This window comes from Fictibacillus arsenicus (assembly GCF_001999465.1).
GTDB classification, from domain to species: domain Bacteria; phylum Bacillota; class Bacilli; order Bacillales; family Fictibacillaceae; genus Fictibacillus; species Fictibacillus arsenicus.
The window spans coordinates 1,268,767-1,384,109 of sequence record NZ_MQMF01000001.1 but is presented as its reverse complement, the minus strand read 5'-3'; the positions used below and the strand labels follow the sequence as shown (position 1 = coordinate 1,384,109).

Below are 115,343 nucleotides of genomic sequence, written 5' to 3'. Positions count from 1 at the left end.
GGTTGACGATCACCAAGCTTCACCCACATCCAAGCGAATACAGGTGCAAGAACGATAATGAATAATGGATTCAAGGATTGGAACCAAGCTGGAGAAATCGTAAGACCAGCAAATTCTAAATCAGTACGCTTGTCCGCATAAGCTGCAAGAATTGTTGATCCTTGTTCTTGAATAGCCCAGAACATAACAGAAGCAATAAACAATGGAATATATGCCAAGATTCTTGAACGTTCTGTAGCTGTTGTTTTTGGGCTGCGGTACATAACGATAAAATAAATAGTCGGAATCGTAATACCGAAAATACCTACAAGTGTAATAAATACATCAAGTGTAAAGATTCCAGCAGGAATTGTAATTCCTAAGATAACTGCTAATGCTACTACAGTTACACCAACGATTAATGAATATTTTTTCTTCTCAGCTGAAGAAAGCGGGTTAGGCACAGTAGCACCTGCAAGACCTAAGTTTTTCTTTTTTGTTGCAACAAATACGATTAGACCTAATAACATACCAACTGCTGCAATTCCGAAACCTAAGTGGAAGCTCGTTTTTGCAACTTCACCTACGATTAACGGAGACAAGAAAGCACCTAAGTTAATACCCATATAGAAAATACTAAATCCTGCATCACGGCGATTATCTTCAGGCGCGTACATATCACCTACAACAGATGATACGTTAGGCTTAAGTAAACCTGTACCAATTACGATAAAGACCATTGAAATAAATAACATCGTCAGATCGCCTGGCAATGATAAGACAATATGTCCGATCATAATTAGAATACCACCATAGAATAACGCCCTAGATGTACCAAAAACTCTGTCTGCTAACCAACCACCGATAACACCAGACATATATACTAGTGAACCATAAATGGACATGATTGCTAATGCTGTGGATTCCTCAATTCCTAATCCACCTTTAGAAACTTCGTAGTACATGTAATAAATGAGGATTGCTCTCATTCCATAGTAAGAAAAGCGCTCCCAAAACTCTGTGAAGAAAAGTGTAAACAAGCCTTTAGGATGTCCGAAGAAGCCTTTTTGAGGCACACTGTCCACAATTTTCTGTCTATTGATGTCTGACATAAGACAACCTCCTTTAGTTCATTAAATATAATACTTTGAAATATTTATTATTGTCAAAAGTTTTTGGCTTATCTATTATTACAGGTTATTATTTATTCGTAAATGGAAATTACAACCTATATAGGTTAAAAGGCTTATAACAGCAAAAAAAGAGCTAAACAAGTGATTATGAAAGACCCAAAATATAGTATGGTTTAAAAGATAAGATTTTAATATGAATGTATTGGAAATGGCATGATAACATTGTGGGAATGATAAGTTTTCAGTAGTATAGAAGAATAAGTTTTAGGTTTTGAAAAGAGGTCTTTTAATGATTACTAATTCCATATATGGATTAACATTCGAACAGCTGGCTGCATGGCTTTTAGAACATGGACATAAACAACACCGAGCATCACAAGTATGGGAATACCTTTACCGGAAGAGAGTAACAGATTTCTCTGAAATGTCAGAGGTTAATAAGGATTGTATTGCTCTTTTGGAGGAAAATTTTGTCATCCATACGTTATCACATCATGTTAAACAAGAAGCTTCCGATGGAACGGTTAAATTTCTATTTAAGCTAAAGGACGGCAATTTAATTGAAACAGTCTTGATGAGGCATAAATATGGTTTATCAGTTTGTGTAACAACTCAAGTAGGCTGCAACATCGGATGCAGTTTCTGTGCAAGCGGCTTATTAACGAAAACGCGTGATCTGTCTAGCGGTGAGATCGTGGAACAGATCATGAATGTACAGCATCATTTGGACGATGCAGGAAATGGCGAGAAAGTTAGTCATATCGTAGTAATGGGAATCGGTGAGCCCTTTGATAACTTTGAGAACATGATAGACTTTTTAAAGATTATCATTGATCAAAAAGGTCTTGCTATCGGATCTAGACACATTACGGTTTCTACGAGCGGTATCGTCAACAAGATCTATGAATTTGCCGATACAAACATACCTGTTAACTTAGCTATTTCCTTGCACGCACCAAATAATGATCTGCGTACAAAAATTATGAAGATTAATCGTGCGTATCTACTGGAAAAACTAATGGATTCTATTAACTATTATATTGAGAAAACAAACCGCCGTATAACGATTGAATATATCTTGCTTAAAGATTTGAATGATCATATAGAAGAAGCAAATGAACTTGCAGTACTTTTTCAGGATAAAAAGAAAAAAGTCTATATTAACCTCATTCCTTATAATCCAGTTGATGAGCATAGCCAATATCAGCGAAGTGCACAAGAATCCGTTTTAGCTTTCTATGACACACTCAAAAAGAACGGAATCAACTGTAAAATCCGCCAAGAGCACGGAACGGACATTGATGCGGCTTGCGGTCAGTTAAGAAGCAAGCAGATAAAAAAGGAAAAAGACAAGTCAATAAATCTTTAGTCATGATGAGGATGTCTCTTTTAACGAGGCATCCTCTTTTATATGTAAAATTTTATTGGCTCATAGAAGGGCAAGTTTGGTTCATAGTCCCTTTTCTTTATTGACATTCTGTAAATTAATTACATATAATGGAGGTATCAATGGAAAGGATGGTGTGTTTGTGAGCGTGAGCGTTCTTAACTAAAACAATTTGGATAAAGGCAAGCGAAAGAAATTTAAGCGTTTTTCACGTTTATTTGTTATGCTCTTTTGTTGCCGCCAATAGTTAAGAACAGCGGTCAGATACAAGCCATCATATACAATCCTTGATGCTGCCGGACTCTTCTTAAGAGCCGATTTTTTTATGCATTTTTTCAGGGTGAAGTCTATCTATGAGGCAGAAATGACATGTTCATTTCTGTCTTTTTTTATTGGCAAGTTCCTGGCCTCTGTTAGGAGGAGGGGATTCTAAAATCAACTAGGTGAGTACACCTTTTTAAAATATTTTACCCTAAAAAAATTCGGAGGTAGTTCCATTGAATACACAAACAACAAATATGCTTGAATATAAAAAAATCAAAGAAATCTTAGGCGGTTATGCTATTAATGAAGTAACAAAACAAATGATTGAAAAGCAAGAACCTTCAGCAAGCCTCCCCATCATTCAATCCTGGATGACAGACACTACTGAAGCCCGGCTTGTTTTAGAAAAAAGTGTAAGTGTTCCGATAGCCAATTTGAACGGGCTGGAGCATATACTTGAAATCACCAACAAAGGATTAAACCTGTCGCCTGATCAACTCACATTAGTGTATGGCCTTCTTGAAAATGTCAGCAGGATGCAAAAGTTCATGAAAGATAAAGAATTCCTGGCACCTGCAGTATCGAGTTATGCCTACTCTATGTTGGATCTTCCAGAGTTAAAGGATGAGATCTGCCGATGCATTCGAAATGGAAGAGTGGAGGATCATGCCAGTAAATCTCTTTTAAAGACGAGAAAAAAGATTGCAGTCATGGAAGAAAGAATTAAATCAAAGCTTGATAATATATTAAAATCCGCAGCCTACCGGGATATGATGCAGGATCAAATCATTTCTATGAGGGATGGACGTTACGTGATTCCGGTAAAAAGTAAATTTAAGAGAAATATAGATGGACAGATTCTTGATCGTTCATCGAGTGGCAGCACCGTTTTCATGGAACCGAACGATATCCGCAAACTACAGACTGAAATTAGCATGCTAAGAGCAGAAGAGGAGATTGAAATCTCTAAAGTGTTAAGTGTATTAACTGGCATGGTTGCGGGATATGAACGTGAACTGGGAATAAACATTGAAGGCATGGTCCATTATGATTTCATCTTTGCTAAAGCAAAGTACAGCAAATTTCTAAATGCCGCAAATGTTGAGCTTAATGAACATTATAAGATTAAGATCGTTAACGGCAGACATCCTTTATTAGGTGAAAAATGCGTCCCGTTAAATTTTTCTCTTGGTGAAACGTATCAGGCACTTGTGATAACAGGACCGAACACTGGGGGAAAAACCGTTGCGATTAAGACTGTTGGACTTTTAAGCACGATGGTTCAGTCTGGACTTCATGTTCCAGTAGACAAAGGAAGTGAGTTTACAGTATTTCGCCAGATCTTCGCAGACATTGGTGATGGTCAAAGTATTGAGCAATCATTAAGTACTTTTTCCTCACATATAACAAATATTATTTCTATATTGAAGGAAGCGGGACCTCAAGATTTAATTATTCTTGATGAGCTTGGAGCTGGAACAGACCCAGCAGAAGGAATGGGGCTTGCCGTAGCGATTCTTGAGAAGCTGTACAGCCAGGGAAGTATGATTCTAGCAACAACTCACTATAGCGAGATCAAAGAGTTTGCAGAAGTAACAAAAGGATTCGAGAACGGATCTATGGAGTTTGATTTGGAAACATTGCAGCCGCTTTATCGATTAATAATCGGAAAAGCAGGTAAAAGTCAGGCATTATCAATAGCGCTTAAATTAGGAATGAGCACTGAAGTTATTAACCGTGCACAGGAGATTACGTATACCGAAGAAGTTTATCAACATGTGGATAAATCCAATACGAAAATGTTATCCACAACAACGGATAATACGCTTCAGAAATTGCGAGAAAATGCCCAGTCTAAAATGAAGAAGAAGCCACAAGAAAAACCAACATCAATACAAAACGAACAAGATGAGGTCTATCAAATAGGTGACCGAGTATATGCATCAAGTTTAAAAACAGCAGGAATCATATGCGAGTTAGAGAATACTCAAGGGGAGTATGTTGTACTTACAGGTGAAACAAAACACCTCGTACACAAAAAACGCTTAAAACTTCATATTCGAAGCGAGATGCTATATCCAGATAATTATGATATGGATATCGTATTCGAAACAAAAGAGAATCGCAAAAAAGATAAACTAATGAATAAGCGTCATATCGATGGTCTGACTATTGATAAAGAGAACATGTAAAAGCGGGGATCATGCATGAAAAACAAGATTATGATTAAAGTGTTAAGTTTAGAGGACCTTAAGGACACTTTTTTAAGTAATTTTAATCGTTATCAAGTAACCGATCAGGTTTTATTTAAGGAAAATAACCAATACAAATTAAAGCCTGATCATTTTATTGATGATTGGGATGGTGATAAAAAGGCTCTAGTTATCCATGATTTGCGTACTTGCATCAGGGAAGGCGGTAAAGTGATAGGGGCTTTTGAGGGTGAGATATTAGCTGGTTTTGCAAATATAGAGAGCTGCATGTTCGGATCAAAAGTGGAATATATAGAGCTTCCATATATTCATATCTCTTCAGAGCTGCGGGGTTATGGGATTGGGAAAAAACTATTTGAAAAATGCTGTGAAGAAGGGAAGAGACTTGGGGCAGCAAAGCTTTATATTGCAGCACATCCATCGGTTGCATCACAAGGATTTTATAGTGCGATGGGATGCCGAGAAGCTGTTGAAATCAACGAAAAAATAATGAGCAGGGAACCGCTTGATATTCAGCTAGAAAAAGTTTTATAAAATTTTAAAAAAGACTCCTGTCACCTGACAGGAGTTTTTTATACATAGACTCTTACTTTATCAATTACAGCATTTTTCACATCTTTTCCAACTTCCACAGGCGTTGTAAAGTACTTATCACAGCTGATATTTTGAACGACTACATCGTCTGCGCGGTGGCTGCCTCCATACACTTTAACGGCAGATCCAGCTGTTTTAAAGTCTTTGATGGTTACATGCTGAAGCATGACGTTGCGTGCGCGGTATTGTATAGCAATTAAAGGGTTTTCCTTATAATCATAGAAAGGATCGCCAATAAGGGTGAAATGATTAATCAATACATGATTGTATCCTGATACGACAAGTCCTCGTGGTGTTGAGCCCTTGTAAAGATCAGTAAAGATGGGTGCAATAGCAACGATATTGGTTGCAGAGATGTGAAAAGCTGTTTTCGATTCAGGATCCACATCCTTATGGTGGCCGATGTGTCTGAAATTATATGATCGATTGTCATTTACTGACAAGTGGCCAACGATATGAACGTTGGAGGCAGCGGAAGCATTATGGTGAGCTTTGATTTCCAGTCCACCAAAACATCTCGTGGTAGAGTTGTTCAAAAGCCAAACATTCTGGGATCCATCATCTATTTCGATTCCATTAGAGTTGGAAAAACCTTTTTTGTGTGATCTTCCGCTTGGATCACACATGTGGGAGTTAGATATAAAAATATTTGAGGAGTGATGAGTCGTAATACCATCATCGCCGAAACCATAGCCGTTAAGATTATCCAGCCATATATACTGACTTCCTCCTCTTGAAAGTGTTCCATCACCTAAATAGGTATAGACAGAGGATGAGACATCGAAGCAATGAAGACCAGGGTTCATTGCTTCTATATCATGCATCCAGCCATATTTTACGTTAGCAAAGGTAAGGCAGCTGGAACGGTTGTTTCCTGCGCTTGTTTTTTCAGCAGCTCCAAGTCTTTCAATGTTCCAATCCAGGCTCATTCCTTTTACTAAAATGTTTCTGTTTCCCCAAAAATGGGTCTTATTTGTAATAAGCCAGTCACTCTTAGGTGACTGATCATGTAATTTTAAGACAGACTTTCCCTTTCCTTCTCCTATTAAGCATGTCCAGGATGGCAATTTTATTCCTTTTGTGAGATATGTGCCTTCTGGAATGCGTACGATTACTCTTCCTCTGCCTATCGCTTTTTTAAAAGCTTCTGTATCATCTGCTTTACCATCACCAATTGCTCCATAGTCTTTTACGCTTACTTCCTCTTTAACTTCCTTAAATAGCTTCGTATATTGGTCATCCAGCTCACTTTTCCATTCTGGATAAATCGATTCGTCTGAATCACAGCAAATTTGAGTTGTTGAAACCTTTTTGTAGCCAATATTTTTCACAAGAGTTCTTTTTGTAATTAATTTCATCCAATTAAAAATTGATGAATTTTGTTCATTTCTTATCGTATTGTGGCTGCTTTCATCAAATAATGTTTCCGTATTCGATAATGCTTCTTTTAACGAAAAATCCTCATGATGATATTTCTTTATTAACAATGCATTATTTTTAGGATCATGTTTTTTATCTAAATCTATCAATTTTTTATCACCTCAGCTTCATTTAGACTGTCTTTAGTAATGATTCCCGTTCAAATAATTTGTAATCAGAAAAGAAAAACCAGGGTAGGGGAGAGCTTGCAAACAAAAACGTTTACATGTAAACAAATTAGTTTGCATGTTTACAAAAATGTTTGCAATTGTTTGCAATGAAGTTTGCAAGTTTGCAAAAGTGTTTACATGTTGGTGTATAGCGGTTTTTAAGGGAAATAACTTTGTGTTTACAACAATATTTGCATGTTTACATTTTTGTTAAAAGAAAAAATAGGCATTGTTTAATTTGCCAATACATTCTAATCTATTAATATAGCAACAAAATAACAATTGAATGAAGAAAGGATGAATGCCCGTGAGTAAATCTAGAATTGCAGCAATTGATGTAGGCAATGATTCATTAAAAGGGATATTTGGAAAATTAGATTATGAGTTGAACATACCAAACGTTATCGCAAGAGATATTGAAGATCGTCCTGTTATCGGAATTGAAGAATTAGACAGCAAAGATCCTTTAGAAGGAATACATATTAAAGTCCACTCCCCTGCTCTTAAAGAAAACAACGTAATATACCGTGTAGGAGAATTGGCAGCTAAAAGTGATAACTCTACAGAATTAGATCCAGGAAGCAGCAAGTCTGAAGAAGATCAGACATTAATCATGCTTTTTGCAGCTCTTGCCCTCGACGCTGTTAGAGATGAAAATGCAAAAACGTTCACTAAAAACAATAATGTACTTGATACAAGCTACATCTTAGGTACAGGATTGCCTCTTCGTGAAGTAAAAGAAGGGAAAGATGCTGGATACCGCTCTAAGTTGTTAGGCTCTGTTCACCAAGTAGAGTTTTTAGTTACACCAAAGTACCAAGGATTAAAAGTAAATCTGAAGTTTGAAGAAGTTAAGGTGTATCCAGAAGGATTTGCAGCTTTCATTAACCTTGTAATGGATAACGATCTAAACATCATTAACAAGGATTTAATCGACAAGCCTATTCTTATTCAAGATATCGGCGGATTATCAACAGATATTGCAGTAATTAAAAATAGAAATGTTGATGATGACAAAGCACAAGGCTTTAACCTCGGAGTTTCTGAAGCATTAGAACAAATCAGAGAAGAAATTCGTTCAAAACATGGTGTTGAACTCGACAGCCGACGTGATGTCGTTGACATTATTACGAAAAAGACAAACCGAAACCACATTATGGTGCGTGGAAGCCGTACAAGCGTACACGATATTACAGACCGTATTTTGGTAGACTTAGCTAAAAAGCAATACCGTCTTCTTCGCAATGTGTGGCAAAAGAATTCTCAGACTGAGATATGCTACTTTGTTGGCGGAGGTTCTGCAGTCCTAAAGGATTATATTAAGACGCTTAATAATAACCTTGATGGATATAACATCGACTTTTTTGAGGATGAAAAAGAGAGCATCTGGATGATGGCAAATGCGTATTATAAGCTGATTTCTGATCACCTTAAGAGAACGACGAAAGACCAAAAGAGTGAGGACAAAGAGAAAAAAGCCGTTAAAGCTTAAGTAGGGTGATGAAATGGATAAAAAAGCTGCCAATGAAATAACCAGAGGTAAAACGATCGCTTTTCGTATACCCTCTGATACCCCTGATCACGTCTTAAAGCAGCTTCAAAAGCTTAAAGAGACGGAAAGACGCAACTTTTCGAGCAGGATTTCAGAGTTCGTCATGCAGGGTGTTGGACAAACCATTCAAAAAGAGAAAGAGACAATCACCATCCCGCTCCCAAAAAATCTTAGTAAAATGCAAAGGGATTGGCTTAAGCATGAACATTCTGAAGCCTTATTAGGCAATATTATGTATCAGCTTATCTCTAATCCTGTTAGAACGGCTTCATTACTCGCAGCGCTAAATAGCAATTCTACAGATATTGATCAAGCTTTATATCTGCAAGAAGAAGAGCAGAATGATGAAGTTACATTAGACGTATATGATGATGCACCAGTTAATCTCGATACAATTGATGATTTTGACGATGATGATTTAATTCAATTTGATTGGGATAACGCTAAACGAGAGGAAAACAAACCTAAAGAGGAACCGGAAGATCCTGAAAAAGAAATGGAAGATTTATTAGGAGATTTCCTCGCACATATGAATAAGTAGTGGAAAGCGCAGCTGAGCTTATAGCTGCGCTTTTTTTTGCGAAAAATTTCAGTTTGTTAACTGTCTATGAAGGGAAGGGTTCTTAAGTGAAGTTAAAAAACCTACAGAGAGGAACAGTTGAATGAGCGAAAACAACAAAAGCACAAACAGTAAGGACGAACAACTGGAACAATTTCGTGTAGATGATGAAGGCAAGAAACTAACGACAAATCAAGGGGTCAAAGTTTCAGAGGATGAGCATTCCCTCAAGGCGGGGGAGCGCGGACCGACTTTAATGGAGGATTTTCACTTCCGGGAAAAAATGACTCATTTTGACCATGAGCGGATTCCGGAAAGAATCGTACATGCCCGGGGCTTTGCAGCACATGGGGAATTCGAATTATATGAGTCTTTGAAGGAATTTACTAAGGCGGATTTTCTGCAGAATCCCTCAAAAAAGACACCAACTTTTGTACGTTTTTCAACTGTTGCTGGGTCACGCGGCTCTGCTGAAACAGTGCGTGATGCCCGCGGCTTCGCTACAAAATTTTATACAGAAGAAGGCAATTATGATTTAGTCGGCAATAATATCCCTGTCTTTTTTATTCAGGATGCTATAAAGTTTCCAGATTTGGTTCATGCTTTGAAGCCTGAGCCGCATAATGAGATGCCGCAAGCAGCAAGCGCTCACGACACGTTCTGGGACTTTGTTGCGAACAATCAGGAATCTGCACATATGGTTATGTGGGCGATGTCTGATCGTGCTATTCCGAGAAGTTTCCGTATGATGGAAGGATTCGGTATACATACATTCCGCCTTGTTAACGATCAAGGAAAAGCTCATTTTGTTAAGTTTCATTGGAAGCCCGTATTAGGCACTCATTCTCTTGTATGGGATGAAGCTCAAAAAATTTCAGGAAAGGATCCTGATTTCCATCGCCGTGACCTCTGGGAATCGATCGAAAATGGTGATTATCCGGAGTATGAATTAGGACTTCAAATTATAGCAGAAGAGGATGAGTTTAAGTTCGATTTTGATATTCTTGATCCTACAAAATTATGGCCGGAAGAAGATGTTCCGGTAAAAATCGTTGGAAAGATGACGTTAAACCGAAATGTAGATAATGTTTTTGCTGAAACAGAACAGGTTGCTTTCCATCCTGGTCATGTAGTGCCGGGTATCGATTTTTCAAATGATCCATTGCTTCAGGGTCGTTTATTCTCCTATACAGATACACAATTACTTCGACTAGGCGGTCCGAATTTTCATGAACTTCCGATCAACCGTCCTGTTTGTCCGTTTCATAACAATCAAAGAGATGGCTTTGGACGTCAAACCATTAATAGAGGGCAAGTAAGCTACCACAAAAACTCCTTGGCTGCTAATACACCTTCACCAGCATCCGAAGAGGAAGGCGGCTATGTACATTACCAAGAAAAAGTAGAAGGCAGAAAGGTGCGCAGCAGAAGTGAAAGCTTTAAAGATCACTTTTCTCAAGCAACACTTTTTTGGAACAGTATGAGTGAACCGGAGAAACAGCATTTAAAAAATGCGTTTAGCTTTGAACTAGGCAAAGTAAAGAGCAAATCGGTTCAGCAGCAAGTTGTTGATATGTTTGGGAACGTCAGCTTAGAACTTGCAGCGACGTTTGCTGAAGCGATTGGAGCAGAGTCTCCTTCAGGTAAAGAGTCAGAAGGTTACGAAATCTTCCCCTGCGTTAAGCCAGCTTAATACGAAGAAAAATCCAAGCACACGTAAAGTGGGAGTTATTGTTGGCAATAAGATGAATGGGAAAGAAGTCTCGGAAGTACTTAAAACTCTAAAGGCTAAAGGAATTCAGGCGGAAGTTATTAGTGATAAGTTAGGTAAACCAATGGCTAGTGATGGCACTGAATTGGAAGTCATGCATACATTTTTGACTGCATCATCGGTTTTGTTTGACGCGATCTACGTGGCAGGCGGCAGTACAGATCCTAAATTTAAAAAGAATGCACTGCACTTTATGAATGAAGCTTATGCTCATTATAAGCCGATAGGAGCCACTCATGAGGGTGCTACGTTGCTGAAAGAAGCTGATATAATCGATGCTCCTGGAGTTGTAAGCAGCGACAACTTGAATGATTTTTCCGAGACCTTCGCTAAAGCTATAGCAGCTCATCGTCATTGGGACAGACAATTAATATAAAAATTACAAAGGAACAGCAGCTTCGTTTAAGAGGCTGCTGTTTTTTTATTGTTCTTAGAATGAAATGAAAAGATTTATCCAAACTACCAATGAAGAAAAAAATTTTAAGGAGAGTTTTTATGAGAAAAAAAATCATAACTGTAATGATGATTTTGGCGATAGCGTTTCCTCTGTTTTCAACACCGCTTCAAGCCGATGCAAAAGCGAAACGTGATCAGGGACCTTGCTATAGCCAGAATGCATTGAATCTGTATTCGACCCAAAGAAGGCTTTGGAAAGACCATGTTTACTGGACAAGAAGCTATATTCAAAGTGCCTTGTCAGCACATCCAAATAAAGATGCTGTTCTAAAAAGATTATTGCAAAACCAAGCTGATATTGGTAATTCAATCAAACCTTACTATGGCGATGCAGCAGGCAACCAGTTAACTAAATTACTGACAGAACATATTGGTATTGCAGGACAGCTGGTAGATGCTTTAAGTAAAGGCGATAAAGTGAATGCAGAAAAATACAACAAAGAATGGTACCGAAACGCTGATGACATTGCTAATTTTTTAAGCAAGGCAAATCCAAATTGGGCAGAGCAAGAAATGAAGGACCTGCTTTATATGCATCTGCAGCTTTTAACAGATGAAGTTGCAGCCTTTTTAAAGAAAGACTGGGCTGGAGAAATTGTAGCCTTTGATAAAGGGGAAAATCATATCGTAATTCTTGGAGACGAAATTACTAATGGAATTATGAAGCAGTTCCCGCATCAGTTTAGAAACTAACTCATAAAAAAGAAGCCTCTCTTCATGAAGGGAGGCTTTTAAAATTACGTTATTCTTTTAATCCGCTGATGAAGCAACCCGTCAGAAGATTCATTTTTCCCTATAACAAAATCCTGCATATGATAAGATAAATATTCACCATACTTGCTTTTTGACTGCAGCAGGAGCTCATCCACGTAATGCGCCCCATTAGGAATCGAATCTAGCAGCAGGCTTGCCAATCCTCCATATAGACCGCAGGCTACTTGAAAATATGTGGCATTCGTTTTGTATTTTGGGTAGATTTGTTTTGTATTCATTACGTTATACATGTATTCTTCATGGTCTTCAAAGACGAGAAGAACGCCGACAAGATCTTCTCCTTCTATTTCTCCCAGTTCAGGGTCCAGCAGCTGGTGTGTCCAATCCCACAAGTCATCGACACGGTAGAGGTTGTCCCTTATGAGTTTAGTTGTATGTTCATTCACACGATAAATAAAGCCGAATTCTATATCATAAAGTTTGCCAAGAGAAAGTATTTCTTCATGAGGCATTAAGCAGCCTTGAAACTTTTTATCCCCTAATTTCACCATATATTCATTACTGTATACTTCTTCATACATATATAAAGGCAGCTGATGTGAAACAAACATCGGATAGCTTAATATGGCTTCATCAAGAAAGCATTCAACAGACCACGAAGTATAGATTGTGTCTTTTTTTATTAAGTCAATATCGCTAAAAAATGAAGTGTCGTGCTCAATAATATAACAGGCGAGGGGAGGGGTGTTTTTATTTTTCTTAATCAGCTCGTGAGCCATCCATTGGACAACGCCAGGGTTCATCCCTGAACTAACAATTGCTTTTGTATTAGTAAACAGGTGTTTTTTCTCTTCAAATCGTTTAAATCGCTCTGCTAATGGAAATCCGTAGAGGGTCTCATCTTCATCAACTTCAATATTCTCTAATGCAGAGTTCAGATAATATACACCTAACTCGTTACAGCAAGTAAGCATATCAATCGTATCTGCCCATGAAACATCAATAACGATTGTCGTATTTGTTTTATGCAGATGTTCTTTAAATAAGGTTAGATCCTTTAGATCTTGTTCATATAAATAAATTTGATTGCTTAAGTTAGGAAATAGGTTTTCAAAATAGTGAAGTGTTTTTTGTTGGATATCAATCAGATGAATGGTTGAAGTATTTAATACCTCATGCAGAGGATCGTTTTTATCTATTACAGCCTGGTTCAAAATTGATAATATAGCTTTTGCCCCACCACCACTGCTTCCAAGGATTGTAAGTGAAGCTTGTCTTTTAGTTTGGGTCATCCTGACATCCTTCCTGAAGTGTAATACATTATTGTATTAACAACAGCCAGGTTTCGTATGGATTGATGGCGGGGTATAAACGTATAATTTCAAATAAGAAAAATGACCCGCTTAACAACAAAGCGGGTCATTGAATAGTTCAATCAATCTTTTTTCTTCTCTTGTTTTTTCTTTTCATCAATGGTCCCTTGATTAAAAGTGTCATTGATTTGTTCATGGACAGTTTCTAAGTTTTTTTCGGTATCTGATTTATTTTTCTTATTAGGCTTATAATTTTCTTCAGCTACTTTTTCGGATTGTTTATTTTTATCACTCATAACTTTTTAGCCTCCTTTATAAATAACAAAATTTCATGATGATCAGCCGTAAATGGCTGGTATATTTCAATTCCCTATAGTATTAACCTGAAACATCACAAAATATGAAAAATGCCCCATCCTAAGCTGAGGATAAAGCAAGAATGTTATTAAAAGAAATCAATAAAGGCTGCCGGAAGCTTTGTGATGCATTGTTCGAATTGAAGAACATCTTCCTTTTTACCTGAAATCCGGCCGCATTCATGTAAAAAGGCAGGCTTTTGAGACCCTAATAAGACTGCAGTCAATGTTTGTACATCCATGCTGAGCATACCTTTCTCGCTTGCTGGTTTTGACACAATCTCATTTTGAGAAATAGAATAGGTTCTATTATTCCACTCTGCTTTTTCATCGGTAACCGAAATAGATATAGGGGACTCTATCGCTTTAAAAGGATACTGCTTTAAAAATCCTTCGACATCCACAATTCGAGCCATAAAATATGGGTAGTGCTCTTGATGAATCCTTGGGTTATTCAACAAATATGGAAGCTTGTCATTTGCTGGTGCAATGATCTTCACTTTATCAACCATTGAATCATGCTGACAGATAAAGTTCCATAGTGCTCGTCTGGCGTTTTCCGTTACATATACAAACTCTTGAACATCCAGCAGTTTGTCAGCAGCCTTACAGCATAAGTAGCCTTGAGGCTCTCCCTTTTCATCCTTGTAAACGATTCGGTTATATCCATCTGTGAATACGTGATTATTCCACCAATAGTCAGGACGAATCAATAAATGGTTGTATTTTGTAAACCATTTTTCATAAACCGAATTTAATAGGGAGTTTCCGTCTTCTTGTTTAATTCTGAATACACTGCCTGGAACATCTTCATAACGATATAACTCATTTTTTTCGATTGAATATTTATTAACTGAAGCTGTCAGTTCCCAACCAAACCTGCGATAAAACGGAATGTTAAGGGGATGCAGCAAGCTGATTGTCTGACCTTTTTCCTTCATCGACAATAGTGCTTTATTAAGCAAGCGAGTTACTGAACCCTTTCTTCTATGTTCCGGCCATGTAGCAACTCCCGCTAATCCCCCCATGGCGAATCGACAATTTTCTATCTTTATTTCCAGGGAAAGAATGTGCACCTTCGATATTAATTCTTCGTTTTCAAATTCGCCCCATATTTCATGCCGCTTCAGCATCTCATATCGTTTAGGCAGATCCTCTTTTTTTACTTTGTATTGAAATGCGTATTCAGAGAGTTGATAGCTTTATCAAATTCTTCTTCTTTTATTTTTCTTAATTGCATACTGTACAGCCTCCCTTTCAATCTACATTTTACAAGTTCATGAAGTTACTTGGAAAGGGATTTATAGTAATATTCTGATAACCATCGTGATCCGTGATAGGATAAGAATAAATTAGAGAAAAATATTGGATATTTATAAAAAGTATCGAAAATATATTCAAATGCGGTTATAATTATAAATTGTTGTGCATAAAGCAACGACAAAGCGAGGACATTCATGCGAATTCATAAATATATAAGTTTAACAGGATATTGTTCCAGGCGGGAAGTTAAGCGGCTTTTAGAAAACGGCCGTATTACGGTGAATGGTGTTGTTTGCAATAAAGATACAGAAGTAGAGGAAGACGATACGGTTCTAATCGATCATGAGCCTATTCCCAGAAAACAATCTTCTATATATATCGCTTTTAATAAGCCTGTTGGCATTACATGCACGGCTAATCCTCAGATAAAAGGAAATATTCTAGAGTGTGTAAAAGTACCTGAACGCGTTTTTCCGGTTGGAAGGTTAGATAAAGCCTCCCAAGGTTTGATTCTGCTCACAAATGACGGGGAACTTGCAAATCGCATCTCCCAATGTGACTTTGGTCACGAAAAAGAGTATGAAGTGACTCTGGATCAACCAGTAACAGAACTTTTTCTTCAAAAAATGGCCGAGGGTGTTTCTGTTCTTAACACAATAACAAAACCGGCAATAACAAAGTTTGTCAGCAAATATGTGTTTCGAATAACGCTGACTCAAGGCTTGAACCGCCAGATCAGAAGAATGTGCAAAGCACTTGGTTATGAAGTAGAGAAACTAGAACGCATACGCATAATGAATATACATCTTCATGCATTGGAAGCTGGAAAGTGGAGAGAACTTAGGTCTGACGAGCTTTTTACGTTAAAAGAGGGTTTAGATCTCCTGTAATTACGGGAAAAAATCTACGTCATCCTATACAATTCTATAAGTCTTTAGATTATTTATAAATTTGCGAAAACTAGGAAAACCCCATATACTTGGTAATGGAAAGTGTATGAAAGCGTTTTACATTTTAGAAAGAGAGGCATTCCCATCATGGAATTACAAAAACAGCAATCTTACAACCAGATAAGACAGAAGAGCTTTAGCAAGTTTATCGTTCCATCTTTAATTGGTATTTTTCTATTCATGATTCCTATTTCTTATAAAGGGGAAATTACGATTCCAGTAGCTATTCTTGCAGGAATCCTGCAAGATGCCATCGGTGAATTTATTCCCCAGATCATGACTGCTATTATTGCAATAACAGTTATTGGTTCGCTGATCACTTACTTTACAAAACCAAAAGTGATCGTCAGCAATCCCTTCTTAAACACATTGTTTAATGTCAATATCGCATGGCAATTGATTCGTGTCCTTGGATTGATCTTTGCTGTGATGACATTGTTTAAGCTAGGACCTGAGGCCGTATGGTCAGAAAATACCGGACAACTATTGCTTTATGACCTGATTCCTGTATTATTTTCAGTCTTTTTGTTTGCGGGGTTATTCTTGCCATTATTATTTAATTTTGGATTACTTGAATTTTGCGGAGCTTTGCTCGTGAAAGTTATGCGTCCCGTTTTTAAACTTCCAGGACGTTCTTCTATTGATTGTTTAGCGTCTTGGCTTGGAGACGGAACGATTGGTGTTCTTTTAACGAACAAGCAGTATGAGGAAGGGTACTATACGAAGCGTGAAGCAGCAGTTATTGGAACGACGTTTTCGGTTGTATCTATTACTTTTGCGATTGTAGTACTTGCGCAGGTAGATTTGGCTCATATGATTGTGCCATATTATTTAACAGTAGTTTTGGCTGGATTAGCATGTGCGATTATTATCCCCCGCATTCCTCCGCTATCAAGAAAAGCGGATACGTACTATGAAGGTGCGAAGGAAAACGTTGCAGATGAAGTGATTCCTCGTGGGGAAACACCTTTAAGCTTTGGTCTTAAAAAAGCATTAGATCGTGCTGATCGAAACAAAAAAGCAGCACCTTTAGTAAAAGAAGGCATTCAAAACGTTCTGGATATGTGGATGGGAGTCGTACCTATCGTAATGGCAATTGGGACATCAGCATTGATCGTTGCTGAGTTCACACCGTTCTTTTCATACCTTGGAGCACCGTTTGTACCGATCTTAGAGCTTCTGCAAGTTCCGCAGGCATCTGAGGCAGCTCAGACGATTGTTATTGGATTTGCGGACATGTTCCTTCCGTCCATTATTGGTGCGGGTATCGAAAGTGAGTTAACGCGCTTTATTATTGCGGCCATGTCAGTCGTACAGTTAATTTACATGTCTGAAGTAGGCGGACTTCTATTAGCATCAAAAGTGCCGGTTAACTTTAAAGATCTAGTAATTATCTTTTTCTTGCGTACTTTCATTTCCCTGCCAATCGTTGTAGGTATGGCGCATTTATTATTCTAAAAAATTTAAGTAGCTGTTCAGAGGATTTTTCCTTTGAACAGCTTTTTTTATTTGCAAAAAATGTCGACAACTTTTTCTTAAATATTTTTAAATTAAAAAGGATTTTATCTAAAGAATACGAATATTTTCATGTCTTACAATATTTTACTAGGAGGAATAAAGCTGTATGAAAAGAGGGCTCTCATTATTACTGGTATTCACCTTTGTTTTTACACTTGGATTTTCTGCTACAGCAGCTGAACAGGTTAAAACCGCCTCAAAACATTCATTTTTAGTTGTTTTTAGCACAGAAAATTCACTTCCTTCCAATTATAAATCAATCGTGGAAGCGGCAGGCGGTGAAATCACTTATGAAGTACCGAAAATTGGGACAATCGAAGTGCAAACAAACAATCCAACGGTTTTTATAAAAGCATTGTTAAAAAATTCTTCAATTAAGGGATTGGCTCCTTCTATAGAACTGCCTTTAAATTTACCAGAAACAAATGTTAATACTGCAGATTTAAGCAATTCATCATTAGAACCTGTCCCTTTAGGCGAAAGTATCTTTGATGCAGGATGGCAGTGGGATATTGAAAAAGTAACAAATAAAGGCGCTAGCCATGCGATTTCAAGTGGCAGCAAGGAGGTTGTAGTTGGGGTCATTGACACAGGTTTTGATTTCAATCATCCTGATCTGGTAAACAACATTGTTCCTGGTTCTAAAACTTTTGTACCTGGTACAACTGATGCTTGGGATTTCAATAGTCACGGGACACATGTCGCAGGTACGATCGGGGCGAATGGAAGAGTAAAAGGAATTGCTCCTGAGGTTGGTCTTCGTGCGTATCGTGTATTTGGAGCAACAGGCGGAGCACAGCAGATATGGATTACAGATGCCATCATAGCTGCGGCAAATGATGGAGTAGATGTTATAAATATGAGTCTCGGCGGGACACGAGTAATCGGTCAATGGTATTACACAGATCCGGCTACTGGTGAAACACTCAGACTTGGTAATGATGCGGCTGACATGGTGGCATACAACCGTGCGATCCGTTATGCCATCAATAAAAATGTAACAGTTGTTGCATCAGCAGGTAATGACGGACAGGATCTAAGCAATCCTGCAAAGCTTGCAGACTGGTATAATAAAGTATTAGATGCTAATCCAACTACAAAGGATTATGATGTCAGAGGTGCAGCGTTTAAAGTACCGTCTCAAACACCAGGAGCATTTACTGTTTCTGCAACAGGCGGAGGCTTTGGAACAGAGGACCGATTAGCTTTTTATTCTAACTATGGAAATGGGGCAATTGATATCGCAGCTCCAGGCGGAGATGTAGGACCTGATCCTTCTAATCGCCCGGCAGACTACTATAAGTATCTCGTTTTAAGCACAGTTCCAACATATATGCCTTCTGTGACTGCTGAAGCTTTATTTGGTGAAAAGGGTTATGGCTGGAAAGGTGGAACTTCCATGGCAGCACCGCAGGTTTCCGGTGTAGCTGCAGCTTATATTGCGAAAGTATATAAAGAAACAGGTAAAAAGCCAACTCCTAGCCAAGTAACAGCGCATCTTCAGCAAACAGCTGTAGACGCTGGCAAAAAGGGTTATGATCCACTGTACGGAAGCGGAATCGTGAATGCTTATAATGCATTGACTCGTTAATTTTTAAAAAATAAGAAAGCTGTTCGGAGGGACCCTCCGAACAGCTTTTTTGCTTATAATAATTCCTGTATATCTTTTTCGATGGTTTCAGGTTTGTCAGTTGGTGCATATCGTTTTACCACACGGCCATCACGATCTACAAGGAATTTCGTGAAGTTCCATTTAATTGCTTTAGAACCTAGAATACCAGGGGCTTCAGCTGTTAAATGTTTAAAAAGAGGGTGTGCATCGTCTCCGTTTACGTTCACTTTCGCAAACATCGGGAAGTTAACTCCGTAGTTCAGCTCACAAAATTCTTGTATTTCATCACTTTTCCCCGGCTCTTGTGCACCAAATTGGTTACAAGGGAAACCAAGAATAGTGAATCCTTTATCCTTATTGGTCTCATAGATTGCTTGAAGACCTTGATATTGCGGCGTAAATCCACACTTGCTCGCAGTATTTACAATCAATACGACTTTGCCTTTATAAGGCTCTAGATTTGTATGATCACCTTTTATCGTTTCAACAGGAAAATCATAAATTGACATTTTATAGTCTCCTTTTTGTTTTGATTCTTTTAGTTTAACTGTATTTAAAATGCCTTTCATGCAAAATGCTCTTAATGATAGACTAAGGATACTTAAAAGGGGGATGAGAAAAGTGGATGCAGTGTTTCATGTGGAACATCAGGTTTTTAACTACCGTGTAGCAGGCGTTTTAATGCAAGATGGACATGTTTTAATTCACCGCTCAAAGATAGAAACACACTGGTCTTTGCCAGGTGGCAGAGTAAAGTTGGGTGAAGATGCAAGAACTAGCTTGAAGCGTGAGATGGTAGAGGAATTAGCATTAAATGTGAAAACTCTGAATCATCTCTGTACGATTGAAAACTTTTTTACATACAAAGGGAAAAACGTTCATGAAGTTGGACTTTACTTTGAAATAAGGGCGCGCGACCCTTTATCTCTACATAACGGGGAAGAATTTACGGTTGAAGAGGCAGAAAGACTTGTATTTAAATGGGTACATTTGAAAGATCTATCAGATTATAAATTGTATCCTGAAGTAATAAAGAACAAATTAATGACAAGTTCTCTAGAGTCGGATTATTTTTTTGTCGCTGATCTGCAGAATGTGTAAGTGTTTATAAAAGGGAGAAAAAACGAATAGCTTAAGAAAGAGGAGCGGCTGAATGGGGCTGCTTCTTTTTTTCGTATTGCGAAGGGGGACAGACCCGGGTCTGTCCCCCTCTACGCCTCAAGTCTTATTGGAAAATACAGCCAAGGTCAGTTTTGAGAAATCTTACAGCGAGGTAAGCTAAAGGTACGAAAGGAGGCAGCCGCTATGAAAAAATTAGGCTTGCTTGTTGTTGGAGGAATTGCTGCTATCGTATTGATGGCTAACTTAGGTCCGATGGTCGGACTCGCGATCGGTCTTGCTGTTATGTACTACGCTTATAAGAAGTGCGTAGCTGCAGAAACTGGCGGAAAGAAATTTTGGTGGGGAGCACTTTCCGTTATTGGACTTTGTGTATCCGTTGCAAACATCCCTGCAATTTTAGGTGCAGTTGCTATTTATGTACTGTATGTTGTGTACAAAAAATGGAACGAAAAAGAATCGATCGATAAGCACACAGAAAATGATCCATTCACAAACTTTGAAAAAGAATGGGCAAAACTTAAAAACAGCTAAAAAACAAACAAAAAGGAGCTAATAAATATGAACTTATTTGAAAGAATCAAAAACTCAATTACAGCGGATGTTCACGAGCTATTGGATCAAAAAGAGGAAAAGAATCCTCTTTATCTCTTGAATCAATATTTAAGACAATGTGAGCAAGAGGTAAATAAAGCGCGAAAGCTTGTTGAGCGCCAGCAGCTTTTAAAAGATCAATTTGTTCGTGAAATTCAAGAAGCAGAGGCAAAAGCAGCTAAGCGCAGTCACCAGGCAAAATTAGCTCAACAAGCTAATGAACAAGAGCTTTATCAGTTTGCTATTACTGAGAAAGAGCAGCATGAAACGCGTGCAAGCAAACTTAAGGAATCAGCAGCTCAAACAGAAAAAGATCTAACAGAGCTTGAGCAAAAGTATGAACAAATGAAGCATAAGCTGAAAGATATGCAAATCAAGCGTATGGAATTAATGGGCCGTGAAAATGTAGCAAGAGCTCACCGAAAGATGGACCGAGTCATTGAACCTTCAAGTGTGCTGCAGAAAACAGCTTTCAAATTTGATGAACTTGAAAATTACATGGACCGTCTTGAGCAAAAAGTAAACGCTGATTATTATGCGAGCTCCATGGAAGCAAAGCTTGCAAAGTTAGAAAAAGCTTGGAAAAAAGAAGAAACTCCTGCTAGCGTTTAATTCAGTATGTGATACGATTATGAAAGATAGAGGCGCATATTTCCTGCGCCTTTTTATGCCGTTTAAGACAGACAGAAAGTGAGTGAGTGCAGATGCCGATTAAAAAGAAAAATGATCTTATCAGCTGGATGCTTTTAATTGCATGTGTCATGGTGCTGTTAGAAGCAACTATTAATGGAGAGGGTATTGTATTCACTATTCTAATCTGTGCTGGACTTATGTATTTTGGACGGAAGAGAATGCCGAAACGTTCTGGCAAAGTCATGTTCTGGGCTGGCGTAGTCATAGCTATCATTACGGTCTTAAGCATGTATACATTCAAACTGATTTTAGTCGCACTAGTCGTTTACATCATTGTGCAATTCTATCAATCTAAACAGAATCCGTTTGTCATCAAACCGCAAGTGAATGATGAAGTAACACATTCATCAGAAGATTTATATAAGAAAGAATCTCTTTTAAAAAATATAGCGTTTGGTACTCAGCAAACTCCAGATCATGTCTATGAATGGAACGATATTAACATTCAATGCGGTGTTGGAGATACGATTATTGATTTGAGTGAAACGCTTTTGCCTTCAGGAGAATCTATTGTTTTTGTTCGTGGTCTCATTGGCAATATTACGATTTACGTTCCTTATGAGATTGAAGTAACTGTAAAACATTCTGTTATTGCAGGCAGTACGGTGATTTTTGATTATCAGGAATCTAAGATGTTTAATCAGGCGGTATCCTATCGAACTAAAGATTACAATGAATCTGATAAAAAAGTTAAAATCATGACAAGTTTATTTGCTGGAAGCCTGGAGGTGAAGCGGGTATGAGTACCGTTTTGCGTCATATGTTTTCTGGGATCTCATTAGCTTTTGCCGTAACCGTTCTTTTAGGTTCAGTTGTGTATACACTTTTTCCTATCAGCGATTGGAACTTTTTGCTTGAAGAACAATTGTTAGACTTTCCGATAGCATTTGTGGTTCCCTTTTTCGTCTTCATTATGGGAGCATTTTTCGGATTGAATTCTGGCATCACGGCTCGAAAGCAATTAAACCTCATAGACCGGACGTTAAAATCGATCGAAGACGGTCGTCAAGTCAATATGAAAGAAGTATCGAACCTGGAGTTAAAAGCGATTACGAAACGCATGGAGGGCATTCAGCAGCAATTAGGGGAAAAGATCCGCCAGTCACAAAAAATGGCGACTGAGAAGGCAGTGGATCAGGAAAAACGCATTCAGGAAATCATTTCTCAAGAAAGAAATCGTTTGGCTAGAGAGCTGCATGATTCTGTTTCTCAGCAGCTTTTTGCGGCAAGTATGATCATGTCTGCTGTAAATGAAGTACGGGAAGAATCAGAGACACGTGAATCAAAGCAATTAAAGCTCGTTGAGGAGACGATTCACCAGACACAGCTAGAGATGAGAGCACTTCTCTTGCATCTGCGCACTGCTGCACTTAACGGAAAATCACTCCAAAAAGGGATGGAAGAGCTGCTGCAAGAGCTTCTGCAAAAAGTTCCGATCGAACTAAAATGGAAAATCGAAACCATACCTCTTGACAAAGGTGTAGAAGATCATCTGTTTCGTATTTTACAAGAGTCTGTGTCTAACATTCTCAGGCATGCACAGGCAAATAAAGCGCAAATCCTGCTTGTCCAGCGCGATGATCTTATCATTCTGCGCATAGAGGATGATGGTATAGGCTTTAAAATGGAACAGGAAAAAACCGGTTCATATGGACTACAGAATATGCATGAACGGGCTGCTGAAATTGGCGGCACGCTTAAAATAGTGAGTTTGCCAGGCGAGGGGACACGTCTTGAAGTTAAAGTTCCGATTTTATCAGCGGGAGAGGAAAAAGCATGATAAAAGTATTGTTAGTTGATGATCACGAAATGGTGCGAATTGGAGTTTCCGCTTATCTTTCTGCACAACCGGATATAGAAGTAACTGCCGAGGCCGAAAACGGGAAGGTTGCCGTTGAGAAAGCTTTAGAAATGAAACCTGATATTATTTTAATGGACCTTGTGATGGATGAAATGGACGGAATTGAAGCTACCCGTTTGATTACACAATCGTGGCCAGAGGCGAAGATTATCGTGGTAACGAGCTTTTTAGATGATGAAAAAGTGTATCCTGCACTCGAAGCGGGTGCTTCGAGCTATATGTTGAAGACGTCGAAAGCAAGTGATATTGCGCAAGCCGTTCGCGACACCTATCACGGAAAGTCTGTATTAGAACCAGAAGTTACTGGCAAGATGATGAGCAAGATGAGGCAAAAACAAACGCGGGAGCCGCATGAAGAGCTGACTGCGCGCGAGATGGAAATTTTATTGCTTATGACAAAGGGCAAAACCAATCAGGAAATCGCCGATGATCTATTTATCGCTTTAAAGACGGTAAAAGTCCACGTGAGTAATATTTTAAGCAAACTGGACGTACAGGACCGCACACAAGCTGTGATCTACGCGTTTAACCACTCGCTCGTATAGATAGAATCTAATCGGATTTTATAGAGATATGCTGAAACGCTTTAAAATCAAAAAGCCCCATGTCTGTGAGTTTAATTTCCGGTATGACTGGCAGTGTTATAAATGAAAGAGTTAAGAACGGATCAAAATCTCCTTTAAAGCCAAGTTCCTTCAGATTTTCCTTTAGCCTGATTATTTCTTCGTTCACTTTTTCGAAAGGGCGGTCTGCCATTAACCCTGAGATGGGAAGCGGTACTGAAGCAAGAACCTTTCCTTCTTTGACGATGACATAACCGCCTTGCATCTCTTTAATGGCATCTATTGCACATAGCATATCGCGGTCATTCGTTCCCGCTACAACAAGATTGTGAGAATCGTGGGCAACCGTTGAAGCGATCGCACCACTTTTTAACAAAAGTCCTTTAACAATACCGTGGCCGATATGTCCTGTTTGATTGTGGCGTTCAATGACTGCCATCTTCAGCAGGTCTTCTTCAATTAATGATAAAAACTCTCCGTTTTCTACTTTTGCCCGAAGAATTTTCTTTTTTGTAACAAGCTGGTTTGGTATTAGCTCGATCACATGAATATGATCGTCTTCTTCAAGCTTAATAGACAGTTCCTCACTTTTTATCTCCTGGATATTGACCGACTTCATTAGGTTTTCTGGAGGAGCGGGAGTAGCAGCTATTTGACCAGTGAACGTGCCGTTCGAAGCTACTGAAATACCATCTACAAAAACTTCTGAAATCGTAATTTTATTTAAATCATCCAACAAAAGAAAATCCGCTTTGAATCCTGGTGATATAGCACCTTTTTCTTGCAGGCCATAACATTCAGCCGCGTTTAACGTTGCCAATTGGATAGCTTGAAGGGGGGAGATGCCCTCTGAAATCGCAAGTCTTACATTATGGTCAACACTTCCTTCCGCTACAAGATCATCAAGGTGTTTATCATCTGTGCAGAATAAAAAACGTCGGGCATTTGCAGGTGTAACAGTCTTAATGAGTGCTTTTAAATCTTTTGCTACAGATCCTTCACGGATTAAAACATACATTCCCCGGCGAATGCGATCGAGTGCTTCTTCAGCTGTCGTGCATTCATGATCAGTTGTAATGAGGGCAGCCCTGTATACATTAATGCCGTTTGCGTCGATTCCTGCTGCATGACCGTCAATTAAAGTTCGATTTCTGTTGGCAGAAACAATCTTCTTAAGCATATCTTCATCCCCGTTAAAAACGGCGGGAAAATCCATTACTTCAGCCAATCCTTTAACACGTGGATGTATGTAAAAAGGTTCAAGGTCACGAGCGGTAAGAACAGCTCCAGCATTCTCAAATGATGTAGCAGGAACAGAGGAAGGGAGCATAACACGAACATCTAACGGCAGCCCTTCTGACTGCTCCAGCATAAATGTAATCCCATCTTTTCCTGAAACGTTTCCGATTTCATGCGGATCTGTAATAACGGTTGTGACTCCATGTGCGAGAAGGACTTTACTGAATTCAACAGGAGTGACCATCGATGATTCAATGTGAACATGTCCATCTATAAAAGCAGGACAAATATAGCGACCGGCAGCATCGATCGTTTCACGCCCTTCATATTCTCCAATGCCGGCAAAAAAACCATCAACGATAGCGACATCTCCACTGATGATTTCTAGATTAAATACATCAATGATTTTGCCGTTTTTGATGACGATATCTGCTGGAACTCTTTTCGTGCTCACATCAATCCGACGTTTTAGAAAATCCTGGTCCATAATCTGATCTCCTTAAGAGCAAAATATACCAACTAGTATGCGAAGAATTGCGGTTACTTATTTAGGTTTGATACTCATTTAGTCCTGCTTATTATTTATATAGCATCAAAATCAAAACGGTCCCTGTTGTAGAGACCGTTTTAACAATTTATTCACTTAGTATGTCGATCACACGGCCAATCTGACCGTCCTCTAGTCTTACTTTAATGCCGTGCGGATGATTGGGCGAGTTCGTCAGGATATCTTTAACGATTCCTTTTGTTTTCTTCCCGGAACGCTGATCGGCTTTTAAAATAACATTAACGGGAAGTCCAGGTGTGATATTGGAGCGTTTGCGATGCATTATACGCCGGTTCTCCGTGCCTGATTGTTCGCTTTTTTCGTTTGCTGATTCTTAAGCTGATTTGCTACTTTAACAGGACCTTTACTGAATGATCCGCCTGATTGCTGTGCTTTCTTTTCTGCAAGGCGCTGCTTTGCAATTTCTTGAAAGCTTAATTTCTTTTTCTCCTCTGCCATTTTTATCACCTCTATATTTTATTTTCTCTTCTTAAAGTCTGCTTCTTTCAAATAACCTTCTGCTTCTGCGTACGTTTCGAATGCTGCTTCAAGTGCATCATCTTCATCAAAAATAAACCACATGCCATCCTCGCCAACAAGTCTAATTTTTTCATGACTATGGCTAAACCAGTGCTCTTCTTTGCGTTCACCATCATCTGTACGGTCTTTCTTAGGCTGCTGCCATCCGTGTGTTTTTGAAAGGAACTCCATAGATTCTTTAATAAGGGCGATTAGTTCATCTGCTTCATAGTCACGAATATTTACATAACCTTTATCGTTCTTTACGCTTTGCGGAAGGTGTCCACCATATACAAAACCGTTGCCGTTCGGGTGAAGGTGATACACGACGATCTTCTTGTCCTGTACACTTTCCTCATAATGAAAATTCAAACGGCCAAGTGACACCTCGTGCATGTCCAGCTCAGGGAAATTCTCTTGAATTAAAGCAATTTTATCTTCAAATGAAAGCATTTTTTAAACTCTCCGTTTCTTTTATTGTGATTGGTTGATTATATCATACCGTAAGATTAAAACGAAAATACCTGTTGGACGATCTGGAACATCTTTTTTTTTACGCTGCTAACGTTAATTTTACGGTACGTGTTCTTTTAATTGTTACACGTTCGCTCTATAATTCAGACCTACGCTCAAAACGATGCTCGTACGCTCAAAATCTTTTACGTACGCTCAAACGGGATATAGTTTCGCTCAAAATCTCACATTACCGCTCAATAGTAATATTTTTGCTCAAAAAAGAAGCCGACATCCATGAGTCAGCTTCTTCTTTGTTTCTTTTTATCGTGCTGATGCTTCTTTCTTGATAGATCTCTCCAACTCAAACCAATAGTCAGCGAGTGTTTCCATCCCTTTATCGAAATTTTCCAGATGGAAGTGTTCGTTTGGTGCATGGAAGTTCTCTGTTGAAAGACCAAAGCCCATCAAAACAACAGGGATGTTTAACATTTGATCGAACGTTGCAACGATTGGAATGGATCCCCCGCCGCGAGTGAAGGCTGTTGGTACGCCGTACACTTTTTCATAAGAACGTGCTGCTGCCTGAATGGCAGGATGGTCAAACGGTGTTACATAAGGTGCTCCTTTATCAAAAAGAGAGACCTTAACGTCAATGCCAACTGGCTTATGCTTTTCAATGTGAGCCTTTACTTTTTCAATGATCTCGTCCGGCTCTTGGTTCGGTACGAGGCGGCAGCTGATTTTCGCATGAGCCTCTGCAGGGATGACTGTCTTGATGCCTTCTCCTTGGAAGCCTCCCCAGATACCGTTAAGCTCCAATGTCGGGCGTGCCCATGTGCGTTCGATGTGAGAATAGCCTTCTTCACCTGTAAGCTCTGTTACGCCAAGCTGCTGTTTAAGCGCTTCTTCTGTTAGCGGAAGAGCACGGAACGCTTCTCTTTCTTTTTCTGTTAGCTCTTGAACGTTATCATAAAAGCCATCAACTAAAATACGTCCGTTTTCGTCACGGAAAGATTGCAGAAGTTCAGTAATCGCATGCAATGGATTTTGAACTGCTCCGCCATAAAGACCTGAGTGAAGATCGCTGTTTGGTCCTGTTACGTCAACTTGCATCGCACACATGCCACGCAGTCCGTAGCAGATCGCAGGTTTTCCGCGGTCAAGCATGCCTGTATCGGAGATCACGATCACATCTGCTGCTAAAAGTTCTGTGTTATTTTCGATAAACTTTGGAAGGCTCGGACTGCCGATTTCTTCTTCTCCCTCGATACAAAACTTAAAGTTAAGAGGAAGAGTTCCCTCTGTTTCTAAAATAGCCTGCAAGACTTTTAAATGCATGAACGTTTGGCCTTTATCGTCAGATGCACCGCGCGCATAAAGTTTGTTGTCACGAATCGTAGCTTCATAAGGAGGCGTCTCCCAAAGCTCGAGCGGATCAACAGGCTGAACGTCATAATGTCCATAAACGAGCACAGTCGGTTTTCCTTCTGCTTTTAACCAGTCCGCATAAACAACAGGGTGTCCATCTGTCTCGTGAATCTTCACGTTTTCCATGCCGATTTTCGATAGCTCGTCTGCGATCCACTCAGCGCCTTTTCGAACGTCTTCCTTATGTTCTGGCAGTGCGCTCACACTTGGTATAGCAAGCCAGTCTGTTAACTCTTTTAAATGGGTATCACGGTTTTCTTTTAAGTAGCTCGTAATCTGTTCTGTCATCTAAAGTCCTCCTTATGTATGGTTACGCTTTACTTCTTAGTTTAATAGAGTTCAGCTCGGAAATGAAATATTCTTTATCGTCTTTTTTAGCGATGTTTTCAGCAGAGTTAGACGCAAGTGAAAAGTACTCCTCCATTTTCGCTTCTTCACCTTTAACCATATACGCCCGGGCAACCGCTTCATAGGCAAAAGCTAAGTCAAAATCTCCGAAGCTGTTTTTAAGACGGATTTCCAGAGATCGTTCACCATGAAGCAATGCTGAATCACCCATTTTTAAGAGGGAATAGACTCTAGAAATCTGCCATTCGCCGCGTGCATAGTTCCGCGGGGTTCCGGCTATGCCCCAATGAAAACGGGAAGCGTGCGTGGTATGGATCATCTCGAGGTCTTCCTCTTTCGAACGTTCCTTCTTTTCTATGAGATCCCATGTTTTATTAAAATTTTCCACCGCTTGTTTGCGATGCCATTCATCTTTTGTAAACTTGTCCATCCATTTCACACACCTTATGTATTTGTGGTTTACTAAAGGTAAAGCTAACGGTAAAGATATTCTGTAAAAATGAACGTAACCCTTTTAAAAGTTTAAATAGAAAGAAGTGCAGGCACCTTGAATAAAAAAATCGGATTTATCGGATTTGGTAAAATGGCACAGGCGATGGCAGGCGGGATGATTCATTCTGGATTAGTCAGAGCGGATCAGATTATGGCGAGCATGCGGACGGAGAAAACAAGAACGCTTGCAGCGGAACAGTTCGGAATAAAAGTATCAGCGTCTAACCGTGATGTGGCTGCATTCGCAGATGTTTTATTCCTAGCGGTTGCTCCCTATACGTATTTTGAAGTGATAGAAGGAATAAAAGAAGACATTAAACCTGTAGCTATTATCATTACCGTTGCAGCGGGTATTACGACATCAGATGTAGAGAACGCGTTCGGTAAAAAGGTAAAAGTGGTGCGAACGATGCCCAATACGCCTTCTCTTGTAGGAGCTGGTATGACCGCTGTTTCGGTGAACAGAGAAATTACAGATGAAGATCTGGAATCAGTCGAAAAATTAGTAAGCAGTTTTGGAAAAGTAGAGATTATTGCAGAATCGCAAATGGATGCGATCCCGGCGATCAGCGGTTCTTCGCCTGCGTATGTTTATATGATGATTGAAGCGATGGCAGATGGCGGCGTAAGGCAGGGTCTTTCTCGTGATCAGTCTTACCGTTTAGCTGCTCAAGCTGTCCTGGGAGCCGCACAGATGGTTCTTGAGACAGGAAAGCACCCTGGGGAGTTAAAAGATCAAGTGACATCACCAGGCGGGGCAACGATCGCTGCGGTTTCGACGCTTGAACAAGAGCGCTTTCGCGGCGCCATATTAGCTGCAATGGACAGCTGTACAGCGAAAGTAAAAGAATTGGGGAAAAAATAATGAGCTTTAAAGAATTAGGCATATCAAATGCTCTTGTAGATGTTTTACTACAGAACGGAATTGGTGAACCGACACCAATTCAAAAAGAAACGATCCCCATTATTTTAGATGGAAAAGATGTGGTAGGGCAGGCACAGACAGGAACGGGAAAAACTCTTGCCTTTGTGCTGCCGATTCTTCAAAAAATAGATAGTGAGAATCCTTACATTCAAGGTTTGATCGTAGCTCCGACTAGAGAGCTTGCCATTCAGATTACAGCGGAAGTTAGAAAGCTGACAGAGCCGCTGAATGAAATTAACGTCCTTGCCGTTTACGGGGGACAGGATGTTATCGCACAGATGCACAAGCTGGAAGGGAAGGTACATCTAGTAGTAGGGACGCCTGGCAGACTGCTTGATCATATTCGCCGTGAAACGATCGATTTATCTAAAGTATCAACATTTGTGCTTGATGAGGCCGATCAGATGCTGCATATTGGTTTTTTAACAGACATTGAAGACATCATGGAACAAGTACCAGAATCTCGCCAGACCTTGCTTTTTTCAGCAACGATGCCGGATGAAGTGAAGAAGCTGGCTCAGACTTACACAAAAAATCCGCGGGATATTCACATTAAAACGAAACAGATTACGCTGAAGGAAATTCGGCAGCGTGTCGTAGAAACGACGGATCGAGGCAAGCAGAACGATCTTGTTCAAACCATCCGTTTATTGCGTCCATACCTCGCTATTATTTTTTGCCGGACGAAGCGAAGGGTAAGCAAATTAAATGAGGCGCTGCAAAATATGGGGTATAACGCTGATGAACTGCATGGTGACCTTTCACAAGCGAAAAGAGAAGACGTCATGAAACGTTTTCGTGAAGGAGAGATTCAGTTTCTTGTGGCAACAGACGTGGCAGCACGCGGTTTGGACGTAGAAGGTGTTACACATGTTTTTAACTATGATATTGCGCTTGATACAGAAAGCTACATTCATAGAATCGGAAGGACAGGCCGTGCGGGAGGAAAAGGGTTAGCTGTAACGTTTGTGGCACAAAAGGATCGAAGGCTGCTTCAGATGATCGAACGAGAGACAAATCAGAGATTGAAAGCTCTGAAACTCGAATATTTATAGAATAATTTTTTATGAATTTTAAAGGGAAAATGAGGTAAAAAAAGTAATATTTTTTACAAAAACGGGTAATCCTTCAGGGGGACCCGTTTTTTTGTGGGTATATAATACCAACTATTATTACCAGGTATTAAAAAAGTTGCTTCATAAAACAAACCTTGTTACGATAATGAGGTACAAGAATTCAAAAGAGTCAGATTTAGAGGAGTTGAGCAAATGAAAGATCTACAATCGTTTGGCTGGTATGCAGCAAAAATCGCTCCCAAGCTGCCGAAAGAGGCTTTCAAACCGGTACCATCACGGTTATGGGGAGGACTTGTCTATTTATTGATCGCAATCGCCGGTATTTTGGTTATCGGTTTATTAAATAATCTGCATCCTTGGTTAGGAATTGGTATTGCCGTAATTTTGGGTACATGTTTCGCAGGGATGGGCTTTTTAGGACATGAGATCTTGCACGGAACGGTCATTCGCAAGCCTTGGCTGCGTGACTTTTTAGGAGCCGTGGCATTCTGGCCGTTAAGTGTTGGACCGAAGCTTTGGCGTAAATGGCATAACACAACACATCATGTTCACACACAAGAGGACGGGGAAGACCCTGATGCGTGGCCGACATTAGAAAACTTGTCACATAAGCCTTTCTTACAAAAAGTGTACAAGCTTCCAATGTGGATGCGTTCCATTGTTAGTTTTGCTTTTCTATCGATTTCATTTACAACGCATGGACTCTTCATGTTCAAGCGCTTTATTAAAGAATTTAAGCCAAGCAAACGTCCATCTGTGTGGCTTCAGCTATTGCTGCCTTGGGCAACTTGGCTCGGACTATTAGTATGGCTTGGTCCAGTGAAATGGTTCTTTGCGGTATTGCTTCCGCTATTAATTGCGAATGCGATTGTAATGAGCTATATTTCAACAAACCATCGTCTAAATCCAATGACTGACGTGAACGATCCGCTCGCAAACAGCTTAACGGTCACTGTACCAAAATGGGTGGACGTGCTTCATTTTAACTTCTCTTACCATACGGAACATCATTTGTTCCCAGGTATGAGTCCAAAATATTATCCGCTCGTTAAAAAGCATATTAAGGAAATGTGGCCTGAACGCTATCACGAGATGCCGCACTGGAAAGCATTAGTGACGTTATGGAAAACACCGCGTGTGTACTTCAATCAGCATCAATTCGTAGATCCTGCACCAGGCAACGTATATCCTTCGCTAGGACATGGTCTGAATCCTGACCAAGTATCTTATCAAAAAGGTGAAGCATCAGATCGAGAAATGAATTCTCCAAAAGGAACACCGAAAAGCATCCATTAATCTGGGTGCTTTTTCTTTTTCCAATTAACTGTAAAACTCATTTATAATGAAAGGCAGGGGGGAAAGATGTTGAAAAATTTACAGGAAGATATTCGAGAATTTTTAGGATTTTACAAGGAACTCTTATTAGAAGTTCTGCCTGCCGAACGTATCCATGGCATTTATTTATACGGCTCTTTAGCACTGGATGCCTTTGATCCGGATACGAGTGATATTGATTTCGTTACGGTCATTAAAGGGCGGATTGGAAAGAAAACAGAGAATTTATTGAAGCTTGTCCATTTAAGAAGCAATTCACATTTTTTTGGTACCAGGATGGATGGCTGCTATGTCACGCTTGATCAAGCAGGGAAGGTATATTGCGAAATAGAGGAATATCCGTTCTTTGCTGATGGGAAACTTCACAAAGGACACTATGATTTAAACTACATAACTTGGTGGACACTTCAGAACAAAGGTGTCGTCGTATACGGTGAACCTATTTCTTCTCTAAATTTAGATATGAAGTGGGAAGATGTTCAAAAAACATTGAATTATAATGTAAATACATATTGGAATGAAAAATTAGATCGAGACATGTGTTTCTTTTATGACGATTGGATTGAGTTTGGTATCATTACGTTATGCAGAATTTTATTGTCGCTTGAATACAGGAAGGTTTTTAACAAGAAAGAAGCTGTTGCTAAAGCAAGGGCGGTATTGCCTGCAAGGTATCATCCGATTTTGCTGGAGGGACTTAGAATAAAAACAAATTCAGAGTCCGAGTCTTACTATCATTCAAAAGAAGTACGGAAAGAGGATATGAAGCGGTTTGTTGAGTATGTCATTACGTACTGCAATGAGACTTATCAGCTTCAAAGGGCGTAATAATTAGAGGCTGTTTTCATAAAGCTGTTTTCGCAAGCTTTGTTGCTTTTGGAAGTGGTTAATTTCCATTGCAGGACTCGCTTTCCGAAGGGTGTGCGGTGAGCCCATTCGTCGCCTTGCGACATTGAACGGTCTCACATGTCCCACTCATCCAGCAGGAGTCTCGCCCTTCCACTCCAATCAACTAGTCAAAGAAGCGTTCTCAACCAAAAGTTTATAAGCAATAACTGAAATATAGAGTAAGATTGAGGGGATTATTTTGAAAAAAGAAATGCATTGTGAGAGCTGTTTGATGCCGATTAAGACAAGGGATGATTTGATTACGGTATGGGCATTTTTTAAAGTTCGTCCGTATCATAGATCTTGTTATGAGAATTCGTTAAAAGGGGCTGCTCTTTTCGTAGGTAATCAGCCGATAAACGGATTTTCTGGAAACTTTACAGCCCTAGTAGCATTTATATTAGCGTGGATTCCGTTGTTTACGGATGTTACTTGGGGACTAACGGTTGTTTGTGTGTTGATTGTAATTATGCGTTTATATTCGATCATTCGTTTTGAAAAACAGCTGCCTCTATAAAAACAGCGTGCTCTCCGTTTTTGGATAGCACGCTTTCTTTTATTAAGCCTTTACTCGGTAAACACGAGCTTCATAAGGGTTTAGTGAAATGCTAGTCACATCGCCATGTGCTGCGACTTCTTCGTTTGCTAGAAGCAGATTCTCAGAGTGTAACGAAAGCTCTGTTTCAAACAATGCTTCCTTTTTAGAAAGGTTCGTGATGACAACTACTTGTTCTTCACCTAGTGTGCGTGTGTATGCGTAGATTTGCTTGTCATCTTCAAGCAATAAATCATACGTTCCATATGTGAAAATCTCGTTCTCTTTCTTTAGAGAGATCATCTTTTTGTAGAAGTTCAAGATCGACTTCTCTTCTTGTTCCTGTTTTTCTACGTTAATTTCTGTATAGTTAGGATTCACTTTCATCCAAGGTGTTCCGTTTGTAAATCCAGCGTTGGCTTCGCTGTTCCATTGCATTGGAGTACGGCTGTTATCACGGGAAGATGCCCAGATCACGGTCATGATGTCTTCGTGCGAAACGCCTTCTTCTCGCTTAATGCGGTACATGTTTTTAACCGCTACATCATCATAGTCTTCGATGGAATCAAACTGAACGTTCGTCATCCCGATCTCTTGGCCCTGATAGATAAACGGCGTTCCTTGCATAAGGAAGTACATTGCACTCATGCTTGTTGCACTTTGGTACCAGAACTCTTTGTCGTTGCCCCAAGTGGAAACGACACGTGCCTTATCATGGTTCTCTATGAATAAAGCGTTCCAGCCTTCTTTTTCAAGACCTTTCTGCCAGCGAGTCAGGACTTTCTTTAACTCTACGATATCAAGGTCAGGATTCGTTTCAGCATCCCAAAGACCAAGGTGTTCGAATTGGAAGATCATATCCATCTTTCCTTGTTCTTTACCAACCCAAAGGTCTGCTTCGTCGATTTTAACTCCGTTTGCTTCACCGACTGTCATAACATCGTAGTTCGCGTATGTGCGGTCTTTGAACTCTTGAAGGAACGTATGGATGCCTTTTTGGTTCATATGCATGTCGAACGAAGATACATACTTTTCGTTCTTCGGATTCGGCATGTCTGGAAAGCCTTCGCGTTTTTTAATATGGCTGATCGCATCGATTCGGAAACCATCGATTCCTTTATCAAGCCACCAGTTTACTGTATTGTAAAGAGCTTCACGCACTTCAGGATTTTCCCAGTTCACGTCAGGCTGTTTTGTTGAGAAAACATGAAGGTAATATTGGCCAGTTTTTTCGTCATATTCCCAAGCAGAGCCTGAGAAAATGCTTTCCCAGTTGTTTGGCTCTTTACCGTCTTTGCCGTCTCTCCAAATGTACCAGTCACGCTTCGGATTATCCTTTGATGAGCGGGACTCGATAAACCATTGATGCTCATCACTTGTATGGTTAAGAACGAGATCAATGATCAGCTTCATATCACGCTTATGCACTTCAGTTAAAAGGGCATCAAAGTCTTCCATGGTCCCGAAGTCTTCCATAATGTCCTGATAGTCAGATATGTCATATCCATTATCATCGTTCGGAGACTTGTACATTGGACAGATCCAGATGACATCAATTCCTAAATTTTTAATGTAATCCAATCGTTGGATGATACCTTTTAAATCACCGATTCCATCTCCGTTTGAATCTTGGAAGCTGCGAGGGTAAATTTGATAGCCAACGGCTTCTTTCCACCAAACTTTTTCCATAATGTTACCTCCATCATCTCTTAACAACAGGGCAGGGGATACCAAAAACGGCTCCCCATAGTCTGTTAGTTTTCTAATTCTAAAGTTACGGCTACACCAGCGTGATCTGAGACCACCGGCGTTTCTTTCCCGTTAAAACGAACGTAAGAAGTTTTTACGTTAAGCGGTTTGCTGCATAAGATATAGTCAATTCTTCGTCCGTCGTCTTTACCGTTTTGATTCCAGCCGGCGATGGCGCCTTTGATGGTTATTCCATCATCTTTTTTATTAGCCAATTCATACGTATCGTAAAAGCCGTTTGATGTTACATAATCAAATCCTTCGTCTCTCACGTTAGCATCATTGTTTAAATCGCCCATTAAAAAGGATAATCCGCTTTCTGGCACATGCTTAAAGAATGCGTCGATTTGTTCTTTAAACGGTGCTGTTTCATCGTTCCACCAGCCAAAATGGCCAGAGAAAAAGTTAAGTTCTTTTTCTTGATAAGAAACCACAGCTGAAACGATTTTTCTTGTTTTCCAGTTGTTCATGTCCTGAAGTTCTGTAACAAAAAAGCTATCGTTTGACTTGATTGGATGTCGGCTTAAAATAGCCAGACCTTCTTCATACGTTTCAAAACCATAATGAGCCATGTCCCAAACAAAATCATAATCGTGAACGTCAAGTTCCTGTAACAGCTGAATTAATACCAAGGCATAATTATTTTGTTTAATGTTGCCATTCACTACAGGTGAGTCGATCGACTGCATGACCTCTTGAAGTGCGATCAAATCATAACGCTCGCTCGCAATATCGCGAGCAAGCATCTCTAATTTTTCCATCTGGTTCTCTTCTTGCCAGCCATGGACGTTTAACGTTAGAAGTTTCATTAATTACATCCCCAAACGATCTTGAATATCAGATTTCAATACGTCCGCTTTTGGTCCGTAAATCGCTTGAACACCTTTATCTTTAATAATGAGACCAAGTGCGCCGTTATCTTTCCATTCTTTTTCAGTCGCAACACCTGCAGTGTTTTTAACCGTTACACGAAGGCGAGTCATACATGCATCAACATCTTCAATGTTATCAGCTCCGCCTAACAGTCCGATGATTGCAGACGCTTGAGAATTATCAGATCCTGCTGCTGCATCATTTTTAGCAGGTGCAGCAGATTCACCTTCCGTTGTTTCGATATAGTTACCTGCACGGCCTGGTGTCGGCAGATTGAACTTTTTGATCAGCACATAGAAGATCGAGAAGTTCAGTCCGAAGAATACGATACAAGTAAGTGCAAAGTTGATTAAGTCTCGTGTTAATCCTGCTTTTACAAGCAATGGTGTGCGTGTTAGTAATTCGATAAAACCAAATGCGTGAACACGTACATGGATAAGGTCAGCCACTGCGAATGCAAGACCTGTTGTGATCGCGTACACTACATAAAGCAATGGTGCTGCAAACATAAACATAAATTCGATCGGCTCTGTAACACCTGTTAAAAATACAGCAAGTGCTGCAGATAAGAACATAGATTTATACTTTTTGCGCTTGTCTTTATCAACGTTCATGTACATCGCAAGTGCGATTGCTACTAGAGAAGCTGTTGAAAGTACAACTTGTCCCATTTTAAACCGGGCAGGAACAACATCGTTCAATAGTGCCTGGTACGCTTTTGTATCGCCAGCTTGCAAGAAGTTGTTCAGATCATTGATCCATGCAAGCCATAGAGGATCTTGTCCGGCTACAGAAGAGCCTGCACCAGAACCAGTCATGATTTGGTACGTTCCGCCAAGTTCTGTATAGTTGATCGGCACCGTTAACATGTGGTGAAGACCGAACGGCAATAATAGACGCTCAAGTGTACCGAAAACAAATGGTGCGATAACTGGAGCCGTATTTCTTGATGTTGCGATCCATTTACCAAAGTCATTCAAAAGACCTTGGATAAACGGCCAAACTAATGCAAGAATCAGTGCCGTAATGACAGACCATAAAATAACGGCAAATGGTACAAAACGCTTTCCGTTAAAGAATGCTAAAGCATTTGGAAGCTTGTTGTAGTTGTAATACTTATTAAATAGAACGGCACCTAGGAAACCGGAAATGATACCGATAAAAACACCCATGTTAAGAGCAGGAGCTCCTAGAACAGATGTGAAGTAATCGCCAACGATCAGTTCACTGCCAAAAAGGGATTTTACTTTTGCCCCTTCTTCAAGCATCATTGCACTGTTTACACCAAAGATAGCACCAGTAATACGGTTAATAAGGATAAAAGCGATGACTGCTGCAAATGCACCGCCAGCACGTTCTTTAGCCCATGAACCACCAATGGCTACTGCAAATAAGATGTGCAAGTTTGTGATGATTGCCCATCCGATGTCTTCCATTACTCGGGCAATCGTTTGCACCAAAGTAATGTCGCCACCTGACATAGCAATAACCTTACCTAGTGATATCATTAAACCGGCAGCTGGCATAACGGCTACTACTACGAGCAGTGCTTTACCAAGCTTTTGCCAGAAATCAAACGAAATTAGTTTTCCACGTTGTTTCAAAACGATTTCCTCCTTTAAGTATATATCTTTTGTTGCGTTTTTGAAATCGCATTCAATAGATTGCAAAAATTATTTATGAATCGCTTACAAATTTGTATATGCAAGTAGGTGCAATCGTTTGCATAAATGGATTGTAAAATAAAACGGTTACATTTACAAGCGATAAATTTGAAAAAGGATATAAAAGTTTTTCCAATCCCGGTGTATACGGCAGTAGCAAACTTTTAAAGATGATATATAGGGGCACGCGTGAAACTCGAAGGTTTCTGTGTGGAACTTATGGGGTTACGCGTGAAACGAAAAGGTTTTGGCGTGAAACAGAGGAGTGTTTGCGTGAAACTAGTCTATCATTGAGCGAACGTGTAATAAATAAAAGAACACGTACCGTAAAATCTTGATTGATAGAGCTGGCTCCTAATTGATGAGCCAGCTTTACCATTCAAGCGAATACTTTTAAATTGCTTTTCACCGTTCCTACTTTACGCATACCAATCATCGTAGAAAGTATGCCCGGAGTATCAAGAACAAAACGGATCAATTGATCAGCGTTTTGTTCTTGATTTTCACGCAGTCTCCCGCAATCAAGCGGTGCGCTTGTGGTCACATACACGTCCAGTTCTTCCGCTGTTTGAAATAAAGAGCGCTATTTGCCGCATACTTGCTGATTTTGATCGGTTAATGCCTTTTGGTTATAAAAATTGAAAGGAGTTTGGATAAAACGGAAATGGTGAGATGAACCCGCTACTTTCTTTGCGGTATTTATCACTTTTTCAAAAGATAAATAACCCGGAGCACCTGGATGATCAGTAAAGGCCGACCAGACCGCCATACCATAGAAACGAATTGTGCCACGTTCGACTTGACCTTCATAAAACTTGAATAACATTTCTAATTCTTTAAAAAATTTTTCATCCCCCAAAATGTGCTTGGAGATTTCAGGATTATGTATATAGTGGATATCAATCATGTTGAGATTCATATGCTTTAAACTTTGCTCAATAGCAAAATCATAATACGAAGGCTTTAACACATGTTTATGATTATCGATAATCTGTAGGTCTTTTTCATGAAGTATTCCAGGAGCGAGCAGTTTTTCTTCTAAGTAGTTTTCAGGGCGCAGCTGCAAATCGATATCTCCTGGGATGATACCGGCTTTCGTCGAAATAACAATGTCATCTCTATTAATTCTGTCTTCCTTAAATAATTTAGATAACACAGCTCCGACATCTCTTTCCGATCTCATGCCCCGATAATTGATTGCAGTATCTATGAAGTTGATGCCATTGTATAAAGCGAATTCAATAGACTCCTGATATAAAGCTGAATCAACTTCATTCATGTCACCTAGATGTGTTCCTATTGCAATGCGTGATACGTTAAACCATGGCGTTTTTTGTTTCAAGACACTCGTCTCCCTTCAAAATTAATCCTACCTAAATTATACCATTTTTAAAATATGTGATTAAAGAACCATGAGTATTTTCTTATTTTTATACATTGTTAAAATAGGCGAAGGCTTTTGATGATTGCTTATTGAATAAAGATGTTTAGAAACAAATGTGTAAACATGATAAATAGAAATTGAATAAATATGCATATATTAGTATAATTACTTTCGGATTAAAGGAAGGGGAGAAAGAAAAATATGAAAAAACATTGGTTTGCCGGGGTGTTAAGTGTCAGCTTACTAGCTTCGACACCTTATGCAGTAACAGCGGAAGCACCACAGAAACAGTGGAAGAATGTAAATGTAAGCGAAGAGGCAGATGGAAGTCCTTTTAACTCTGAGCATTATGATTTTGTAAAATATTCTAAGTTTGATGAAATACTTAAGAAGATCGATAAGGAAAGTGAACGTGTTTCGCTAGAGGTGACAGGGCATTCGGCAGATGGATATCCATTATATGCGCTCACCATCTCAAATCCTGAAGACAAAGGAAAATATGGTCATTATAAAAAACTGCGTAAGCAAATGATTAAAAATCCTGAAAAAGCACAAAAATGGGTTGCAGAAAATGGTGATTTTAAAGTGCCGGTTATGATTAACGGGTCCATTCATGGCACGGAATACATAGGCTCTGATGCTGTTCTTCAGTTAATCGAACGTTTTGCGTTTGAGAACGATGAGACGACAAAAGAGATTTTAGCTAGCAATATATTAATCTTCAACGTATCTGCAAATCCTGATGGACGTGTGGACGGCACTCGTTTTAACGGTGAGGGAATCGACTTGAACCGTGATTTCATTACGCAGTCTCAGCCTGAAACGAAGCAAACGGTTGATCTTATTACAGAATGGAATCCGATGGTCTTCTTAGATCTTCATGGATACGTAAACTGGATGGAAAATAAGCCAGGTTTGATCGAACCTTGCACACCGCCGCATAACCCTAACTATGAATATGATCTTTTTTCAAAGTGGGCGTTAGATCAAGCGGAAGCGATGGAAGCTGAGATCGTAAGCAATAAAGCAGAATATGAAAGTGAAACCTATCAAAATATGAGCGGGACATACATTCCTCAGCGGGATGATAGCTTTGGATGGGACGACTATCCGCCTATCTTTACCCCAATGTATGCGATGTATCATGGAGCTTATGGCTATACACTTGAAGCGCCGACAAATACGTGGGATGGCGTAAAGTGGACGAATGATGCAGTAATGGGAGCTCTTAAGTTTTCAACAGAAAATAAGAAGGGCATGCTGACGGATCAGATTGAAATTTTTAAGCGCGGAATTAATTTTGACCACCCTTATCATGAAGAAGGATTTTTCCCGAATGCTTACGTGCTTCCTGTAGATGAAAAAGATCCGACAGTGACAGAGAAGGCGGTCAACCATCTTCTTGATAACGACATTGCTGTTGAAAAAGTGAATAAAGCTTTCAATGCAGAAGGAGTAACTTACCCGGCAGGAACCTTTGTTGTACCGATGGATCAGGCGAAAGCAGGACTCGCAAACACAATGCTATGGAACGGTGAAGACATCACGAACGATACACCGGCTATGTATGACATTTCCGCTTGGAGCTTGCCAGAACTTTGGGGCTTTGAAGCCATTGACGTGAAGTCTGAATTAAACGCAAAAACCTCACCAGTAAAAAGCGTTGACTTCCATGGAGCTTTGAATGGAAAAGGTCCTTATGTGATTGAAAACAGCTCAGTAGAAGCGGTAAAACTGGTTAATGAATTGCTGCAAGCTGGTGCGGCAGTCTATAAAGGGGAAGACGGCAACTTTTACCTGGAGACCATTCCTGCAAAGAGTAAATCTCTTGTAAAAGAATCAGGTTTAAAGGTGGATACAGCAGCGATCCCATCAGAAAAGGAAAAACTGACTACTATAGAAGTTGCGATTTTAAAGGATGGCGGTATAAATAAAGCACAAACACATGCCGGCACTAAACTTGCACTCGAACGTCTCGGTTTTTCTGTAACAGAAGTAACACCTAAAGAGGTAGCTGAAAAAGGAATTTCAAACTTTGATGCGTTTATCTACAGCGGAACGGAACTGATGCTTCAATATGAAAAAGTTAGAGAAGCGAACAAGCCTTTTGTTGTAGGAACAAAAGAAGCATATGACAAGTTTGCAGAGAATGTTCAGGACTATGTAGATGGCGGCGGTAAATTTATCGCGGTTGGGGCAGGCGGTGCAAAGGCATCCAGCATGATGGGACTGACAGATGTTAAAGTGAATACCGGCGGGTCTGACAGCAACGGAATTGTGGAAGTAGCCTACGGTGAAGATGAGCTAAGCAAAGGCTATAAAGAAAATGACCTAGGTTTTGTTTATAAGCCCGTTTGGTTCACAGAGCTTGGTAAAGCGAAATCTGTTGCTTCGTTTAAAACAGGAGATTTCTTTGTGGCCGGACATTGGAAAAATAATGAGCTTGCAGCAGGACAAGCAGTTATCGTAGAAGAAACAGATGAAGATGTGACATTGATCGGACTTGAAGCAGGTTTCCGTGATCATACGGATTACTTATTCCGTCTATTATCTAACGCCCTTTATCAATAAAGTGAGACCTTTCTAATTGACATCCAAGCAAATGCTGCCTTATTTTTATATGTAAAGTTTACTGAGAACTTGCTTAAATAAGAGACCTGAAGAACATTGAAACCGTTGCTTTCCTTGTTCTTTGGTCTTCTTTAGTATCGTTATTTTTTAAAGTCGAATGTTTTAAAGCGTTTCCACAAGTGTAAATTATAAAGGTAAGCAGACGGAAAGGTGAGTGAGGTAATATGTTTAATAAATTATTTGGAAAAAAAGAAGTGAAAAAAGAAGAAACGATTATTGCTCCTTTAACAGGTAAAATCGTATCCATAGAAGAAGTGCCAGACCCAACATTTTCTCAAAAGATGATGGGAGACGGGATTGCGATAGAGCCAACAGAAGGCGTTGTTGTATCACCTGTTGACGGTGAAATTGTACAGTTTTTCCACACGAAGCATGCGATCGGTATCCAGTCTGAATCTGGCGCTGAAATCTTAATCCATGTGGGGCTGGAAACAGTGAACATGAACGGAGAAGGTTTTGAAGGCCACGTGAATGTTGGAGATAAAGTAAAAGCTGGCGATAAGCTGCTATCCTTTGACTTAGATCTCATTAAAGAAAAAGCAGCAAGTACTGTGACGCCAATCGTTATCACAAATGGAGATGCTGTTGAATCTTTGGATAAGCGGGCTGCCTCAGAAGCAATTAAAGGCGAAACATCTTTGCTGCAGATTAAGATGAAATAAAGAAAAAAATCAGGCTTATTTGGCCTGGTTTTTTTGTAAAGAGGGTGTTGATTTCCGTTCCAGGATGCTCGCTTTCCACGGGGCGTGCGGTGAGCCCACTCGTCGCATGCCTAGCGAGAAGATTCTCATGTGGTAGGCACGCACCTTCCACTCCAATCAACTATTCAAAGATGCCCTTAAAACCATCCAAAGCAACGATTTATAAATCCATAAAATACAGGGGGAGGCAATGATGAAAAAAGGAATTATCTCTTTAGGTGAAGCGCTTGTTGATTTTATCCCTACTGATGAAACGAATTCGATGTACTATAAACGTCCGGGCGGTGCTCCTGCTAATGTTGCGGTGGGTGTCGCGCGACTTGGATCAGATGCTGTTTTTTTAGGCAAAGTCGGGGACGATGTTCTCGGTGACTTTTTGATTGATACATTGAAAAGTTACGGTGTGAATGCGTTTCATGTCTATAAAACCGAAGCAGTCCGAACAGGAGCTGTTTTTGTAACGTTATCTGAAAAGGGACAAAGGTCATTTGACTTTTACATTGATCCGAGTGCTGATCGTTTCTTAGAAGAAAAGAACATACAGGCTAGTCTGTTCAAGGATAAAAAAATTCTTCATATCGGCTCTATTTCTTTGATTGCTGAACCATCCAAAAGTGCTACAGAAAAAGCCGTTAAACTCGCGAAAGAGAACGGCATGTGGGTTTCTTTTGACCCGAACTTAAGGCTCTCGCTTTGGAAGACACCTGCATTGGCACGTGAGACCATTCTTTCTATGCTTCCTCATGCAGATATTGTTAAGCTTTCTGAAGAGGAGCTTGAATTTATTACAGGGTTAAAAAAGGTGGAGGAAGGTATTAAAGTGCTTCAGCAATACAATATCCCGCTGCTTTTTATCACCCTTGGAGATGACGGCAGCTATGTCGTAACGAAAGATGGCGGTGAGTATATTCCGGCAAAAGGTGTTACAGCCATTGATACGACGGGAGCAGGGGATGCATACGTTTCAGCAGTATTGCATCTGTTAAATGAATACAAGGGGACACTAGAGGAACTTAGTCTCGATGAAGCAGCCGATATGGCGGTTTTCGGCAGTATTTCAGGAGCGCTTACGGTATCGAGTAAAGGTGCGATGACATCTCTGCCTACTTTGGAACAAGTTAAAGAGGAACTTGCACAATTGAGGCAATAAAAGCATATAATAGGAAAATATTTTGACTAATGTTTTTGTTTTTTGGTAATATTACTTTATTATAAAAACATGATATACAGCTGTGAAGGATGAATAGTAGCTAATCTGAAACTCTTTTAAGCGAGCCGGGGGCGGTGCAAGCCCGGTAAGAGGCATTAGTGAAACGGCAATCCGGAGCTGTTTTTGAAAAGAGGATTCGTTTTACATACGGACGGATCAACTAGGGTGGAACCGCGGGAGATACAACTCTCGTCCCTGGGCATAGCGCCTTGGGACGGGAGTTTTTTATTTTTTTTATAAAAGACGAACGGTCCATAAGGCATAATCCGAATGGGAGGAATTACAATGTCAAAAAACATGGAAACCATCACAAATCATGCGAAACATCGTGGTTTTGTATTTCCGGGGTCTGAAATCTATGGAGGTCTTGCGAACACATGGGATTACGGTCCGCTTGGTGTTGAACTGAAGAACAACGTGAAAAAAGCTTGGTGGAAAAAATTTGTTCAAGAGTCTCCTTATAACGTAGGTTTGGATGCAGCAATCCTTATGAACCCTCGTACGTGGGAAGCATCAGGACATATCGGCAACTTCAACGATCCAATGATGGACTGCAAAAACTGTAAAGCGCGTCACCGTGCAGATAAGCTGATTGAAGATGCAGCAGATCAAGCAGGTAAAGAGATCATCGTAGACGGACTTCCTTTTGAAAAGATGGAAGAGTTAGTGAAAGAGTACAACATCGCTTGTCCTGAGTGTGGAAGCCATGACTTTACAAGCATCCGCCAATTCAACTTGATGTTCAAAACGCACCAAGGTGTAACAGAATCAAGTTCAAACGAAATCTACATGCGTCCGGAAACTGCACAAGGAATTTTCGTTAACTTTAAAAATGTTCAGCGTACGATGCGTAAAAAATTGCCGTTCGGTATCGCACAGATCGGTAAGAGTTTCCGTAACGAGATCACGCCAGGTAACTTCACGTTCCGTACGCGTGAGTTTGAACAAATGGAGCTTGAGTTTTTCTGTAAGCCAGGAAGCGAGATCGAGTGGTTCAACTATTGGAAAGATACAGCTGAAAACTGGCTGAAGTCATTAGGTATGACGGAAGAGAACCTGCGTCTTCGTGACCATAATGAGGATGAGCTTTCTCACTATTCTAACGCGACAACTGACTTTGAATATAAGTTCCCGTTCGGATGGGGAGAGCTTTGGGGTGTTGCATCCCGTACAGACTTTGATTTAAAGCGTCACATGGAGTTCTCTGGTGAAGATTTTAACTACATTGACCAAGAAACAAACGAACGTTACATTCCTTATTGTATCGAACCTTCTCTAGGTGCTGACCGCGTAACGCTAGCGTTCTTAATCGATGCTTATGAAGATGAGGAATTAGAAGACGGTACAAGCAGAACGGTGATGCACTTGCACCCGGCATTGGCACCTTATAAAGCAGCAATCCTGCCATTGTCTAAGAAGCTGTCTGAAGAAGCGACTGAAGTGTTCAGCTCGCTTGCTAAAGACTTCAATGTAGATTATGACGAAACAGGATCGATCGGTAAACGTTACCGCCGACAAGATGAGGTTGGTACGCCGTTCTGTATCACGTATGACTTTGATTCTAAAGATGATGGCATGGTAACTGTTCGTGACCGTGACACGATGGAACAAACACGTGTGAAGATTGCTGATCTTAAAAGCTTTATCGAGGAAAAAGTACAGTTTTAACTTTTTTGCTGTTAGATGTGGTTGATTTCCGCTCCAGCTGCTCGCTTTCCGGGGGGGCGTGCGGTGAGCCTCCTCGGCGCTTTGCGCCCACAGGAGTCTCACCTGTCCCGCTGATCCCCCAGGAGTCTCGCACCTTGCGCTCCAATCAACTTTCAAAAATAGAGCACACATTTGCGATTGCGATGTGTGCTTCTGTTTTTTCTGTGTCGTTTATTTTACAATAGACAATGAGAGATAAAACTTTGATGCCTATTCAGGCTTTTGTTGGAGGTATACATATGAACGAGGGACGTATTCAAAAGGTTAAAGATTGGTTAAAAGAAGAAGGTCATTCTTTAGCCTTCATTCATACGACGGCGAACGTTTTTTACTTGTCTGGTTTGTACACAGATCCGCATGAGCGTGTGCTTGGTGTTGTTGTGCTGCCTGATGGTGATCCGTTCATGGTTTGTCCGGGAATGGAGCGTTCACAAGCAAAAGGTGCAGGCTGGACACACGAGATTGTTGGATACAGCGATTCTGAAGATCCGTGGGCTAAGGTTCATGAAACTTTGGCTAGCCGCAGTGTGACGGCTACATCTTCTATTGCAGTTGAAAAAGAAACACTCCCATATGCTCGCGGTGAAAAGCTGCTTGGGATGTTTGATGGTGCAAAATTAGTTGGAGCAGAAGAATTGCTGAATGAGCTTCGTTTAATAAAAGAAGATAGCGAACTTGAAACGTTACGAGAAGCGGCACGTTTAGCGGATTACGGAGTTGAAGTTGGTGTAGCGGCACTTAAAGAAGGCGTTACAGAGATGGAAGTGCTCGCAAAGATCGAGTATGAACTGAAGAAAAAAGGCATCAGCCAAATGTCGTTTTCGACAATGGTGCTGTTTGGAGAGAAAGCAGGACAGCCTCATGGTAAACCAGGCTTAAGAAAACTCCAGCATGGTGATTTTGTATTGTTTGACTTAGGTGTTGTTTTGGATGGCTATTGCTCTGACATCACACGTACGGTAGCGTTCGGTAATCTAGATGAGAAGCGCCGTGAGATTTACGATACAGTGCTTCAAGCACAATTGAAGGCGCTGGAAGCTTCTAAGCCGGGGACGCGCATCGGAGACCTTGATGTAATTGCGCGTAAACACATTACAGAAGCAGGCTATGGAGACAACTTCCCGCACCGCATTGGGCATGGCTTGGGTATCGATGTTCATGAGTTCCCGTCCATGAGTGATAACAATGATGGCGTGCTTCGTGAAGGTATGACATACACGATCGAACCAGGCATCTATATCGATGACATCGGCGGCGTGCGTATTGAGGATGACGTTTATGTGACTGCTGATGGGCATGAAACATTGACGAAATACCCTAAAGAATTGCAGATTATTAAATAAAAATAGATGAAATAAAGAGGGATGACTCGTGATCGAGTCATCCTTTCCTTTTTAGCGGGTCTTGAGAGGGGCATTTGGCTGTGTGATAGCGGTTTTAAGTATAAATATTCGATTATTACAGGGTAATGCACTTTTTATCCACAGTAATTTGGTTTTTATACAGGGTAATCTAAAATATATCCACAGATAAAAATATTTATCAAAATTTCGACAAAGTAAGTTTAAAACTTAACTAACTTTAGTTCTACTTGTTTGTCTAAATCCGCATCCCACAATCTTTGAATCTCAAATGTTCCGCTCTCAAAAAATAATGGAAAACGTTCTTTAAACCAGTTTTGCATAGGCAGTTCAAGAGCTTCAGAAATCGGCACCCAAACAAGCTCTCCTTCAGGCGGATCTTCCAGCAGCTCGCCAGAAAACGTACCAGTCCAATAGTTAAACACCATGTATCGTACGTTTTCTTTCGGATTAACATATTCGTCAATTCCTTTAAAAACGAGATTGGAGACATCGAGTCCAGTTTCTTCTTTTACCTCTCTAATTGCACCATCTATTAAACTTTCAGGGAAATCAACTTTGCCTCCTGGGGCTAGGTAGCCAGGAAAACTTCTTTCGTTGGGACGCTTAATCAGAAGAACTTTGTCTCTATCTTGTACCATACACATTGTAAGAAGGCGGTGTTCGATTTGCATTGTGTAGGACTCCTTTAAACCGTTTTACTTATTTTAACATTTAATAAAAAGAGCAGAGAACTTCTCTGCCCTTAAAATTTTTTCTTCATCAGCCATCTATATACCACAAACAGCACTGCAAATATCAATAAAACAACAATCAACGTAAGCGTCCGTTCACCTGGCATGCCGTCTGCCATCAATACCGGACCGATTCCGAAAAAGGCTACTAGCAAAAAGGCAATTCCAAAAACAATCCTCAGCACGATTTTCATTTTTGTCACCCCTTATCTATTCTATGACAGAGGCAGCACATAAAACATCATAAGAAAATGTAAAACACTTCCTGCTAAAACGAACAGGTGCCAAACCGCGTGGTGAAAGGGAAAGCTGCGCCACACATAAAAGATACTGCCGAGCGTGTAGATGATCCCGCCAGCAACAAGCAGCTGAATTCCTTCAGGAGGCATGTTAGCCGAGATATCTTGAAGCGCAAATGTGATCAGCCAGCCCATTGCTACATAACCAAGGGTGGACAATACAACAAACTTCTTTGTAAAAAAGACTTTAAAGACAACGCCAAATGCGGCAAGCCCCCAAACGACTCCGAACAATGTCCAGCCCAGTGCACCGCCGACAACGATCAGTACGATCGGTGTATACGTCCCAGCGATGAACAAGTAGATTGCAGCATGGTCCATGATCTCAAATATATCTTTTACCCGTCCTTTAGGAAAAGCGTGTACGAGAGTGGATGCTGTATAAAGCGCCAGCATCGTTCCGCCAAATACGGCAAAACTTACAATATGAACAGCTGTCCCTTTCCAGACTGCAAACACGAGCAGAATGGAAGTGACGGCTACACTTAAAAGGACACCGATACCATGCGTGATGGCGTTCGCTATTTCTTCCCGTTTTGTAAATACATGTGTACTCATTCCGTTCACCTTCCTTTACATTGTAGTAAGTATAACAGAAATCAATACCCTTTAATCAAATAACGACTTTAAGATTTTATGAAATAGAGGGAATTGATTTGTAAAGAATGAAATATATAGGATTATAGACTTTAACGATAAAGAGAGGGTCATGGTCATGGAAATAACACGTTATGAATCTATCTCTGCATTTTATGATGAAGTGGAAACGTTCTTGCTTGATCAGGAAGACAGAGCACAGATTATGCTGGGGAATTGTCTGCGAAACAAAGATAGAGTGTGGGAAAAAGAAAAACCATTCTTAGCGACAGTAAAGAAAGACGGAAAAATCATGCTCGCTGCCATGCTGATTCCACCGCATGCCATCTTGCTTTTAGAAAAAGAAGAAGCGGATGGTATCGAAGCAGCTCCTCATCTGGCTGAATATTTAATAAAAGAAAAGTATGCGATACAAAAAGTACATGCACCAAAAACAGTCGGGAAAGCTTTTTCCGAGCATTGGACAGCAGCACATCATTTGGAAGAAAAAGTGCTAATGGATGTGCGCTTGTATACGCTGCAGTCTGTTATACAGCCTGCGGTACGTCCAGGGAAATTACGGCTCGCAACCGAAAGTGACTTAACGTTTTTACCACAGTGGATCGGTGAGATGACAGGTGAAATCAATCAGCTCATGACGCGTGAAGAAGCAGTAGAATATGCAAATACCAGAGTAAGAGATGGCTTCCTGTTTATTTGGGAAGATGGTGGGAAAGCCGTATGTATGGCTTCTAAAACAAGACCTAATGTTAAAGGAGTAGCCGTAAATCTTGTGTATACGCCAAAAGAGCTGAGAGGAAAAGGCTACGCAAGTGCCTGTGTTGCCGCATTAAGTGAACACCTTTTACAAGAAGGATATGAATTTTGTTCCTTATTTACGGATTTAGCGAATCCAACTTCAAATAAAATCTATCAAAATATTGGATATCAACCTGTATGTGATTTCGTTGAATTTAAGTTTAACGAAAAAAGAGCAGAGACACCGGCTTAATTACCGGTATGCACTGTTCTTTTCTTTTTGTTCAAGGTAATCGTTGATGTATCGTTTATCGCTCTTTAATAATCCTTCTGGAAGCCGTTCTGCAGGAAAGTAGCGGAAATCATAAGATTCATCTTCATCTATTAACATAGTGCCTTTTACTTCTGTTGCCGTATAGACAGCGGTTACGCAATAGAGTTCATCACCATTTGGAACTTTTAAATAATGGTCTGCTCCTGAATATACGTGCTGCTGTGTTAGGCCGCTAATCTCGAGACCTGTTTCTTCTTTTACTTCACGAATGGCTGTTTCTTCAAAACTTTCACCTAGTTCCATTAAACCGCCAGGAAGTCCCCAGCCCCCATCCCTGCGGTGCTGCAGCAGTATTTCTTCGTTTTTGTTTACAATGATTACAACTGATCCGGGTAAAATAAGCGGTGCACTTCCTACGTGTTTTCGAAGATCCTCATAATATGCCATCTAACCTCTCCTCTCTTTAACCAACATTTTACAGAAATCATGATAAAATTTCACCTGAAAATGGAGACACTGTTAGAAACAATGAATGAGGAGCAGAATGGATGGAAGCTTATGCAAGACCTAGAGTGGTTGTCAGCAAGTGTTTGGAATTTGACGCGTGCCGCTACAACGGTGATGTGATCTATAATGATGTGATTAAAAAATTAATAGAGTACGTAGATTTTGTCCCAGTATGTCCGGAAGTGGAGATTGGCCTCGGAACACCGAGGGAGACAATCAGAATTGTAAAACAAGGAGAAGACCATTTGCTGCTTCAGCCTTCTACAAAACGAGACGTAACAAAAGAAATGACTTCGTTCTCAGAAAACTATCTAGCGAACGTAAAGGATACAGACGGGTTTATTTTAAAAACACGCTCACCTTCATGCGGAATAAAAGAGGTAAAAGTGTATGCGTCAACTGAAAAAGGTCCGGCGATCGGTCATGCAAGCGGTCTGTTCGGAGGAAAGGTCACGGAACTCTTTTCACATCTGGCCGTTGAAGAGGAAGGAAGGCTTAATAACTTTACGATCCGGGACCGGTTTTATACGAAACTTTTTACGTTAGCCTCTTTTCGCAGGTTGCTGCCTAAAGGGTTAGATGCCGTAAATGAATTTCATAAGAAGAATTACTACTTACTCATGGCATACAGCAAACCGACTTTAAAGGTGATGAACCGGATTTTAAAAAATGTCCATGAGATTGGTGAAGAGAAGACAGTTGAAGTATATGCAAAAGCACTGCACAAATTGTTTAACCGGGCAGCCCGAAATGATTCAAACCGCAGTGTTGCAAAAGAAATATTTCATCGATTTAAACACAAATTAACCGTAAGAGAAGTGGCTTTTTTTGAAGAGCTTCTGCAAAAATACGCCAACAAGAAGGAGCCGTTTTCAAGTATTACGACACTCTTAAAGTCACACGCTATTCGTTTTGACGATCACGAGGTTTTGCAGCAGACATTCTTTGCCCCATATCCTGAGATTCTGCTCGAGATCTCTGATTCAGGCAAGGGACGAGATTATTAGAAGTAAACTATATAAAGCTGGAATGGTTATACACGAAAGAAAAGTGCTTAAAGCAACGCCAGCCGCTGCAAACGAAGCATCTTCTCCATATTCTTGAGCGTACATCGAGATTGTAGGAGCAGAGGGCATCCCGGCTACTAAGAAGGCGACCGCGAAAAGCTGAAACGGCAATGAAAATAGTAAGAACGGCAGCAATAAAAGCGGAAATAGGATTAATTTGTAGAATGAGGCAAGCCAAAGAACTTTGTTTTTCAATAAAAGCTTTAAATCGGCAAAAGGCATCCCGCCTAATAAAGAACCGATCAACAGCATGGAAAGCGGCACAGTAGGTTTACCTGTCAGTTCTAGCGTATTAGAAATAACAACAGGAAGAGTTCCGGGCAGAATCATCAATAATAGACCGGCTAAGGTAGCAATAACACCGGAATTCAAGAAAACTTTTTGCCATTGGACGCTTTCTGCATTCCTTGCAAAAAGGTAGATCGCATATGTCCAGATATATAATAAATAAACGAAGTTAAATAGAGTGCCATAGAAAACTCCTTCTTTTCCAAACAATAAAAAGCAGACTGCGATGCCAAGAAAGCCTTGATTGCCAAAGATCATGATGCCTTCTAAGGCATTTTTCTTTTGAGTATTTGGTTTTAATTTTTTAACGGTAAAAGAGGAGATTATAGATGAAACGATGAGAACAAATGCTGATATAAAAGAGAGCCAGCCGAACTGAATTAAATTTTCAACTGAAAACTCGACATCCATCCCATATAAAATAAGCGCAGGCAGAGTGACGTTTAATATAACAGCCGTTAAAACTTTTTCACTGCCCTCGGGTAATATTTCTTTTTTTCGAAGCATGTAACCTATTAGGGCAATGCTGTACAATAGTGTTAATTCCTGTATGAAATAAGCGAACTGGTTCATTTTGTTTCCTCCCCATATAAAAGAGTATGGGCATGGGCTGAAATGGGTGAACACGATTGACGGGAAAGGGGGATGAAGTTCTTCATGTTTATAGCAAAGGGAGAAACTTTATTTAGGCAAGGGGAAGAAGGGCCTTTATTCAAACTTGATAAAGGATTATTAAAAATAGTCAGAGTACATGAGGATGGAAGCCAGTTATTATTAAATTTGATCGTTCCAGGTGAGATGATTCCGCATCATTCACTAACAAGCCATAAAGAATACAACGGCTCGGCGATTGCTCTTTTACCTTCAGAGGTCACAAGAATTGATTCGGAACAATGGTACAGGTCACTAGAGGAAGATCCTAAGGTCTTTAAAGAAGTAGCGCATCTTTTAGAAACAAAATTAAGAATGATGCAGCAAAGGATCAATCAGATGTCGACATTAACTCCGGAAGGAAAGGTCGCAAAGCTTCAAAAGTGGTTTGCGAGTTATTTTCCTGAAGTGCCTGTTGAAAAGGTTCTTACACAGGAGGAAATCGGCCAGTTTGTTGGTTTGAGAAGAGAAACGGTGAACCGGGTATTAAAAAAGCTTAAATGAATGTCAAAGAATTTATATACATGTGAACGCAAGAAATTCACTTCTTTAACAAATGATACAAGTATAACAGTTAAGGAGTGATATAGATGAAAAAAATCATACCAGCAGCATTAGCTTTTGCTTTATTATCCAGTGGATCTGTAACGGTTTTTGCACAACAAGCGGATAACGTTCAGGTTGTAAAAGAGAAAAGAGAACATCATTTCAGACACATGAAAAACTTAGAAGCCGAAGTACATAAGGCCAATGAGCTAAAAATAGAACGTCTTGAAATAAAAAAAGAGATTGTACAAAAGAAGGATCAGCTGTTCAGCCTTCACGTAAAAGCTGCTGAAGGTGGAAAGAAAGATACTAGAAGCGGGAAAAAGGCAATTTGGCAGGATATGAAGCAGATTCATGAAGACTTGAAAGCTTTAAAGCAAGAAGCGCATAAAACGAAAAAATCGATGCATGATGCCATGCGAGCTGATGATGAAAAACTCGCAAAAGAAAAAATGACTCAATGGCTGAGCATCAACGAAAAGATAAATAACAAACTTAGTGAAAAATCTCAGAAACTCGATGAGATCATAAAGCAATACAATTAAAACAAAAAAGTGTTGAAGCGCTTCTAACGCCTCAACACTTTTTCTTTATTCAACCTTATGTGCTGGAGGATAATCAGGATAATCTGTAATAATACCATCGACACCGGCATCGAGCAGCGGCTGAACTTCTTCTTTTTTACGTACAGTCCAAGCCATGATACCCATGTCACGTTCATGAACTTCATTTACAAGAGAGGAGTTAACGAGGGATTTGCTTGGATTCACATACTCTGCATAGGTTGCGAATTCATTCAGTTTTTCTTCGCTTAAATCAGTTGCGCGACCTGTAAGCAAACCAACAGGAACGGTTGGCAAAATCTCGTCCATCTTTTTCATAGATTCAAATTCGAATGACTGAACGATAATTTTCTCATTGTTAGGAAGATGCATGTTGCGTTCTTTTAATGCTTCAGCCACTTTTTGTTCGATCCCAGGATAGTAATAAGTAGCTTTTAATTCAATAAGAATACCTGTCTTACCTCGAAATTCATCAAGTACTTCCTCAAATGTAGGAACTTTTTCACCAGCAAATTCTGGTCCGAAATAACTTCCTGCATCTAGCTGGCGAATTTCTTCGAGCGTATGATCTTTTACATATCCAGTGCCATTTGTTGTACGGTCTAGTGTCACATCATGGATGACGACAAGCTCCCCATCTTTTGTTTGCTGAACATCAATCTCGATATAATCAGCTTTCATATCAACACCTTTTTGAAAAGCGGCCATCGTATTTTCTGGTGCATATCCTGCCGCACCGCGGTGAGCAACCGTTTCAACTTGATCGGATGCTTCATAAGCAAATGTTGCAGTAGTGAATAATGAACTGATAAGTCCCATCGAAAGAAGTGAAGCTGCTGTCATTTTCTTTACGTTCATCTTTCCATCCCCTTTGCACTGGTTGTGTGTGTATCCTGCCTGCCTCATGCAAACAAGCAGGACTCACAAGACTTATGCTAACAAAGGTATTTTGGAAAAGAATGGTCAGATATTCCCTACAATTCTAAAGAAAAAGAGGCCTTATAGAACAGGAATCTTAACAAAACTTACTTTTGTAAAGTGGGGGTGAATGACGTTTCATTTATGTTAAGATGACAAAGACATAAGGGGGTAAAAATAATGCTTGTAAAAGATGAAATTTACGGTGAATATGAAGTTGAAGCTGTGCTGCAAGACCTTATTCAATCCAAGCCTATTCAAAAGTTAAAAGGTATTCATCAAGGCGGAGCTTCTTATTTAGTAAACCCAAAATGGAACGTAACTCGATATGAACATTCGATTGGAGTTATGCTTTTAATTCGCAGGCTGGGTGGATCGATCGAGGAACAGATCGCTGGATTGCTGCATGATGTATCACATACAGCGTTTTCTCATGTCATCGACTTTGTTTTAGAAAATGAGGCTGAGAATTTTCATGAGGAAATCTTTGACGACACACTTTTGCAGTCTGATGTGCCGCAGATCTTGAAAAAACATGGCTATTTAATGGATGTGATCATAATGGGAGAATTCCCGCTTCTAGAACAGCCACTTCCTCTTCTGTGTGCAGATCGAATCGATTATACACTAAGAGATTTATATCGATACAACTACATAACGAAGAATGAAATCGAAACTTTTTTGCCGAGTCTTTGTGTGAACGACAGCTTGATCTGCATAAAAGGTATTTACCACGCTGAATGGTTTGTTCAGGCATATTACAAAGAAGTTCAGGACTTTTTCATGAGTCCTCTCAATGTATATGGCTATGATAAATTGATTAAGTTACTGCAGGAGGCTTTGCAGGCTAAAGTGATTACTAAAGATGATTTTTTGCTGACAGATGAAGAAATGCTAGAAAAAATCAGGCAATCTGGGAAATATGAATTGATTAAACGGTATGAGGAAATCATTAAGCCTGTAAATCTTAAAGAAGATGAAAAAGAATATGAAATTCATTTAAAAGGAAAACCTCGTTTGATAGATCCAACGGTGATTGACAATCATAGTATTGCAGCAGCATCCGAAATCTCTTATGCAGTAAAAGAGATGAATGAAAGAGCGAAAGAAAGAGCACTAAAAGGAAGTTATATAAAAGTGATATAGAAAAAACCAGGCCATTAAATGCCTGGTTTTAGAGTTTCTTCCGTGTGTTTGAAGCCTCTTGCTATATAAATAAATGGTGTAGATGCTGCTGATACAACAAACTTAATCACATACGTTGTGAAGAAGATTTGAAGCCATACATCCCAAGAAAAGACTCCAGCAAATGCAATCATACAAAAGATGAATGTGTCGATCAGCTGGCTCACCATCGTGCTGCCGTTGTTACGAATCCAAAGCTGGTCTGGACGAGAAAACTTCTCTCTTAATTTAGCGAATAGCTTAACATCAAGGTATTGGCTGATAAGATAAGCTGTTAAGCTTCCGAGCGCTAGACGCGGCATTAGTCCAAAAAGAGCTTCAAGATGCGGCTGGGCAAAGTCACTTTCATGCGGTTCGAATATTAGAACGAGCTGCATGATGATTGTGGTCATAACAAGTGTGAAGAATCCAAACCAAACTGCTTTCTTAGCTTCTTTTTCTCCGTATTTTTCGTTTAGCAAATCCGTTGCTAAATAGATCGTGCCATAAATCACATTACCGAGTGTCATAACAAGACCGAACATCTCGATCGTTTTTACCACCTGTAAGTTAGCTAAGATGGTTGCGGCAGCGATCCAAGCAAATAAACCTGCTTTCCCAAACCACTTATAGCACAGTAAGAAAAGCACAAAATTCACAAGTGCAAAACCTACACCAAAATAAAAATTAAACATATAATTCCTCCTAGTTTTGTTAACGCGGGAGTTTTCGAACCGCGAAAATACATAAATTACAACAGTTTCCCATTATAAGTCAGTTTATGTTAATAATCAATTACTAGAAGTTCCTGCAGCAGTTTTTGTATATAGATTAGAGATTCGAAAATTCGACAAAAATTTCCCGGAAAATAAAAAACACCCCAGTTGGGATGCTTTTCATTATCAAAAGTTAATTATACAGTTTGAACCGCTTTTTCTAAAGCTGCTTCAGGTGCAACATAATCGTAGCCAAGGTCAGCTGCAACTGCTTCGTATGTTACATAACCGCCAGCTGTGTTAAGACCAGCTTTTAGAGACGGATTATCAGCGATCGCTTTTTGTGCACCTTTGTTAGCGATTTGAAGCGCGTAAGGTACTGTTACGTTTGTTAGAGCAATCGTTGAAGTACGAGGCACTGCACCAGGCATGTTCGCTACTGCATAGTGAACAACTCCGTGCTTGTCGTAAGTTGGGTTGTCGTGTGTCGTGATGCGGTCAACGGTTTCAAAGATACCGCCTTGGTCGATTGCTACATCAACAACAACAGATCCTGGAGTCATTGCTTTGATCATCTCTTCTGTTACAAGCTTAGGTGCTTTTGCTCCTGGGATAAGAACTGCTCCGATAACTAGATCAGATTCAGCTACGGCTTGTGCAATATTTAATGGGTTAGACATTAATGTTTGAATGCTGTTTCCGAAAATATCATCTAATTGGCGAAGACGGTCTGGGCTAAGGTCGATGATTGTAACATCTGCACCAAGTCCGATCGCAACTTTAGCTGCGTTGGTACCAACAACGCCGCCTCCGATGATTGTAACTTTACCGCGGCGAACGCCAGGAACGCCTGCAAGTAGAATACCTTTTCCGCCTTTTGGCTTCTCTAGGAATTGTGCACCGATTTGCGCAGACATACGTCCTGCAACTTCACTCATTGGTGTTAATAATGGAAGAGTGCGGTTGAATTCTACTGTTTCATAAGCGATTGCTGTTACGCCGCTTTCAGTAAGAGCTTTTGCCAATGCTGGCTCAGCTGCTAAGTGAAGGTATGTAAACAGAATTAGATCTGAACGGAAGTATTTGTATTCAGAAGCTAGAGGTTCTTTAACCTTCATTACCATTTCTGCTGCCCATACATCTTTAACATCTTCTAAGATTTGCGCGCCTGCTGCTGCATAATCTTCGTTTGTAAATCCGCTTCCTTCACCTGCATTGTTTTCAACGAATACAGTGTGGCCAGCCGCTGTTAACGTCATTACACCTGATGGCGTGATCGCAACGCGGTTTTCGTTGTTTTTAATTTCTGCTGGAACCCCAATAATCATTTGTGAATCCTCCTATATAAATAAACTCGTTGAGTGCGTTTTCAATTGTGGTTTCAGTATAAAAGGAGGGAGTTGGCTTTTCATTGTTAAGAATCTAGAAAAACAAAAAAAGTATTTGTGATAATTCACAAATGCTTTCTCTAAAGAGATTCTTTTCGTAAATTTTGCTAGTGATTTGGTAGTATTGATTTCCGTTCCAGGATGCTCGCTTTCCTAGGGGCGTGCGGTGAGCCTCCTGCCGCTTTGCGCCTTTAGGAGTCTCACCTGTCCCGCTGATCCCTCAGGAGTCTCGCACCTTGCACTCCAATCAATTAGTCAAAGATGAGTATCCAAACATCAAAAACCATCAAATAGCAACTATCTTTAAGGGAAAAACCTTCTAGAACAACCTATTTATCTTGAAATCCAAATAGATCATGATCTTTTGATGAGGACTTTTCAGATCGATGTTCGTGATTTCTCCGATTCGTTTTAACCGGTAAAGCAGTGTATTCATATGGATATGAAGCACTTCTGAGGATTTATTTAGGTTTTCATCCATTGTCAGATAGGTCTCTAATGTGTGATAAAGCTCTGTTTTGTGAAGCCGATCATATTCCTGCAGGGTCCTAAGCATTTCGTTCTGATAGCCTTGTCTTTGTTGTTTTTCATAAATCGCATCTAAAAATTGGTAAATACCAAGTTCGTGATAACCGGTTAAAGAAAGTGTCTCCCCGCCGAGTTTTTCTTGTACAGCTAATACACTGGATGCTTCTTTATAGCTTTTCTCTACTTGTGAGAACGATGTAACTAGACTTCCGTAGGCTGCTTTTATTTCCGAGACAGAAAAACGCTCTTTCATATGAGTGAAAAATGACTCGACGAACGATTTTGCCAGATCCAGCGGCTGTTCTTTCCCGACTGGGGAGGCGAGCAGCAGCATTTGGTTCGAATCTGCTGCAGATAAAAGAACATTGATCTTTTGATTAACAGCAGCCAGGTATAAAATATCTTTTTCTAAGGCAGGTGTGATTTCTTCCTCCAGCTGTAAAATAAAAACGACAGCAGGGAGAACAGGCAATATATTAAGTTCATGCAGTTTTTCTAAAATACGTTCTTCTTGAGGAAGGTTGCCGGTCAGCATCTTCCAAAAAAGCTCCTGGCGATTTTCTTCTTTCTTTTTTGTCCCGATCTGCATTTGAAGCAGCTGGCTTTTAGAGGATACAGCAGCTAGCTTTAAAAGATGCATGTCATCTGCAGTTAGCTTTTTCTCAACCTCAAGAACCCATATATACCCAAGGACCTCGCTGTTTTTCCTGATGGATACAGCAACTCGATCTCCCAGCCCGACTTTTTGAATGGAACTTACCCGAACGGGATCATCACTTTCCTGCAGTCTCGGTATTACTCCGTCTTTCCAGAGGCTGTTCACGACTTTTTCAGGAACGCGCCGACCGATGATCGTTGCGACTCGTGCAGGGTCTGTGCCGTCTTCATGCGTACTGTATGCAAGCAGACGGTGGTTCTGATCTTCAATGGTAACAGGGCATGACAAAACATCACTGATTTTATCAGCTAAATTTTCGAGACTTCCGAATGTGCCTTTAAAAGGATCTGTTTGATACTCTTTCATCTGTTCTCCCGCCTTCAACTCTTCTGCCTTTATTCTACCGAAAAAGTATGGGATATTACAGGAGAAAGGGAGCGGTTTGTAGAAATTGGTATAAAGCAAAATTTATAGGGGGCATCTAAATGAAATTTAGTGAATTTACATATGAAAGACCGAATGTAGAAGAACTGAAAAAAGCTTTTGAAGATGCAGTACAGATTTTTCGTGATGCGTCATCAGCAGATGAACAGAACGAAGCGATGAAAAAGGTTGTGTCACTGCGCAACAGCTTTGAATCAAAAGCGAGACTAGCTAAGATCCGTCATACGATTAACACGGAGGATACTTATTATAAGGAAGAACAGGCATTCATGGATGAAAACCTTCCTGTTTATCAAGGGATGGTAACAGCATTCCATGAGGCACTTGTGCAGTCTCCTTTTAAAGATGAGTTAGAAAAGAAGTGGGGAAGCCAGCTGTTCCGTTTGGCTGAATTAAAAGTCAAAACATATTCCGATGATGTTCTCGAAGATTTAAAACTAGAAAATAAATTAAGCTCTGAATATGTGAAAGTAATGGCTTCAGCGAAAATTGAGTTTGAAGGAAAAGAGCTGACACTTGCTCAGCTATCACCGTACAGCCAGTCTTCCGATCGAGAAACAAGAAAAGCAGCCAGTTTGGCTGGGAATGCATTCTTGAAGTCGAACGAAGAAAAATTCGATTCAATTTATGACGAACTCGTAAAGTTACGCACAAGGATCGCACATAAACTTGGCTATAAGAATTTCACAGAGCTTGCCTACGATCGAATGGGAAGAACGGATTATAATGCGGCAGATGTAAAAGTGTTCCGTGAACAAGTAAAAGACATTATTGTTCCGCTTTGCACGAAATTAAGAGTGAAGCAGCAAAAGCGTATTGGATTAAACGAACTGAAGTTTTATGATGAGCCGTTCAGCTTTACAACAGGCAACCCTAAACCACAGGGCGATGCGGGCTGGATTGTTGATAAGGCAAAGCTAGTGTTTGCAGGGCTCGCTCAAGAAACGGGTGCTTTCTTCAACTATATGGCTGAAGACGAGTTAATGGACCTCGAAAGCAAAGCAGGTAAAGCTCCTGGCGGTTATTGTACATATCTTCAGGATTATCAAGCTCCGTTCATATTTACGAATTTTAACGGATCAGATAACGATGTGCGCGTGCTGCTGCATGAGATCGGTCATGCATTTCAGATGTACACAAGCCGCGGATACGAAGTGCCTGAATATCAATTCCCGACACTGGAGGCTTGTGAGATTCACTCCATGAGTATGGAGTTTTTAACGTATCCATGGATTGAGGAACTGTTTGGGAAAGACACGGAAAAGTATTTATACTCCCATTTAACAGGGGCAGTAGAATTCATTCCATACGGTGTGGCAGTGGATGAGTTCCAGCACTTTGTCTATGACCAACCAGACGCGACGCCGGCAGAGCGCCGAGCGAAATGGAAAGAGCTCGAAAAAACATACTTGCCTCACCGTGATTATGATGGAGTGGAGTATTTGGAAAACGGCGGATTCTGGCATAGACAGGGTCACATTTTTCGCTCACCGTTCTATTATATTGACTACACTCTGGCACAAATTTGTGCGCTTCAGTTCTGGAAGCGTTCAATAGAAAACCGTGAAAGTGCGTGGGAAAATTATTTCGCTCTTTGTCAAAAAGGAGGAAGCCTTCCATTTACGAAGCTAGTAGAAGAAGCAGGGTTGATTTCGCCATTTGAAAAAGGCTGTGTATCGTCAGTGGTAGGAGAAGTAGAGAAGTTCCTTGCAACAATCGATGAGGAGCAGTTTGCGAAAGCTTAATAAGTGTTGCGGATAGGGGAAACCGGCCTGATTGCCGGTTTTTTCTTTTTATATGAGAGAGGGTACAGGGTATGGAGTGTGCGGAAATTGTCGAGGATTGACATCTCGCGGATAAAAGGCAAAAACTTTTGGATTTAAGGCCTAAACTCATGGATAAATAAGCAAAATTTTTGGAATGGGGACCAAAACTTTTGGAGTTACTCGCCAAAAACGTTATGTATACCTAGGGGTGTATCCCGGTAAGGTAAGTTTCGTAACCAAACCTGTACATTATTTGAAGAATTATTGACACTTGCATCGGGCATGCTGTTTTCAGCGGTTATTAAGTTTGGAATTAGAGTGCAGAATGGTAAAATGAAGTTGGAAACGCGAAGAAAAGGTATGAGAAACTACATTTTGTTTTGAAAAGGAGTAATACACTATGGCTGAAACAAAACAGCGTAATTATACACCGCTTATTATCGGATTATCGATAGCGATCAATGTACTGGTTGCGGTGCTTTTCTTCTTGCCCGAGTATGAAGGGGAGATCGCATTTGATGTTACTTTGCTGCCGCGATTAAATGCAATCTTTAACAGCTTTACATTCGTTTTTTTATTGGCTGCTCTTTATTTCATTAAGCAGAAGAACATTACGCTCCATAAACGATTCATTTTTGCAGCATTTACGAGTACGACTTTCTTTTTGCTTTCTTATGTGACGTATCACTATTTAACAGAATCGACATCTTATGGCGGAGAGGGTCCGCTTAAGTACATTTATTTCTTTATTTTGATCACACACATTTTGCTTGCGATTGTCATTGTGCCGCTTGCTTTGATTACCGTAACACGCGGGTTGAACATGCAAGTGGAGAAACACCGTAAGATCGCTCGCTGGACGATGCCGTTATGGCTATATGTAAGTTTAACAGGTGTACTCGTCTACTTGATGATAGCGCCTTATTATGCATAAAAAAGAAGGCTTTTGCTGAGAATTTTTCAGCAAAAGTCTTTTTTATATCGCTTTGTCTTAGTAAGCGATACCGACGCGGGATTTAACGAAACGCGGCTCTTTAATTAGTGAAAAAGTGAAATGTGCGGTGTCTCCTGTACTGATTTTGCTTCCGTCTAAAGGCAAGAAATCTTTTTCCACCCGATATACACCCGTAGCGTCTCCGTCTGGCAGGTAAGTGGGACAAACAATTGTCCAGTCCAGACCGCTTTCTTTTAAAAGAGTATACGCTTGGTGATGATCTTCAGCAGCTCTTGTTAGTTTTCGCTTTGATTCAGAAGATTGATAACGCAGCAAATCAGGTTCAGTGCGGCTTTGCAATATTCCAGCGGTACCGACCGATATGATACGCGATATGCCTTCTTTTTTCATTGCCTCAATAATCAGCGACATGCTTTCAGAAAGAACGTTTCCTCCGTCTGTGGATAAAGCGCTAACTACCATATCGCTACCCGATATGGCTTCTTCTATATGCTCTTTATTTAAGACATTTCCATGTGTATACGTTATTTTTTCTAATATTGATGAAGGGACGTTCTCTGGATTTCGAAGGAGGGCGTGCACTTTCAATCCTTCTTGAATGGATAGTTCGGCAACCTTTTGACCGACTCTTCCCGAAGCTCCTAACAAAAATAATTTCATGAGAATACCTCCTATGCTAACTACCTTTATCATATCATTTTAGCTTTCTTGAAAAAAATCTAACAAAGTGTAAATTTTACTAAGCAAATTAAAAGATTTTTAATTTCTTCTCATGCTAAGATAGGAAATATTGTTTTAGATGAAAGAGGTGAACACAATGGCTGCTGAAGAAGCGCGTTTTGGCGCGATTCAGGAAAATCGGATTATCCCTTTATGGAGTTTAACAGTCTGGCTGGTTGTCATGAACACAACCATGTTTAATGTTGCTCTTCCGAGTGTCATTTCACAGTTTGAGTTAAGTCCGACAGCTGGTTCCTGGATTGTTTCAGGCTATTCCATTGTGTTTGCCTTGTCCACGATTACATTCAGTCGTTTGTCTGATTTTATCCCGATTGGAAGGTTGTTGACGACGGGGCTAGTGATATTAGGAATTGCATCGATCATCGGCTATTTTGCTAACAGCTTTGCTTTTGTGCTAGTCAGCCGCATGGTACAGGCGACGGGAGCCGGAGCGGTTCCTGGACTCGGAATGGTGCTTGCGACAAGGTATATTCCGATCTCAAGACGAGGGCGTGCAATGTCTTTTATTTCGTCGGCTGCATCTCTTGGTTTTGGACTCGGACCAGTGATTGGCGGAGGCATCACACAGCTTTTCGGATGGAACTTCTTATTTATCGTAACAGGACTGGTTTTGCTGCTGCTGCCTGTTTTTAAAATATATCTGCCTGTAGAACAGAGAAGGTCCGGTTCGTTTGATTTTGGCGGAGCCCTGTTAACGGGTGGAGGAGTTACAACTCTTTTACTCTATCTTTCCTCGTTCGCTTTTTGGCAGCTTGGATTGAGCGTTTTGTTCTTTACGATTCTTGTATTGTATTCAAAGAAAAAAGCAGAGCCTTTTATACGGATCAACCTGTTTAAAAACAGCAGTTATGTGTCGCTTTTGTTTGTGGGACTTATAGCGTTCATGACTCATTTTGCTTTCTTGTTTGTTATGCCTGTAATGCTTGCGAATCTGTTTCAAAAAGAACCGGCTGTGATAGGTTTGGTTATCTTTCCAGGTGCCATGCTTTCCGCGTTTGCTGCAATATATGTCGGGCGCTGGATCGATCGGTTCGGCAATCTTCCTGTCATGCGCGCGGGTCTTCTGTCGCTGCTGATATCGGCTGTGCTTTTCTCGCTGCTTGGCACAAAGGCGTTCTATATGACAGCTATCTTTTATATGTTTACGAGCATAGGGTTTTCCAGTCTCACTTCTAGTCTGGCAAACGAGAATTCTAGAATCTTAAATAAAGACGAAGTAGGTTCTGGCATGGGGATGCTCCAGCTTGTACAATTCTTCGGTGGAGCACTAGGTGTGGCGATAGCGGGACTCTTGATTGAAGGACAAAGAGCATTTGCATTAGAAGTCGTATACCGCAATGTGTTTATTTTCTATACGATTCTCGTGTGTGCAGCAATCTCAATCTATCATTTTAAAATAAAGAGCAAAGTGTAAGCCAGTTCGGTAAAATCCAAACGGCTTACACTTTTTTGTTACTTCAGCATTTTAAAATCATAGGAGTAAATAGATTTGCCTTTAACAGATTTCAGGATCTCATTTAGTCCATTTATTTTAATAGTTTTGATTCTTTCTCCGGTAATTAATGAGTAATTTTCAATAAAATATTTTTCTTTCATTTCTTCAGCATATCGTACAACGTATACATGCTCTCTATTAAAAAAGATTTCCTCGTTATGTCGCACACCGTCTTGGGTAGCATTTTTTATGGTGAAGGATGTTTTTACCTTACTTGTTTGTGTGTCGAAAGTGATGATCTCCCCAAGACCATTTAAATAATATAGAACTTGATTATTCAGGTGCGCAGAGTTTTTCACGTTATATGGAATGGCCGCTGTGGGATGCTTTTTGTTCGAAAAAGAAGCTAACAGAATTTTTTCTTGTTTCAGTGTTTTTTTGTGAACCCGAAACAATATAGTATTTTCACTAGTATCATTTACAAATTCACTCAAAATAAAATAATAGAATTCAGCATCACTCATGATAGGAGACCGGACTGAGAATTCGGAGTTCGTTTTATTTTCTAATGTAACAAGATCTTGCACGTTTACATTATTTTCTGTAAACATTACATTTCTTAACTTATATAGATTCTGTTCAGTATCTTGAGTCAAAATCAATACTTCGTTATCTGTGATTCCTGAAGCTAGAATATAATGAGGAATATTGGCTGTTTGAATTCCGCTGTTGTTGCCAAACCATACATTGGAATCATATCCTCCGTTTTTATTAACACCTGTATTAAAAATTGTAACGTGAAAATTTTTGCTTTTTAAATAACCTGCTCGTTCCCCTGTATACTGAGGCTTCTTCATCTTGAACTCTTTATAGTTTTTACCTATCAGTCTAACTGAGTTTTTATCTGTTAGCATAAGCTCACGGCTATGAACGGAGAGACTTCCTAACTCTAACCCCTTCATTTGGTAAACATCTGCTTCACCTTTATCATTGAGAAAAACAGCAAGACTGATTCCTTTGTCGTCCATATCTTGGTCTGCTGTCGTAGAAAAATACAAAACGGCTTTTTTATCCTCTAAAAAATTTTTATTCTGAATATCTTCTTTTTCAAGGGAGTATGACGCATCAATACTTTGACCCCAAAAAAGGTTATACACCACCAGTGCACCTATTAGAATTATGAGAGCAAAAGTAAGTATTACTTTTTTCATCATGAACTCCTTTTCGGATATAGAAGGCAATAAGTTCGCAAAAAAACGCCCTTATTGCCATCTCGTAAATTAAATATTCCTGACTAATCTAGTATCTGGTGCATCACGGACATCTCTTGGGTAAACACCCAGTCCTCCGTCTACATCCAAATCAAGGTTGCCGTTTAATTTATAAGCGGACCATATCAGTTTCGAACAGTTCTTATCACCGATATGGGACGTTGTTCGATTCGTGACAAAGTTGTATGAATAATCATCAATCCCGACACGGCTGAAAGCCCAGTTTGCAGCATTTTCGCGGTTCGTCGTACTCGTTGTAACAGATTTTACTTGAGCATCACCTTGATCAACTTTTCGTAATGTCGTTGAGATGGTCCTTACTCCCGTATCAGGAACAGATTCGACAATGGTGCTGCTTGTGTAGTACATACCAACGTGTCCGTGATTGAGATAGGCAGTTTGAGAAGCCGTGTAATAAAAGTTTCCTTTTGTACTCGTCCCAACGGATACCGTTCCTCCGCTGCTGCCCATCGTTCCAATCTCTCCTGCTTGCTGCTTTTCCTTTGTTGCTTTCGTTTGATCATTTTTTAATTCTTTATAGATTTGCTTGAAGAGAGCTTCCTCGGTATCTCCTGTGTTCTTTGCAATTGATCGAACACTAGATAACAATTCTTCATTCGTTAGATCCGGCTGCATCTGCAAAATCTCATCTGCATAAGTCAAGTTATGGTTCTGAGCAAAAGCACTTGGTACCGAAAAAGCTGCGAGACAGAATGCCAAAACAGTAGATACTACATGGTTTCTCATATTCTCATCCTCCTGCCGTATTACGTGACCCCTTTGTCGACAAGTAAAATTTACCATTTTTATACAATTGAGTAAATACGAATCGTGATAAACAGTAAGGATGACATAACGGAAAAGTGAAAGATAATTCAAATGAACTGTTTAATAGAGTGATTGATATCTAGAAAACAGGTCCAAAGGTGCTGAGGAATAATAGTAAAAACGATGGTTTGACAGCATTTAAGAATAGCTGTTTTTTAAAATGACAATAAAAGTGTGGTTAATATGGAGCAAACACCCTAAGGCAGAAATTAAAACCTGGATGGGAAATAAATTGTTTGGGGTCAGACCCCCTTTATTAAAAAGGTGTAGAATTTTGTCAGAAAATGCCGATAAGTAAACTGGAAAGATAAACAGGCTAATCATTAAGTATCCATATAATTGATTGTGAAAGGACGAGGTAATAATCGTGGAAAGAAATAAAGAACTGATTGATTCATTAATAAAGTTTCAGAAACTATTAAACACGCACCCAGATACTGTTGATTCCATTCCGGTTTTCACAAACTACATACGCTCTTTTTTACGCATCAAACCAATGGGCAGAACATTGCCTACTATTGAAGTTATGACTTTGTTAAAGCAAGAAAAGCCTCAAATGTTTTATTTATTGAAAAGGCACTCGAAAGACGATATCATGACGATGTTAACGTATTTAAACATGGATTATGATCAAGCACAACTTAAGATCGAACGAATTTTACAAGGAGAGGTCATCGCATAAAGAGCGATGATTTTTTCATTTCATGTACTTTCGTTATAATGTAGAAAAAGGAGTGAGAGAATTGAAGACAATCGGATTTATTGGAACAGGCGTTATGGGAAAAAGCATGGCAGGCCACTTGATGAAAGCGGGGCATTCTGTTCATGTTTATACACGAACGAAAGAAAAAGCAAATGATCTCCTAGAGAGTGGTGCTAAATGGGCAGAAACTCCAAAGGAAATTGCAAAAAATTGTGATGTGATCATCACGATGGTAGGCTATCCGACGGACGTCGAGGAAGTATATTTAGGTACTGACGGTCTTATAGAACACGCTAAAGAAGGTTCTTATTTAATTGATATGACGACTTCAAGTCCTCAGCTCGCTCAAAAAATTGAAAAAGCAGCTGCTGAAAAACATCTTGCAGCCTTGGATGCACCCGTTTCAGGCGGTGATATCGGAGCAAGAGATGCTAAATTATCCATCATGGTCGGCGGGGAGGAATCAGCGTTTAAGGAGCTTCTGCCAATCTTCTCTAAAATGGGAACCAACGTTGTGTATCAAGGAAAAGCAGGCTCTGGACAGCATACTAAAATGTGTAACCAGATAGCGATTGCATCTGGAATGATCGGTGTTTGTGAAGCGATTCTATATGCTGAAAAAGCAGGACTGAATCCTGAAACTGTATTGAAGAGCATTGAATCAGGAGCAGCGGGAAGCTGGAATTTAAGCAACCTTGGTCCAAGAATGTTAAAAGGTGATTTTGCACCTGGATTTTATGTAAAACATTTTATTAAGGATATGACGATTGCTTTGAACTCAGCTGAAGAAATGGGATTAATGACGCCAGGCTTATCCTTAGCTAAAAAGCTTTATGAGGAATTAGCGGAAATGGGAGAAGAAGATAGCGGAACACATGCATTGTATAAGAGATTAGCAAACCAGGGTTAAAAAGCCCTGGTTTTATTTTTGTACTTTACAAAACGTAATAACTACGATTTAATATAGATGGTTAAATTTAAAATACTAGATTACATAAATGGCTCAAAATCAAAAGAAGGGAGATTAAATCGATGAGAGATATTGCAACTAGAGATTCCGTAAGAAAAGAGATGATCGGTCTATTATTGTTAGCCATATTTATTATTTCTTTTCTATTTATGGAAGAGATTAAGAATGATTCTGTGTTTGAAAATCTCCCTAATTCAATCATGCACCTTAATACAGTATTTTTAAGTATTTTAATAGAGGCAGTGCCATTTATTCTATTAGGAGTTTTCATTTCTGCACTTATCCAGACCTTTATTACAGAGAACCACATCAGAAAATTAATACCTAAAAATCCTTTTGCGGGTATTGGAGCAGTGATGTTTTTAGGTGTGATCTTTCCTGTTTGTGAATGTGCCATTATCCCAGTGGTTAGGCGTTTAATTAAAAAAGGTATGCCGCTCCATCTAGGTGTTGTTTTTCTTTTAACGGTGCCAATCGTTAATCCTGTGGTTATCCTGTCGACATTTTATGCATTCCGGACGAATATGACAGTGGTATACGGCCGTGTTGGACTTGCCTTGGCTGTTGCAGTTGTAATTGGGATCATCATTTATTTCCTTTTTCGCAACCAAAACCAGTTGAAATCTGAAGTGCTTCAGGCGGGTCATGACCATACGCATGGATTAACCCAAAGCCGCTGGAAGCAGACTTTGTATCATGCTTCCGACGAATTTTTTGATACAGGGAAATTCCTGATCATGGGTGCTTTTTTAGCAAGTATGTTCCAAGTTTTTCTGGATCGAAAAGATCTGCTCGCGCTTGGCAGCAATGAATGGATGTCAACAGGGCTGATGATGGGACTCGCATTTTTGTTATCGATCTGTTCAGAAGCTGATGCCTTTATCGCAGCTTCATTCGGAAGTACGTTTACAGTTGGATCAATCATCGCTTTCTTAGTGTACGGGCCGATGCTGGATGTGAAAAACATGTTTATGATGTTTGCTTATTTTAAAACACGATTCGTATTTGTGCTGATGGGATTAATTACATTTATGGTGTTTGCCGCAACTATGATGTTTCAGTATTTTTAGAATGGGAGAGAAGCTGATATGAAAAAGAATGACCAAGACTTTCATATTTACTTGAGAGGCATTATTTTGATTGGTTTCATGCTGCTGTTGATCGGACTGATCACATCAGGAAAGCTTACTTATTATGTAGCTCCCAAAATGCATATCTTCGTTTATTTTGCTGTTGCGATATTTGGAATCTTAGGAGTAATGCAGTTTTTCAGAAGGTCACAGCATCATCATGACGATGGATGCGGGTGCGGCGTGGACCATACACCTAAGGGTACGCCGATTAAACACTTCTTAATCTATATGTTATTCGTGATTCCCTTGTTAACAGGGTTTATGATGCCTGAGAAAGCGATGGACAGTTCTATTGCTGAGAAAAGGGGAATCCGTTACGGTACAGGATTATACGCGAAACCTGCTCAAAAGACAGAGGACGGGAAAGTCGTTGCATCTGAAGAAATAGATGTTGAAGCATATCTGGAGGATCCGGAAGGCTATTTAAAAGAAATGGAAGAGAACGTGAAGAAAGAGAACCCTATCGAAACGTATGATGTAACCGAGTATTATGAGAAATTTGGGAAAGAGTTATTAAAAGAAGATAAAATCACCGTGACATCAGAACATTATTTAGATGCAATGAGTGTCTTTAACATCTATCTTGATCAATTTAAAGGCAAAGAAATTGAAACGACTGGATTTGTTTATAGAGAAGAGGGCATGGAAGAAGACCAAGCTGTTATAGCGCGTTTTTCGATGAACTGCTGCAGTGCCGATGCGGTCGTATACGGGACCATTGTTGAAGGTGATCAAGTATCAAAGCTTAAAACGGATACTTGGTACACAGTAACAGGCATTATCGATGAAACCGAATTTAATCATATCCGGCTGCCTCTTGTAAAAATAAGCTCTTTAAAGAAGATTGAGCCTCTTAAAGACCCTTATGTATATCCAAGTGCAGAAAGTTTTGCGACAGAATAAATAAAAAAGCGGGGGATTAATCCTCCGCTTTTTCAAATTGACTTTTTCGCTACTTTTCTAAAAGATTGTTCCCAACTGAAAGGTTCTATCGAAATATCTTAGTTAATTGGAGCGAAAGGACGAGACTCCTACAGGATGAGTGGGACAGGTGAGACCACTCAATGTCGCGAGGCGACGAGGGGGCTCACCGCACACCCTGTGGAAAGCGAGTCCTGCAACGGAAATTAACCTCTTACAAAAGCAACAAAGTTTTCGGCAACAACTACTTAATATACATACGTTCCAACAATAAACAACTGAAAGAGTACCGTAATTCCGATAAAGTAAGAGACTTGAGCGAAAAGCCCCCAATCCTTATTTTTAACGGCTTGCATGACATACAGTGCTACGATTGAAACGATAATCGGAACAACAAGGGAACTGCCATCAAAGGTTAAATATTCAGGTGCAAGTGTATAGAATCGATTATTAAACAGTGATTGAATCACATAGAGCTGTGTAAGAACAAAGAGCGCAATCGATACCCATTTCACCCACGGTTTTTCTTCTTCAATCACATCAATTCGAACAGCATACAGAATACCTAAAAATAAAATGGTCGGTACAATCCAAATAAATGCATTGGTCATCGCGATAAATGAGACAATTGAAGCGGCGAAAGCGTCAAATGTGGCATTGTACACATCCTGCTTACTGATGGATTGGCTGCTTTTTATTATTGCTGGATCCTGACTTGCTGCGTGAACTTGATAATCCTGAACAGATTCCGCTTTTAACCAGAAGACGGTTTGATCATCCGCTTTTACAGGATAGATTGAGAAATCGTTAGTCGTGCTAATACGAGTTGCTTCCCAAGTATCATTTTTTAACGATGCTCTATAAATATTACCCGCATCTTTTTTAGTAGATATGGCACCTCTAGCAGAGAAAAGAATAGTTGGAGAATTGTCTTCTATGTTCAGATTAAGATAAGTTGGGTTTTCAATCTCGTAACCTTCAGACACATTTTTAAAATTAACACTTGCAAATGATAGATCTTTTAATTGGTTCCTTGGAGCTGAACTGTAAAAGGTTTTAAAAGATTTTGTTCCTTGCTTTGATGAATAGAACGTATAAAGAATATGAACGTCATCACCAGCTTCAGCAAATTTGAAGTTATAAATTTTATCCGTTGGCGTCTTGCTGTACTTAAGAATAGAGTTCGGTTCATATTGTCCGCTTTTCTCAGTTAAATAGAATGCTTCCATTTCAACTTTTTCACCGACAACAGCTATAAAAGAAGAAGATTCTGGACTTGCTGTTAACTCTGCAACTTTTTCTTTAGCTGCAAAAATTAATTTGCTTTTACCGCTCTCAGGTTCATACGCATAAACTTCATTACCTTTTGTATAGGCAAATCGGTCATTTGTATCGGCTAAGAATTCAACTCCTTGATCTAATACGCTTTGCTTTCCGCCTTCAGAAATGATTAGATCGCCCTGCGATACGAAAGCGATCTGTTTGCCATTCGTCCAAAAGTTGCCTCTCTCATCAATCGGCAGCTTTTCAGTTTTCTCGGAAACAACATTCAGCTTCTCATCCAAGATGGTAGCTTTTATACCGTTTTTAACATGGGTATAGATATGATATTGGTTGTTTTCCTTCAATGCAATCGGTTCTGAGCTTATGGATTCAGCCGATATACTGACAGATCGGCTCCAGTCCTTGTTTGGAAGTTTAGTCTCTTGACGGATGTTGTTCCAAACCACCAATCCTACCAAAAGCAGAACTATGGCAAGAGGAAGAAGATAAGCTTTGCGATTCGAAGGGTTCTTTTTCTTTTTTACTTTCGAATCTACGTTCATGGTAATGCCCCCTTTTTTTCTATAAAAGAACAAGATTATTAGTATTCGATATGTAGACGAATATTCCTGTAAAAATTATTCATTTTTTAACTAAGAATAGATATTTCGTATGGATTGATACAGGTTAAATAGTCCTAATAGTGTTTAGCAACTGGGAAAAGAGACATTCTAGGTATATTGTTCTATTGTTATTTTCTGAATATTAAGTCATTATCAGCTTTTCGCTTTTATTATGAAACTATTAACTGAATTAGAATGAAATATTTTACGGTTACTTGTACCTATACTGAGAAAATCTTAATATGTTTAAATAACTAAAACTTGCAATATAAAAATAAGCAACAGGTCTGATTTCCTATAACAGGAAAAAAGTTAAGATTTGATTATAAGTCAGATTCATCGACACATCTTGATAAAATCCAACAAAGCACGCTGAATCTCGATAAAGGCAAAACTGGTGAAAGCCAGTGACGCAAAACTACAGGGGCTAAGGTGTACGAACTATTCGATCGTACATGATGCCAGCCAGTTACCGAAAGAGCCCGGGGTGTTTTTTATTTGTCTATAAACCCCATTTTTCGGTAAAAAAGTAAAAATTTATATAATAGGAGGTGGGAAACAATTGCTGCTTAACCTGGAAACAGGTGAATTGCTGGCAAGAGAAGTGAGGCCGGCATACCGTTTTTCCAAACGATTAAAAGGGCTCATGTTTACGAAAGAGCTTTCAATTGAGAGTGCTATGCATATCAAGCCTTGCCATTCTATCCATACTTTTTTTATGAATTATGCAATCGATGTACTTTATTTAGACAGTGAAAAGCGAATTGTGGCAGTGGATGAAGACCTACCCCCAAAACGGTTCGGAAAATTGTACAAGCATGCTGAATCTGTCATTGAACTTCCGTCTGGAACGATCGCCAAAAGCCAGACCAAAGTGGGACACAAACTATTGATCGAAACCAAAAACAAATTTCTAGGAGGAACTAATCATGAAAAACAAATTAATGGGTCTTATTAAAGAAGAGCAAGGACAAGGAATGACGGAGTATGGTTTAGTGCTAGGTTTGATTGCAGTTGCTGCTGTTGCGGCTCTAGTATTATTACGTGAAGAAGTTATTGCTATGTATGATAAAGCTGTTGAAGCAGTATCAGGTGCAGGTGATACTGCTGGAGATGGTTCTGGAGCAGCTGAATAAGGCAATCACTGGCCTTACGTTACTTAACGTAAGGTCTTTTTCAAAGGCTCTTTTCTAAATGCTCTGTTCTAAAAGATTGTTGCTTTTGGTTTTACTATTATCATCATTTGCAAGTTGATAGGAGCGCAAGGTGCGAAACTCCTACGGGACGAGCGGTCAGGTGGAGACTCCTAATGGCGCAAAGCGGCAGGAGGCTCACCGCACGCCCCGTGGAAAGCGAGCAACCTGGAGCGGATATCAACTACTTTCAAGAGCAACATTGTATTCGGAAACAGTCTTTTAAAACCAAACAGCCTAACTTGGCGGTCAGATGACACGTGTCCTGGCTGCCAAGTTTTAAGTTTATGGAAGACTTTCTTAATTAGAAGGTGATAACAATGTGGTTCGATGCCATCTTAATTTTCGTATTAATCATCTGTGTCATAACAGATTTAAAAAGCCGCAAAATTTATAACAACATCATTTTTCCTGCGCTTATGATCGGCGTTTTTTCTCATATAATCGCATCTGGATGGACCGGCTTGTTTTTTTCATTAAAAGGGTTCTTTCTAGGCCTCGGGTTGCTGCTCATTCCTTATCTTTTAGGAGGTATGGGTGCAGGTGATGTGAAGCTGCTTGCTTTAATCGGTACCTTAAAAGGTTCATTGTTTGTTTTTTATACAGCGATCTACATGGGTCTGATTGGAGGCGTAATGGCTCTCGGAATCTTGTTATTTAGAAAGGGATTTATAAAAAGAATAAAAGGTATTCTCTATTCTCTGGGTAGCTGGAAATTCGGCATTAGAATTCCTGTTTTTATTGAAAAAGATGCTCTGACTCAAACCTACCCGTACGGCCTTGCCATTGCCGGCGGAGCAGCTGTATGTCTAGCAATGAAGGGAGTCCTTTTATGATGAAAAACGAAAAGGGGCAATCTCTTGTTGAAATGGCACTTGTTCTCCCGCTCCTGCTATTGCTCATTGTAGGCATTTTTGATTTTGGGAAGCTGTTCTACACATATATGCAGATGCATCTTGCCACACAGGAAACGGTCAGGCTAGGAGGGCTTGGTAAAGAGGATGAAGAGATTCGTGCATTCGCACGAGATTATGTACAGATAAAAGATCCCTCTCTTCTTCAGATTGGAATCACGCCGGACTCTTCAACAAGGGAATCAGGCCAGTATGTGACCGTTACCTTGTCGTACCCGCACAAATTTATTACACCGGGGATGGGAAAATTGTTTGGAGAAACGATACCTGTTGAAACGGAATCTACTATTCGGGTGGAGTGAGGTGAATAAGGATGAGGCGTCTTATAAAAAGGGAGGAAGGCAATACAATCATACTAGTTGCCTTTAGCCTTGTAGCACTCATAGCAATGACAGGACTCATTATTGATGGCGGAAAACTGTTTTTAACGAAAACTCATCTGCAAAAAACAGCGAATGCTGCGGTTCTTTCAGGTGCTCAGGAACTAACACATGAAGAGGAATCAGTCCGCTCTATTGTTCATGAGACACTTGAAAAACATAGTGAGAATCATAGCTTGGAAGATATGAAAATTCAAATGGAAGATAAAGTGAGTATAGATCTTTCAAGAGAAGTTCCCTTGACGTTTTCACAGCTTTTTGGTTTTGATACGGCACCTGTAAACGTACATGCTGCAGCAGAACTGGGAACGATGGGGAAAGCCGCGGGCGTCGCGCCTCTTGGCATCGATGAAAGTTTAGGTTTGGAATTCAACAAAGAATATTCTCTGAAAGTGGATCAGACTGGTGTTGAAGCCGGAAACTTCGGAGTTCTAGCCCTTGGAGGAACGGGTGCTGCAACGTATGAAGATAATCTATTAAAAGGATACCAAAACGAACTTGAAGTGGGAGATGTTCTAGAAACACAAACAGGTAATATTGCCGGTAAAACACGGGCTGTCATCCAAGAACGAATCAATAGCTGTCCATATCCTGAAGGGGAAACACACCATCGGGATTGTTCCAGAATCATATTGATTCCTGTATATCAAAGGCTTGATGCAGACGGCAACCAGTTAAAAGAAGTAAAAATCACAGGATTCGCTTACTTTTACATTACGAAGCCTATGGATTCAAAAGACACTTCAATTACTGGAATGTTTATTAAACGCGCAGGAACTGGTTTTGTTAAGCCGGTTGATGTGAACAAAGGTGCATTTAGCATAAGACTAACAGAGTAGGTGAAGACATGAGGGCGAAACTCATTTTAGGAACGGCAATCTTTATGGGACTTATTACAACTTTTTTATTTTATAACTATATGGGTGATTACAATGCGGCAACCGTTCTTTCTGAAAACACGGTTAAAGTCGTAACGGCTAAACGGGACATAAAGCAAAACGAAAAAATAACAGCCGATATGCTGACTATAGAAAACGTTCCAGAAGCTTCTGTGCACCCAGATTCAGTTAAGAGAATTGAATCAATCGAAAATCACTATGCTACAACAAAAATGGCTGAAGGCGAGGTTTTCTTAAATCATAATGCCCGTACAACGACAGAAGAATCACTGCGTATCAGCCGTAAGGTAAAAGAACAGTTCCGGGCTGTATCTGTCGGTGTGAATTTCGTGCAGTCGGTTTCAAACTTAATTGAACCAGAGGATTATGTGGATGTTTTTGCCTCTATAAAAAAGGGCGATCAAATCGAAACAAAGATGATTATGGAGAACGTGCGAGTTCTTGCTATCGGCAGAAAGATGGTTGAACCGACTGAAGGTGAACCGTATGTGGAATATACTTCAGCCACGCTAGAGATGTTTCCGCAAGATGTTTTGAACATTGTAAATGCCGAGGAAAACGGAAATATTCACCTTGCTGTTCGAAGCAAATTAAAAAGAACAAAGTAACGTTATAGAGTTAAAGAATATGCGGAAAAAGGGGTAGGCAAGCATGGACAGCCAACTGGGAGAACAAAGAGAAGTGAAAAGACAGGTACGGGGCGAGATGATTGCAATATGCAGTGCGAAGGGCGGGATCGGCCGTACCGTTATGACCGTCAACCTTGCTGTTGCACTGTGTAAAAAGAACATACAGATCGGCGTTGTTGATGCAGACTTTCAATTTGGCGATGTAAGTTTAGCACTCGATCTTCAAACCACTTTTACGATTAAAGATGTTGTTGAAGAAATACAGCAGCTGGATCAGCATTCTTTACTGAGTTATTTGAATCGGCACGAATCAGGGATTAAGGTTCTTGCTGCCCCAGAAAGACCTGAGCATGCAGATTTAATTGGTGAAGACGCTGTCAGCAAGATTCTCGACTTATTATTAATAGAGCACCATTATGTTCTTACTGACACTGGAGTAGGTTTGCCAGAGCGAAACCTGCCGATCATCGAAAAAGCGGATCAGATTCTGCTTCTTACAAATCTTGAGATGGCGACGCTGAAAAATACAAAATTAATGCTGGAAACGTTCGATATGCTCGGTTTGAAAGACAAAGTTCAGGTGGTTGTAAACCGTGCAACAATGGAAAGCGTTATTAATGCGTCAGACGTAGCGGATATCTTAGGCATAGAAAACCCTATCTTTATCCCGAATGACTGGCAAGTAGCTACACAATCTTTAAATATTGGAATTCCCTTTGTTGTGAATCAAGGAAAAACAGATATTGCGAAAGCCGTTTTTAAAATGGCTGAACAGATTTCAACTAGACGAGAAATCACTTTAATACCAGCTGAATCTAAAACAAGCAGCATTTTAACAAAACTATTCCGCAAATCAAAAGTAAAAAGTTAAGGAGAGGAACACATGAGTTTATTAGAAAAAATACAAGCCAAAAATCCAGGTGGAGCCTCTCCGCAAGAAGAACAGCCTGTTGAACAGCAAGCTGCAGCTAAAAAGGATTTGCTGTCAACCTTTCGCCAATCAAAAAAACCAGATGTGAAAGGGAACGATAAATCCTCTGAACGCTTGGAAAAAGTAACGAAGCATCAGCAGCTTAAAAATCTTCTGCACAAACAAATTTTAGATGAGCTAAAAGATATTTCTGTAGAAGAGATTATTCCGAAACTAGATGGCATGGCCATTGATTTTATAAAAGATGATGAAACATTCAGAGGTGCAGTAGACCGCAAGAAGGTTATCGATGAATTGATTAATGATCTGACAGGGTTTGGTCCGATTAATCCGCTGCTTCTTGATGAAAACATAACGGAAGTCATGGTAAATGGTCCGAATCAGGTATATGCAGAGCAAAAAGGAAAACTCATATTAACGCCCATTCAATTTAGAGACGATGAACATGTCCTGAATGTTATTGAAAAGATTTGTGCGCCAATCGGCAGAAGAATTGATGAAAGCAGTCCTATGGTTGATGCGCGTCTGCCTGATGGTTCGCGTGTAAATGCTATTATTCCGCCTCTCTCTTTGATTGGTCCTACTATAACTATCCGTAAGTTTTCTAAAGATCCTTATACGATTGAGAATTTAATAGATTTTGGGACAGTTACGAGAGAAATGGCAGTATTTATTGAAGCCTGTGTAAAAGCCCATTTGAATATTTTTGTAAGTGGCGGAACAGGATCAGGAAAGACGACGACTTTAAATGTACTTTCATCTTTTATTCCAGGTGATGAACGTATTATTACAATCGAAGATGCAGCTGAATTACAGCTATGGCAGGAGCATGTTATATCGCTGGAATCGCGGCCTCCAAACATAGAAGGAAAAGGTGCGATTACAATCAGAGATCTAGTTCGAAACTCTTTGCGAATGCGTCCTGACCGCATTGTGATCGGGGAGGTGCGAGGCGGTGAAGCGCTTGATATGCTGCAGGCAATGAATACAGGTCATGACGGGTCACTTGCAACGGGTCACTCGAACTCGCCAAGAGATATGATCGCCAGACTTGAAACGATGGTTTTGCTCGGCGGTGTTGATCTGCCTGTTAAAGCGATACGCGAGCAAATTGCAGGAGCTGTTGATGTCATTATTCAGCAGGCACGCCTTAAAGATGGTACGCGAAGAATCACGCACATAACCGAAGTGCAAGGGCTTGAGGGTGATGTGATCGTCCTTCAGGATATTTTTGAATATAAGCAAGAAGGCGTTGATGAAAACGGAAAGATCATAGGACGTTTAGTGCCTACTGGTGTGAGACCTAAATTCTTTGAGCGCCTTGAACAATCGGGTATTCACATTCCCCCAATCGTCTTTATGGAAGGGGACTGGCAGTAATGGTCTATTTATTCCTTCTTCTTTTTTTACTGACTGCCTTTTTGTTCTTTTATGGACTGTTAAAGCTGATTTTTATGTCAAATAAGCGGTTAGAGCGCCGCATGAAGCATTTTTTAGAATTGGAAAGCGGAAAAAAGCCTAAGACTTCTAACTTCAATGCTTTTGTTCAAGTTCAAATGTATAAGCAGAAAGTGAGAGATGAAGTTCTTTCTAAGGAAAAAAATAAAAAGCTTTCAGTCATGCTTGAGCAAGCTGGAATTCCACTAAAGCCTGAAGAGTATGTGCTTTTCCAATGGATCTTGATTGCACTTTTAGCGATGTTTTTTTTACTGATCACAAATTCTTTCTTCCTCTTAATAATTGGAGCGATAATCGGTTTTATAACACCAGGAATGTGGGTTAAGAAAAAGAAGAAACAACGAATTAAACAATTTAATGATGGTTTGCCAGATTTGATTACAACCGTTGTGGGGTCTTTGCGAGCAGGGTTCAGCTTTCCACAAGCGCTAATGACAGTGGTAGAAGAAGCGCAGTCTCCTGTAAAAGAGGAAATGGAAAGAGTACTAAAAGAAATGCAGTATGGAAGCACGATTGAAGAAGCGTTAAATGAATTAAAAGTACGTATGCCAAGTGAAGACCTTGACCTTATGATTCAAGCGATCATTATTCAGCGGACGGTGGGGGGCAACCTTGCGACAGTACTAGATAAAATTGTAGAAACCATTAGGGACCGGACAAAAATACAACGGCAAATTACAACATTAACGGCACAAGGGAAACTGTCAGGAATTATTATCGGACTATTGCCGCTTATCCTTGCGATCCTCTTATATATGATTGAACCCGATTATATTGGGACACTGTTTGAAAACGTGATTGGCTGGGTGATGATTGCATGCGGTTCTATCTCAGGGATCGTTGGCTTTATTTTAATACGGAAAATTACGACGATTGAGGTGTAGACGGATGATGTATTTCACTTTTTTTGTAACCATTACGTTAACAGCCTACGCGGTGTATGTTTGGACGAGTGAAAAAAGACAGTTTGTAGAAAGGCGGCTTTCAACTGCGTTAGGGAAAAATGGGCAAAAGAGCAATCTTGAAACAGCAGCAGCCTTAGAAGGGACTGTTTCTTTTGCGGATCGATTCATTATGCCGTTATGGAAAGATTTTAAAAGAAGTTTCAAACGAAAAATGCCAGGTGAAAATGAAGCAAAGATTGAAAAATTGCTAAATCAAGCGGGACATCCATTTGGAATGACACCTGTAGACTATCGTATGCTGCAGATCGCATTGTTTGTATTCTTTCCAATCGGATCTGTACTTTACAGCCAGCTATTAAACGTTTCATTTGGAGCTGGGTTGTTATTTTTCTTGATAGGGTTTGGAATTGCTGCCTTTTTACCTGGTTTCTATTTAAAACAAAAAATAAAAACGAGAAATTATTTGGCTTTGCGTGAGCTTCCAGATGTATTGGATCTTTTAACAGTAAGTCTTGAAGCGGGATTAGGATTTGATGGAGCGCTAAGTAAGCTAGTCTCTAAAAAAGATGGCGTTTTGACAGGAGAATTTCATCGCTGCCTAGAAGAAATGAGGCTTGGAAAAACGAGAAGAGAATCATTAGGTAAAATCCGTGAACGGCTTAGCGTTGATGAAGTGAATTATTTTATCAGTGCTATCTTGCAGGCAGAAAAACTAGGAATCGGAATGGTTCAAGTACTGAGAGTTCAGTCTGCTGAGGTGAGAGACAGAAGAAAACAGCGAGCTGAGGAAGCTGCGATGAAAGCACCTGTAAAGATGCTTTTTCCACTCGTTCTTTTTATATTCCCAAGTCTGTTTATTGTTTTGCTGGGACCAGCGATTATAGATTTTGTACAGACATTTACGGAAATGAATCGAAAGTAGTCTGTTTTTATTAAATAATGGAATAAGATCAAAACTATTTATCTACTAACAATTATAAAATTAGTAAAATAATACTATTAAAAATAACAAAAATAGTTAAAATTCCTCACATTTAATGGAAAATTTTTATGTTAAAATTAAAAAGTCGCAAAAATGCGAAAATTCTGTTAGGGGGAATGTAAGGGATGAAACGAGTTCTTACTAGTTTTGCGGCAGCTTCGGTTCTCGCGGGGACGTTTCTTTGGACAAGTCCAGCATCAGTAGATCCGGTTGCTGCTAAAAAACACAATGAAGACGTGGCACCGGTTGACCTAGGGATAGTCAATCAGGACCGCTTAATCAAGTCATTGACAGAGCGTGGCGTCATCAAAGCGGGGTTAACTCCACAACAACAAGAGGCAGAGCTAAATAAATATTTGAAAAAACGTGCAGGTGGAAGTTCAGTTCACCTTCACGAGAAGCATGATGTTGATGCAACGGCTAAATATTTGAAGGGTCAGATGAAGTCTTCAACTGACAGCGGTTCTACGACGACATCTCCTGGAAAAGGCGGTAAGAAATCTAGTACTGCTACTATTTCATCATTAGATGGTGTACAAGCTGAAACGTACAGTGGTGATGTGCGTAAAGACCAAGTTTTAGTTTTATTAATTGATTATAATGACTATAAAGAAGGCAGCATAACACCTTCTGAAACGGATTTCCATTATCCAAAATATACGCAGCAGCACTATCGCGATATGATTTTTGGAGATAATGGCTATACAGGTCCTAACGGTAAGAACATGGTTTCTATGAAACAGTTCTACCTGCAGCAATCAGGCGGATCTTATACGATTGATGGAGATGTTTATGGCTGGTATACAGCTAAAAACGATGCAGCTTGGTACGGCGGAAACAACGCTTCTGACAATGACTCTAGACCTCGTAATCTAGTAGCTGAAGCATTAGCAGCAGCTGCAGCTAATGGTGTTGATCTAACACTATATGATAAAGAAGATATTTACGACCTTGATGGTGACGGAAACAAGCGTGAGCCAGACGGACTTGTTGATCACTTAATGGTTGTTCACGCTGGTGTAGGTGAAGAAGCTGGCGGCGGAAGCTTAGGTGGTGACGCAATCTGGTCTCACCGCTGGAATCTTGGCGGAGTTTATGCGATTCCTGGTTCAACAGCAACTGTTCCATACTGGGGCGGAGCAATGGGTGCATATGATTACACAATTGAGCCAGAAGATGGAGCAACTGGTGTATTCGCACATGAATTTGGCCACGATCTAAATTATCCGGATGAGTATGATACGGTTTATTCTTCTCCTTATGGTGAGCCTGTTTCTTATTGGTCGATCATGTCTAGCGGCAGCTGGGCTGGGGAGATTCCAGGAACAGAACCAACTGGATTCAGCCCGCTTGCAAAAGAATTCTATCAATCTACTATCGGTGGAAAATGGCTGCAAGGCAAGACTTTAAATACAAGCTCTCTTGGCAAAAACGGTGTTACAGTTACTCTTGACCAAGCATCTACAAAAGGTACGAATGAGGATGCAGTTCGTATCAACTTGCCTGATCAAGTAAATCAAATTACGACACCTGCATCTGGCTCTTACGCATATTATGGCGGAAGAGGCGATGAAATCGATCATAAGATGGTAACAAACATTGATTTAACGGGCGCAACATCTGCAAAGTTAGATTATGACGCTTGGTATAAGATTGAATCAAACTGGGATTATGCGATGGTTCAGGTTTCTACTGATAACGGGGCTACTTGGAAATCCCTATCTACACCTAACACAAATAGTGATTTAGTAGTTGACGGATACCCTGATATTAAAGACAATCTTCCTGGCTACACTGGCTCATCTAACGGATGGGTACATGAAACCCTTGATTTAAGTCAGTATGCAGGACAAAACATTAAACTCCAATTCCGCTATATGACGGACTGGGGTACATCTCTTGAAGGTTTCTTCGTTGATAATGTAAAAGTAACGAAGGATGGGGCAACTGTTTTTGAAGATGGAGCTGAAGGAACACCTAAGTTTGCTTTAGATCATTTTGAAAAACATCAAGGGAAAGAATCGAAGTCCCATTACTATTTAGTTGAATGGCGTAACCATGATGGCGTGGATGATGGTCTTGCTCACTTAAAGCGCGGCAATTCTATCATGTCTTATGATCCTGGTATGGTCATCTGGTATGTGAATAGTGCTTATGACAACAACTGGGTTGGCTCACATCCTGGTAAAGGGTTTGTCGGTGTAGTTGACGCTCACCAAAATGTTCACCACTGGGGTGGAAATGCTGCAACTGGTGATTTGGCAAGCACGCGCTACCAAATCTATGATGCAACATTCAGTAAAGTGAAGGGTGCTGCACTTGATGTGGATTATGGACAAGGAAATCACATGTATCAAGCAGCAAAAGCACCTGTATCATTGTTTGATGATACTGCAAACTACTGGAGTCCATCTAGCCCGTACTCTGGTTTAAAGCTTCCTTCTTACGGATTAAAGATTGAAGTATTAGAAGAAGCTGCAGATCGCAGTACTGCAAAAATTAAAATTTCTAAGTAATCTTAAAAGCCTAAGTAATCCATTTGGATGCTTAGGCTTTTTTTATCTAACTATTTTTGTAGAATACTGATTATTCCCGCGGAAATAATGTCGAATCCTCTGAATGATTTTACAAAAAAATGAGAAAACGCGTTTCTTCTTAATATCGTTTAAATAGTATAATACGAGTACTAGGATTATAGAGGGAAGGTCGATGTTTTGGAAGAAACCATCCATATATACGTAACGAGTGATATACATGGAAACGTGCTCCCATTAACGTATGGAAACAACGAAAAAGCGGAGTTGGGGCTTGCTAAGGCTGCAGCGCTTATTAAAGAGGAAATGAAAAAGCGGGATAACTGTTTGTTAATTGATAACGGTGATCTCATTCAAGGAACGCCGCTTACCTATCATTACGCAAGGATGGGGACAGAATCTATTAATCCCATGGCGCTTTTATTAAACGAGCTTGAGTTTGATGCAGCTGTGATCGGAAACCATGAATTTAACTATGGGCTTCCTCTTTTACAGAAAACAGTAAATGAATCGAATTTTCCATGGCTGTCTGCAAATATTGTATGGGAGGAGTCATGTGAACCTCTTTTTGGGAAGCCTTATCTCATAAAAAATTTCAGAAGCGGCTGTAAAATAGCTGTCCTTGGTCTTACGACGCAACATATACCTAATTGGGAGAACCCTGAACATATAAAAGGCATAGCCTTTCTTGATGCCGTCGAAACGGCAAAAAAATGGGTTCCGGTTTTAGAAGAAAAGGCAGATATTGTGATTGTTTCCTATCATGGAGGATTTGAAAGAGACATAGAATCTGGCGAACCGATAGAGACTTTGACCGGGGAAAATCAAGGCTATCAGTTATGTATGGAGGTTGAGGGGATCGATGTCCTTTTAACTGGTCATCAGCATCGTCTCATAGAAAATAGCGAAATAAATGGTGTAAAGGTTATTCAGCCAGGTACACAAGGAACTTCGGTAGGTCATGTAGAAGTAACAATTAGAAATAATAGCGGGTCTTGGGAAGTGGTCAGTAAAAAATCTACTCTTCTTTCTGCAAAAGGCTATGATCCTGATCAGACTGTACTTAACTTAATTGCTCCATACGAAGAAAAAGCTCAGGAATGGCTGGATCAGCCGATCGGCGTTATTGAGGGAGATATGGAGATAACTGATCCGATGGAAACGAGATTAAGAGACACTCCTTTAATCGAGTTTATTAATAAAGTGCAGTTGGATGCTGCGGGTACAGAGATTTCAAGTACCGCTTTATTTGATAATCGTTCAAAAGGGTTCTCTTCCCTTGTAACGATGCGCGATATCGTTTCGAACTACATTTATCCAAATACTTTAAAAGTCGTTGAGATCACAGGCACTGACATGAGAGAGGCTTTAGAGAGATCGGCTTCTTATTTTGTATTGAATGAGGATGGTACAGTAGGTGTGAATCCGGCATTTTCTGTTCCTAAGCCGCAGCACTACAATTATGACATGTGGGAAGGCATCCGATATACGATCGATCTATCAAAACCTTTTGGAAAAAGAATTACTGAATTAATCTTCAAAGGTAATGAGGTAGATGATCACGCACTGTATCAAGTAGTAATGAACAACTACCGTGCAGGCGGTGGAGGAGACTACCAAATGTTCAAAGGAAAACGTGTTGTAAAGGATATTCCAATTGATGTTTCGGAACTGATGGCTAACTATCTGCTAAAAAGAGGTACAATACAGGCATCGTGTGATCATAACTGGAGAGTCAAAGTACCATTTTCCAAAAAATAAATACTATTGCTTTTATTTGTTCTTTCTCTTCATTGACATGTTGATTGGAGTGCAAGGTGCGGGACTCCTGCGGGATCAGCGTGACAGGTGAGACCACGGAAGGCTGATAAAGCCTAGGGGGCTCACCGCACGCCCCGCGGAAAGCGAGCATCCTGTAACGGAAATCAACTGCTTCCAAGAGCAACAATGTATAGCAAAACAGCAAAAAATAAAGGAATGGGTGGGGCGGTTGAGTAAGCAGAAGCTGTTTGTTTATCTGGTTATCATTGTCTTTCTGGCTGGCTGTTCAAGCGGTGCTGGGCAAGGTACGTTAAATGACAAAAACTTAAAACTCCAGGACTATATAAAAGGGGCTTACCCGAGATATTATGAACAGGTTTCAAAAGAAGAGGCGCAAAAGGCTCTTCCGTTTGATTTAGAACTGCCTGATAAGCTACCGTTCAAAGTGGCTTTATCCACTTTTCAAATTTCAGATTGGGGAGAAAAAAGAAACATACTTCTCGACTCTGTTTTTTATCCGAGGCAAGAAGGCAAAAATGTCTATTTAGCTTACCGGATCTCTAACTTTCTTCCGAATGCCGAAAAACTGGAAACGAACGAAAAGGTTAAGCTTGAGAACGGAATAAAAGCTTATTTCTCTGGAAGTTCAGACTTGCCGATTTTAGCATGGGAAGAGGACGGTCTGTATCATAAAATGGAATATTTAAAAGAAGAAGAGACAGACTCAAAGAAGGCAAAATCAAATTTGCTGAAAGCTGCGAGTTCTATATATGAATAAAAGAGAAAGCTGGCTCGAATCGTGTTAAACACGTTATGAACCAGCTTTTTCTATTAATTAATGCGTTCTGCTCTTACTATGAGACGAAACTCGTTAGAATAGAGAGGTTCACATGTTATTAATGTGATCTCTTCTTCTTTTTTAGCTTCTAAGACAGAAAGGTTGTCTGGCTTCACGACGGTTTTTTCATATACTCTGTACAGAATCGGTCCAGTAGTGGTTTCTACTTTTACCGTGTCGCCTTTATCCACTTCATTTAAACGGTGAAAGAACTGGCCGTATGTGTGAGAGCGATGACCTGCCATCACGGTGTTTCCTTTTTCTCCAGGAAAAGATGTTGAAGTCATCCATCCTATCGCATTTTGAAGATCTTTTTGTGTAACACCAGGAACCATCATAGATTCTAGACCTATTTTCGGAATCGACATTTTCCCTATAACGCCTTTTTCCATAGCTATTTTCTTAGATGATTCAGATGTGTTTGGATTTTCTTCATTTTTAGTTTCTGGTGGTTTAGCAGCTTTAACGGAAGGAAGAGTAAAAGGATTATCATAAGATGTGTTTAGGTCATTCCATTCCTTTTCAAGTGCCTGTTGGTCACTGCTGGTCTGCCAGCCTGTTATTACCGGAAGAATAAGGAGCGCGATGCCAAGAAGAAATACTGCAATTCCTCCGCGTTTTAACGTCTTTTTATTCATGCCTGCATCCGGGCTGCTTTAACATACAGACCAATTCCTAATAGTACAAAAAGTGATCCGAGCATGGACCAAGTTAACTGACTGAAAGGACTTCCTGTCTTAGGAAGGGTGTTCCCTGATCCGCCTGAAGCATTTGTTGGTTTCTCAACTGTGATGACCTCAGTCGTGTCACTGTCAGTCGAAGTCATGCCTTTAACGGTTGTTGAGAGTGTTGCGGTAACTCCATTTGAACCTTCTGTCACGATGTCAGTGGATAGATCACTTGAAGAACCTGTGTACGTTCCCGTTAAGCTTACATGAAGGTTTGACATTCCTGCGTTTAAAGAAGGGATGATGATCCAGATAACACCTTCTGTATCCATTTCAATTTTTGCGCCTTCTAAACCAGAGACTTTAAGGTCTTGAATGTTAACTGATTTAGGAAGAATCAAACGCAGTTTATACATTTTTGCAGCTGCAGTGTTTTTGTTGTCGATGTTCAGTTTATAATCTAAGAAAAGCTTACCTTTTTTCATTTCAGCCATAAAATCGCCTTTTGCCATAATCTTAGTCCAGTCGATATCAGGTATATCTTTTAAAGTAAACGTGAGCGGAGTAAGAGATACATCAGTCATTCCATCCATTCCAATCATCAGAGGAAGATGAAGTTTATCCCATCCTTGCATTTTCTTCATGTTAAAATGGAGGATAATATTTGAATCCCCTTTTACCATCTTAGGGAGATAAATAAATGCATAGCCATCTCTGATCGTTACGGTAGCACCATCAATGCCAGTAACCATTACATCTTGTATATCAATTCCTTCAGGCAGCTTTAATTTCAGCATCACTTTTTCCATCATTATGCTGTTTGAGTTATGCATCATCAGCATCAGTCTTACTTTTACATCCTCTTTAAACCATTCCACGACTTTCGCTTCAGGTTTAATTGTTACTTTGTGAAGATCTATAACGGTTTCTTCTTCATCATTTTCTAATGGAAGCAAGAAAAACTTCACATCAAAAGTTAAAATCTCATCCTTCTCCATTTCAGGAAGCGTAAGTTTAATGCCTGTTGTAGTATCATAATTTGCAATGATATCTTCTTTGTTGCGGTTTTTGTTAGTTTCAGTTATCAGTACTTCAGGAGGATATGTAGTATCTAGCTGTGTTCCAGGGGGATAAGGGATGTTTACCGTTAAATTGCTCAATGTATCCATCGTTTTATTTTCAAGCTTAAACTTGTATACCGGGCGCATTTTATTTTCAGCATCTGGTACATTTCCGTTTAAATGAATGGAGCCGCTTAATTTACGCATAGAATCACTTACGGTAAAATCAGAAAATGCAGTCACAGCAGAGTCGATTTCTAGAAGGTTAACCGGCAATGTCTGAGTTTGGGCTTTTGAGGATTCATTTCCTGCAGCCATGGCACTTATCGGAGCAAGCATGACACATACTACAAGTAAAGCAAAAAACCATTTTTTCAAATAATTCACATCCCTTTCTAATTTTGGTTATTTGTACACAAGGAAGATATACCCAAGAAAATTGTCGGAATAACCTCTTTTTATGAAAAAGTGAATAAAAATTTATGATAAGATGAATCGAAAGGGTGATAAACCTTGCAAAAATTGGTATTCGAATCCACGTGGGACAGGACTTTAGCGGAAAAAGACAGAAACGAGATTGAGCGTATATTTTCTGCAATCAATATTGAAGGGAAAAATGAAAAGCAGGTTGTAATATTAAAAACTGCATTTAATCATAAGCGAGAATTTTTGGTAACGGTTTTATTAAACAATTATTTTAAAATTCCGATGTCACTTTTAGGCAAGAAAGTCGTATATAAAGAGAAGAATCGGACTTCAGGTGAGTTTGAGTCAGCTTATACGTTAGAGATACCTGCTGAAACAAGTATGCCTTGGACGTTTATATTTCCAGCGGGATGTTTGATAGATACACCTGATAGTGGTGATTCAGGTGTGTTAATAATTAGTTAAAGGATGAGAAGTTTTGAGAACGATTATTTGGTTTGCTTATTTTTGGACGGTATTAATTAAATTAATACCTTCATTAAATCGCGTAAAGAGCCTGCAGAAATCTGGACGTATTCAAGAACGTGATGAATTAGCTGATAAAAAAGCGAAAGAATGGGCTCGTTCTTTAGTAAAGCTTACTGGATCGAACGTTTCGGTAAGCGGGGAAGAAAATATTCCGAAAGATACGGCAGTGCTTTTTGTAAGTAATCATCAAGGGAATTTTGATATTCCTCTCTTACTGGGATATATACATAAGCCAAAAGCTTTTATATCCAAGATAGAAGTGAAAAAAATGCCGTTTATCGGAACGTGGATGGAGCAGCTGAACTGTCTTTTCATGGACAGGAAGAACGTGCGCCAGTCTGTAAAAGCGATTAATGAAGGTGCACAATTGCTTCAAAATGGTACATCTCTTGTTATTTTTCCTGAGGGGACAAGAAGCAAAGGGGATCACATGTCTGAATTTAAAGCTGGCAGCTTTAAGCTGGCAACTAAATCGGGTGTACCGATCATTCCTGTTACGATCAAAGGTTCTTATAAAATTATGGAGCAGCAGGGATTCTGGATAAAGCCGGCGAGCGTGCATATTGAGGTACATCCGCCGATCTACCCGCAGCAGCAAGAAGCGAAGGAACTGGCTAAATTGTCGGAACAAATTATTAAAGAAGGCGTAAAAAAGGCGGTGTCTTAAATAAAGTTTATTGGTTTGTCTATACGAGCTCTGTTTATTTTTGGTATTATTGGAACATAAGGTAAAAATTTCTAGGAGGAATACTATGACGGGGACAATTTCAGTCATTATGATATTCTCAATTCCAATTATCGCAATCGTATTGGGGCATTTTCAATCACAGACTAAACTGAAGCACAAAATGCTAAAAGATGAGCTTGAACTTGAAAGGTTGAAGCACGATAACTATGTGATCGAAACGCAAAAGATGAGGCTGGAGCTTGAACAGATGAAACTTTTAGATGCCAGTGATAAGAAAGAGTCGGTATAATGGAGATCAGTTTGCTTTGGATTGGATTAGGGCTGGCAGCACTCGGTTATTTTATCGGGGATGGATTGAAAAATTTTAAAAATCCAGGTAACAGTTTTTCGGAGTATCCGGTTCTGATTAAAGAAAAAGATTTGCACAATTATGTGGGATTAACACTAGATGAAGTAGAAGAGCTTCTTCAAAAGTATCCTGATATACCTAAAATTGAACTAAAAGGTACGAGATACTACCAATATCATCATTTTTATGAGTGGCTCTCAACAAAAGAAAATTTCAAACAAAAAGCTTGAGGAGAATCTGTATCCCTCCCTCAAGCTTTTTTATGTTTATCTGTAGTTAATAAACTGCACATCGATCGGCAAGTTTGCTTCTCTAACAAGTGCAATGATCTGCTGAAGATCGTCTCTGCTCTTTGCCGTTACACGAACTTGGTCATCTTGTACTTGGCTCTTAACTTTTAGACCGGAATTTTTGATCAATGTGTTGATTTTCTTAGCATTGTCTTTATCAATTCCAGTAACAAGCTTTGCACGCTGACGAACGGTTCCGCCTGAAGCTTGTTCGATTTTGCTGTAATCCAAGTTTTTTGTTGGAACACCGCGTTTAATAAGCTTTGTAATGAGTACATCTTTCAACTGTTCTAGTTTGTATTCATCATCAGAAACTAAAACTAATTCTTCATTTGATTTATCAAGGGTGATTTCACTTTTGCTTCCCTTAAAATCATAGCGTGTTGTGATTTCTTTTGTTGCGATATTAATGGCGTTGTCTACTTCTGATAGATCGACTTGTGAAACAATATCAAATGAACTTTCTTTAGCCATTTTGAAACCTCCTGACTTCACTATCGTTAATATACCTATAGTATAAAGAGAAATACGTCATGTTTCCAGTTTGTACACATTCTTTTGCCCAGATAGGGGTACAAAACGTGTATAGTATGGTAAAATAAAGGCTGGAATTTTTCATCGACGTTTAACCAATAGGAGGAGTACTTAGTGCTTCATTACAAAACTTATACACACGAAAAAAATCATCAATGGGTGATTTTTGTCCATGGAGCAGGGGGCAGTTCATCCATTTGGTATAAACAGTTAAGAGAATTCAAACAACACTTTAATATTTTGCTTGTTGATCTTAGAGGTCACGGCAAATCTCAATCTGAGAAATTTTTATTGAAAAAATACTCTTTTAAAGAAGTAAGCCTTGATGTGCTTGAAGTTATGGATCATTTGAATATCCAAAAAGCGCATTTTGTTGGAATTTCACTTGGTACGATTCTGATTCAGACGATAGCTGAGTTGAAACCGGAGCGAGTTGCTTCTATGACCCTTGGCGGAGCTGTAACGAAAATGAATTTCCGTTCTCAGTTTTTGATTGCAATGGGGAATCTATGCAAATCTTTTATTCCTTATATGTGGCTTTACAGTTTATTCGCATGGGTAATCATGCCAAAGAAAAGACACGAAGCATCGCGTTCATTGTTTATCGGTGAAGCGAAAAAGCTTTGCCAGAAAGAATTTAAGCGCTGGTTCAAGTTAACGCTTAAGATCAATCCGTTTTTGCAAAAATTAACGAAAAAAGAAATGCCGATTCCTACACTGTATATCATGGGTGAGGAAGATTATATGTTCTTGCCGCCGATTCAGGCGTTTATCGATAAGAAGAAGCACTCAAAGCTTTTGACGATAAAAGATTGTGGACATGTCTGCAACGTCGATCAGCCGGATATTTTTAATAAAAAATCGATTGATTTTATCAAAAAACAAATTACAGCAGCACCGACTGCTTCATAATTACGTAAAGCCAGCTATAATTCAGCTGGCTTTTTCTTTTTGATGAGGTTCAAAAATTCGTCATCACATAATTATCTATTTTGTGGGATCTGATGTACACGTGAAAAAGACACCCCCCTCTACAATGTTAGAAGTGTCTTTGTATCACAAGCTTACGGCCCGAGCTATCGTGAACAATCTTGATGCAGGGTGAAAGCCTTTTGTGATTAGATCTTTGATCATTTCAGCACCTAGCATGCTGTATACTGTTCCATTTCCGCCAAAACCTAAACAATAATATTCGCCTAGGCGATTAGGGTGTTCGCCGATATAGGGGAGTCCGTCATGCGATTCACCAAATGTTGCGCACCAGGAATGAGAAATTTCAGGGGATAGGTCCGGAAAGTGTTCCATAATCTTTTGCCTGATTCGCTCTCCGCGTTCCTCGATCAAGCCGTCATTTAAAGGAGCTTCTGCCTGATCCTCATCTAAGCCTCCTGCAATGATCCTTCTATCCTTCGTTGTACGCATATACAAATAAGGGCGCTTGGTTTCCCATATCATCCATTCTTTGTACCACGTCTTTAATGATGGCAGGGGTTCCGTTGCAATTGCATAGGAACGGTTAAGGTCAGCACCTAGCTGCTGTGCGAGAAAATCATTTTCATATCCCGTTGCAAAAATGATGTGCCTCGTTTGAATAGTTCCATTTTCGGATTCGCATGTAAATCCGTGAACGGTTTTTGTTTTTCGCATGAGAGGCGTTTCCTCAAAAATTCTTACTCCAGCGGCCTCAGCATCTTTTAACATGGTCTGGACAAATTTATATGGGTTAACATCAGCGTCACCGCTCGTTACGAGTGCGGCTGGTTTTGAAAAAGGAAAACGTGAGGAAATCTCCTGAGGTTCAAGAAATTCTACAGGGAAACCAAATTTCTTTAAAGCTTCGTATTCACGGACTAGCTTTGAGGCATCTTCAGCCGTACTTGCGTAATAGAGGCTCTTTTGTTCTCTAAACTCAGGATCTTCAGATAAGTTTTGGGCGATCTTTTTTAAGTTTTCTAATGCATTTTGACAGAGCTGATAAAAATAAACAGCATCTTGCTCACCTTTTTGTTCAATAAGCTCGTGAAGCATTTTATCGCTTGAGAACTGTAAGAGTCCTGTGTTTGCTGATGAACTGCCATAGCCTGGTTTTCTTCTGTCGATGACGACAACCTCGAGATCGTTCTCTTTGCCTAGCGTATAAGCACAGAGCGCCCCGGACATTCCTCCGCCTACAATGAGCACGTCACATGTAATATTTTCTTCAAGTACTGGATATTGGACGTCATCGGTATATGTTGATGGCCAAAACAGCTGGCCATTGTGTAAATTCATATTTACTCCTCCTCGTCCTCTTTTCATTCCCGGGAAAAGCAAAAGAGAAACCGCATGAAAGGAAAAAATTTTCAATAGAATAGAAAACAGGAGGGATGCTCATGGTGGTTGGGCTATTAACAAGCATTGTAATCATTTTATTTGTTTTGGCAGCACTTCTTATTCCAGTCAGATGGAGGGTGAAGGAAACTGCTGATTTGAACATATCTCTTTTTGATTCATATGAATCCTTATTGAATCTGAAAAATTGGCCGAGATGGCAGATGGATGAAAATACAGCTATTCCCTTCATGTATGTTGGACCAGAAAGGGGAGAAGGAGCTTCGCAATATTGGGAAATCGAAGGAGTTCCGGCTAGTTTGAAAATCAGCCGCTGTGTCCCAGGAATAAGCATTCATTATCAGATGCGGATTAATAAAGGCGAAACTGTCTTGAGGTTTGTTATCTTCTTTTCTGAGAACCATGGTTGTTCAACAACACTAACATGGGTGTGCGAAGGCACCACCAAGAAAAATCCATTTGAACGTTATTTAACTTTTTATTATAAATGGAAGATGGGGCAAGAAATGAAGGCGGCGCTTTTTAGGCTAAAAAAGATATATGAACCACAATCAATAGAGTTAAAGCAGCCTGCATAAATGACAAAAGAGCCGCAAAACCCAAATCGGGTTCAGCGACTCTTTCTTTTTCTTATGGCAAGTTCGTTACTTTGTCTTCATCTTTTATAATGAGTAAGATTTTACCCATGTCGAGTCTCTTCTCATATTGATCAGCCTCTACGTCAGATAACCCCATTTCGGTCATCTTCTTGCGCAGCTCATCGCCTCTGGACTCAAACACGTTGCTGAGCGCCGTGCCTAATCCTTCTTCTTTTAGTCCGATTGTATTAACATCCGCATTATCTGCTAGATCACGGGTGTCGCCTTTTTCGTGTGACAGGACATAGAGATTGTCTTCATGAATACCTTTTGCTTTCAAATCACTTGCAGCAGCAATCAATTCTTGTTGTGAGTTAAATTCATGTACAATTGGCTTAACCATTTTTTATATCCTCTCCTTTAAACGAAGTTATAGTGTGTATTCACGCATTCAGGTGATTCTAAACGTTAAATTCGTTGTTAATAACAGGAGGATTTTACTATCTTTGAATAACATTTGATTGAGCAACGTCTAAAAGAAAAACAAAAGGCACCCCGCTCGGAGGTACCTTCTTTTATCTATTTAGTTATCTGCATCTACGATGTCGAGTCTACCCGTGGAAGGATCGATGACGAGTCCGTGCACTTTGATGCCTTCTGGCAGCAACGGGTGATTTCTTACTAACTCAACGCTGTTTTGTACTGATTCCTCTACACTCTCGAAGCCTTGAACCCACTTTTTAAGGTCGAGGCCGGAATATTTTAGAGTATCGAGAGTGGAGGATTCCACACCTCGGTCCTGCATTTCGGCAATCAATGCGTCTGCATTTACATTGCTCATCCCGCAGTCGTAATGACCGATAACCATTACTTCCTCAGCTTTTAGTGCATAGATCGCAACAAGTATACTTCTCATTACAGAGCCAAACGGGTGGGAGATAACCGCTCCAGCGGATTTAATAATTTTCACATCTCCGTTTTTAATGTTCATGGCACTTGGCATTAATTCTGTAAGACGTGTATCCATACAAGAGACGATGACAAGCCCCTTATCTGGAAATTTGGTAGTTTGAAAAGGTTCATATTCTTTGTTTTCAACAAATTTTTGATTGTACGCTATGATTTCGTTAATTATGGACATGATTTTCCTCCTCGATTCTACAGAAAATAGTTAACTAATAAAGTAATCGTAAAGTGTGCGTCTTTTTCTATCATAATCAGCCTGAACTCGCTAACTTATTCAAGCTTGTTTTAACTATTATACAAAAAAGGATGCTTTATCTGCTCTTTTTTGTATACGAAACAGATTTTTTGTTGATAGAAACTTAGAAACAAAAGCACATTATGACAAACATTTTATCATAAGGTACGTATAATCGCAGTTAACACCACATAAATTGGTAAGTTTGAAGGGAGGAAGAAATAAAAATAGCTTGCCAGTCGGTTTTTAAATAGATCGGGAACTTATTATTCTTATTTTGAAAGGGGAAGGGAACATGGAAGTTATGACGTACATCCTTTGGGTTCTGCTGTTAATGGGGTCGGTTATGAAGAACTATATGGTTGCCGCTTCTCTGCCGAAATCGGGACAAGCTCTGCCTGCGGTGGATCATTGGGGCAGACTGCAGCTGGATGAAGAATCGGCAAATGTGATTGCAGCTGATTTTCAGCAAGCTGTTAACAGCACTTTCAATAATCAGGCGTTCAGTTGGGTGGATACGTCATAACGATCGTTTGACAAATATAAAAATAATTGAAAAGGAGGAAAGCTATTTAAAAAAAGAAGAATAAGGATTTAATATGTTTAGCATTCACTTGCATGGCGTGCGGTCTGGATCACCGGACCCATGCTGGTTAATGAGGGTTATTGTGCGGATTTGGAGAGGAAAGGCAGCTTATTTAGAGCTGTCTTTTTCTGCGTCATTTTATTTCTGTTGAACCGTTTGATAGAATAAGAAAAAAAGATAGTTGTGGTGAAATAGATGAATATACCAGTAAGCCAGTTTGCGAAAAAAATAGAAAAGCATCTCGCGGAGATCAAGCAATTAGGAGAAAACTCTTCTAAGCTTCGAGAACATGTGACAGCCATCCATACATTGTGCGAATTAATGATGGAAGCAGGAGAAGACGATCATCCTTCAGCAAAAGAGTGGGTTCCTTCGCATCCCGTTCAAAAACCGATGAGCATGGTGACTGCTCCTCCAACCAAAAGCCACAAAAAATCCATGATGGACTATGACATGGAATATGATGACGATGACAACAACGATGATGACGGAAATGGAGATTCCATTTTTGATTTTTAAGTAAAAAATTTTGTGAAAACCTGCTCTTTGGAGCGGGTTTTTTCTGTTTATTAGGTGCATGGGGTTTATGGTCGAACAAAAATTTCGGGTAACCGTACAATTATCATAGGCAACCGCACAAAAATATAAAAATCCAGGTTTTCGCACAAAAAAAACAGCGTCTATTTAAACGCTGTTAGATCGATACGTACGTATGTTGGTTTTCCATTCTTTCATCTTTACGTTTTGCGATTTCAATTTTTTCGTTGATCTTTTTATTAGAAAAGTAAACTGCAGCTGCTGTTGCAATTAAACTGAGAGTGGCAAGTCCTAAAATTGTATATATCATCGTAATAATAAGTTCCATTTTGTTGTTCCTCCTTTGTTGTTTGTTCTGTCTTAGTATCTTTATTCCACTATAAAAATTATTTAAACCTATTTTTTGTGTAGGTCTAAGGAATCAAAATTGAAATATGAAAAAGGAATGATGGTAAAAAATTCTCCTTCGTTTTATAATTAATTCACGAACATACGTTCGATAAATGTTCGAAAAAAATGAGGGGTGAAACAAAAATGACTCAAGCAAATGATTGGCTTAACTTAGTAAATCTCCTCGGTAATGTAGGGTTTCCTATTGTGATTGCAGGATACCTGCTCTTTCAGTTTGAAAAGCGGATTCAGAGTCTCGAGGGAATTATTAAAGAACTGCATTCAGAGTTAGTTGAAAAAGAGGAGCTGGAACGAAAGATCGATCAATACGTCCGGATGCTGGACACCGAACGCCAAACCAAACAACGTTAGCGTTCTTTTTTTATCATGGACGAGTTGTCCGCCAAATTCTTTACAATCCTGTGGCAACCTTTTGATTCGGTGAGTTTCAATGGTAAGATAAAAGAAAAACAGGAGTGGAACTATGAAGCTTTTTCTAATATTAGGAGCGGTTAATGCCATGCTTGCGGTTATGCTGGGAGCTTTTGGCGCACATGCTCTGGAAGCCAAATTAACAGAACGCAACATGCTGAACGTGTACCAGACAGGTGTTCAATATCATATGTACCATGCTTTGGCGTTAGTTGCCGTTGGCATTCTGCTCGGCAAATGGCCGGCGTCTGCTTTATTGAATGGAGCGGGGTGGTCATTCTTCGTCGGAATTCTGCTGTTCTCTGGCAGCTTATATGCTTTATCGAACACAGGCATGAAGTTTTTCGGGCCGATTACTCCTCTTGGAGGAGTAGCATTTATCGTTGGCTGGATCTTACTGATCATTTCGGTTGTAAAAGCATAATGAAAAGGCGTTCCTTTTAGTGGGGACGCCTTTTTTTACCTGTCTTGACCAGACATTTAATTATTCTTATCAGCGCGGGCTGTATTGGGAGAGCTGCCCGGTTTGCTGCTGTGTTCCATATGGATAGCTATAATTGATTTCCTCATCGAACGTTACATAGTTTACATATACCATTAATAATAAATAGCGTTTGCCCGTTTGCGGGTCACTTAGGATAATGTGATCACGGCCTGCAGCTTCAATGATTCCTTTAAAAACTTTTGCATTCCACTTTTCGTTGTTCTCAAAAGTCATATAAACCGTTGCGACCTTACCTTTATTGAGGCGAAGAATGTTCTCAATATAGGATTGCTCAAGCGGAAGCTGTCCCGGTGCAGCCATATCTGCCATTGGACCGCCGCCTACTCCTGGTGCCTGCTGGCTTTGTGCCATGTCCTGCGGCACGCCCATTCCAGCCATGCCTCCCATCATGCCACCCATACCATTCATACCGTTCATACCATTCATTCCATTTTGCTGCCGGTAATAAGGATTAAAATTATTCATCAACAAACCTCCCTAAAAGGTGTTAAACACATTCGGACAATCACTTTGTTTCGGCTGATAAAAGCAGTGAGCCTTAAAGCTTCCAGAATGCGGCTGGTTATACCAAGTAGGCGGACAAGCACCACCTGGATCAAAAAACCATAATGCGTTTCTAGCAGGATGAAAACGCTGACCATTGATAACTCTCCTTGCCAGTCTTCTTTCGTTCTCGCGTGCGCCCTGATAAAAATAACCTTTGATCGTTGCTTCGAATCCTCCTGGCCTTTGGAACACCATCTGCTGCATCGTTCGGATATTTTTAAAATCAAGACAATTGCCGCGAATTCGATTAACCCCAGTGTTACCCACAAGCAGCATGCCCTGATCGCCTTCACCCTCAGCTTCTGCACGTATTAAACGGGCAAGCAGGTCAATATCTTTACTGTTTGCTTTAATGACAGCCAATTGCCTTCCCCCTCTATGTGTTGATTCTTGGTGTACAAGCAGGGAAACAGAACATTCGATATAAGTGTATGAGCCTTTTTGGAAAACTAGACCATCGTCGATGAAAGTTTCACAATTCATGAGGTTATGAAGGGAATGACGAGAGGCGAGATCATTTTTTTCAATGAAATGTAAGAAGGAAGTCAGGGGATATAAAGGAGTGTATTTGTGAAATGGACATCTCATGTTGATGTTATTTGGAGTGGATGTCATTTTGCAATTGCACGGTAATCTTCTTTTTATCCACGGTAACGAACATTTTATGCAGGGTAATCTTGATTATATCCACACATAAATTTATTTATAGAAATTTCGAGTGTTTTTGACAAGAAAAAAGATGACTCATCATATAACGAGTCATCTTTCATCCCTTTACACTTGCAAGAAAGCAGGCACGGCTTCTTTTGTAAGGATGTTTCCTACATAGAAAGATCCGAATTCGCCGAAGCGTGCACTTACTTCATCAAAGCGCATTTCGTATACTAATTTTTTAAATTGAAGCATGTCGTTTGAGAACAGTGTTACGCCCCATTCCCAATCGTCAAAGCCGACAGATCCAGTGATGATCTGCTTTACTTTACCTGCATATCCGCGGCCAATCATACCGTGGGAGTACATCATCTTTTTGCGCTCTTCCATTGAAAGCATGTACCAGTTGTCATCACCGTCACGGCGCTTGTCCATTGGATAGAAGCAAACATGCTTCCACTTAGGAAGTTCAGGGAACAGGCGGGCTTTGATCATCGGATCCATCTCGCCGTTCTCGTTTTGCGGGTTGTATGTGCTTAGCTCTACAACTGAAACGTAAGAATAAGCTTTAATCGTATATTGAGCAAAAGCTGTTTTATTAAATGCGTTCTCGATCTCGTTCAATTCTTCCATTGTTGGGCGAAGAAGCATCATCATAAAATCAGCTTTTTGACCCATGATGCTGTATAGGGCATGGCTGCCTGTTTTATTTGCTTCTACGTTTTCCCATTTTTCAAGAAACGTTAGAAATTCATTTATCGCGTATCCGCGTTCGTCACTCGTAAGCGTTTTCCAAGCGGCCCAATCCATCTCACGGAAATCATGAAGGCAATACCAGCCTTCTAGTGTAATAGCTGCTTCACTCATCTTTTTATTCACTCCCTGCTAAAAATAAACACGTCCCTACAAATATACCATAAGTATGGACGAATCCAAAAAGGGTTAGCTGAATTGACGGAGAGTGTGCTTGATCTTTGCTTTTACGTTTGATGGATTTTGAAGCTCAGTACGTGAAAGGGTCATGCGCACCTTCGTTTCATCAAGGTCCATCGCTTCTTCCAGCATGCCGAATAATCCTTTTCCTCGTTTATCGATCTCCATTAAAAGCTCGATGCTGTCACTTTGCAGAACTAAAATGACTTCAAGTTCATCAAGTTTCCCTGCATAAGCACCTGAAGTTGGTACGTACTCGAATTCCTGCAAGAAAGGAAGTCTGCGGCGCATATAGCGCGGAGCAGATCCGCAATATGCTTTGCGAAGTCTAAATCCAAGCTGTTCAATCGCATCAAAAATGGCAGAAGTTTCAGCATCAGGGTGTACACGGATCTGATCGTTGTCCGTTGGATCAAAGGCCATCTGAATATCCAGACCTGTCTTGATCCAAACAGGGGTGTGTCCAAGTGTATAAGGCGTATCATATGGAAGTTTAAGCGAGAAAGGAATCTCTTGAGAGCTTCCTGCCTTTACAACTAGACTTGTGCCAACCGTTGTTTTTTCAATCGCTGCTGTATCACGAACTTTTTTATCATCGACTTCACGGTAAAATTCTGTCATCACATAAAGGGTGATATGATCAATGTTCTGATCCACTTTTCCGCCTTCTATTTTGATCATACCTGTAATGGTCTCGCCAGGTGAGTAAGTATCCTTATCTAAAATCGTGTCTACCCTTGCTGCTCCAATTCCTACACTAGCCAACATACGGTTAACAAAAGACATGCTGATTCCTCCTCCAAATTTATCTCTCAATTTTACGGAAGGAAAAGGAAAAAGATTCATCTGCAAACAAAAAAACTCTCTTCCAATTTGGAAGAAAGTTTCCATCGTTTTTATTATGCGACCATTTTTCTGCAAACTTCTGCACATCTGAAGCAAGCTTTCGCACATTCCTGACAGTGCTGGTGATCGTGCTGTTCACATTCTTTTCCGCAAGCCTCACAAACTTTCGCGCATAGTTCACAAATTTCGTTGATGAATGGGCTGTTTCGCGCCATCATCTCTGCGGCAAAGCTGCAAATATCCGAGCATTCACGGTCGAGTCTGATACAATTCGCCATCATCTTAACATCTTCTTCCTGCAAACAAGCATCATAGCAATGGTTGCACGCCTGCATGCAGCGCAGGCATTCATCGATACATTCTTGATAAGTTTGGTGCATTCCAAAAACGCCTCCCTAAATAAGATTTCAGTTAAAGGTTTCCCGGAGACACAACTTTTAAACGAGTGCTTTAAACTTTTGTTATAACGTTTTTTGACTATGCTACTTTGAATAGTTGATTGGAGCGTAAGGGTGCGTGCCTACCACATGAGAAGTTTCTCGCAGGCATGCAACGAGGAAGCTCACATCTGTAGCATTGACTTGTAGACGCAGGAGCAAGGATACTTCCTTGATGTGGGACAGGTGAGACCCCGTCAGCGCGTAGCGATAGGGAGGCTCACCGCACGCCCCGCGGAAAGCGAGTACCCTGGAGCAGAATTCAACATCCTTCAATAATAGACGTTTAAAAATTCAAAATAAAAGAACTTCTTCTATCAAGCGCTTTCAACTGCATGGATAGGTTTAAAAGGACATAAAAAAGGAGTAACCTAATAGGGAATGTAAATTGCAGAGTCAGAAACTGATTTATTAGGAGGCTATTTTTCTCATGAGCGATCTTTTTATAGATTTAAAAAACAAAGTACAAGCAGCGAATCCGGTTATCGTTTTTCCTGAAGGTACGGATGAAAGAATTCTAGAAGCAACAAGCCGTCTAGCTTCTGAAAAAGTTTTGCAGCCTATTTTAGTAGGAGACCAATCCGAAGTTTCAGCAAAAGCAGAAGCTGGTGGATTTTCACTTGATGGAGTAGAAGTTCTTAACCCATCTGAATATCCAGAGTTTGATGCATTAGTTGATGCATTGGTAGAACGCCGTAAAGGGAAAACAACAGAAGAGCAGGCACGCAAGATTTTAATGGATGAAAACTATTTTGGCACGATGCTCGTATACACTGGAAAGGCTCAAGGGCTTGTAAGTGGAGCGGCTCATTCAACTGCTGACACGGTTCGCCCGGCTCTTCAAATTATTAAGACAAAAGAAGGCGTTAAAAAAACGTCAGGTGCATTTATCATGGTGCGCGGCGACGAGAAGTACGTATTCGCTGACTGCGCGATCAACATTGCACCTTCCAGCCAGGACTTGGCTGAATCTGCGGTAGTTTCTGCTGAAACGGCTCGCGTTTTCGGTATTGATCCGAAAGTCGCTTTGCTTTCTTTTTCAACAAAAGGATCTGCTGTTTCGCCTGAGACTGAAAAAGTAGTGGAAGCACTCGAAATTCTTAAAGGGATGGACCCGAACTTTATGTATGACGGGGAGCTTCAGTTCGACGCAGCATTCGTACCGTCTGTTGCAACGAAAAAAGCGCCGAATTCACCGCTAAAAGGGGAAGCGAACGTATTTATCTTCCCAAGCCTTGAAACAGGGAACATCGGCTACAAGATGGTTCAGCGTTTAGGCGGATTTGAAGCAATCGGACCGATCTTGCAGGGGTTGAACATGCCTGTTAACGATCTTTCACGCGGCTGTAATGCAGAAGACGTTTATAAATTAGCATTGATTACAGCGATGCAGTCATTAGACGTAAAATAATTAGGAAAGCCAGCTCAGTGAGCTGGCTTTTTCTTATGGAAAACAGGATTTTTTCTGCAAATTCTTTGTGAAAAAAACAAATGAATGGGCGACCGAACAAAAATTGCACGTAACCGAACAAAAAACAACGCTAACCGAACAAAAAGGTGGCCCGACCGAACAATTTTTCTTCTCTACCGTACAAAAAATGTTGGTGTTCTCCTGAAAAAGACACTGCCACTTAAAGTGACAGTGCCTTCTCATTTCGATCCCACATTCTCTGTATATTTCCTGGAAGCAGCTCGCTTTCTTCCAATGATAGCTGGCCGCTGAAAAAGAGCTCGCTGTTTTTGTGCAGCACATTTAATAGACGGGCGTGGATTTCTGCTACCGTGAGCGGACGGTCTAGCAACTCCGCCAAACTCGCCATAACATCAGGCTTGATCTCAGGGTATTGAAACTTGGTCGTTTCGCCTCTTAAGCCCCGCTTGTAAAACTCGCCGATTAGCGCCGCACGCTCTGAACCGCTGCCATCCACACACAAGTAGATCTGCACCGCAACACCGCCGCGCATGCGCCGCTGAGAGATTCCTGCGAATTTTTTCCCGCCGATGCTTAAATCATAGCTTCCCGGGCAATAAGAGCCGACGATCTCATAGGCTTCAAATGACGTTCCATAAGGTTCAAGGAGCTGCTCCACTAATGCTGTCATCGTGTCATAGCCTTGGTTGATGTCGATTGTCCTTTCTTTTTCAGGGAGAATGAGTGAGATGTTCAATACACCTTCATCCAGTACAACAGCAAGACCGCCGGAATTCCGTACGATCACCCGATAGCCGCGTGCCTCCAAATAATCGATCCCGTCCTTTAGATAAGGAAGCCGTGTATCCTGAATGCCGAGGACGATCGTATTGTGATGGACCCATGTGCGTGCCGTGGCGGGCGAGTCTCCGCTTCCGATTGATGTGCATAGGGTATCGTCGGTTGCAAAAGACTGTCTTGCATCAAATCCCGGTCCGAGCGTAGACTGATCGATCAGCCGCCATGTTGGCTGCTCTAACAGATGATTCGTCATTACAGTTTCTCCGTAACGATAATGAATGATTTTGGAATGCCGCGGTCCAGTTCGTCTGGGTGTGGTTCTTCCACGAGCTGTTTGATCCAAAGGCCCTTGCTTCCGATTGCCGTAACGATCTCTCCAAGCGTCCATTGGCGGATTTGAACCTGAAAAGGAGCCCGTTCTTCAGAAGTTGCATATTGCAGTTCAGGCAGGAACTTGGAGTAAGCGACATCCATCGTTACAAGCTCTTCGCTAAAATAATCACCTGTGACTTTATGTTTTCTTACAGCCTGGCTTTTGCCTTGTGATTCTATCAGTTTTGTAGAAACGGGATGGAAGTCTTGCAGAATCAGTTTTCCGCCCGGCTTTAATAGACCTGCGACTACTTCAAAATAAGCGTTCAAGTCGGTGAAGTAATGCAGAATGCCGTTTTCCATGAAGGCCATATCATAATCACCTGTCAGTTCTGATGCAGGCAGGTTTAAAATATCTTCAACAACATAGCGGATGTTTACGTCAGCGGCTTCAGCCAGTTCACGTGCGTATGCAGCGTTTGATTCTGAAATATCGATAACTGTAGCATCAGCTCCAAGCAAAGACAAAGCGACTGCTTTACTGCCGTGTGATCCTAAAAGGTTAACGATCTTTTTGCCAGACACATCCCCAACATATTGGTCGAGTGGCTGAAGACGCCTTTTTGGATCCTTTAAAATGCGGGACACCGCTTTTTCAGGCGCGCCAAAACGGTTGACCCAAGCCTGATATGAAGAGTTGCTCCATGCCTGTCCATTTTTTAATCTTCGTTCTTGATCCATGTATTGTTCCTCCTGCAATATATATAAAAGTTGAGTATGCTACTCTGTTAAGTTGATTGGAGCGTAAGGTGTGAGACTCCAGCGGGATGAGTGGGACAGGTGAGACTCCTGAAGGCGCAGAGCGCTAGGAGGCTCACCTCACACCCCTCGGAAAGCGAACATCCTGAAGCGTAAATCAACGTTAATCCACATAAAACTATCATTTCCGTTATAAGCTTTATCTAGTATAACTCATATTGAAAGGGGAAGAAAATGGTGGATTTATGGCACCTTTTGCCGATATAAATGAGAGACATATAGAAAAAAATAGTGGTTGTTTTGAAAGTTAATAACACGATACAATAGGGTATATTCTATTAAATCAATCACAGATTCCTTTCAGAAAATACCTTCTCAACATGATTATTGAGGAAGGGATTTTTCTTTTTTAAGAGAACTCTTACCTATAAATGCTGATAGAAGGAGCAGGAAAAAATTCAATGGCGAAACCATTAGGAAAGCTGCACGAAGAGAAAGTATTTAAAGACCCTGTTCACCGCTATATTCACGTTCGGGATGAACTGATCTGGCGGCTGATCGGTACGCGCGAGTTTCAAAGACTGCGAAGAATCAGGCAGCTGGGGACGACATATTTAACGTTTCATGGAGCTGAACATAGCCGTTTTAGTCATTCTCTTGGTGTTTACGAGATTACAAGGCGAATCATAGATATTTTTCAAGAAAAACAAACGTGGGATCCAGAGCAGCGTCTTCTCGTTCTATCCGCAGCGCTTTTACATGATGTGGGACACGGTCCGTTCTCTCACTCCTTTGAAAAAGTGTTCGGGGTGGACCATGAGGAGTTCAGCCGGGACATCATTTTAGGTGATACAGAAGTGAATAGCGTACTTTTACAAATGGGAGAAGATTTCCCGAAGCAGGTTGCAGAAGTGATTGCGAAAACACATCCTGACAAGCTGATAGTAAGTCTGATTTCCAGTCAGATTGATGCGGACAGAATGGATTACTTGCTGCGTGATGCGTACTTTACTGGGGTCAGCTACGGAAATTTCGATATCGAACGAATTCTTCGCGTGATGCGGCCTACAGAGGATGGCGTTGTCATTAAATCCAGCGGCATGCATGCGGTAGAGGACTATATTATGAGCCGGTATCAGATGTACTGGCAGGTTTATTTTCATCCTGTTACGCGCAGTGCGGAAGTGATTTTAAGTAAAATTCTTCATCGGGCGAAGGAGCTTTACGAAACAGGGTATACATTTAAAAGAGAGCTTTCTCATTTTAAGACACTTTTTGAAGGCAGCGTGTCTTTAGAGGATTATATATCACTCGACGAGGGTGTCATTCATTATTATTTTCAAGGCTGGATGGATGAAGAGGATCCGATTTTAAGTGATCTTTGCATCCGTTTTATCGACAGAAAATTATTTAAGTATACTGAAATGGTGTCATTTACAGACGGCCATTTATTGTCTGCCTATTTTCAGGAAGCGGGTATCAATCCGAAATACTATCTTGTCGTCGATTCATCTTCTGATCTTCCGTACGATTTTTATCGTCCTGGTGAAAAAGAAGAGCGGCTGCCGATTAATCTGCTGAAACCAAACGGAGAGATTCGGGAGCTGTCAAGAGAATCAGATGTGGTTGAAGCCATATCAGGAAAGCGCCGCACCGATCATAAGCTATATTTTCCGATGGATCTGATCGAGGGCATTAAGGATGAATCATTGAAAACGAAGATAAAAGAAATTTTACATAAATAGAACGAAAAAGGATGTTAGGGGGAACGTACTGTGTTTGAGGATCATTTAAAAGTTGTCACTCTGATTCAGGAAGCCGGGGAAGTGATTGGCCGAAAAAAGCTTCAAAAAATGGTATACATTGCGAAAAAGTTAAACTTTCCTTTTCAAGAAAAGTACCAGTTTCATTTTTATGGACCGTATTCTGAAGAACTGACACTGAAGATTGAGGAACTTTGCAACATGGGTTACATACATGAAGTGAAGGAAAAGGTTAGCGGCTACTCTCAATACCGATATGCTGTAAACGAAGAAGGACAGAAGCTACTCTCTACTTACGGAGCTGAGATCGAATTGCTGGGTGATTGCGTCCGATCTATGAATGAACAATCGTCCCGTTTCTTGGAGCTCGTATCAACGATCATGTATTTTGATAAGTTTGATGCAGATGAGATCAAGGAGAAGGTTCAAACGGTTAAAGCGAAGCAGAAGTATACGGAAGAAGAAATGGATGAAGCTTTTGCTTATATTTCAAATTTAAAAAATCGAGTACAATAGAAATAAACCTGTTTAAGGGCTGTTTTAGCCTAAGGACAGGTTTTTTATTTACCATTTAAACTGAAGAGGGTGACCGTGATGATACAACCCATAGAAATAGATAAAACCGATAAATAAAGAGAACGGAATGATAAACCCAAGGAGAGTAGTTACAAAACCTAAGAAAATACTTTTTTCATATAAACGAGTGCCGTAATAACCGATTCCAAGGGCTAAGGACATCAAAAATAAAATAGTTGAAACAAGCAACATATTCATGCTAGCACCCCTTTGTTAACAGCTTATCCACCTCTTTAATACTGTAAACGACAGTTTATATGAAACTTTTTAATTCTGATGGCGACTAATAGGAAAAAGGAGGGCTTAGTGATGAAAAACATGAAGCTTATTTTTATGGCATGCCTGCTCGTTCTCCTTGCCGCTTGCGGCAGTAAGCCAGCACCTGAAGAGGACAAAAAGAGCGGGGCACCTCAGGCAGAAAATGATATGCCTAGAGAAGAAGCTGGTGTGAAGGCAGAAGTTAATCTTGAAGATGGCAGTGAAGAAGCAAAATTAACGTTGAAAAACAATTCGGATAAAGAAGTCGGAACAGGAGTAGCTTTTACTCTTGAAAAGTGGGAAGACGGTAAATGGGACAAGGTAAATACAGATCAAATGTTCACCGAGCAGATGATCATGGTGAAAGCAGGCGAAAACTACGAACAGCCCATTGAGCTAAAGGATCATGAAGCAGGAACCTACCGAGTGTCGAAAGCCTTTTTTGCAGAAGAAGAGAAGCATGAGGTAGCAGTAGTGTTTGAGAAGAAATAAAAAAAGACCGGATTCAGCTCTAGCAGATAAGAGCTGATACCGGTCTTTTGAAATTTAGTGAGGTAAAAAGGCAAGCTGATAGAAAAATAATACAGCAAACAAATAAACTAAGAATGGAACTTCTTTATATTTGCCTTTAACGATTTTTAATATTGGGTAAGAAATAAATCCAAGTGCGATTCCTGTCGCGATACTTGAAGTTAGCGGCATCGTTAAGATGATTAGGAATGCCGGGAATGCTTCGTCAAGCTCGTTCCAGTTGATCTTGCTAAGTGAACCGAGCATCAAGCTTCCAACGATGATTAATGTTGGAGCTGTGATGGCTGCTAGACCTGAGATTGCACTTACTAGCGGTGCGAAGAATGCAGCAGCGATAAATAGTATGGCAACGACTACGGATGTTAGACCTGAACGTCCGCCTGCAGCAACACCTGATGAAGACTCAATGTAAGCACTTGTTGGGCTTGTACCAAAAGCTGCACCGACAGTTGTGGCTACTGAATCTGCTAGAAGCGCCTGGCGCGCACGAGGCATTTTGTTGCCTTTCATCAAACCGGCTTGCTCTGCAACACCAACCATCGTTCCGGTTGTATCAAAGATTGTTACGAGCAAGAAAGAAAATACGACAGCATATAATCCGTATTGAAACACATCTCCGAATGCTGTGATTGGATCACCGAAAATGAATAGTTCCTTTGGTAAGTTTGGTGCTGCTACAAATCCATCAAATTTTAGCTGTTCTGTGAAGTAAGCAATAGCACCAGTGATGATCATTCCAAAGAACAATGCACCGTTCACATTAAGAGCCATTAAAATAAGTGTGATCGCAAGTCCGCCGAGTGCGAGCAATACTGTAGGCGAATGCAAGTTGCCAAGCCCAACTAAGTTTTCAGGGTGTGCAACGATAATTCCTGTTAAACGCATACCGATAAAAGCGATGAAAAGTCCGATACCAGCTGTAATTCCATGCTTTAAGTTTGCTGGAATCGACTCGATTAATTTTTCACGAAACGGAGTCAGCGATAAAATAACAAATAGGATACCCGCTACAAAAACAGCTCCGAATGCGATGCGATAATCGATATTTGTATTGTTTCCTACTACTGAGAATGCAAAATACGCATTTAATCCCATCCCTGGTGCAATGGCAATCGGGTAGTTAGCGAGCAATGCCATCCATAAAGTTCCGACAACTGTGGCAATGATCGTTGCAATAAAGACTGTATCAAAAGGAACACCAGCTGAGTGCAGAATAATCGGGTTAACAATAACGATATAGACCATTGTTAAAAAGGTGGTTATACCCGCCATAATTTCAGTTTTTACTGTTGTACCAAGTTCTTTTAGCTTAAAAAACGATGAAAGCATAAGTTTGAACCTCCAAAATACGAACGATTTATAATTACATGTTATATAATATTCGTTTTTAGGTAATTATTCAACCTATTTGTAATAAGTTTCTTTCTAAGAGTTTTTGTTCTTTTTTGTGATACAATACGTGTTAACAATGAATGTTTAGAGGAGCTGGAAGCATGAAAGATTTTTTCAATTCCAATAACGCCAAAGACGGCGATAAAAAGAAAAAAGGTATGGGATTCACCATTATTTCAGGTGACTCGACTGACGGTCATGGCGGATACGGTGTAGGAAGCTTAACGCTGGATCACGTTACGCCTGTAATTGTAGATGTGGAAGACGCTGTAGCGTATATCGATATGGGCGCTATGCACGCTCGAAGCGATGTTGAAAAACGCATTAAGTTCACTCCGAATCGCGAAGATACGCCAAACCCAAGATTGTATTGGCTTGTTTGGGTGACAATCAACCGCGGTCCAGAGGGGCCCTATTATTTCGGCTTAACAGCTTGTGAGATGCAAGTAGATGTTGAAGCACGAAGAGGTTATAAGAGTTTGCCTGAACACGTGAATCGCATGGATAAATCCATGAAAGGTAAAGTCATCGTTGAGGATATGGATGTGAACGCTCGCCGAGTACTCGGAAATTTCTTAAAAGAGCATGATGAAGGGATGTTCAATCGTTCTGGAGATGAAATCAAGTCTTTAGTGGAATAAAAATGGCAAAGTTATGAACCTTTTTTGAACATTTTTTAAAAAACTTGTGACAAGAAAGCACTTCCATTAAACTAATAGGTAGCATTGTACACACAATGTTTCTAGGACAATAAAGTGCCCGGAACCCTCGTATAGGTTTCGGGCATTTTATTTTGATCATTTTTAGGGTGAAGGAGCAAACAAGATGGGCGCTCGTGTCGGAAATTGCCGACGAGTGTCGACTCGTGGATAAAGGGTCAAAACTCGTGGATTCACAGCCTGAATTTCTGGATTGAAGGCTGAAACTTTTGGATTCACATCCAAAACTTTTTGATTTAAATCGAAACGAAGATTCGGGTCACTCTGAACCGATTAGTGCAGCAAAAAACCCTGTCAGCAACCCAGCTGACAGGGGTCCAACACCTCACCAAGAAAAAATCCGCTTGAAAAAGCCTTTTTTCTCTTCCTTTTTCTCCAGTTTTTCTTTTATTTCGTTAGAAACGCCGTGCTCATCACAAAATTCTACGGGCTCTGTTCCTTTTTCATAATAAGAGATGCGCGTGACCGGGCAGCTTTCTGTAGCGAGCATTCCGTTTTGCGGGTTGATCGTTACCGCGGTTACACCTTCTGGCTGCTCAAAGGACAAAATCTGTTTGTTTTTCAATGCGCCTTCCATAAAATACGCCCAGATCCGCTTCGAATATCCTGTATCGTTCACATCGTGCAGCTCTTCGTTATTATCGTATCCGACCCAAACACCGGTTACGAGTTGTGGTGCATACCCGACCATCCAGCTGTCGTTTGGTGTGGAGCCAGACTTTCCAGCCATCGGCCGCGTCAGATAATGATTGATGCTTGATCCGGTTACACTCGTATAATCATTCAGTTTTTCATCAAACGTTCCTGCTAAAAGGTCTGTCATGACAAATGCTTTGTTTTCATCAATGACTTGTTCACTCTCATATTCATGCTGATAGAGCACTTCACCTTTTGAATCGGTAATTTTCGTAATAAAAACAGGGTCCGTTTTCTTTCCGCCATTTGCAAAAACGCCATATGCATTCGTGAGTTCTAAAACTCCGACTGCTTTTGAGCCGAGTGCCAGAGAAGGAATGCTGGCCAGTTCGCTATTAATGCCGAATTTTTTAGCTGTTTTCACAAGTTTATCCGGTCCTAAATAAAGGTTTGTTTTTACCGCATATACGTTGTCGGAAAGAGCGAGTGCTTGTGCCATCGTTATAAAGTCGTTTGCGTAGCGGTTCTTAAAATTCTTAGGCTTGTAATTCGTCACTCCGTCTGCCATAGCAAATGTTGTTGGTTCAGACTTGATAGGAGTTGAAGCTGTATACCCATGCTCGAGTGCTGTGTAATAAAGGAACGGCTTAAAGGTTGAGCCTGGAGCTCTTCTAGCCTGGAGAGCGCGGTTGAACGAACTTTTTTCAAAATCACGCCCGCCAACTAATGCTTTCACATCACCGCTGCGCGGATCCATCGCTACAAGCGCAGTCTGTATATCGCTGTTATCAATAATCCGGTTTTCAATTGTGTGCTCTGCGACCTCTTGCATGTGAGGATCAAGTGTTGTGTAGATGCGCAGACCGCCAAACTGAATGGAATTTGTATTGATGTTGAGTTCCTTTTTCAGCGTACGCATAACAGCATCCTGAAAATAGGGTGCGACTGTTGTGATTTCTTCGTCCTCTTCCTGAACATAAGTTAACATTTCAGAAACGGCGTCCTTTATCTTTCCTTTTTTAATAGAACCGTCCTCGGCCATACTCGAAAGGATGATTTCCTGTCTCTTTTTTGCGTTTTCCTCATGAAGAATTGGAGAATAGTAGCTCGGACCTTTCGGAATGCCTGCAAGCATGCTTGATTCTGCGAGCGTCAAATCTTCAGCATTCTTCCCAAAATAGTACCTTGAAGCGGACTGGATTCCGTATGAACCGTGTCCGTAGTAGATCGTGTTCAAATAACCTTCTAAAATCTCATCCTTTGAATAACTCATTTCGAGACGCAGAGTATAAAAAGCTTCCTGAAATTTTCTGCGCCATGTTTTTTCATGCGTTAAGAAGAGGTTGCGGGCATATTGCTGTGTGATCGTGCTTGCTCCTTGTACTTTAGAGCCTGCTTTGATATCAGCTAGCAGAGCCCCTGCAATTCTCTTAAAATCAAACCCATTATGTTTATAGAAGCTTTTATCCTCAATAGAAATAGTTGCTTTTATTATATCTTTATCAATTTTTTTGAGAGGCAGCCAGTATCGGTTCTGTCCTCCGTTGTTGATCTCGCCCATCTTAGAACCGTCCGCTGCGTACATGATGGTCGTTTGCGGTACTAAAAGGGCAGGCGGACCCATGAGTTTGGCAAGCAGCAGAAGTCCTATAAATGACAGAACAAGACTTCCTGAGGCAATAAGTCCCCATTTTTTGATCCAGCGTATCTTTTGCTGTTTCGTAGCTTCTTTATAAATCTGCCAAAACTTCATAGTCCGCCCTCCTTGAAATCCACTTTTTCTTATCTAGTATGGTGAAAAAAAGCTTCTCTTAAACGTAAGAAAAAATGAAATGCTATAATGGCAGAAGATGAAGGAGGTACGGAAAATGCTGATACAAAACATTCGTTATATGACGGTGGCTGAAGATGGCAAATGGACCGTTAATTCTGGTGATATCCTTATAAAAGAAAACAAGATTGAGAATATAGGAAACTTTACATATGAAGAATCTATCGAAAAAGTAGACGGAAAAGGCATGCTCGCCTTGCCGGGGCTAGTAAACGGGCATCAGCATACGCCGATGTCATTGTTGCGCTGCTACAGTGATGATGTGCCGCTTATGACATGGCTGAACGAAAAAATGCTGCCTCTTGAAATGAAGATGAACGACGAAGACCGATACTGGGGAGCTCTTTTATCCATGGCAGAGATGATCAAGAGCGGAACGACTGCCTATGCAGACATGTATATCGGAATGGATCATGTAGCTGAAGCGGCTGTGGAATCTGGAATCCGGGCAGTCATTGCACGCGGGCTTATCGCGATGGATGATAATTATGAAGGGCGTTTGCGGGAAGCTTCTGAAGTCGTTGACCGTTGGCACGGGAAAGGCAATGGCAGAGTGACAACGATGATCGCTCCCCATTCTCCGTATATGTGTCCTCCAGACTTTTTGAAAGGAGCAGTTGGTCTTTCTAAAGAGAAAGACGTGCCTCTGCATATTCATCTTGCTGAGACGAAAGATGAAGAGCATATGATTTTAGAAAAATACCAAATGAGACCTGTTCAATATTTGCAGCAAGCAGGTGTTTTCGAACGGCCGGTTCTGCTTGCGCACGGTGTTCATTTTAATGATGAAGACTATAAAATTCTAGAGTCCGTTCAGGGCGGTATTATTCACAATCCGGTCAGTAATGCAAAACTGGGATGCGGCATTAGTGATGTAAAAAAACTGCTTGAAACGGGGATTAAAGTTGGTCTTGGAACAGACGGGCCGGCTAGCGCAAGTTCGCTTGATCTGTTTTTTGAAATGAAGGCTGCGAGCTGGTTTCAAAAACTGAAGTACGAGGATGCTGCTATATTGAGCGCCCATGATGTACTAACGATGGCGACACAAAACGGAGCAGATATTTTAGGGATAGGCGAGGAAACGGGATCATTAACAATTGGAAAAAAAGCTGACCTAATCATGATGGATATGAACAAACTGCATCTAACGCCTGGTCATGAAACAGCAAATCTGCTCGTGTATGCAGCGACTGGACAAGATGTTGACACGGTGATCATCGATGGGGAAATCGTGATGCGTGGCCGCGAGCTTAAAACAATAGACGAAGAAAAAGTGATGGCAAACGCGAAAGAGCGGACGAAGCAGCTGTTGGGACGGCTTTAATGGAATGAAAACAGGAAAATAATTATGTTTCTCCTGTTTTTTTATTTTTGAATAGAGAAGGCATACATTAGTAGTCGTTTGTCGAAAATTGCATAAATCTACTTTTACCGTTGATAAAAAATAATTTACCGTGAATTTAATTAGGATTACCGTTCATAAATATCTGGTTACCGTGGATAAAAATTGCATGTCTGTTTGAATTGAACAATATTCGAATTTTGCCCCTTCCATATGGACATCTTAACGCCATCTACTTGCGGATTTCTGATCAATAACCGAAAAAACAGCCATCAACGGTTAAACCGCTGCGGCTGCTTTTTTCATACATACATTATGAAACTCTCTGTTCTTCTTTATCAGGTGACTTTTCCCATGCTTCCAGATCTCCAATTTCAGGGATGCTGTCTGCATAAAAGACTGGGTCTTTTCCTCGTTTTCGCTGTTCGAGATAATGACGTAATACTCTAAATACACGTTTCGACATTTTTCGATAATTTTTGACGTTTTTGTGAATGGTAATTTATACAAGCTTGCGAGCTAGAGAGGACGGCAGCATTACTATAGTTAGCTGGGTACTAGGTATATTTCAAAAGAGTTTCTTTTTGAAAAGATTGTTTTCTGGGAATCGTTATTTTATAAACTTCGGTGACAAGTTGATTGGAGGGGAAGGGGCGAGACTCCTGGGGGATTAGTGGGACAGGTGAGACTCCTAACGGCGCAAAGCGCAGAAAAGGCTCACCGCACACCCCCCCCGGAAAGCGAGCCCCAGGAGCGGAAATCAACTCCTTCAAATAGTTACATCAGGGGAAACAAAAAAATCGCCCGTGCAAAATACACGGACGGTTGGCGCGCCAGAAGGGACACACGAGCCGGAAAAGCGAGACCGGGTCTTCTAAACGAAAACCCGGGTGCCTTTACACGTGTGACAGAGGCCTATTTATTTTTAGACGTAAGGACAGTAACGATAAGCGAGCTAAAAGCGACCGCAAACATCAACGCCTCAAAGATCGTCAGAGGCATCACCCCCCTTAACTGTAAGCTGCAAATACAGCGAGATGTCCAGCTTCAGTTTAAAAAAAGGGAATGCGCCGGCCGTCTGTCCTTCTGAACGCTATCTTCATTATACCACTTAATGGCAGGTAAAAAGTCAGCCGAAAGAAACAGGGTGAATGTACTATTTTTAGTTGGAGCAGAATAGGGAATCATTGAGTGTGGGCTTGTAATTAAATGACTTAATTTCTCGGTGTTCATTTCTCTAAAAAAATGATTTGGAATCTTAGGTCCTGGAATGCTATAATCATTTTGTTTGTAAAAGAACGAAACAACGATGCCTGGCATTTCAAATATATATTAGGAGTGAGACTAACATGAGTATTTGGTTTACTGAAAAACAAACAGAAAACTTCGGAATTACGATGAAGATTAACAAAACATACGTATCTGAACAAACAGAATTTCAAAAGCTTGATATGGTAGAAACAGAAGAATTCGGAAACATGCTGATCCTTGATGGCATGGTCATGACAACACAAAAAGATGAGTTCGTTTACCACGAGATGGTAGCGCACGTACCTCTTTTCACGCATCCAAACCCTAAGCACGTTTTAGTAGTTGGCGGCGGAGACGGTGGAGTAATCCGTGAAGTTCTTAAGCACCCATCTGTTGAAAAAGCAGTGCTTGTTGAGATCGATGGAAAAGTAATCGAGTATTCTAAAAAGTACTTGCCTGAAATCGCTGGTGATTTAGAGAACCCGCGTGTGGAAGTGAAAGTGGATGATGGCTTCATGCACATCGCAACAAGCGAAAACGAGTATGACGTGATCATGGTTGACTCAACTGAGCCTGTTGGACCTGCTGCTAAGCTTTTTGAAAAAGGATTCTATGAAGGAATCTCTAAAGCACTTAAAGAAGACGGAATCTTTGTTGCGCAAACAGACAACCCTTGGTTCACACCTGAGTTGATCTCTCAAGTTTTCAGCGATGTTAGCGAAATCTTCCCGATCACTCGTCTTTACACAGCAAATATCCCAACTTACCCAAGCGGACTTTGGACGTTCACGATCGGTTCAAAGAAACACGATCCGTTAGAAGTACCAGCTGAGCGTTTCCACGATATCGAAACAAAATATTGGACACCACAGCTTCACACTGCTGCATTTGCATTGCCGAAGTTCGTAAGTGACCTATTGAAATAAAAATTGAGGGGAGCTTGATTGCGAGCTCCCCGTATTTTACATATAAGGAGTGTAAAACTTATGCGTTTTGATGAAGCTTATTCTGGAAATGTGTTTATTTTAAGCAAACCTGATTATAAAACAGCAGATGCTGTACTTTACGGAATGCCGATGGATTGGACTGTTTCGTTCCGCCCTGGCAGCCGTTTTGGTCCTGCTAGAATCCGTGAGGCGTCACTTGGACTGGAAGAATACAGCCCCTACATGGACAAGCATCTTGAAGAAGTGAATTACTTTGATGCAGGAGATATTCCATTGCCTTTTGGAAATCCACAACGTTCACTCGATATGATTGAAGAGTACGTTTCTTCATTATTGGCTGATAACAAGTTCCCGCTTGGAATGGGTGGAGAACACCTTGTAACATGGCCAGTATTTAAAGCGTTAAAGCAAAAATATGAGGACTATGTGGTTATTCATATTGATGCACATGCTGACCTTCGCGAGCAATATGAAGGAGAAGTGTTGTCTCACTCAACGCCGATCCGCAAAGTTTGCGACCTAATCGGAGCAGAAAACGTGTATTCTTTCGGAATCCGTTCAGGCATGCGTGAAGAGTTCGAATTCGCTAAAACAAGCGGCATGCATATGTACAAATTTGATGTCGCAGAGCCTTTAAAAGAAGTGCTTCCGACATTAAATGGACGCAACGTTTATGTGACGATCGACATCGATGTGCTTGATCCATCTGCAGCACCTGGAACAGGAACAGCAGAAGCTGGCGGCATCACGTCTAAAGAACTTCTTGAAGCGATTCAGTTGATTGCAAAAGCAGATATCAATATTATCGGAGCTGATTTAGTAGAAGTAGCTCCAATCTATGACCCATCAGAACAAACACCAATCGCAGCAAGCAAATTCCTTCGTGAAATCTTGCTTGGCTGGGTGAAATAATAAGTTTTTTCTAAGGATGCAGTTCCATTATGGGACTGCATCCTTTTGTTTTAATGGAATATGTACAGTTTCGGCGACCGAAACGGATCCTTAGCTTATACCTTGCTTGGTATGTTAGTGATTAATTCCACACTAAATGACTTTATTACAC

116 protein-coding genes, 2 pseudogenes and 2 riboswitches (1 of these 120 running past the window's edge) are annotated in these 115,343 nt (G+C 40.3%); of the genes and pseudogenes, 69 read left to right on the top strand and 49 right to left on the bottom strand.

Annotated elements, in window-relative coordinates:
- Positions 1 to 1,091: the 5' portion of a peptide MFS transporter gene (locus tag UN64_RS06785; protein ID WP_077360934.1), read on the bottom strand. The gene continues 400 nt to the left of window position 1, outside the view; only the first 1,091 of its 1,491 coding nucleotides appear in the window; it begins with the start codon at positions 1,089 to 1,091; the stop codon falls past the left edge of the window.
- A 310-nt stretch (positions 1,092 to 1,401) separates the two neighbouring features.
- Here UN64_RS06785 and rlmN point away from each other — a divergent pair, with 310 nt between their 5' ends.
- The 3 genes from rlmN to UN64_RS06770 all read left to right on the top strand — a co-directional run bounded on the left by rlmN (position 1,402) and on the right by UN64_RS06770 (position 5,510).
- Complete coding sequence (gene rlmN, locus UN64_RS06780) at positions 1,402 to 2,481, top strand: dual-specificity RNA methyltransferase RlmN (protein ID WP_077360932.1); 1,080 nt, start codon at positions 1,402 to 1,404, stop codon at positions 2,479 to 2,481.
- Between the two features lie 515 nt (positions 2,482 to 2,996).
- Positions 2,997 to 4,955 (top strand): endonuclease MutS2, encoded by a 1,959-nt coding sequence (locus UN64_RS06775; RefSeq protein ID WP_077360930.1) that lies wholly within the window; start codon positions 2,997 to 2,999, stop codon positions 4,953 to 4,955.
- Between the two features lie 15 nt (positions 4,956 to 4,970).
- Positions 4,971 to 5,510, top strand: coding sequence for a GNAT family N-acetyltransferase (locus UN64_RS06770; RefSeq protein WP_077360928.1), 540 nt, complete (start codon positions 4,971 to 4,973; stop codon positions 5,508 to 5,510).
- A 38-nt stretch (positions 5,511 to 5,548) separates the two neighbouring features.
- Here the strand turns inward: UN64_RS06770 and UN64_RS06765 are convergent, their stop codons facing one another.
- The gene (locus tag UN64_RS06765) at positions 5,549 to 7,099 is read right to left on the bottom strand and encodes a glycosyl hydrolase family 28-related protein (RefSeq protein WP_077360926.1); all 1,551 of its coding nucleotides are present in this window, start codon (positions 7,097 to 7,099) and stop codon (positions 5,549 to 5,551) included.
- Between the two features lie 367 nt (positions 7,100 to 7,466).
- On the opposite strand from UN64_RS06765, the gene UN64_RS06760 reads away from it, so the two are divergent.
- The 4 genes and pseudogenes from UN64_RS06760 to UN64_RS06745 all read left to right on the top strand — a co-directional run bounded on the left by UN64_RS06760 (position 7,467) and on the right by UN64_RS06745 (position 12,190).
- Complete coding sequence (locus UN64_RS06760) at positions 7,467 to 8,651, top strand: ParM/StbA family protein (protein WP_077360924.1); 1,185 nt, start codon at positions 7,467 to 7,469, stop codon at positions 8,649 to 8,651.
- 13 nt (positions 8,652 to 8,664) lie between these two features.
- Entirely contained in the window at positions 8,665 to 9,252 is a 588-nt protein-coding gene (locus tag UN64_RS06755; protein WP_077360922.1) for a hypothetical protein, read from the top strand.
- 121 nt (positions 9,253 to 9,373) lie between these two features.
- Positions 9,374 to 11,417 (top strand): annotated as a pseudogene (locus UN64_RS06750) (catalase).
- 119 nt (positions 11,418 to 11,536) lie between these two features.
- Complete coding sequence (locus tag UN64_RS06745; RefSeq protein WP_077360920.1) at positions 11,537 to 12,190, top strand: glycosyltransferase; 654 nt, start codon at positions 11,537 to 11,539, stop codon at positions 12,188 to 12,190.
- Positions 12,191 to 12,234: 44 nt separating this feature from the next.
- Here UN64_RS06745 and UN64_RS06740 read toward each other — a convergent pair whose 3' ends face one another.
- The 4 genes and pseudogenes from UN64_RS06740 to UN64_RS06730 all read right to left on the bottom strand — a co-directional run.
- A complete protein-coding gene (locus tag UN64_RS06740) occupies positions 12,235 to 13,503 on the bottom strand; it encodes an S-adenosylmethionine decarboxylase related protein (RefSeq protein WP_077360918.1) in 1,269 nt (422 codons plus the stop codon).
- Positions 13,504 to 13,646: 143 nt separating this feature from the next.
- Positions 13,647 to 13,820 carry a YozQ family protein gene (locus UN64_RS06735; protein WP_077360916.1) on the bottom strand — a complete coding sequence of 58 codons (174 nt, stop codon included), beginning with the start codon at positions 13,818 to 13,820 and terminating at the stop codon, positions 13,647 to 13,649.
- 149 nt (positions 13,821 to 13,969) lie between these two features.
- Complete coding sequence (locus tag UN64_RS21350; protein ID WP_281249335.1) at positions 13,970 to 14,296, bottom strand: sterol carrier protein domain-containing protein; 327 nt, start codon at positions 14,294 to 14,296, stop codon at positions 13,970 to 13,972.
- Positions 14,297 to 15,067 (bottom strand): annotated as a pseudogene (locus UN64_RS06730) (GNAT family N-acetyltransferase); the annotation flags it as partial.
- Between the two features lie 270 nt (positions 15,068 to 15,337).
- Between UN64_RS06730 and UN64_RS06725 the strand changes: the two are divergent.
- The 3 genes from UN64_RS06725 (at position 15,338) to UN64_RS06715 (ending at position 19,202) form a co-directional block, all read left to right on the top strand.
- Positions 15,338 to 16,033, top strand: coding sequence for a pseudouridine synthase (locus tag UN64_RS06725; RefSeq protein ID WP_077360912.1), 696 nt, complete (start codon positions 15,338 to 15,340; stop codon positions 16,031 to 16,033).
- Between the two features lie 147 nt (positions 16,034 to 16,180).
- Positions 16,181 to 17,551, top strand: a complete 1,371-nt coding sequence (locus UN64_RS06720) for a YjiH family protein (protein ID WP_077360910.1) — start codon at positions 16,181 to 16,183, stop codon at positions 17,549 to 17,551.
- 166 nt (positions 17,552 to 17,717) lie between these two features.
- The gene (locus tag UN64_RS06715) at positions 17,718 to 19,202 is read left to right on the top strand and encodes a S8 family serine peptidase (protein WP_077360908.1); all 1,485 of its coding nucleotides are present in this window, start codon (positions 17,718 to 17,720) and stop codon (positions 19,200 to 19,202) included.
- Positions 19,203 to 19,255: 53 nt separating this feature from the next.
- Here the strand turns inward: UN64_RS06715 and UN64_RS06710 are convergent, their stop codons facing one another.
- Complete coding sequence (locus UN64_RS06710) at positions 19,256 to 19,732, bottom strand: glutathione peroxidase (protein WP_077361185.1); 477 nt, start codon at positions 19,730 to 19,732, stop codon at positions 19,256 to 19,258.
- 112 nt (positions 19,733 to 19,844) lie between these two features.
- Between UN64_RS06710 and UN64_RS06705 the strand changes: the two genes are divergently transcribed.
- The 6 genes from UN64_RS06705 (at position 19,845) to UN64_RS06680 (ending at position 24,035) form a co-directional block, all read left to right on the top strand.
- On the top strand, positions 19,845 to 20,324 hold the full coding sequence (locus UN64_RS06705) for an NUDIX hydrolase (RefSeq protein WP_077360906.1): 480 nt from the start codon (positions 19,845 to 19,847) through the stop codon (positions 20,322 to 20,324).
- A gap of 204 nt (positions 20,325 to 20,528) precedes the next feature.
- On the top strand, positions 20,529 to 20,876 hold the full coding sequence (locus UN64_RS06700; RefSeq protein ID WP_077360904.1) for a lmo0954 family membrane protein: 348 nt from the start codon (positions 20,529 to 20,531) through the stop codon (positions 20,874 to 20,876).
- Positions 20,877 to 20,903: 27 nt separating this feature from the next.
- Positions 20,904 to 21,548 (top strand): PspA/IM30 family protein, encoded by a 645-nt coding sequence (locus UN64_RS06695; RefSeq protein ID WP_077360902.1) that lies wholly within the window; start codon positions 20,904 to 20,906, stop codon positions 21,546 to 21,548.
- 92 nt (positions 21,549 to 21,640) lie between these two features.
- Positions 21,641 to 22,372, top strand: coding sequence for a cell wall-active antibiotics response protein LiaF (gene liaF / locus UN64_RS06690; RefSeq protein WP_077360900.1), 732 nt, complete (start codon positions 21,641 to 21,643; stop codon positions 22,370 to 22,372).
- The gene (locus UN64_RS06685) at positions 22,369 to 23,409 is read left to right on the top strand and encodes a sensor histidine kinase (RefSeq protein ID WP_077360898.1); all 1,041 of its coding nucleotides are present in this window, start codon (positions 22,369 to 22,371) and stop codon (positions 23,407 to 23,409) included. Before liaF ends, UN64_RS06685 begins: the two co-directional genes overlap by 4 nt.
- Positions 23,406 to 24,035 carry a response regulator gene (locus UN64_RS06680; protein ID WP_077360896.1) on the top strand — a complete coding sequence of 210 codons (630 nt, stop codon included), beginning with the start codon at positions 23,406 to 23,408 and terminating at the stop codon, positions 24,033 to 24,035. The genes UN64_RS06685 and UN64_RS06680 overlap by 4 nt, the downstream gene beginning before the upstream one ends.
- A 7-nt stretch (positions 24,036 to 24,042) precedes the next feature.
- Here UN64_RS06680 and ade read toward each other — a convergent pair whose 3' ends face one another.
- The 6 genes from ade to UN64_RS06655 form a co-directional block, all read right to left on the bottom strand.
- Complete coding sequence (ade, locus tag UN64_RS06675) at positions 24,043 to 25,779, bottom strand: adenine deaminase (protein ID WP_077360894.1); 1,737 nt, start codon at positions 25,777 to 25,779, stop codon at positions 24,043 to 24,045.
- A 148-nt stretch (positions 25,780 to 25,927) separates the two neighbouring features.
- The gene (locus UN64_RS06670; RefSeq protein WP_139343033.1) at positions 25,928 to 26,125 is read right to left on the bottom strand and encodes a YwbE family protein; all 198 of its coding nucleotides are present in this window, start codon (positions 26,123 to 26,125) and stop codon (positions 25,928 to 25,930) included.
- Complete coding sequence (locus UN64_RS20495; RefSeq protein ID WP_171005587.1) at positions 26,122 to 26,298, bottom strand: hypothetical protein; 177 nt, start codon at positions 26,296 to 26,298, stop codon at positions 26,122 to 26,124. The genes UN64_RS06670 and UN64_RS20495 overlap by 4 nt, the downstream gene beginning before the upstream one ends.
- Before the next feature lie 18 nt (positions 26,299 to 26,316).
- Entirely contained in the window at positions 26,317 to 26,811 is a 495-nt protein-coding gene (locus UN64_RS06665; protein WP_077360890.1) for a hypothetical protein, read from the bottom strand.
- 324 nt (positions 26,812 to 27,135) lie between these two features.
- On the bottom strand, positions 27,136 to 28,530 hold the full coding sequence (locus tag UN64_RS06660; RefSeq protein ID WP_077360888.1) for a dipeptidase: 1,395 nt from the start codon (positions 28,528 to 28,530) through the stop codon (positions 27,136 to 27,138).
- Between the two features lie 22 nt (positions 28,531 to 28,552).
- On the bottom strand, positions 28,553 to 29,020 hold the full coding sequence (locus UN64_RS06655) for a hypothetical protein (RefSeq protein ID WP_077360886.1): 468 nt from the start codon (positions 29,018 to 29,020) through the stop codon (positions 28,553 to 28,555).
- Positions 29,021 to 29,137: 117 nt separating this feature from the next.
- Between UN64_RS06655 and proC the strand changes: the two genes are divergently transcribed.
- From proC to UN64_RS06630, 5 genes are all read left to right on the top strand, one after another.
- Positions 29,138 to 29,947 (top strand): pyrroline-5-carboxylate reductase, encoded by an 810-nt coding sequence (proC, locus tag UN64_RS06650; protein ID WP_077360884.1) that lies wholly within the window; start codon positions 29,138 to 29,140, stop codon positions 29,945 to 29,947.
- Positions 29,947 to 31,062, top strand: coding sequence for a DEAD/DEAH box helicase (locus UN64_RS06645; protein ID WP_077360882.1), 1,116 nt, complete (start codon positions 29,947 to 29,949; stop codon positions 31,060 to 31,062). Before proC ends, UN64_RS06645 begins: the two co-directional genes overlap by 1 nt.
- Positions 31,063 to 31,275: 213 nt before the next feature.
- Complete coding sequence (gene desB, locus UN64_RS06640) at positions 31,276 to 32,379, top strand: Delta(10) desaturase DesB (RefSeq protein ID WP_077360880.1); 1,104 nt, start codon at positions 31,276 to 31,278, stop codon at positions 32,377 to 32,379.
- A gap of 66 nt (positions 32,380 to 32,445) precedes the next feature.
- The gene (locus UN64_RS06635; RefSeq protein WP_077360878.1) at positions 32,446 to 33,246 is read left to right on the top strand and encodes an aminoglycoside adenylyltransferase domain-containing protein; all 801 of its coding nucleotides are present in this window, start codon (positions 32,446 to 32,448) and stop codon (positions 33,244 to 33,246) included.
- Positions 33,247 to 33,505: 259 nt separating this feature from the next.
- The gene (locus tag UN64_RS06630; RefSeq protein WP_077360876.1) at positions 33,506 to 33,823 is read left to right on the top strand and encodes a hypothetical protein; all 318 of its coding nucleotides are present in this window, start codon (positions 33,506 to 33,508) and stop codon (positions 33,821 to 33,823) included.
- A gap of 42 nt (positions 33,824 to 33,865) precedes the next feature.
- Here UN64_RS06630 and UN64_RS06625 read toward each other — a convergent pair whose 3' ends face one another.
- The 5 genes from UN64_RS06625 to UN64_RS06610 form a co-directional block, all read right to left on the bottom strand.
- Complete coding sequence (locus tag UN64_RS06625) at positions 33,866 to 35,530, bottom strand: glycoside hydrolase family 13 protein (RefSeq protein WP_077360874.1); 1,665 nt, start codon at positions 35,528 to 35,530, stop codon at positions 33,866 to 33,868.
- Positions 35,531 to 35,595: 65 nt separating this feature from the next.
- Positions 35,596 to 36,399 carry an endonuclease/exonuclease/phosphatase family protein gene (locus UN64_RS06620; RefSeq protein WP_077360872.1) on the bottom strand — a complete coding sequence of 268 codons (804 nt, stop codon included), beginning with the start codon at positions 36,397 to 36,399 and terminating at the stop codon, positions 35,596 to 35,598.
- 3 nt (positions 36,400 to 36,402) lie between these two features.
- The gene (locus tag UN64_RS06615; protein ID WP_077360870.1) at positions 36,403 to 38,067 is read right to left on the bottom strand and encodes a PTS transporter subunit IIBC; all 1,665 of its coding nucleotides are present in this window, start codon (positions 38,065 to 38,067) and stop codon (positions 36,403 to 36,405) included.
- Positions 38,068 to 38,506: 439 nt separating this feature from the next.
- Positions 38,507 to 38,671: a hypothetical protein gene (locus tag UN64_RS20805; RefSeq protein ID WP_171978811.1), complete on the bottom strand. Its 165-nt coding sequence runs from the start codon at positions 38,669 to 38,671 to the stop codon at positions 38,507 to 38,509.
- Positions 38,672 to 38,710: 39 nt separating this feature from the next.
- On the bottom strand, positions 38,711 to 39,469 hold the full coding sequence (locus tag UN64_RS06610) for an aldo/keto reductase (protein WP_077360868.1): 759 nt from the start codon (positions 39,467 to 39,469) through the stop codon (positions 38,711 to 38,713).
- Positions 39,470 to 39,712: 243 nt separating this feature from the next.
- On the opposite strand from UN64_RS06610, the gene UN64_RS06605 reads away from it, so the two are divergent.
- The 5 genes from UN64_RS06605 (at position 39,713) to UN64_RS06585 (ending at position 47,103) form a co-directional block, all read left to right on the top strand.
- Positions 39,713 to 42,082: a M14 family zinc carboxypeptidase gene (locus UN64_RS06605; RefSeq protein WP_077360866.1), complete on the top strand. Its 2,370-nt coding sequence runs from the start codon at positions 39,713 to 39,715 to the stop codon at positions 42,080 to 42,082.
- 224 nt (positions 42,083 to 42,306) lie between these two features.
- Positions 42,307 to 42,804: a PTS sugar transporter subunit IIA gene (locus UN64_RS06600; protein WP_077360864.1), complete on the top strand. Its 498-nt coding sequence runs from the start codon at positions 42,307 to 42,309 to the stop codon at positions 42,802 to 42,804.
- A gap of 232 nt (positions 42,805 to 43,036) precedes the next feature.
- Positions 43,037 to 43,993 (top strand): aminoimidazole riboside kinase, encoded by a 957-nt coding sequence (locus tag UN64_RS06595; RefSeq protein ID WP_077360862.1) that lies wholly within the window; start codon positions 43,037 to 43,039, stop codon positions 43,991 to 43,993.
- 345 nt (positions 43,994 to 44,338) lie between these two features.
- Positions 44,339 to 45,721 (top strand): glycine--tRNA ligase, encoded by a 1,383-nt coding sequence (locus tag UN64_RS06590; RefSeq protein WP_077360860.1) that lies wholly within the window; start codon positions 44,339 to 44,341, stop codon positions 45,719 to 45,721.
- Between the two features lie 278 nt (positions 45,722 to 45,999).
- On the top strand, positions 46,000 to 47,103 hold the full coding sequence (locus UN64_RS06585; RefSeq protein ID WP_077360858.1) for a M24 family metallopeptidase: 1,104 nt from the start codon (positions 46,000 to 46,002) through the stop codon (positions 47,101 to 47,103).
- A gap of 221 nt (positions 47,104 to 47,324) precedes the next feature.
- Here UN64_RS06585 and UN64_RS06580 read toward each other — a convergent pair whose 3' ends face one another.
- From UN64_RS06580 to trhA, 3 genes are all read right to left on the bottom strand, one after another.
- Positions 47,325 to 47,795, bottom strand: coding sequence for an 8-oxo-dGTP diphosphatase (locus UN64_RS06580; protein ID WP_077360856.1), 471 nt, complete (start codon positions 47,793 to 47,795; stop codon positions 47,325 to 47,327).
- A 71-nt stretch (positions 47,796 to 47,866) separates the two neighbouring features.
- A complete protein-coding gene (locus UN64_RS06575; RefSeq protein WP_077360854.1) occupies positions 47,867 to 48,049 on the bottom strand; it encodes a DUF6954 family protein in 183 nt (60 codons plus the stop codon).
- A 21-nt stretch (positions 48,050 to 48,070) separates the two neighbouring features.
- Positions 48,071 to 48,712: a PAQR family membrane homeostasis protein TrhA gene (gene trhA, locus UN64_RS06570; protein ID WP_077360852.1), complete on the bottom strand. Its 642-nt coding sequence runs from the start codon at positions 48,710 to 48,712 to the stop codon at positions 48,071 to 48,073.
- Positions 48,713 to 48,869: 157 nt separating this feature from the next.
- Between trhA and UN64_RS06565 the strand changes: the two genes are divergently transcribed.
- The gene (locus UN64_RS06565) at positions 48,870 to 49,742 is read left to right on the top strand and encodes a GNAT family N-acetyltransferase (protein WP_171978810.1); all 873 of its coding nucleotides are present in this window, start codon (positions 48,870 to 48,872) and stop codon (positions 49,740 to 49,742) included.
- Here the strand turns inward: UN64_RS06565 and UN64_RS06560 are convergent, their stop codons facing one another.
- Positions 49,743 to 50,210, bottom strand: coding sequence for an NUDIX hydrolase (locus UN64_RS06560; protein WP_077360848.1), 468 nt, complete (start codon positions 50,208 to 50,210; stop codon positions 49,743 to 49,745).
- A gap of 101 nt (positions 50,211 to 50,311) precedes the next feature.
- Here UN64_RS06560 and UN64_RS06555 point away from each other — a divergent pair, with 101 nt between their 5' ends.
- The gene (locus UN64_RS06555; RefSeq protein WP_077360846.1) at positions 50,312 to 51,277 is read left to right on the top strand and encodes a YbgA family protein; all 966 of its coding nucleotides are present in this window, start codon (positions 50,312 to 50,314) and stop codon (positions 51,275 to 51,277) included.
- On the opposite strand, the gene UN64_RS06550 is transcribed toward UN64_RS06555, so the two are convergent.
- Positions 51,254 to 52,198, bottom strand: coding sequence for an AEC family transporter (locus UN64_RS06550; protein WP_077360844.1), 945 nt, complete (start codon positions 52,196 to 52,198; stop codon positions 51,254 to 51,256). The genes UN64_RS06555 and UN64_RS06550 overlap by 24 nt on opposite strands.
- 84 nt (positions 52,199 to 52,282) lie before the next feature.
- On the opposite strand from UN64_RS06550, the gene UN64_RS06545 reads away from it, so the two are divergent.
- Both UN64_RS06545 and UN64_RS06540 read left to right on the top strand, forming a co-directional pair.
- Positions 52,283 to 52,780, top strand: coding sequence for a Crp/Fnr family transcriptional regulator (locus UN64_RS06545; protein ID WP_077360842.1), 498 nt, complete (start codon positions 52,283 to 52,285; stop codon positions 52,778 to 52,780).
- Positions 52,781 to 52,866: 86 nt separating this feature from the next.
- Positions 52,867 to 53,367 (top strand): hypothetical protein, encoded by a 501-nt coding sequence (locus UN64_RS06540; RefSeq protein ID WP_077360840.1) that lies wholly within the window; start codon positions 52,867 to 52,869, stop codon positions 53,365 to 53,367.
- Positions 53,368 to 53,412: 45 nt separating this feature from the next.
- On the opposite strand, the gene UN64_RS06535 is transcribed toward UN64_RS06540, so the two are convergent.
- Positions 53,413 to 54,243 carry a glycerophosphodiester phosphodiesterase gene (locus UN64_RS06535; RefSeq protein ID WP_077360838.1) on the bottom strand — a complete coding sequence of 277 codons (831 nt, stop codon included), beginning with the start codon at positions 54,241 to 54,243 and terminating at the stop codon, positions 53,413 to 53,415.
- A gap of 240 nt (positions 54,244 to 54,483) precedes the next feature.
- On the opposite strand from UN64_RS06535, the gene UN64_RS06530 reads away from it, so the two are divergent.
- Positions 54,484 to 55,449, top strand: coding sequence for an HD domain-containing protein (locus UN64_RS06530; RefSeq protein WP_077360836.1), 966 nt, complete (start codon positions 54,484 to 54,486; stop codon positions 55,447 to 55,449).
- A gap of 14 nt (positions 55,450 to 55,463) precedes the next feature.
- Here the strand turns inward: UN64_RS06530 and UN64_RS06525 are convergent, their stop codons facing one another.
- The 3 genes from UN64_RS06525 to UN64_RS06510 all read right to left on the bottom strand — a co-directional run bounded on the left by UN64_RS06525 (position 55,464) and on the right by UN64_RS06510 (position 59,123).
- Entirely contained in the window at positions 55,464 to 56,162 is a 699-nt protein-coding gene (locus UN64_RS06525; protein WP_077360835.1) for a queuosine precursor transporter, read from the bottom strand.
- A 4-nt stretch (positions 56,163 to 56,166) separates the two neighbouring features.
- Positions 56,167 to 56,211, bottom strand: a riboswitch (PreQ1 riboswitch).
- A 169-nt stretch (positions 56,212 to 56,380) separates the two neighbouring features.
- Positions 56,381 to 57,511 carry an alanine dehydrogenase gene (gene ald / locus UN64_RS06520; RefSeq protein ID WP_077360833.1) on the bottom strand — a complete coding sequence of 377 codons (1,131 nt, stop codon included), beginning with the start codon at positions 57,509 to 57,511 and terminating at the stop codon, positions 56,381 to 56,383.
- 379 nt (positions 57,512 to 57,890) lie between these two features.
- The gene (locus UN64_RS06510) at positions 57,891 to 59,123 is read right to left on the bottom strand and encodes a PucR family transcriptional regulator (protein ID WP_077360831.1); all 1,233 of its coding nucleotides are present in this window, start codon (positions 59,121 to 59,123) and stop codon (positions 57,891 to 57,893) included.
- Between the two features lie 119 nt (positions 59,124 to 59,242).
- Here UN64_RS06510 and UN64_RS06505 point away from each other — a divergent pair, with 119 nt between their 5' ends.
- A complete protein-coding gene (locus UN64_RS06505) occupies positions 59,243 to 60,946 on the top strand; it encodes a M3 family oligoendopeptidase (RefSeq protein ID WP_077360829.1) in 1,704 nt (567 codons plus the stop codon).
- A gap of 421 nt (positions 60,947 to 61,367) precedes the next feature.
- The gene (locus tag UN64_RS06500; protein ID WP_077360827.1) at positions 61,368 to 61,901 is read left to right on the top strand and encodes a DUF420 domain-containing protein; all 534 of its coding nucleotides are present in this window, start codon (positions 61,368 to 61,370) and stop codon (positions 61,899 to 61,901) included.
- 57 nt (positions 61,902 to 61,958) lie between these two features.
- On the opposite strand, the gene UN64_RS06495 is transcribed toward UN64_RS06500, so the two are convergent.
- Complete coding sequence (locus tag UN64_RS06495) at positions 61,959 to 62,582, bottom strand: NAD(P)-dependent oxidoreductase (protein ID WP_077360825.1); 624 nt, start codon at positions 62,580 to 62,582, stop codon at positions 61,959 to 61,961.
- A 157-nt stretch (positions 62,583 to 62,739) separates the two neighbouring features.
- Here UN64_RS06495 and UN64_RS06490 point away from each other — a divergent pair, with 157 nt between their 5' ends.
- Positions 62,740 to 64,077: an MFS transporter gene (locus tag UN64_RS06490; protein ID WP_245801969.1), complete on the top strand. Its 1,338-nt coding sequence runs from the start codon at positions 62,740 to 62,742 to the stop codon at positions 64,075 to 64,077.
- Between the two features lie 38 nt (positions 64,078 to 64,115).
- Here UN64_RS06490 and UN64_RS06485 read toward each other — a convergent pair whose 3' ends face one another.
- Positions 64,116 to 65,309, bottom strand: a complete 1,194-nt coding sequence (locus UN64_RS06485; protein ID WP_077360820.1) for a hypothetical protein — start codon at positions 65,307 to 65,309, stop codon at positions 64,116 to 64,118.
- 69 nt (positions 65,310 to 65,378) lie between these two features.
- Positions 65,379 to 66,116 (bottom strand): hypothetical protein, encoded by a 738-nt coding sequence (locus UN64_RS06480; protein WP_077360818.1) that lies wholly within the window; start codon positions 66,114 to 66,116, stop codon positions 65,379 to 65,381.
- A gap of 448 nt (positions 66,117 to 66,564) precedes the next feature.
- Here UN64_RS06480 and UN64_RS06475 point away from each other — a divergent pair, with 448 nt between their 5' ends.
- The 4 genes from UN64_RS06475 to UN64_RS06460 all read left to right on the top strand — a co-directional run bounded on the left by UN64_RS06475 (position 66,565) and on the right by UN64_RS06460 (position 69,906).
- Positions 66,565 to 66,879, top strand: a complete 315-nt coding sequence (locus UN64_RS06475; RefSeq protein ID WP_077360816.1) for a hypothetical protein — start codon at positions 66,565 to 66,567, stop codon at positions 66,877 to 66,879.
- Positions 66,880 to 66,901: 22 nt separating this feature from the next.
- Positions 66,902 to 67,810, top strand: a complete 909-nt coding sequence (locus tag UN64_RS06470) for an NAD(P)-dependent oxidoreductase (protein ID WP_077360814.1) — start codon at positions 66,902 to 66,904, stop codon at positions 67,808 to 67,810.
- A gap of 122 nt (positions 67,811 to 67,932) precedes the next feature.
- Positions 67,933 to 68,940: a permease gene (locus UN64_RS06465; protein WP_077360812.1), complete on the top strand. Its 1,008-nt coding sequence runs from the start codon at positions 67,933 to 67,935 to the stop codon at positions 68,938 to 68,940.
- Positions 68,941 to 68,958: 18 nt separating this feature from the next.
- Positions 68,959 to 69,906 carry a TIGR03943 family putative permease subunit gene (locus UN64_RS06460; protein WP_077360810.1) on the top strand — a complete coding sequence of 316 codons (948 nt, stop codon included), beginning with the start codon at positions 68,959 to 68,961 and terminating at the stop codon, positions 69,904 to 69,906.
- A 266-nt stretch (positions 69,907 to 70,172) separates the two neighbouring features.
- Here UN64_RS06460 and UN64_RS06455 read toward each other — a convergent pair whose 3' ends face one another.
- Positions 70,173 to 71,750 carry a hypothetical protein gene (locus UN64_RS06455; protein ID WP_077360808.1) on the bottom strand — a complete coding sequence of 526 codons (1,578 nt, stop codon included), beginning with the start codon at positions 71,748 to 71,750 and terminating at the stop codon, positions 70,173 to 70,175.
- 437 nt (positions 71,751 to 72,187) lie between these two features.
- Positions 72,188 to 72,287: riboswitch (cyclic di-GMP riboswitch) on the top strand.
- Between the two features lie 85 nt (positions 72,288 to 72,372).
- Here UN64_RS06455 and UN64_RS06450 point away from each other — a divergent pair.
- The 13 genes from UN64_RS06450 to UN64_RS06390 all read left to right on the top strand — a co-directional run bounded on the left by UN64_RS06450 (position 72,373) and on the right by UN64_RS06390 (position 85,174).
- Complete coding sequence (locus tag UN64_RS06450) at positions 72,373 to 72,768, top strand: DUF192 domain-containing protein (RefSeq protein ID WP_245801968.1); 396 nt, start codon at positions 72,373 to 72,375, stop codon at positions 72,766 to 72,768.
- Positions 72,740 to 72,946, top strand: a complete 207-nt coding sequence (locus tag UN64_RS06445) for a Flp family type IVb pilin (RefSeq protein ID WP_077360806.1) — start codon at positions 72,740 to 72,742, stop codon at positions 72,944 to 72,946. The genes UN64_RS06450 and UN64_RS06445 overlap by 29 nt, the downstream gene beginning before the upstream one ends.
- A gap of 377 nt (positions 72,947 to 73,323) precedes the next feature.
- A complete protein-coding gene (locus UN64_RS06440; protein ID WP_077360804.1) occupies positions 73,324 to 73,839 on the top strand; it encodes an A24 family peptidase in 516 nt (171 codons plus the stop codon).
- Positions 73,836 to 74,219: a TadE/TadG family type IV pilus assembly protein gene (locus tag UN64_RS06435; protein ID WP_077360802.1), complete on the top strand. Its 384-nt coding sequence runs from the start codon at positions 73,836 to 73,838 to the stop codon at positions 74,217 to 74,219. Before UN64_RS06440 ends, UN64_RS06435 begins: the two co-directional genes overlap by 4 nt.
- 11 nt (positions 74,220 to 74,230) lie before the next feature.
- Positions 74,231 to 75,136 carry a TadE/TadG family type IV pilus assembly protein gene (locus UN64_RS06430; protein ID WP_077360800.1) on the top strand — a complete coding sequence of 302 codons (906 nt, stop codon included), beginning with the start codon at positions 74,231 to 74,233 and terminating at the stop codon, positions 75,134 to 75,136.
- A gap of 8 nt (positions 75,137 to 75,144) precedes the next feature.
- Entirely contained in the window at positions 75,145 to 75,804 is a 660-nt protein-coding gene (gene cpaB, locus UN64_RS06425; RefSeq protein WP_077360798.1) for a Flp pilus assembly protein CpaB, read from the top strand.
- Between the two features lie 43 nt (positions 75,805 to 75,847).
- Positions 75,848 to 76,696: a CpaE/TadZ family protein gene (locus UN64_RS06420; RefSeq protein ID WP_077360796.1), complete on the top strand. Its 849-nt coding sequence runs from the start codon at positions 75,848 to 75,850 to the stop codon at positions 76,694 to 76,696.
- Positions 76,697 to 76,708: 12 nt separating this feature from the next.
- A complete protein-coding gene (locus tag UN64_RS06415; RefSeq protein WP_077360794.1) occupies positions 76,709 to 78,136 on the top strand; it encodes a TadA family conjugal transfer-associated ATPase in 1,428 nt (475 codons plus the stop codon).
- Complete coding sequence (locus tag UN64_RS06410; RefSeq protein WP_077360791.1) at positions 78,136 to 79,098, top strand: type II secretion system F family protein; 963 nt, start codon at positions 78,136 to 78,138, stop codon at positions 79,096 to 79,098. Before UN64_RS06415 ends, UN64_RS06410 begins: the two co-directional genes overlap by 1 nt.
- 4 nt (positions 79,099 to 79,102) lie before the next feature.
- The gene (locus UN64_RS06405) at positions 79,103 to 80,041 is read left to right on the top strand and encodes a type II secretion system F family protein (protein WP_077360789.1); all 939 of its coding nucleotides are present in this window, start codon (positions 79,103 to 79,105) and stop codon (positions 80,039 to 80,041) included.
- Between the two features lie 185 nt (positions 80,042 to 80,226).
- Positions 80,227 to 82,617 (top strand): immune inhibitor A domain-containing protein, encoded by a 2,391-nt coding sequence (locus tag UN64_RS06400; protein WP_077360787.1) that lies wholly within the window; start codon positions 80,227 to 80,229, stop codon positions 82,615 to 82,617.
- A 198-nt stretch (positions 82,618 to 82,815) separates the two neighbouring features.
- Complete coding sequence (locus tag UN64_RS06395; RefSeq protein ID WP_077360785.1) at positions 82,816 to 84,396, top strand: bifunctional metallophosphatase/5'-nucleotidase; 1,581 nt, start codon at positions 82,816 to 82,818, stop codon at positions 84,394 to 84,396.
- A gap of 229 nt (positions 84,397 to 84,625) precedes the next feature.
- A complete protein-coding gene (locus UN64_RS06390; protein ID WP_077360783.1) occupies positions 84,626 to 85,174 on the top strand; it encodes a hypothetical protein in 549 nt (182 codons plus the stop codon).
- Between the two features lie 53 nt (positions 85,175 to 85,227).
- Here the strand turns inward: UN64_RS06390 and UN64_RS06385 are convergent, their stop codons facing one another.
- Positions 85,228 to 85,872 carry a sortase gene (locus tag UN64_RS06385; RefSeq protein ID WP_077360781.1) on the bottom strand — a complete coding sequence of 215 codons (645 nt, stop codon included), beginning with the start codon at positions 85,870 to 85,872 and terminating at the stop codon, positions 85,228 to 85,230.
- A complete protein-coding gene (locus UN64_RS06380; RefSeq protein WP_077360779.1) occupies positions 85,869 to 87,341 on the bottom strand; it encodes a hypothetical protein in 1,473 nt (490 codons plus the stop codon). Before UN64_RS06380 ends, UN64_RS06385 begins: the two co-directional genes overlap by 4 nt.
- Positions 87,342 to 87,476: 135 nt before the next feature.
- Here UN64_RS06380 and UN64_RS06375 point away from each other — a divergent pair, with 135 nt between their 5' ends.
- From UN64_RS06375 to UN64_RS06360, 4 genes are all read left to right on the top strand, one after another.
- Positions 87,477 to 87,854, top strand: coding sequence for an SLAP domain-containing protein (locus tag UN64_RS06375; RefSeq protein ID WP_077360777.1), 378 nt, complete (start codon positions 87,477 to 87,479; stop codon positions 87,852 to 87,854).
- A gap of 13 nt (positions 87,855 to 87,867) precedes the next feature.
- Positions 87,868 to 88,584 (top strand): lysophospholipid acyltransferase family protein, encoded by a 717-nt coding sequence (locus UN64_RS06370; protein ID WP_077360775.1) that lies wholly within the window; start codon positions 87,868 to 87,870, stop codon positions 88,582 to 88,584.
- 85 nt (positions 88,585 to 88,669) lie between these two features.
- Positions 88,670 to 88,894, top strand: a complete 225-nt coding sequence (locus tag UN64_RS06365; RefSeq protein ID WP_066294104.1) for a hypothetical protein — start codon at positions 88,670 to 88,672, stop codon at positions 88,892 to 88,894.
- Entirely contained in the window at positions 88,894 to 89,184 is a 291-nt protein-coding gene (locus UN64_RS06360) for a DNA-binding protein (RefSeq protein ID WP_077360773.1), read from the top strand. The genes UN64_RS06365 and UN64_RS06360 overlap by 1 nt, the downstream gene beginning before the upstream one ends.
- A 36-nt stretch (positions 89,185 to 89,220) precedes the next feature.
- Here UN64_RS06360 and UN64_RS06355 read toward each other — a convergent pair whose 3' ends face one another.
- Positions 89,221 to 89,718 (bottom strand): YajQ family cyclic di-GMP-binding protein, encoded by a 498-nt coding sequence (locus UN64_RS06355; protein WP_077360771.1) that lies wholly within the window; start codon positions 89,716 to 89,718, stop codon positions 89,221 to 89,223.
- A 174-nt stretch (positions 89,719 to 89,892) separates the two neighbouring features.
- Here UN64_RS06355 and UN64_RS06350 point away from each other — a divergent pair, with 174 nt between their 5' ends.
- Complete coding sequence (locus UN64_RS06350) at positions 89,893 to 90,690, top strand: alpha/beta fold hydrolase (protein ID WP_077360769.1); 798 nt, start codon at positions 89,893 to 89,895, stop codon at positions 90,688 to 90,690.
- 144 nt (positions 90,691 to 90,834) lie between these two features.
- Here UN64_RS06350 and UN64_RS06345 read toward each other — a convergent pair whose 3' ends face one another.
- Complete coding sequence (locus UN64_RS06345) at positions 90,835 to 92,049, bottom strand: NAD(P)/FAD-dependent oxidoreductase (RefSeq protein ID WP_171978809.1); 1,215 nt, start codon at positions 92,047 to 92,049, stop codon at positions 90,835 to 90,837.
- A gap of 101 nt (positions 92,050 to 92,150) precedes the next feature.
- Here UN64_RS06345 and UN64_RS06340 point away from each other — a divergent pair, with 101 nt between their 5' ends.
- Positions 92,151 to 92,687, top strand: coding sequence for an SRPBCC family protein (locus UN64_RS06340; RefSeq protein WP_077360765.1), 537 nt, complete (start codon positions 92,151 to 92,153; stop codon positions 92,685 to 92,687).
- A gap of 52 nt (positions 92,688 to 92,739) precedes the next feature.
- Here UN64_RS06340 and UN64_RS06335 read toward each other — a convergent pair whose 3' ends face one another.
- On the bottom strand, positions 92,740 to 93,090 hold the full coding sequence (locus UN64_RS06335; protein ID WP_077360763.1) for a YflT domain-containing protein: 351 nt from the start codon (positions 93,088 to 93,090) through the stop codon (positions 92,740 to 92,742).
- A 180-nt stretch (positions 93,091 to 93,270) separates the two neighbouring features.
- Positions 93,271 to 93,828: a beta-class carbonic anhydrase gene (locus UN64_RS06330; protein WP_077360760.1), complete on the bottom strand. Its 558-nt coding sequence runs from the start codon at positions 93,826 to 93,828 to the stop codon at positions 93,271 to 93,273.
- Positions 93,829 to 94,183: 355 nt separating this feature from the next.
- Between UN64_RS06330 and UN64_RS06325 the strand changes: the two genes are divergently transcribed.
- Both UN64_RS06325 and UN64_RS06320 read left to right on the top strand, forming a co-directional pair.
- Positions 94,184 to 94,414, top strand: coding sequence for a hypothetical protein (locus tag UN64_RS06325; RefSeq protein WP_077360758.1), 231 nt, complete (start codon positions 94,184 to 94,186; stop codon positions 94,412 to 94,414).
- Positions 94,415 to 94,669: 255 nt separating this feature from the next.
- On the top strand, positions 94,670 to 94,993 hold the full coding sequence (locus UN64_RS06320) for a YwdI family protein (protein WP_077360756.1): 324 nt from the start codon (positions 94,670 to 94,672) through the stop codon (positions 94,991 to 94,993).
- Between the two features lie 175 nt (positions 94,994 to 95,168).
- On the opposite strand, the gene UN64_RS20800 is transcribed toward UN64_RS06320, so the two are convergent.
- Positions 95,169 to 95,339: a hypothetical protein gene (locus tag UN64_RS20800; RefSeq protein ID WP_156774322.1), complete on the bottom strand. Its 171-nt coding sequence runs from the start codon at positions 95,337 to 95,339 to the stop codon at positions 95,169 to 95,171.
- A gap of 206 nt (positions 95,340 to 95,545) precedes the next feature.
- Here UN64_RS20800 and UN64_RS06315 point away from each other — a divergent pair, with 206 nt between their 5' ends.
- Positions 95,546 to 95,773: a YvrJ family protein gene (locus UN64_RS06315; protein WP_066294082.1), complete on the top strand. Its 228-nt coding sequence runs from the start codon at positions 95,546 to 95,548 to the stop codon at positions 95,771 to 95,773.
- 112 nt (positions 95,774 to 95,885) lie between these two features.
- Positions 95,886 to 96,257: a DUF423 domain-containing protein gene (locus UN64_RS06310; RefSeq protein WP_077360752.1), complete on the top strand. Its 372-nt coding sequence runs from the start codon at positions 95,886 to 95,888 to the stop codon at positions 96,255 to 96,257.
- A gap of 69 nt (positions 96,258 to 96,326) precedes the next feature.
- Here UN64_RS06310 and gerQ read toward each other — a convergent pair whose 3' ends face one another.
- From gerQ to UN64_RS06285, 5 genes are all read right to left on the bottom strand, one after another.
- A complete protein-coding gene (gene gerQ / locus UN64_RS06305) occupies positions 96,327 to 96,803 on the bottom strand; it encodes a spore coat protein GerQ (protein ID WP_077360750.1) in 477 nt (158 codons plus the stop codon).
- 12 nt (positions 96,804 to 96,815) lie between these two features.
- Positions 96,816 to 97,247 (bottom strand): cell wall hydrolase, encoded by a 432-nt coding sequence (locus UN64_RS06300; protein ID WP_077360748.1) that lies wholly within the window; start codon positions 97,245 to 97,247, stop codon positions 96,816 to 96,818.
- Positions 97,248 to 97,658: 411 nt separating this feature from the next.
- The gene (gene hemQ / locus UN64_RS06295; RefSeq protein ID WP_077360746.1) at positions 97,659 to 98,402 is read right to left on the bottom strand and encodes a hydrogen peroxide-dependent heme synthase; all 744 of its coding nucleotides are present in this window, start codon (positions 98,400 to 98,402) and stop codon (positions 97,659 to 97,661) included.
- A gap of 75 nt (positions 98,403 to 98,477) precedes the next feature.
- The gene (locus UN64_RS06290; RefSeq protein WP_171978807.1) at positions 98,478 to 99,254 is read right to left on the bottom strand and encodes a sporulation protein; all 777 of its coding nucleotides are present in this window, start codon (positions 99,252 to 99,254) and stop codon (positions 98,478 to 98,480) included.
- A 113-nt stretch (positions 99,255 to 99,367) separates the two neighbouring features.
- Entirely contained in the window at positions 99,368 to 99,694 is a 327-nt protein-coding gene (locus UN64_RS06285; RefSeq protein WP_077360742.1) for a four-helix bundle copper-binding protein, read from the bottom strand.
- A 487-nt stretch (positions 99,695 to 100,181) separates the two neighbouring features.
- On the opposite strand from UN64_RS06285, the gene pta reads away from it, so the two are divergent.
- Complete coding sequence (gene pta / locus UN64_RS06280) at positions 100,182 to 101,162, top strand: phosphate acetyltransferase (RefSeq protein WP_077360740.1); 981 nt, start codon at positions 100,182 to 100,184, stop codon at positions 101,160 to 101,162.
- A 220-nt stretch (positions 101,163 to 101,382) separates the two neighbouring features.
- Here pta and lipL read toward each other — a convergent pair whose 3' ends face one another.
- Both lipL and UN64_RS06270 read right to left on the bottom strand, forming a co-directional pair.
- Positions 101,383 to 102,216 (bottom strand): octanoyl-[GcvH]:protein N-octanoyltransferase, encoded by an 834-nt coding sequence (lipL, locus tag UN64_RS06275; RefSeq protein WP_077360738.1) that lies wholly within the window; start codon positions 102,214 to 102,216, stop codon positions 101,383 to 101,385.
- A complete protein-coding gene (locus tag UN64_RS06270) occupies positions 102,216 to 103,016 on the bottom strand; it encodes a class I SAM-dependent methyltransferase (protein WP_077360736.1) in 801 nt (266 codons plus the stop codon). Before UN64_RS06270 ends, lipL begins: the two co-directional genes overlap by 1 nt.
- Before the next feature lie 479 nt (positions 103,017 to 103,495).
- On the opposite strand from UN64_RS06270, the gene UN64_RS06265 reads away from it, so the two are divergent.
- Both UN64_RS06265 and UN64_RS06260 read left to right on the top strand, forming a co-directional pair.
- Entirely contained in the window at positions 103,496 to 104,779 is a 1,284-nt protein-coding gene (locus UN64_RS06265) for an HD domain-containing protein (RefSeq protein WP_077361179.1), read from the top strand.
- A 30-nt stretch (positions 104,780 to 104,809) separates the two neighbouring features.
- Positions 104,810 to 105,313 (top strand): YwgA family protein, encoded by a 504-nt coding sequence (locus UN64_RS06260; RefSeq protein ID WP_077360734.1) that lies wholly within the window; start codon positions 104,810 to 104,812, stop codon positions 105,311 to 105,313.
- 48 nt (positions 105,314 to 105,361) lie between these two features.
- Here UN64_RS06260 and UN64_RS06255 read toward each other — a convergent pair whose 3' ends face one another.
- Entirely contained in the window at positions 105,362 to 105,571 is a 210-nt protein-coding gene (locus UN64_RS06255) for a hypothetical protein (RefSeq protein WP_077360732.1), read from the bottom strand.
- 111 nt (positions 105,572 to 105,682) lie between these two features.
- On the opposite strand from UN64_RS06255, the gene UN64_RS06250 reads away from it, so the two are divergent.
- Positions 105,683 to 106,123: an immunoglobulin-like domain-containing protein gene (locus tag UN64_RS06250; RefSeq protein ID WP_077360730.1), complete on the top strand. Its 441-nt coding sequence runs from the start codon at positions 105,683 to 105,685 to the stop codon at positions 106,121 to 106,123.
- 54 nt (positions 106,124 to 106,177) lie between these two features.
- Here UN64_RS06250 and UN64_RS06245 read toward each other — a convergent pair whose 3' ends face one another.
- Positions 106,178 to 107,491, bottom strand: coding sequence for an NCS2 family permease (locus UN64_RS06245; protein ID WP_077360728.1), 1,314 nt, complete (start codon positions 107,489 to 107,491; stop codon positions 106,178 to 106,180).
- A 164-nt stretch (positions 107,492 to 107,655) separates the two neighbouring features.
- Here UN64_RS06245 and UN64_RS06240 point away from each other — a divergent pair, with 164 nt between their 5' ends.
- The gene (locus UN64_RS06240) at positions 107,656 to 108,195 is read left to right on the top strand and encodes a YwhD family protein (protein WP_077360726.1); all 540 of its coding nucleotides are present in this window, start codon (positions 107,656 to 107,658) and stop codon (positions 108,193 to 108,195) included.
- Between the two features lie 403 nt (positions 108,196 to 108,598).
- Here the strand turns inward: UN64_RS06240 and UN64_RS06235 are convergent, their stop codons facing one another.
- Positions 108,599 to 110,662, bottom strand: a complete 2,064-nt coding sequence (locus tag UN64_RS06235; RefSeq protein ID WP_077360724.1) for a transglycosylase domain-containing protein — start codon at positions 110,660 to 110,662, stop codon at positions 108,599 to 108,601.
- Between the two features lie 115 nt (positions 110,663 to 110,777).
- Here UN64_RS06235 and UN64_RS06230 point away from each other — a divergent pair, with 115 nt between their 5' ends.
- Complete coding sequence (locus tag UN64_RS06230; protein WP_077360722.1) at positions 110,778 to 112,064, top strand: amidohydrolase; 1,287 nt, start codon at positions 110,778 to 110,780, stop codon at positions 112,062 to 112,064.
- Positions 112,065 to 112,395: 331 nt separating this feature from the next.
- Here UN64_RS06230 and UN64_RS20795 read toward each other — a convergent pair whose 3' ends face one another.
- A complete protein-coding gene (locus UN64_RS20795) occupies positions 112,396 to 112,548 on the bottom strand; it encodes a hypothetical protein (RefSeq protein WP_171978806.1) in 153 nt (50 codons plus the stop codon).
- 883 nt (positions 112,549 to 113,431) lie between these two features.
- Here UN64_RS20795 and speE point away from each other — a divergent pair.
- Together speE and speB are read left to right on the top strand one after the other, a co-directional pair.
- Complete coding sequence (speE, locus tag UN64_RS06220) at positions 113,432 to 114,259, top strand: polyamine aminopropyltransferase (RefSeq protein WP_077360718.1); 828 nt, start codon at positions 113,432 to 113,434, stop codon at positions 114,257 to 114,259.
- 60 nt (positions 114,260 to 114,319) lie between these two features.
- Complete coding sequence (gene speB / locus UN64_RS06215; RefSeq protein ID WP_077360716.1) at positions 114,320 to 115,192, top strand: agmatinase; 873 nt, start codon at positions 114,320 to 114,322, stop codon at positions 115,190 to 115,192.
- Positions 115,193 to 115,343 lie beyond the last annotated feature (151 nt).

Excerpts from the sequence above, each read along its gene's own strand:
- UN64_RS06330 (WP_077360760.1), bottom strand. The coding sequence starts at position 93,828 with ATGTCCATAATTAACGAAATCATAGCGTACAATCAAAAATTTGTTGAA.
- speB (WP_077360716.1), top strand. The coding sequence starts at position 114,320 with ATGCGTTTTGATGAAGCTTATTCTGGAAATGTGTTTATTTTAAGCAAA.
- UN64_RS06265 (WP_077361179.1), top strand. The coding sequence starts at position 103,496 with ATGGCGAAACCATTAGGAAAGCTGCACGAAGAGAAAGTATTTAAAGAC.
- UN64_RS06555 (WP_077360846.1), top strand. The coding sequence starts at position 50,312 with ATGGAAGCTTATGCAAGACCTAGAGTGGTTGTCAGCAAGTGTTTGGAA.
- UN64_RS06595 (WP_077360862.1), top strand. The coding sequence starts at position 43,037 with ATGAAAAAAGGAATTATCTCTTTAGGTGAAGCGCTTGTTGATTTTATC.
- UN64_RS06405 (WP_077360789.1), top strand. The coding sequence starts at position 79,103 with ATGATGTATTTCACTTTTTTTGTAACCATTACGTTAACAGCCTACGCG.
- UN64_RS06400 (WP_077360787.1), top strand. The coding sequence starts at position 80,227 with ATGAAACGAGTTCTTACTAGTTTTGCGGCAGCTTCGGTTCTCGCGGGG.
- UN64_RS06270 (WP_077360736.1), bottom strand. The coding sequence starts at position 103,016 with ATGGATCAAGAACGAAGATTAAAAAATGGACAGGCATGGAGCAACTCT.
- UN64_RS06660 (WP_077360888.1), bottom strand. The coding sequence starts at position 28,530 with ATGACAGAACAGATTACGAGCTACTTAAAAGAAAACCGTGATACCCAT.
- UN64_RS06385 (WP_077360781.1), bottom strand. The coding sequence starts at position 85,872 with ATGAATAAAAAGACGTTAAAACGCGGAGGAATTGCAGTATTTCTTCTT.
- UN64_RS06255 (WP_077360732.1), bottom strand. The coding sequence starts at position 105,571 with ATGAATATGTTGCTTGTTTCAACTATTTTATTTTTGATGTCCTTAGCC.
- UN64_RS06575 (WP_077360854.1), bottom strand. The coding sequence starts at position 48,049 with ATGAAAATCGTGCTGAGGATTGTTTTTGGAATTGCCTTTTTGCTAGTA.
- UN64_RS06325 (WP_077360758.1), top strand. The coding sequence starts at position 94,184 with ATGGAAGTTATGACGTACATCCTTTGGGTTCTGCTGTTAATGGGGTCG.
- UN64_RS06500 (WP_077360827.1), top strand. The coding sequence starts at position 61,368 with ATGGCTGAAACAAAACAGCGTAATTATACACCGCTTATTATCGGATTA.
- UN64_RS20495 (WP_171005587.1), bottom strand. The coding sequence starts at position 26,298 with ATGGCAGAGGAGAAAAAGAAATTAAGCTTTCAAGAAATTGCAAAGCAG.
- UN64_RS20800 (WP_156774322.1), bottom strand. The coding sequence starts at position 95,339 with ATGGAACTTATTATTACGATGATATATACAATTTTAGGACTTGCCACT.
- UN64_RS06635 (WP_077360878.1), top strand. The coding sequence starts at position 32,446 with ATGTTGAAAAATTTACAGGAAGATATTCGAGAATTTTTAGGATTTTAC.
- UN64_RS06310 (WP_077360752.1), top strand. The coding sequence starts at position 95,886 with ATGAAGCTTTTTCTAATATTAGGAGCGGTTAATGCCATGCTTGCGGTT.
- UN64_RS06340 (WP_077360765.1), top strand. The coding sequence starts at position 92,151 with ATGGTGGTTGGGCTATTAACAAGCATTGTAATCATTTTATTTGTTTTG.
- UN64_RS06700 (WP_077360904.1), top strand. The coding sequence starts at position 20,529 with ATGAAAAAATTAGGCTTGCTTGTTGTTGGAGGAATTGCTGCTATCGTA.
- UN64_RS06645 (WP_077360882.1), top strand. The coding sequence starts at position 29,947 with ATGAGCTTTAAAGAATTAGGCATATCAAATGCTCTTGTAGATGTTTTA.
- UN64_RS06740 (WP_077360918.1), bottom strand. The coding sequence starts at position 13,503 with ATGACCCAAACTAAAAGACAAGCTTCACTTACAATCCTTGGAAGCAGT.
- UN64_RS06590 (WP_077360860.1), top strand. The coding sequence starts at position 44,339 with ATGTCAAAAAACATGGAAACCATCACAAATCATGCGAAACATCGTGGT.
- ald (WP_077360833.1), bottom strand. The coding sequence starts at position 57,511 with ATGATTATTGGGGTTCCAGCAGAAATTAAAAACAACGAAAACCGCGTT.
- UN64_RS06315 (WP_066294082.1), top strand. The coding sequence starts at position 95,546 with ATGACTCAAGCAAATGATTGGCTTAACTTAGTAAATCTCCTCGGTAAT.
- UN64_RS06685 (WP_077360898.1), top strand. The coding sequence starts at position 22,369 with ATGAGTACCGTTTTGCGTCATATGTTTTCTGGGATCTCATTAGCTTTT.
- trhA (WP_077360852.1), bottom strand. The coding sequence starts at position 48,712 with ATGAGTACACATGTATTTACAAAACGGGAAGAAATAGCGAACGCCATC.
- UN64_RS06355 (WP_077360771.1), bottom strand. The coding sequence starts at position 89,718 with ATGGCTAAAGAAAGTTCATTTGATATTGTTTCACAAGTCGATCTATCA.
- UN64_RS06680 (WP_077360896.1), top strand. The coding sequence starts at position 23,406 with ATGATAAAAGTATTGTTAGTTGATGATCACGAAATGGTGCGAATTGGA.
- UN64_RS06585 (WP_077360858.1), top strand. The coding sequence starts at position 46,000 with ATGAACGAGGGACGTATTCAAAAGGTTAAAGATTGGTTAAAAGAAGAA.
- UN64_RS06335 (WP_077360763.1), bottom strand. The coding sequence starts at position 93,090 with ATGGTTAAGCCAATTGTACATGAATTTAACTCACAACAAGAATTGATT.
- UN64_RS06240 (WP_077360726.1), top strand. The coding sequence starts at position 107,656 with ATGAAAGATTTTTTCAATTCCAATAACGCCAAAGACGGCGATAAAAAG.
- UN64_RS21350 (WP_281249335.1), bottom strand. The coding sequence starts at position 14,296 with ATGGCTCGAATTGTGGATGTCGAAGGATTTTTAAAGCAGTATCCTTTT.
- UN64_RS06435 (WP_077360802.1), top strand. The coding sequence starts at position 73,836 with ATGATGAAAAACGAAAAGGGGCAATCTCTTGTTGAAATGGCACTTGTT.
- ade (WP_077360894.1), bottom strand. The coding sequence starts at position 25,779 with ATGGACCAGGATTTTCTAAAACGTCGGATTGATGTGAGCACGAAAAGA.
- hemQ (WP_077360746.1), bottom strand. The coding sequence starts at position 98,402 with ATGAGTGAAGCAGCTATTACACTAGAAGGCTGGTATTGCCTTCATGAT.
- UN64_RS06715 (WP_077360908.1), top strand. The coding sequence starts at position 17,718 with ATGAAAAGAGGGCTCTCATTATTACTGGTATTCACCTTTGTTTTTACA.
- UN64_RS06440 (WP_077360804.1), top strand. The coding sequence starts at position 73,324 with ATGTGGTTCGATGCCATCTTAATTTTCGTATTAATCATCTGTGTCATA.
- speE (WP_077360718.1), top strand. The coding sequence starts at position 113,432 with ATGAGTATTTGGTTTACTGAAAAACAAACAGAAAACTTCGGAATTACG.
- UN64_RS06620 (WP_077360872.1), bottom strand. The coding sequence starts at position 36,399 with ATGAAACTTCTAACGTTAAACGTCCATGGCTGGCAAGAAGAGAACCAG.
- UN64_RS06530 (WP_077360836.1), top strand. The coding sequence starts at position 54,484 with ATGCTTGTAAAAGATGAAATTTACGGTGAATATGAAGTTGAAGCTGTG.
- UN64_RS06710 (WP_077361185.1), bottom strand. The coding sequence starts at position 19,732 with ATGTCAATTTATGATTTTCCTGTTGAAACGATAAAAGGTGATCATACA.
- UN64_RS06230 (WP_077360722.1), top strand. The coding sequence starts at position 110,778 with ATGCTGATACAAAACATTCGTTATATGACGGTGGCTGAAGATGGCAAA.
- UN64_RS06430 (WP_077360800.1), top strand. The coding sequence starts at position 74,231 with ATGAGGCGTCTTATAAAAAGGGAGGAAGGCAATACAATCATACTAGTT.
- UN64_RS06490 (WP_245801969.1), top strand. The coding sequence starts at position 62,740 with ATGGCTGCTGAAGAAGCGCGTTTTGGCGCGATTCAGGAAAATCGGATT.
- UN64_RS06360 (WP_077360773.1), top strand. The coding sequence starts at position 88,894 with ATGGAGATCAGTTTGCTTTGGATTGGATTAGGGCTGGCAGCACTCGGT.
- UN64_RS06415 (WP_077360794.1), top strand. The coding sequence starts at position 76,709 with ATGAGTTTATTAGAAAAAATACAAGCCAAAAATCCAGGTGGAGCCTCT.
- UN64_RS06245 (WP_077360728.1), bottom strand. The coding sequence starts at position 107,491 with ATGCTTTCATCGTTTTTTAAGCTAAAAGAACTTGGTACAACAGTAAAA.
- UN64_RS06720 (WP_077360910.1), top strand. The coding sequence starts at position 16,181 with ATGGAATTACAAAAACAGCAATCTTACAACCAGATAAGACAGAAGAGC.
- UN64_RS06655 (WP_077360886.1), bottom strand. The coding sequence starts at position 29,020 with ATGGACAAGTTTACAAAAGATGAATGGCATCGCAAACAAGCGGTGGAA.
- UN64_RS06320 (WP_077360756.1), top strand. The coding sequence starts at position 94,670 with ATGAATATACCAGTAAGCCAGTTTGCGAAAAAAATAGAAAAGCATCTC.
- UN64_RS06540 (WP_077360840.1), top strand. The coding sequence starts at position 52,867 with ATGAAAAAAATCATACCAGCAGCATTAGCTTTTGCTTTATTATCCAGT.
- UN64_RS06365 (WP_066294104.1), top strand. The coding sequence starts at position 88,670 with ATGACGGGGACAATTTCAGTCATTATGATATTCTCAATTCCAATTATC.
- UN64_RS06410 (WP_077360791.1), top strand. The coding sequence starts at position 78,136 with ATGGTCTATTTATTCCTTCTTCTTTTTTTACTGACTGCCTTTTTGTTC.
- UN64_RS06745 (WP_077360920.1), top strand. The coding sequence starts at position 11,537 with ATGAGAAAAAAAATCATAACTGTAATGATGATTTTGGCGATAGCGTTT.
- UN64_RS06560 (WP_077360848.1), bottom strand. The coding sequence starts at position 50,210 with ATGGCATATTATGAGGATCTTCGAAAACACGTAGGAAGTGCACCGCTT.
- gerQ (WP_077360750.1), bottom strand. The coding sequence starts at position 96,803 with ATGAATAATTTTAATCCTTATTACCGGCAGCAAAATGGAATGAATGGT.
- UN64_RS06480 (WP_077360818.1), bottom strand. The coding sequence starts at position 66,116 with ATGAGAAACCATGTAGTATCTACTGTTTTGGCATTCTGTCTCGCAGCT.
- UN64_RS06755 (WP_077360922.1), top strand. The coding sequence starts at position 8,665 with ATGGATAAAAAAGCTGCCAATGAAATAACCAGAGGTAAAACGATCGCT.
- UN64_RS06445 (WP_077360806.1), top strand. The coding sequence starts at position 72,740 with ATGAAAAACAAATTAATGGGTCTTATTAAAGAAGAGCAAGGACAAGGA.
- UN64_RS06290 (WP_171978807.1), bottom strand. The coding sequence starts at position 99,254 with ATGTCTTTTGTTAACCGTATGTTGGCTAGTGTAGGAATTGGAGCAGCA.
- UN64_RS06460 (WP_077360810.1), top strand. The coding sequence starts at position 68,959 with ATGAAAAAGAATGACCAAGACTTTCATATTTACTTGAGAGGCATTATT.
- cpaB (WP_077360798.1), top strand. The coding sequence starts at position 75,145 with ATGAGGGCGAAACTCATTTTAGGAACGGCAATCTTTATGGGACTTATT.
- liaF (WP_077360900.1), top strand. The coding sequence starts at position 21,641 with ATGCCGATTAAAAAGAAAAATGATCTTATCAGCTGGATGCTTTTAATT.
- UN64_RS06455 (WP_077360808.1), bottom strand. The coding sequence starts at position 71,750 with ATGAACGTAGATTCGAAAGTAAAAAAGAAAAAGAACCCTTCGAATCGC.
- UN64_RS06495 (WP_077360825.1), bottom strand. The coding sequence starts at position 62,582 with ATGAAATTATTTTTGTTAGGAGCTTCGGGAAGAGTCGGTCAAAAGGTT.
- UN64_RS06580 (WP_077360856.1), bottom strand. The coding sequence starts at position 47,795 with ATGCAAATCGAACACCGCCTTCTTACAATGTGTATGGTACAAGATAGA.
- UN64_RS06505 (WP_077360829.1), top strand. The coding sequence starts at position 59,243 with ATGAAATTTAGTGAATTTACATATGAAAGACCGAATGTAGAAGAACTG.
- UN64_RS06285 (WP_077360742.1), bottom strand. The coding sequence starts at position 99,694 with ATGCACCAAACTTATCAAGAATGTATCGATGAATGCCTGCGCTGCATG.
- UN64_RS06465 (WP_077360812.1), top strand. The coding sequence starts at position 67,933 with ATGAGAGATATTGCAACTAGAGATTCCGTAAGAAAAGAGATGATCGGT.
- UN64_RS06510 (WP_077360831.1), bottom strand. The coding sequence starts at position 59,123 with ATGAAAGAGTATCAAACAGATCCTTTTAAAGGCACATTCGGAAGTCTC.
- UN64_RS06525 (WP_077360835.1), bottom strand. The coding sequence starts at position 56,162 with ATGTTTAATTTTTATTTTGGTGTAGGTTTTGCACTTGTGAATTTTGTG.
- UN64_RS06735 (WP_077360916.1), bottom strand. The coding sequence starts at position 13,820 with ATGAGTGATAAAAATAAACAATCCGAAAAAGTAGCTGAAGAAAATTAT.
- UN64_RS06565 (WP_171978810.1), top strand. The coding sequence starts at position 48,870 with ATGGAAATAACACGTTATGAATCTATCTCTGCATTTTATGATGAAGTG.
- UN64_RS06470 (WP_077360814.1), top strand. The coding sequence starts at position 66,902 with ATGTACTTTCGTTATAATGTAGAAAAAGGAGTGAGAGAATTGAAGACA.
- UN64_RS06770 (WP_077360928.1), top strand. The coding sequence starts at position 4,971 with ATGAAAAACAAGATTATGATTAAAGTGTTAAGTTTAGAGGACCTTAAG.
- desB (WP_077360880.1), top strand. The coding sequence starts at position 31,276 with ATGAAAGATCTACAATCGTTTGGCTGGTATGCAGCAAAAATCGCTCCC.
- UN64_RS06605 (WP_077360866.1), top strand. The coding sequence starts at position 39,713 with ATGAAAAAACATTGGTTTGCCGGGGTGTTAAGTGTCAGCTTACTAGCT.
- UN64_RS06695 (WP_077360902.1), top strand. The coding sequence starts at position 20,904 with ATGAACTTATTTGAAAGAATCAAAAACTCAATTACAGCGGATGTTCAC.
- UN64_RS06235 (WP_077360724.1), bottom strand. The coding sequence starts at position 110,662 with ATGAAGTTTTGGCAGATTTATAAAGAAGCTACGAAACAGCAAAAGATA.
- UN64_RS06550 (WP_077360844.1), bottom strand. The coding sequence starts at position 52,198 with ATGAACCAGTTCGCTTATTTCATACAGGAATTAACACTATTGTACAGC.
- UN64_RS20795 (WP_171978806.1), bottom strand. The coding sequence starts at position 112,548 with ATGTCGAAACGTGTATTTAGAGTATTACGTCATTATCTCGAACAGCGA.
- UN64_RS06600 (WP_077360864.1), top strand. The coding sequence starts at position 42,307 with ATGTTTAATAAATTATTTGGAAAAAAAGAAGTGAAAAAAGAAGAAACG.
- UN64_RS06535 (WP_077360838.1), bottom strand. The coding sequence starts at position 54,243 with ATGAACGTAAAGAAAATGACAGCAGCTTCACTTCTTTCGATGGGACTT.
- UN64_RS06250 (WP_077360730.1), top strand. The coding sequence starts at position 105,683 with ATGAAAAACATGAAGCTTATTTTTATGGCATGCCTGCTCGTTCTCCTT.
- UN64_RS06485 (WP_077360820.1), bottom strand. The coding sequence starts at position 65,309 with ATGAAAAAAGTAATACTTACTTTTGCTCTCATAATTCTAATAGGTGCA.
- UN64_RS06545 (WP_077360842.1), top strand. The coding sequence starts at position 52,283 with ATGTTTATAGCAAAGGGAGAAACTTTATTTAGGCAAGGGGAAGAAGGG.
- lipL (WP_077360738.1), bottom strand. The coding sequence starts at position 102,216 with ATGACGAATCATCTGTTAGAGCAGCCAACATGGCGGCTGATCGATCAG.
- UN64_RS06345 (WP_171978809.1), bottom strand. The coding sequence starts at position 92,049 with ATGAATTTACACAATGGCCAGCTGTTTTGGCCATCAACATATACCGAT.
- UN64_RS06665 (WP_077360890.1), bottom strand. The coding sequence starts at position 26,811 with ATGCTTTCATTTGAAGATAAAATTGCTTTAATTCAAGAGAATTTCCCT.
- rlmN (WP_077360932.1), top strand. The coding sequence starts at position 1,402 with ATGATTACTAATTCCATATATGGATTAACATTCGAACAGCTGGCTGCA.
- UN64_RS06420 (WP_077360796.1), top strand. The coding sequence starts at position 75,848 with ATGGACAGCCAACTGGGAGAACAAAGAGAAGTGAAAAGACAGGTACGG.
- UN64_RS06625 (WP_077360874.1), bottom strand. The coding sequence starts at position 35,530 with ATGGAAAAAGTTTGGTGGAAAGAAGCCGTTGGCTATCAAATTTACCCT.
- pta (WP_077360740.1), top strand. The coding sequence starts at position 100,182 with ATGAGCGATCTTTTTATAGATTTAAAAAACAAAGTACAAGCAGCGAAT.
- UN64_RS06725 (WP_077360912.1), top strand. The coding sequence starts at position 15,338 with ATGCGAATTCATAAATATATAAGTTTAACAGGATATTGTTCCAGGCGG.